Raw genomic sequence first — 112,567 nt, 5'->3', positions numbered from 1 at the left:
AAGGACTGGCGTGGTCCGTCCGGCTCGCCGGAGGTCAGTTCACGCAACCGCGTGCGGGCACGCGACAGGCGCGACATCACCGTGCCGATGGGCACGCCCAGGGCCTTGGCCGCGTCGGCGTAGCTCAGCCCTTCCACGCTCACCAGCAGCAGGACTTCGCGCAGCGACACCGGCAGGCGCTGCAGCGCGCCGAGCATCTCCAGCGCCTCCAGCCGCAGTTCCTGGTTGGGAGGAAGGATGGGCTCCGGCACGTCGTCCAGCGACTCGGTGGCCTGTGCGCCGCGCAGCGCGCATTGATCGACGAAAAGGTTGTGCATGATGGAAAACAGCCAGGGCCGCACGCTGCCGACCCCGCGCCACAGGCCCCATTTGCCGAACGCGCGTTCCAGGGTGTCCTGAACCAGGTCGTCGGCATCGGCCATGCGTCCGCCGTGCAGGACCCGCGCATAGCGCCGCAGATGCGGAATCTGCTCGGTCAGCAGAAGATGGCGGTCAAGCATGGCCGGGGCGTGGGTGGGCTCGCATTCCGGAGCGGTCCAGGGGCTTGTGCGGTGCCGTCAGTAGGAGGCCGGCTTGGCCGCGAGCTTGGGGTCGATCTGCCAGATTTCATCGACCAGCTTGCCGTCGCGATAGGTCAGCACGTAGCGCACGGGGACCGTGCTCTTGCCTTTGAACACCACATCGGCGGTGACGGTGGCCCCCTTCGGGTTGGCGGCTTCCTGCATGTGCTCGATGTCGGCTTTCAGCGGCCCATTGGCCTTGGCGAACTTGGTCCAGGCGGCCTTGATGGCGTCCATCGTGGCGTAGCGCCCGTCCAGCGGGCCGCCCACCCACTCCAGCACGGCATCGGCCCCGTAAGCGGCGGTGATGGCGTCCACCTGACCGGCGGCGACCGCCTCGATATGCGCCTTGGCCGCATCGGCTGGCGCTTCGGCATACGCCGTGCTCCAGGCCAACCCAGCCGACAAGGCCAGAACGGACACGGCAAGGCGCGGAACAGACAGGGATTGCAGGACCTTCATCGCATGACTCCAAAGTGGCGTTGGTAACACCTGCATGGACGGCCGGCGCGGCGGTTTATTCCTTGGCCGCGAAAAAAATCCCCTGCCGCCGCATGCCAGCCTCAGTCCGGCGGCAGGTTCGGCACGTCCAGGGCGTCGAGAAAGCCGAAACGGGTGAAATCGCGCATGCGCATCGGGTAGAGCTTGCCGATGAGGTGGTCGCACTCGTGCTGCACGACGCGGGCGTGGAATCCGCTCACGCTGCGGTCGATCGGCGCGCCGTAGGGGTCGAAACCCCGGTAGCGGATATGCGCGAAACGCGGCACCACGCCACGCAGCCCGGGCACCGACAGGCAGCCCTCCCAGCCCTCCTCCATGGCGGAGGACAGAGGCTCGATCTGCGGATTCACCAACACCGTGAACGGCACCTCGGGCGCGTCGGGGTAGCGCGCGTTGTGCGCGAAGCCGAAGATCACCACGGCCAGATCGACGCCGATCTGCGGCGCCGCCAGCCCGGCGCCGTCGGCGGCCTTCATGGTGTCCATCAAGTCCGCGATCAGGGCATGGAGTTCGGGGGTGTCGAACGCGGATACGGGTTTGGCCATGCGCAGCAGACGCGCATCGCCCATCTTCAGAATGTCTCGAACTGCCATGTTTCCTCGCTAGTCGCCGCGGTTTGAAGTCCACGCGGATTAAGTCCACGCGGATTCGGGCCTGCTTGCACCAGGACCCGGCCCGACGCGCATGCGGGCGTCGTCGCGATCGGCCCGGGCGCCCTGGTGGTGACAAGCCGGCCAAATGCCGTCAGAATAGTTCGCATGGAAATCTTTGGAAACCGACGACCATGAGCGGATGGCCTCCTGTCACTGGCTCCGCCGGCAGCGGCATCGTGAGCGTCGCCAACCGCCTGTCGCAGGAACTCAAGGCGCTGAACGATCGCAACGCCGATTTGCGCGCGGAATTGCTGCAGGCCAGCGGCGAACTCGAAACCCTGCTGTGCAGCATGGTCGACATTTTCAATCCCCATCTGGGCGGGCATGGCCGCCGGGTGGGCAAGCTCGTCGACGATCTGGCCGCCCACCTGCATGTTCCCGAACTCGCCCACCAGAACCTGCGTCACGCCGCACTGTTTCACGACATCGGCATGCTGGGCATGCCGCGGGACAAGCTTTACACGCCCTGGGCCGAACTGACCGAGACCGAGCGCAACCTCATCCTGCTCCATCCCGAGATGGGTTCGGCGCAGCTCAAGACCGTGCACTGGTACAAGCAGGCGGCGCCCGCCATCATGGCGCATCACGAGCGCTGGGACGGCTCCGGTTTTCCCAACCATCTCCGCCACGACGACATCCCGATCGGAGCCCGCATCCTGGCCGTTTGCGACACCTACGACGAGATGATGAACAAGCCCCAGGACGCCCCTGTGCGGTTCGAAGAGGAACAGGTCCTGGCGCACCTCATGAAGCAGCGCGGCGGCCAGTTCGACCCCAAGGTGGTCGATCATTTTCTGGAGATGATCGAAGCCCGGGCCCGCGCGGCCGCAGGAATCCAGGAGCCCACGGAAGTCTCTAGGACCATCGGGCAACTGCTTCCCGGCATGCGGCTCACGCGTGACTTGCTCAACACCTCGGGCCTCACCCTGTTGACGAGGGGAACCGTCTTGCGAGACGTCAATGTCCTGCGCCTGCAGGGCTTGCGCGGCGCCAATGCAGTGGTCGAGCCGATCTTCGTCAGTTCGGAAACCGTTCAGCTCGAAATCCATCAGGACGTGCTGTAAAGCGCATCGAATGCGCGCTGGCGCGTGCCGCCGGCACGGATCGGGCAAAGTGCCCCAATCCAGTCGGATTTCGGCGTCATGGCGCGTGGCGGCCTACCATTGTTCCCATGAACGCCCGGCAGAACACGCCCGAGGCCTTGCGGCCACAAACCCTCGGCGAGGAAATCGCCAACAGCATCAGCCATGGCCTGGGTCTGGCGCTGGCCATCGCGGGGCTGCCTGTCCTCATCGTGGAATCGGCCCGCTCGGGCGGAGCTTCGGCCATCGTGGGCGCAGCCATCTTCGGCGGCAGCGCCATCCTGCTCTACCTGGTCTCCACGCTGTACCACGCCCTGCCGCATAAGCGGGTCAAGGACATGCTGCAGGTTTTCGACCATGTGGCCATCTACCTGTTTATCGCCGGAACCTACACGCCGTTCACCCTGGGCGTTCTACGCGGCAGCTGGGGCTGGACCCTGCTGGGCCTGGTCTGGGCGCTCGCCCTGGCCGGGCTGATCTTCAAGCTGATGGGCGGGACACGGTTCCCGCGCCTGTCCACCGTGCTTTACCTGGCGATGGGCTGGGTCGTGCTGATCGCGATTCGCCCGCTATGGATGCACATGCCCGTTGCCGGCCTGATCCTGCTGCTGGCGGGCGGTCTGGCCTACACGCTGGGGGTGGTGTTCTTCGTGCTGGACGAGAAGGTCCGCTACGGCCACTTCATCTGGCATCTGTTCGTGCTGGCTGGCACCGTCTGCCATTTCTTCGCCGTCCTGCTCTACGCGTCTTGACCCGCAGCCGTCGGCGGCACGGCTCGTGATTGTGGTTGCGCCCCGGGCGATACGATGAAATGCTTCGTGATCGTCGAATCACTGCGCCCCAAGGAAAGACCCATGCAACTCATCGGCATGCTCGACTCGCCCTATGTACGCCGCGTTGCGGTTTCGTTCCAGTTGCTCGGCCTGCCGTTCGCGCATCGGTCGCTGTCCGTGTTCCGCACCTTTGATGAATTCCGCCGGATCAATCCGGTCGTCAAGGCGCCCACCCTGATTTGCGACGACGGCGAGGTGCTGATGGATTCGACCCTGATCCTGGACTACGCCGAAGCCCTGGCCAGCCCGCGCAAGACCCTGATGCCCGGCGCCATCCCACAGCGCCAGCAGGCCCTGCGCATCATCGGCCTGGCTCTGGCGGCGTGCGAGAAAAGCGTGCAGATCGTGTACGAGCGCAACCTGCGCCCGGCCGAGAAACAGCATGCGCCCTGGATCGAGCGCGTGACCAGCCAGCTCCTGGCGGCCTACGACGGGCTCGAGGCCGCTTGCTCCCGCCACCCCCTCGCGGCCAGCGGCGACGCCATCAACCAGGCTGGGGTGAGCGCCGCCGTGGCGTGGCAATTCACGCAGAGGACGATTCCCGATGTCGTCGACGCCGCGAACTATCCGCTGCTGCGCGCGTTTTCCGCGCAAGCCGAACGATTGCCCGCGTTCGCGGCGGCCCCCCACGGCCCCGGCACGTATCCGCACCCAGGCTGAACCCGGCCTCAGCCGCGGCCGATGCCGTAATACGCCAGGCCTGCCGAGCGCACGGCCTGGGGATCCCAGAGGTTGCGGCCGTCGAACACCGCCTTGGCCTTGAGTTGAGCTGCCAACTGGTCGAAGTCGGGCGAACGGAAGGTGTGCCACTCGGTCACCACGGCGAGGGCGTCGGCGCCCTGCAAGGCCGATGCCGCATCCTTGCACAGCGTCAGGCCGGGGCGCTCGCCCCACAGCTTGCGGGCGGAGTCCATCGCCACCGGATCGAACGCCTGGACGCGGGCGCCGGCGCCCAGCAAGGCTTCGATGAGATCGATGCTCGGCGCGTCGCGCATGTCGTCGGTGTTCGGCTTGAAGGCCAGGCCCCACACCGCGAAGGTGCGGTCCTTGAGGTCGCCGGCGGCGAAGTGGGCGGCGATTTTCTCGAACAGGCGCTGCTTCTGGCGCTGGTTGACGGCGTCGACCGCCTCGGCCAGCTCGGCATGCATGCCGGCTTCTCGCGCCATGAAAGCCAGCGCCTTGACGTCCTTCGGGAAGCACGAACCGCCATAACCCGCGCCGGCATAGAGGAAGTGGCTGCCGATGCGATGGTCCTCGCCCATGCCCAGGCGTACCTGCTCGATGTCGGCGCCCACGGCTTCGGCCAGACGTGCGAGTTCGTTCATGAAGGAGATGCGCGTGGCCAGCATGGTGTTGGCCGCGTACTTGGTGAGCTCGGAACTCGCCGGTTTCATCACCATGATTTTTTCGTGGTTGCGGTTGAACGGCCGGTACAACTCGCGCATGACGGCGATGGCTTTGTCGTCGTTGCTGCCCAGCACGATGCGGTCGCCACGGGTGAAGTCTTCGATGGCCGAGCCTTCCTTCAGGAATTCCGGATTGCTCACCACACTGACCCAATGCTGCACGCCGCGCCTGGCCATCTCGGCGTCGATGATGCCCTGCACCATCTCCACCGTCCCCACCGGCGCGGTCGATTTCTGCACCACCACGAGGGGGCCGCTGACATGCTGGCCGATCTCGGCCGCCGCGCCGCGTACCTGGCTCATATCGGCCTGACCGCTTGGCAGGGGCGGCGTGCCGACGGCGATGAAGCACACCTGGGCCGTGCCCAAACCCTGGGCGATGCTGGGCACGAAATGCATGCGCCCGACCTCGATGTTGCGCGCGACGAGATCGCTCAGCCCAGGCTCGTAGAAGGGAACCTGGGCCTTGTCCAGCGCCTGCAGGCGCCCTGCGTCGCGCTCGACGCAGGTGACGGTGTTGCCCACTTCGGCAAAGCAGGCCGCGGTGACCAGGCCCACATAACCGGCGCCGATGACGGTGACTCGCATGAATCCATCCTTGGTTGTGTCGCAATAACACGCTATTGTGCAATGCTCATGCGTCGCCCGATTCCCGCGGCGGGAATCGCGTGCGCTGGCGCGTTTGATATGCGTCAAACCGTTTGTGGCGCCGCAGCATTACAAGATTGACCTGGCTCCTGGAGAATGGAATGAAAACCAGCACCGAGCGCAGTCCAGCGGCAGCGCAACTTGCCGTGGTGTCGTCAGGCGAGGCCGCACCGCCGCCCGCCGCCCACCGGCAGGCCATGCCAACGCCAACCCTGACGCCGCCGCCCCGCCCGGACGCGGGTCTCGCCGAGTTGCTCGATCGCACGGCCCACGCCATGCAGGCGCGGCGCACCCTCGGCCTGTCGCCGACCTCGCTGGGCTTGGCCGCGGCCGACTGGTGGGCCCATCTGGCGACGTCTCCCGGCAAGCGCCTGGACCTTCTCAATCACAGCATGCGGGCGGCGGCGGCCTACGCCGGCTACCTCGCGCACGCGATGACGCACCGCCCCGGCCAGGCCGACTACCCCTGTTGCATCGAGGCCAGGCCGAACGACAGGCGCTTCGCCGACCCAGGCTGGCAACGCTTCCCCTTCAATGTCCTGCAACAGGCATTCCTGCTGCAGGAAGACTGGTGGCGCGAAGCCACCACCGGAGTGCGCGGCGTGTCGCGGCATCACGAACAGGTGGTGTCGTTCGCGGCGCGCCAGTGGCTGGACATGTTCTCGCCCAGCAATTCGCCGCTCACCAATCCGGAGGTGCTCGACGCGACGCTGGCCACCGGCGGCATGAATCTGGTGCAAGGCGCCATGGTCTGGATGGGGGACCAGCAGCGCGCGGCGACCGGCCAGCCGCCGGCCGGAACCGAGGCTTTCACGCCCGGGCAGACCGTGGCCGTGACGCCCGGCAAGGTCGTGCTGCGCAACCGCCTGATCGAACTGATCCAGTACAGCCCCACCACCGCCCAGGTGCATGCCGAACCCGTGCTGATCGTTCCGGCGTGGATCATGAAGTACTACATCCTGGACCTGTCGCCCCACAACTCCCTGGTCAAGTATCTGGTCGACCAGGGCCATACCGTGTTCATACTGTCGTGGAAAAACCCGGGCACGGAAGACCGCGACATGGGCATGGACGACTACCTCAGGCTCGGCGTGCTCGCCGCGCTCGACGCGGTGCGGGCCATCGCGCCCCATCGGAGGGTGCATGCCGCGGGCTACTGCCTGGGCGGCACCCTGCTGGCGATCGCCGCGGCGCACCTGGCCTCGCGCGGCGATCCCATTCTGGCCACCGTTTCGCTGTTCGCGGCGCAGACCGACTTCACCGAGCCCGGAGAGCTCAGCCTGTTCATCGACGAAAGCCAGGTGAGTTTCCTGGAGGACCTGATGTGGGCGCAAGGCTATCTGGATACCACGCAGATGGCGGGCGCCTTCCAGATGCTGCGTTCCTACGATCTGATCTGGTCGCGCATCACCCGCGACTATCTCCTCGGCCAGCGCCGGCCGCTGAACGACCTCATGGCCTGGAATGCCGACGCCACGCGCATGCCCTACCGCATGCACAGCGAATATCTGCGCAAGCTGTTCCTCAACAACGATCTGGCCGAAGGCCGCTGGAGAGTCGACGGCCACGCCGTGACCGTCGAGAACGTGAACCTTCCCTGGTTCGTCGTCGGCACTGAAAACGACCACGTCGCCCCCTGGCGCTCGGTGTACAAGATCCATCTCCTGGCCGACAGCGAGGTGACCTTCGTGCTCACCAGCGGCGGCCACAACGCCGGCATCGTCAGCGAACCGGGCCATCCGCACCGGCAATACCGTTGGGCCCGACACGCACACGACGCCCCGTTCCAGGCACCCGAGCAGTGGCTGGCCCGGGCCGAGCTTGAGCAGGGTTCGTGGTGGCCGCGCTGGCATGCCTGGCTCGTGGCGCACGGCAGCGGGGTGACCACGCCGCCGACGCTGGGCGCCGCGCAACAGGGCTACCCGGCCATCGCCGACGCGCCTGGGCAGTACGTCCTGCAACGTTGACGCCCGGACCCGTCCGCACCATCCACACAACCCGCGATGAACGATCCCACCCCGGCCAGCATCGAAAGCGTCCCTTTCGGCGCACTCAAGATCGGCCAGAGCGCCTGCCTGCAGCGCCGCTTCACGCACGACGATGCGATGGCCTTCGCGGCCATCTCCGGGGATCTCAACCCGGCCGTGGCGGACGAGGATTACGCGCGCGACGCCCTGTTCCACGGCCTGGTGGCCAACGGCATGTGGCTGGCCGCGCTGGTCGGCGCCGTGGTCGGCACGCGCCTGCCGGGGCCGGGCACGATCTACCTCGATCAGTCGCTGCGCTTCCTGCATCCCGTGTCGATCGGCGACGAAGTCAGCGCCTGCGTGCGCGTGGCTGCGCTGCGCGCCGAGCAGCATGACGCCGAATTGGCCGTGGACATCCACAACCAGGGCGGACAACGCGTCGCCGAGGGGCGCTGGCTGGTGCGCGTGCCCGAAGCCGCCGTGCGCAGGCCCGTCACCAGGCTGCCTGCGGTGGAGTTGCGCGACCCCGGCGCCAAGCTGCGCGCGCTGATCGAACAGGCCCGCGCGGCGCTCGACGACGGCCCGCTGGTGACGGCGGTGGTCCACGCGGTGGACGAGGTCTCGCTGGGCGGCGCGGTGCTGGCGGCGCAGGCCGGGTTGATCACGCCGGTGTTCGTCGGCCCCGAGCACAAGATCCGCGCCGCGGCCGAAGCGGCCCGCATCGACCTGTCGCCCTATCGGATCGTGGCCACCGAGCACAGCCACGCCGCCGCCGCGCAGGCCGTGGCGATGGCGCGCGAAGGCACGGTCCGCGCGATGATGAAAGGCTCGCTGCACACGGATGAATTGATGCACGCCGTGGTCGACGCGCAAACCGGGCTGCGCACGGCGCGGCGCGTCAGCCATGCCTTCGTCATCGACGTCGTCGGGCGCGAACGCCTGCTGTTGCTGTCGGACGCGGCGGTGAACGTGCTGCCCGACCTGGAGGCCAAGCGCGACATCGTGCAAAACGCCATCGACCTCGCGCACGCAATGGGCAATGCCGAGCCGAAAGTGGCGATCCTTTCCGCGGTGGAAACGGTCAACCCCAAGATCCCGTCCACGCTGGACGCCGCCGCGCTGTGCAAGATGGCGGATCGCGGCCAGATCACCGGCGGCCTGCTGGACGGACCGCTGGCATTCGACAACGCCGTGTCGCTGCGCGCGGCGCAGACCAAGGGCATCGTCTCCCCGGTGGCCGGGCTGGCGGACATCCTCATCGCCCCCGATCTCGAATCCGGCAACATGCTGGCCAAGCAGCTCGAATACCTGGCCGACGCGAAGGTCGCCGGTGTCGTGCTGGGCACGCGCGTGCCCGTGGTCCTGACCAGCCGCGCCGATCTGCCGGACGCGCGCATCGCCTCGTGCGCGCTCGCCGTGCTGCTGAGTGCCCCAGGGGCGGCACACCGCCCCGCCCCCCATGGGGGTCAAGAAAACTTGGGAGCGGCCCGGCGTTTTCTTGAGAGTCACCAGAATCGGAAGAAACTGGGATGAGCGCCATCGTCCTGTGCCTCAACGCGGGCTCGTCGAGCCTCAAGTTCGCGCTCTTCGACGCCGACGCCGCGCAGCATGCCTCGGGCCTACCCGCCGCCATGCTGCGCGGCGAGATCGATGCGCCGGGCGGCGGCTCCCCGGTGCTGACCTCTGTTCGCGCGGGCCAAGCCAGGCAGACCCTGAAACCGGAAGCGGTGCGCGGCGACATCGGCGCCGAGGTCGCATGGCTGATCGGCTGGCTGGACCGGGAATGCGGTGCGCCGCGGCCCGGGGTCGTCGCGCACCGCATCGTGCACGGCGGACAGCACTACACGCGGGCCACGCGCATCTCACCGGCCGTGTTCGCCGATCTGCAGGCGCTCACCAGCCTCGCGCCGCTGCACCAGGGACCAGGCCTGGCGGGCGTGCAGGCCGCGCAAGCCGCGCTGCCCGAGGCCGCGCAAGTCGCCTGCTTCGACACCGCGTTTCATGCCAACCATGACGACACCGAACGGCGCTATGCCATTCCGCGCTCCTGGCACGAACGCGGCTACCAGCGCTACGGCTTCCACGGCCTGTCCTTCGACGCCATCAGCCGGCGTCTGCGCCCGGCGCTCGGCGAGCGCGCCCTCGGCCCCGTCGTGGTTGCCCACCTGGGCAGCGGCGCCAGCCTGTGCGGCCTGCGCAAGCTGCGCAGCGTGACGACCACCATGGGCTTCACCGCACTGGACGGACTGGTCATGGGCACGCGCTGCGGCGCGCTCGACCCCGGCCTCGTGCTGCAATGGCTCCAGCGCGACGGTCTGAGCGCGGCCGAGGTCGGCGACATGCTCTACAAGCGCAGCGGCCTGCTCGGAGTTTCCGAGATCAGCCACGACACGCGCGAACTGCTCGCCAGCACCGACCCGCGCGCGCGCCAGGCCATCGACCTGTTCGTCGCCAGCATCGTGCGCCAGATCGGCGCGGTCGCGGCCACCATCGGCGGGCTCGACGCGCTGGTGTTCACGGGCGGGATCGGCACCCACCAGCCGGCCATCCGCGCCGCGGTGGTCGAGCGCCTGGCCTGGCTCGGCCTGGCGCTCGACCCCGCGGCCAACGCCGCCGGGCGCCTCGACATCGCCTCGAGCGCCAGCCGCGTGCCCATCCTCGCGATGGACACCGATGAAGAAGCCGTCATGGCGGCGCAAGCCGCGACGCTGCTCCTGCCGATCGCAGCCTGAACAACATGCATAACGCACTTCCCGCACCCCTGCTGCAGTTCGTCGCCACCGTCGTGCTCAGTTTCGTGCTGGGGCTGGAACTGCACAGCTACCGCCGCGCGCAGGGCGAGGGCATCGGCTTCGGCACCACGCGCACCCTGACCCTGATCGGCGCGGCAGGCTTCGTGCTCTGGCTGCTGGACGGTTCGGCGCCGCGCGGACTGTACCTGGCCGGACTGTTGGCGCTGGCCGCCTGGCTCGCCGTGGGGCTTGCGCGCGGTGCGCATGCGGGAGCCGAAGCGGGAACCGACACCAGCGGCGCCCTGTTGCCTGCGCTGATCGCACTGCTGGCGTATGCGCTGGGGCCTCTCGTGCTCACCCAGCCGGACTGGCTGGTTGCCGCAGTGCTGATCGTGGCCATCTTGATGCTGGCCGAAAAACCGCTGATCCGCCGCCTGTCCGACGCGCTGCCGATGTCCGAGGGTGTCACCCTGGCGAAATTCCTCATCCTCGCCGGGCTGGTGCTGCCGCTGCTGCCCGACACCCCCATACCCGGCCTGCTCGACATCACCTATGCCAAGGTTTGGATGGCCGTGGTGGTGATCTCCGGCATCTCCTACCTCGGCTATCTGGCGCACACTTATCTGTTTCCCAAGGCCGGCACCCTGCTCACCGGAATTCTGGGCGGCGTGTATTCCAGCACCGCCGCCACCGTGGTGCTGGCGCGGCAGGCACGCATGGACCCAGGCATCGCCGCGCAGGCGCCGACGGCCACCGTGCTGGCCACCGCCATGATGTATGTCAGGCTTTGGGTTGTCATCATCGTGCTCGGCCACTGGCCCGAGGCGGTGCGGCTCGCGCTGCCCTTCGGCCTGCTGCTGTCGGGCTCGCTGGCCATGGCCTGGTGGCTGTGGCGCCGCGTGCGCGCCGATGCGCCGCAAGCCGTCAACACCAAACTCGGTCCGCACAACCCGCTCGATCTGCCGGTGGCTTTCCTGTTCGCCGGCCTGTTCGTGGCCTTCGCCGCGATCACGATGTTCGTCACCCAGCACTTCGGCGTCACCGGCCTGCGTGTCTTGAGCTTCCTGGTGGGTTTCAGTGATATCGATCCCTTCGTGCTGGCGTTGCTCGCGGGCCACTTCCAGGTGGGCGAATCCGCCGTCATCAGCGCCGTGCTCATCGCCAGCGGCAGCAACAACCTGCTCAAGGCCGGCTACGCACTGGCCCTCTCGCGCCAGCGTTCGATGTGGCCCGCAGCGGCCTGGCTGGCTCTGACCCTCGTGTTCTCGCTGCTCTGGGCGCTGCGCCTTGGCTGAGTCCCTCGCCATGCAAGACACCGCCGCCCCTGATTTGCCGCCCACCGACCGCAAGCTGGGGTTGAGCGCGGCCGAGGCGCAGCGCCGCCTGGCGCGGTTCGGCGCCAACGCCATCGCGGACAAGCCGACCCCGGCTTGGAAACTGCTCGCGGCCAAGTTCTGGGCCCCGGTGCCGTGGATGCTGGAAGCGGTGATCGTGCTGCAGCTCCTGCTCGGCCGCCGGCTGGAGGCGCTGGTGATCGCCGCGCTGCTGGTGTTCAACGCGGTGGTGGCCTTCGTGCAGGAGCAGCGCGCCAAGGATGCGCTGGCCCTGCTGCGCAAGCAGCTGCACGTGACCGCGCGGGTGCTGCGCGACGGCCGGTGGCAGCCGATTCCAGCCGAGCAGGTGGTGCCGGGCGACATCGTGCACGTGCGCGCCGGTGACCTGGTGCCGGCCGACCTGCTGCTGTTCGACGGCGCGGTGGCGCTGGACCAGGCCGCGCTCACCGGCGAATCGCTGCCGGTCGATGCCGGCCCGGGCAAGCCGGCCTATACCGGCGCCATCGTGCGCCAGGGCGAGGCCGGCGGCGAGGTGACCGCCACCGGCGCGCGCACTTTCTTCGGCCGCACCGCCGAACTCGTGCGCACGTCCAACGCGCCCAGCCACATGCAGCGCACCATCTTCGCCATCGTCGAGCGGCTGGTGATCTTCGATGCGGCGCTGGTCGTGCTGGTGCTGGCCTATGCCCTGCTGCACCACCTGGCGCTGCCGGATACCGCCGTGTTCGCGCTGATGCTGCTGGTGGCCTCGGTGCCGGTGGCGCTGCCGGCCACCTACACGCTGGCCACCGCCGTCAGCAGCCTCCAACTCGCTCACCGGGGCGTGCTGGTCACGCGCCTGCCGGCGGTGGAAGAAGCCGCGTCGATGGACACGCTGGTCTCGGACAAGACCGGCACGCTGACGCAGAACGCGCTGACGCTGGCCGGGGCGATCGCCCTCGCTGCGGGCAGCGACGAAAACGCCGTGCTGCGCGCAGCAAGCCTGGCCAGCGACGACGCCACACAGGATCCGCTCGACCTCGCCATTCTCGGCCCGGCGCGCGAGCGCGGGCTGCTGGCCGACGCGCCGCAACGGCAGGCCTTCCATCCCTTCGATCCGTCCACCCGCCGCAGCGAGGGCGTCTACACTGTGAACGAGCAGGCGTGGCACGCGGTCAAGGGGGCGTCCACCGTGATCGGCCCGCTGTGCCGGCTCGATGCCGCGCAGCAGGCCGCGCTGGACGCGGCCGAACGCCGGCTCGCCGCCGACGGCGCGCGCGTGCTGGCAGTGGCCGCCGGCCCTGCGGACGCCCTGCAACTGCTGGGCGTGGTGGGCCTGTCCGACCCGCCGCGTCCCGACGCCGCCGCCCTGATCGCCCAGCTCACGCAACTCGGCGTGCGGGTGTGCATGGCCACCGGCGACGCGCAGGAGACCGCGCGCGCGATCGGCGCCAGGCTGGGCCTGGGCACGCGCGTCTGCGTGGCGCAGGGCGCCGCGGCGCAAAACCCCGAGGATTGCGACCTCTATGCGCGCGTGCTGCCCGAGGACAAGCACGCCATCGTGCGTGCGCTGCAGCAGGCCGGCCACGTCACCGGCATGACCGGCGACGGCGTCAACGACGCGCCGGCGCTGCGTCAGGCCGAACTGGGCATCGCCGTGGCCAGCGCCACCGACGTCGCCAAGGCCGCCGCCGGCGTGGTGCTGACCGACCCGGGCCTGGGCGGCGTGCTGACGGTGGTGCGGGCCGGGCGCGAGGTGCATCGGCGCATGCTCACTTACACCCTCAACAAGACCCTCAAGACCTTCGAGATCACCGTGTTCCTGACGCTGGGCCTGTGGCTCACCGGCGGATTCGTGATCTCGCCGATGCTGATCGTGCTGCTGCTGTTCGCCAATGATTTCGTCACCATGAGCATCGCCACCGACCGCGTGCGCCCCGCGCCCAAACCCCAGCGCTGGGCGGTGCGGCGCCTAGTCGGCGCCGCGGCGGTGCTCGGCGCCCTGTCGCTGCTGTTCTCCTTCTCGGCCTACTGGTGGATACGCGGCACGCAGGACCTGGGCGCGCAGCAGATGCAGACCGTGGTGTTCCTGCTCCTGGTCTTCACCAACCAGGCCAGCATCTACGTGCTGCGCACCGACGGGAGGCTGTGGTCGTTCGCGCCGGGCCGATGGATGGCCCTGGCCAGCGCGGGAGACGTCACGCTGGTAAGCCTTCTCGCCACGCTGGGCTGGCTCATGGCGCCGGTGCCGCCGGCGCTCGTCGCCGGCCTGCTCGCCTCGTGCGCCGTGTTTGCCCTGGCGCTCGACGCAACCAAGCACCTTGCATTCCGGCGCTTCGCCATCGTCTAGTCATGTCCACCACGCAAAGTCACGAGACCTCCAAAGTCAATATCAATTCGGCCTTTTTCTGGCCGGTGCAGCTCGCCGCCGACCTCGCCGAACAGGGCCTCGAGCTCGCCGCGCGCAATGTCAAGTTCCTCGACGAAGAAGCGCGCCTGCATGGCGGCCTCAAACCCCGGCTTGCAACGGCGCACAGCGTGCGCCTGGCTCTTCGCACCCTGAACCTGTGCGATTACTCGGCTCCGGGCGCTCCGGGCCTTCCGACCCTGGTCGATGCCCCCTATGCGGGGCACACATCCATGATCGCCGACTACCACGAAGGCCAGAGCCTGATGCAGACCCTGCGTGCGGGCGGAGTGGCGAACCTGCACCTGACCGACTGGCATTCGGCCACGCCGGACATGAAGGATCTCGAGGTCGATCAATACCTCGCCGAGTTGCTCGCCTGCATCGACGACCTCGGCGGGCGCGTGCATCTCGTCGGCCTATGCCAGGGCGGCTGGATGGCGGCCATGCTGGCGGCGCGCTTTCCCCACAAGGTCGCCAGCCTGGTGCTGGCGGGATCGCCCATCGACACCCATGCCGGGCGCGGTCCGCTGGTGAAGATGGTGAAGGAAAGCCCGATGCTCTTCTACGAGGATCTGGTCGCCGCCGGCAACGGTCTCATGCTGGGCAAGTTCATGCTCGCCGGCTGGAAGAACATGCACCCGGAGCAGCACTACGTGCAGGAACACATCGATTTGTACGAGCACATCGACGATCCGGCCTGGCTGTCCAAGACCGAGGCCTTCGAGCGCTGGTACGAGAACCCGCTCGACCTTCCTGGGCGCTGGTATCTGCAGGTCATCGACCGGCTGTTCAAGCGCAACCTGCTGTCCAGAGGCGAGTACGTGGCGCTCGGCCGCAGGCTCGACTTGAAAGCCATCACCTGCCCGCTCTTTCTCCTGGCCGGCGAGCGCGACGACATCACCAGCAGCGAACAGGTGTTCGCCGCCGAGCATCTCTTCGGCACCCCCAAGTCGCGGATCGAAAAGCGCATGGTTCCGGGCGGGCATGTCGGCCTGTTCATGGGCGCGCGCACGCTGAAGCAAGTCTGGCCGGTCATCGCCGCCTGGATCATTGCCCAGCAGGCCTGAGGACAACGCCTGGGCGGGTTTACTGCATGCGGTGCCGGAACAGCCACGCCGCGGCCGTCATGCTGGCCAGGCCGATGAGCGCCAGCGGCCAGAACTGCGGCAGCAGATCGTGCACGCCGCTGCCTTCCAGAAACACCCCGCGCACGATGACGAGCAGATAGCGCATCGGATTGATGAGGGTGAGAAACTGCACCGCCGCGGGCATGTTGGCAATGGGCGTGGCGAAGCCGGACAGGATGATGGCCGGCACCATGAACAGGAACACGCCGAGCAGGCCCTGCTGCTGGGTCACGGCCAGCGAGGAAATCATGAGCCCGACGCCGATGGCCGCCAGCAGGAAAAAGAACATGCCCAGGGCCAGCGCCAGCACGCTGCCGACGAAGGGAATATGGAACCACGCCACCGCCACCAGCGCGATGAACGCGCCCTCCGCGCCGCCCACGATGAAGCCCGGAATGGCTTTGCCGAGCAGGATTTCGGCCGGGCGCATGGGCGTGACCAACAGTTGGTCGAAGGTGCCCATTTCGCGCTCCCGCGCCACCGAAAGCCCCGTGACCAGCAGGGTCACCACCAGGGTGATCAGGGCCACGATGCCCGGCACGATGAACCAGCGCGACAGCAGGTTGGGATTGAACCAGGCGCGGATGTCGAGCCGCGCCGGCTGCCGCGACCACCCGTGCGCCGCGGCCCACTCCTGGTTGAAATCCAGCAGGATGCCGTTGACGTCGTTGAGCACGAGCGAGGCCGTGTTCGAATCGCGGCCGTCGAGGATGACCTGCGGGCCGGCGGAGCGGTGGGTCAGCAGGTCGCGCGTGAAATGGGGCCCGATATGCAGCACCATGAGCGCCGACTTGTCGTCGATCAGCGTGGCGATCTGCGCCTCGTCGCGTACCGTGGCCACCTGCGTGAAGGTTCCCGCCCCGCTGAAGCGCGCCAGCAATTCGCGCGAGGCGTAGCCGGCGTCCTCGTTGTACACCGCGTAGGGAACATGGTTGAGGTCGAAGCTGGCGGCATAGCTGAACACCAGGAGCTGGATCACCGGCGGGCCGATCAGCACGAAACGGCTGGCCTTGTCGCGCAGCAGCGCGAGAAACTCCTTGATCACGAGCGCGACGATACGGGCCCACATGGTCAATCCAGCCTCTTGCGCGACCTGCGCCAGGCCAGGCCAAGAAACAGCACCGCCATTCCCGTCAGGGCCAGGCTGTTGCCGAGCACGACCGGCCACACATCCCCGGCCAGAAACACCGTCTGCAGGATGGCCACGTAGTAGCGCGCGGCGACGACATGGGTGAGCCCCTGGATCACGGCGGGCATGGAGTTGATGTCGAAAATGAAGCCGGACAGCAGGAAGGCGGGCAGGAAGGTGACGATCACCGCGACCTGCGCGACGACGAACTGGTTTTTCGCCAGCGTGGAGATCAGCAGGCCCATGCCGAGCGCCACCAGCAGAAACAGGGCCGGACACAGCACCAGCAGCCACAGGCTACCGTGCAGCGGCACGCCGAACAGCCACACCGCCATGGCCACCGACAGCAGCATGCCGCCCATGCCCATGATGAAGTAGGGCACGAGCTTGCCGAGCAGGATCTCGCTCATGGTCACCGGACTGGCCATCAGGGCCTCCATGGTGCCGCGCTCCCATTCGCGCGCCACCACCAGCGCGGTGAGCAGCGCGCCGATCAGGGTCATGATCACCGCCACCAGCCCCGGCACCAGGAAGTCCCGGCTGCGCAGCGCCGGGTTGAACCAGATGCGCGCCTCGACCTGCACCGGCAGGGTGAGCTTGCGGCCGATGCGATCGGCCTGCAACTGCAGCCAGGTCTGCCACATGCCCTGCAGATAGCCCTGCACGATGCGCGCGTTGTTGGCATCCACGCCGTCCACCCAGACCGCGATGGGCGCCGTGTCGCCGGACAACAGCTTGCGTGCGAAATTCCCGCGCAGCCAGACGATGCCCGAGACCTGGCGTTCGACCAGGGCGCGGCGCGCGGCCCCGATGTCGGGGTAGCGCCGCGGCGCGAAATACGGCGACTGTTCCAGCCCGCCGACGAAGTCGCCGGTCTGTGCCGAAGGCTGGTCGACCACCACGGCAAGCGGCACGTGGTGTGCATCCAGAGAAACCCCGTAGCCGAACAGCAGCAACAGCACCACCGGCATGATGAAGGCGATGGCGATGGCAGACGGGTCGCGCACGATCTGCAGGAACTCCTTGCGCACCAGGCCGCGCAGGCGCATGGCCTTCATGCCGCGTGCCTCATGCCGCCCTCCGGATCTGCGCCTCGTGCGACTGCACCAGGGCCACGAAGGCATCGTCCATGCTCGGTGCCGGTTGCGCGTCGGAGCGCGCCCGGGCGCGGATGTCCTGCGGCGAGCCGAAGGCCAGGATATCGCCGAGCGACATCAGCACCAGATGGTCGCAGTACTCCGCCTCCTCCATGAAGTGGGTGGTGATCATCACCGTCACGCCGGACTCGGCCAGCAGATTGATGCGCTGCCAGAACTCGCGCCGCGCCAGCGGATCGACGCCCGAGGTCGGCTCGTCCAGGAAGAGGATGGAAGGCTCGTGCAGCAGCGCGCAGGCCAGCGCCAGGCGCTGCTTGTAGCCCAGCGGCAGGTCGGCAGCGTTGGCGTCGGCGTACGCATCCAGTTCGAACTCGCGCTGTGCCCAGTCCAGGCGCAGCGCGCGCCGGCGTCCGCGCAGGCCGTAGGCCGATGCGAAAAAACGCAGGTTCTGCGCCACGCTGAGATTGCCGTAGAGCGCGAATTTCTGCGATACATAACCGATGCGCGCGCGTGCCGCGGCCGGGGCATCGCGCAGATCCACACCGGCCACGCGCAGGGTTCCCGAGCTCGCCGGCAGCAGGCCGCACAACATGCGGAACACGGTGCTCTTGCCGGCGCCATTCGCGCCGAGCAGGCCGAACACCTCGCCGCGTTTCACGCTGAAGCTGATCGATTTGACCGCCTCGAAGCTGCCGAACAGCCGGCGCAGTTCATGCACCTCGATCACCGTCTGCGCCCCCGGAGCCGGACCTTGCGCGGCAAGATGCGTTGGGTCGCGCGAAACCCATCCACCCTGCCCGGAAGCACCGCGCGCACCGTCCGATGCGATCCGGGTCCGGGCCACCGGCTCCATGTCATCCTTGGTCGCAGCGCCCGCATGCGTCTGGCGCAGCAGACTGACGAAGGCGTCCTCGAACCGCGGGCGCGCGGGCTGCCAGTCCTCATCGTCCCGCGGCAAGGCCGCAGGGCCCTGCACGACAACCCGCACGCCTTCGGCTTGCACCCTCGCATCGAGCACGCCTGGGCGCGCCTGCAGAATCGCCTGAAGCGGACGCCTGCGCAACGCGCCGTGGCGAACGGTATAGCAGTGCCCTGCCAGAGGCGCCTCGAAGGCCTGCGGGTGCTGCTGCGCCAGCAGGGTTCCCTCGTTCAGCAACAGGATGTCGTCGCACAGTTCGGCCTCGTCCAGGTAAGCCGTGCTGACCAGCACGGTCACCTCCCGGGCACGCAGATCTTTAATGATGCTCCACAGCTCCCGCCGCGAGATGGGGTCGACACCGACCGTCGGCTCGTCGAGCAGCAGCAGGCGCGGGGCGCGCAGCAAGGCACAGGCCAGCCCCAACTTCTGCTTCATCCCGCCCGAAAGCGCACCGGCGCGGCGCTTGCCGAACGGCCCCAGGGCGGTCAGGCGCAACAATTCGTCGAACCGTGCGACGCGTCGTTGCGCATCCAGTCCCTGAAGGTCGGCGTACAGGTTCAGGTTCTCCTGCACCGTGAGGTCTTCGTACAGACCGAAGCGCTGCGGCATATAGCCGATGTCTTGCTGAATGGCCGCGGCGTCATGGCGCGTGTCCCGGCCCAGCACCCTCACCTGCCCCGCATCCGGCAACAGCAGGCCGGCAGCCAGGCGCATCAAGGTGGTCTTGCCGGCGCCATCCGGGCCCAGCAGTCCAGTCACCCGCCCGGCGGCAATTCTCGCGCTCAGGCCCTTCAGCGCCTCGACCTGCCGCTTTCCCTGCAGGAAATGCTTGTGCGCGGCTTCGAACACCAGGGCTGAGCCCTCCACCGCATCATCCGGCGCAGACATCTTGCGGGACGCGTTGCGGAGCGTTGTCGTGCAGCGGCACCTCCACCGTCACCGGCATGCCAAGGCGCAGCATGCCCTGCGGGTTGCAGGCGTACACCCGCACGCGGTAGACCAACTCGGCACGCAACTCGGTGGTCTGTACGGACTTGGGCGTGAACTCGGCGGTGGGCGAAACGAAGCCGATCCAGCCCGCGAATGCCTTGCCTGGAAAACTATCGCTCAGGATGCGCGCGCGCATGCCGGACGCCACCCGCCCCAGCTCGCGTTCCGGAACATAGGCGCGCACCCACACCGGGTTGGTCAGCGCGATGGTCATGACCGGAGTCTGCGGCGCGGCCATATCGCCCACTTCCAGGATGCGGCTTTGCACCACGCCGGCGTCGGGCGTGCGCAGTTCGGTGTCGGCAAGCTGGCGCTGCGCCAGGGCCAGCGCGGCCTGGTCGGCCCGCACCTGGGCGCGGGCGGCGGCAATGTCCTCCTTGCGTGGACCTTGCAACACCAGGCTCAAGGCCTGCCTGGCCTGCTGCAGATGGGCTTGGGCCGTCTTGCGCGCCTGGGCAGCGTTGTCCAGGCTCTGCCTGGGGAGAAAATCCGCATCGACCAGGGACTGCTGGCGCTGGAAAGTGACCTCGGCATTCTGCAGCGCGGCCTGCGCGGCATCCACGCCGGCGCGCGCCTCCGCGATCTCCTGCGGCCGATTACCGGCGACCAGCTTGGCCAGGATGCTCTGCTGCACCGACAACGCAGCCTGGGCACGATTCACGGCGTCCTGGAAACGCGCAGGGTCGAGCCGCGCCACCGGCTGGTCCTTGTTCACCGGGTCGCCCTCCTGCACCAGCAGTTGCGCGACACGGCCTGCATCGTTGAACGCCAGCTGGACCTGCCTGAAGTCGATGTTGCCGTAGAGCGTGAGGCGCTGCGCCGGTGGCCTGGAGCGGTGCAGCACGCCATAGACCGCCACGCCCGCGGCAATCAAGACGAGCATGAGAACCACAGCGGCGAGGCGCTTGCTTTTCATGGTTGGCGGACGAGATGGTCCGAAGACTGGCCTGCGGGCTATTGTCGCGCCCGGGCCAGGCGGTCCCTTGATGCAGCGCAAACAAGCCAGGCGACCGCCGGCTAGCATGAAAGCCGCTCAGACCGTGACTGAACCCGCGCCTTCCGCCCTTTTATGCGCCACCCTCATTTCAAGCCTCTGCGGCGCTCGGGCGCGTACCTCCCGGATGTTTGCGTCCAGCTTCGCCGACGAGCACGGATTCTGGCGGCACTGGCGCTCGTTCTCGGGCTGGCTTGCGCGGCGCGCGCGGAAACTTTGATCCAGGTCTTCGCACAGGCCCAGCAGTACAGCCCGGCGCTCCGCAGCGCACAAGCCAACTACCAGGCCGCGCTGTCACGCGTGCCGCTGGCCAGGTCCCGCCAGCTGCCTCAGCTCACGGCGGGCGCGAGCCTGAGCGAGAACGCGCAGGACAACAGCGAGAACCCGCTGCTGCAGCGATTCGGATTCCCCACCAACTGGGACTACATCGCCCGCGACATCAACCTCACCGCAACCCAATCCCTGTATCGGCCAGCTGATGGCATCAACGTGAGCCAAGCGGAAATTGGCGCGCGCATCGCCTATACGCAACTGGCGTACCAGAATCAAAATCTGATGGTGCAAGTGGCCGCAGCCTATTTCAGCGTGCTGTCCGCACAGGACAGCCTGCGCTCCTTGCGAGAGCAGCACAAGGCCATTCGCCAGCAGCTCGCGTCCGCCAGGCGCAATTTCGCGGCGGGCAATGGCACCATCGTGGACGTGCGCGACGCGCAGGCGCGCGACGACCTGACCGGTGCCAAGGTCATCGCCGCGCGCAATCAAGTCGCACTGGCCGATTCGGCGCTGCAGCAGCTGACCGGACGCGTGCCCGGCCGACTTGCGGGCCTCACCGCAGACATCCGCCTGCCAGACCCCGGAGGAGATCTGCAACACTGGGCGCAAGCGGCACAAGGCCGCAATCTCGTCGTCGAGCAGGCCAGGCTGGCGGTGGAGGTCGCCCGGCTGGAGGCGAAGAAGGCGGCAACCGGCCATCTGCCCACGGTGGATGCCTACGCCCGGCTGGACCATGCCAGCACCAGCGGGGGCAGCAATCTGTTTCCCTTCGGCAACCGCGCTGACATCGCCTCGATCGGGGTGCAGGTGCAAGTGCCCATCTTCACGGGCTACGGCGTGCAAAGCCATGTGCAGGAAACCGCGCATCTGCTCGACAAGGCCCAGGCCGATCTCGATACGGCGCGCCTGGCCGCCGCGCAGGATGCACGGGCGGCCTATCTTGGCCTGGAGTCCGGCCGCGCCCAGGTCAAGGCTCTGCAGACGGCCGTCCGCTCCAGCCAGAGTTCGCTACAGGCCAACGAAACCGGCTACAAGGTCGGGGTCCGCGTGAATATCGACGTGCTCAATGCCTTGTCGCAGCTGTTCGACATGCAGCGCCAGGCCGATCAGGCGCGCTACGACGTCCTGGTGAGCGCGCTCAGGCTCAAATTGGCCGCCGGTGAACTGGACCAGCAGGACCTGGACACCATCAACGCCCTGCTCCAGCCCGCTTCGCCTTGACCCTGCGTTCAGGCGACGACGGGTGATTTCCAGGACAAGGGCTTGGTGTCGCCATCCATCCCCCCTTCAGAACGCCATGGTCCGCCTCAGTTGGAGACGCGCCAGAAATGAGGATGCGGTTCATGCACACGCATGGTCGTTCATACGCTTGGCAACATGAGCGATTCGAAAGAGCGATTCGACCCGCTGGCCAGGCCCGGCATGCAGCCGGGCCTGGCCAGCGCAATCTTCGGATCAGGGCGCGGCCTGGTGTTGCGGATGGACGATGAGCACGGGTATCGTGCTGGCTCTGGCCACGCCTTCGGCCACGCTGCCGAGCAACAGATGGCGAACGCCGCTGCGGCCATGGCTGCCGATGACGATGAGGTCTGCGCCCCACTCCCTTGCGTCCGCGACGATGGCGTCGGCGACACGCGGGTTGCGCGGGTCGGTTTCGACGACGGCGGTGCAGGTGTCGAGCCCCCACAGCGTGCCCTGCTTCATCCAGCCGTCCAGCATGAGCCGCGCGTCGTTGTGCATCACCGTCAGCAAGCTCGGCACGGCGCCGACGAAGCCGTCATAGTCGATCACGGTGAGAAAGCGCAGCGCGGCCTTGTGCGCGCGTGCCAACGCGATGCCGTGTTCCGCGGCGACGCGCGCCGTGTTGCTGGCATCGACAGCAACCAGAATCTTCGTGTAAGGCGACATGGTCGTGACCCGTTTGCGCGCGGCGTTCAGGATGGGCGGTGGGTCGGCGCGCGCTTGGACCCTGTGGCATGACTCTCGCTGGTTTTCTTCGGCTTGCCGGGATCGTTCACTTCCGCCACGGCCGCGGCAGGGAAATCGCCCAGCATGCGGTCCTTCACCCTGAAGTAATCCCGCGCGTGCCTGGCGAGTTGGCCGTCCGTCGGGTGGTCCGCGGTTTCCAGCCCCAGCACGCGCTGGGCGACGGCCGGGTCATGATGCTGCAAATGCCTGAACAAGGCCAGCTTGGCCTGGCCGGGACCGGTGATCAAGATTTCCCGCGCGTCGACCAGCGCCTGCGCGATGCCGTGGTAGTAGGACTGGTCCGCCTCGGCCTTGCCCGGTCCCATGGCACCGCGCCTGTGGTGCACGTGCGGATTTCCGGTGGCCTCGACGACGGCCTTCTCGACATCCTCGGCATCGATGAACAAGACATGGGCCTGGGCGTGATCAACCCAGACGACGGCGTGACGGTGTGTCATGTCAACTCTCCTTTGAAAACAAAAGGTCGGAGCAACGCTTCCCGGAAGCAAGAAACGTGGCCGGATTCCTCGTCAGATTGCGCAGCCTTGCTGTCGATCGAGATACATGAACTGGACATCGGCGGATCTCCTGGGTATTGCACGATCCGATCGGGGCGCGACCATTCTCTCCTGGAACGCCGCAACCCCCTATGAAAAGGCGGCCCTGGGATCTGGACGCCCCAACGCACGCCCTTTCCATGCTTGTAATGCATCTGCAACGACGAATCTATGATCAGGCTCAAACGCGCTCGTTTCTTTCCGCCGGCACACGCCACGAACGACGGCGCGGCGGCGACGTGGGTGCGGGAGAACATGGCATTGCGGGCGGTGCTGGCGTCAGTCGGTATGTTCATGTGGGACAGGGTCCTTCTGCTCGGTTGTTCGATCCGCCGCATGAGTTGGACTCGCGTCATGCAAGGCCGAGTCGTCTTGCATTGGTTGGGGACGACGGCTTCCCAGCTCCCTGGCGGCTGGCCGCCTCGCCCGTGGCGAGTTCGATGATTTCCGCCGTGATCTCCTCCTGCCGCACCACGCGCTGGGTTGCTTGCAAGGTTGTCAGCTGGCGTTCGATCTGCTTGCCTGCGGAGGCCATCGCTTCCATGCGCGCTTCGTTCTCCGCGGCGAACGCGTGGAGCGCGGCCTTGCAGAGCTGGGCGTGCACGTAGGCCGCCGTAAGGTCCTGCAGGAGTTGGGCGGGCGCCAGATTCATCAGGGGCACGTCGTTGTGCGTGGAACGGGAGAAATCAGCCATGTTCATCGGAAACAGGCGCCGGCGCTCGACACGAACCCCATCGGCACGCCCCGAGAGGCTGAAGACGGCGTCCAGCCTGTCAACCTTGCCGGCCGCGAGCTTGGCATACAAGGCCTCCACGATGCGGTCGGCAAGCCTGGGAACGCCGAGCGCATGCGCCGGCATGGGGTGCTTCCAGCCTGGAGTCACGCCTCTTTCGGCCGCGATGGCGCCGCCGCGGGTTCCCACCAGAAATAGATCCGCAGAGGCAAGGTCGTTCGACGCGGCATCGAGCACCCGCTCGCTGAAGGCTCCGGCGAAGCCTTGTTCGGCGCAAAACAGCACCAGGGCCTGACGCGCCGGCTTATTTGAGCCGTCGACCGCCGGGGCCGGGGCCAATGCGAGGGCGTGGCCGATCCCGACCGCGATGCTCGCTGCATAGCTGTCCACGGCGGCGAGCTGCCCGCGGCTGTGCTGCGCGCGCGCCGCGGCGATTCCGCGCATGGCATTCACCACGGCGCCCAGTTGGCGGATGGCGTCGATGTGCGCGCCGATCTCGGCAAGGCGCTCGGTCATGACTACCCTTCTCCCCGTGTCGGCGCGAGGGCACGAAGATGCCCACCGAGCGTGGCGATGAGCGCGCTCCTCTGCGCCTCATCAAGCATGCCTGTGTCCTGAATTTGGCGCACGGCGTCCGGTGCGCCGCGGTCGAGTATGTCCCGCAGGCCTTGCCTGAACTCGGCGATGCCTTGCGGCTCCACCGAGTCGAGCAGGCCGGACTGCAGCGCCAGAACCAAAGCCACCTCGTCCGCGAGCCGCAGCGGGGCATGCTGCGGCTGAGCGAATATGGCGCGTATCCGCGCCCCGCGTGCGAGCTGCTGGCGCACGCGCATGTCGGGCATGCCGCCGAAGCGGGTGAACATTTCAAGCTCAAGGAACTGCGCGTAGTCCAAGCGCAAGGTTTCGGCGGCCTGGCGCAGCGCCGGCGCCTGCGTCTTGCCGCCGACCCGGCTGACACTGGTGCCGACGTCGACCGCCGGCTTCTGCCCCTGGTAGAACAGCTTGGCGTCGAGAACGATCTGCCCGTCCGTGATGGAAATCAGATTGGTCGGGATATAGGCGCTGAGGTTGCCGGCATCGGTCTCCGCGATGGGCAGTGCCGTGAGCGAGCCGCCGCCCTTGGCCTTGGAGAGCTTGGCGGCGCGCTCCAGCAGCCGCGCATGCACGTAGAACACATCGCCCGGATAGGCTTCACGGCCCGGCGACTGGCGCGTGAGCAGCGCGATCTCGCGATGGCTGGCGGCGTGCTTGCTCAAGTCGTCGATCACGACCAGTGCATGCTGGCCACGATCACGAAAATGCTCGGCCATGGTGAAACCGGCGTATGGGGCGATCCACTGCAGCCCGGGCGAACTCGCCGCGCCGGCGACCACCACGATGCAACGCTGCGGAGCGCCGCGCGTCTGAATCGCATCGATGGCGCGGCGCACGCTGGCGCTCTTCTGGCCGACGGCGATATAGACGCACACGATGTCGCTGGATTTCTGGTTGATGATGGTGTCGATGGCGATGGTGGTCTTGCCGATGGCGCGATCGCCGATGATGAGTTCGCGCTGCCCGCGCCCCAGGGCGAACAGCGTATCCACCACCACGAGTCCCGTCTGCACCGGTTCGGTCACGAGGTCCCGATCGATGATGGCTGGCGCAGGCCGTTCGATCGGTTCGAGCGCCTCGGTGGCGATCGGGCCCTTGCCGTCGAGCGGACGGCCGAGCGGGTCGACGATGCGGCCCAGCAGCGCGGCGCCCACCGGAACACGCACCACATCGCCGGTGCCGCGCACCGTATCGCCAGCCTCGATGGCGGATACGTCGTCGAACAGCACGCAACCGATGTGGTCGCGTTCGAGCATCTGGGCAAAGCCGAATTGCCCTTTGTCGAAGCGCAGCAACTCGTCGAGCCTCACATCAGGCAGGCCCGAGACCAGTGCAATGCCGTCGCCAACCTCCTCGACACGGCCGATCTGCTCGACTTGCGGACCCAGCGCTGCCGCGCCGATCCTCGTCCGCGCCTGGTCCAGCCATGCCTCGGCGCGTGCGTCAGGGGCGGTGGCCATGGGAGATGTCCGCGAACATGCGATTCAGGTCGGCGCGCCAGCTGTTGGTCACGGTGAGATGCGGACCGTGGAATTCGAGGCCCGCGATCAGTGCCGCATCGACCTTGAAGGTCAGCTGCATGGGCGTGCCGAATGCCTCGTGGATGAGCGCCCGATAACGCTCCTGCTCCGCCGGATCGAGCACGGTGCCGCTCACCACGTCCGCTGCCCCGGCCTGCACTGCGGATCGCCGCACGGCCTCGGGCAAGGCACGAATCTCACTCAGCAGCCAGTCCAGGAATGCAGCCCGGATTGCCGCACCGTCCAACCGCTGTGCCAGGCGCAGGGCCATGTCCAGCGCGAGGCGGCCGGCACGGTCGGACCAGGTCTGAACGGCCGCCGCCTCTTCTTCGGCCAGGGCCGCGCGGGCGGCAACCGCGATCTCCTGCGCCTGCACCTGCGCGTCGTGCAGGCGCGCGGCGCGCTGCCGTTCGGCCTCGGCCTGCGCGGCGCTCAACAGGGCTTCGCGCTCCTGCGCCAGCCCGGCGCGAGTCCGCGCGATCTCGGCGAGCGCGTCCTGCGCCTCGCGGCGCCTGCTCTGCGCGTCGTCGAGCATCTGCCGAGCCGCAAGCTGGCGCTTGGCGATCACGTCCGCCACCGGACGCCAGAAAAAGCGTCCGAGCAGCCAGACCAGGATCAGGACATTGACGGTCTGCAGGCCGACCGTCCACCAATCGATGGTCATGTCGTCATTTCAGCAGCGGATTGGCGAACAGCAGCAGCAGCGCGATCACCAGACAGTAAATCGCCATGGTCTCAATCATGGCCAGGCCGACAAACAGCGTGCGCGAAATCGTGTTGGCGGCCTCCGGCTGACGCGCGATGGCATCCATGGCCGCCGCCACGGCACGGCCCTCGCCCAAGGCCGGTCCAATGGCTCCGAACGACACCGCGATGGCGGCTGAAACGATGCTGACGACGGCTAACCAGTTCATGTTGACATCCTCGGGTTGATCAAACTAGGAGGGGGTTGAGTGGCCTTCGCGGATCGCGCCAGCAATGAAGACCATGGCCAGGATCGTGAAGATGTAGGCCTGCACGGCGCCCGTGAGCAAGTCGAGGGCCATCAAGGGAATCGGCACGAGCAGGCCTGCGAGCGACAGCACGATGCCGATCACGAACACGCCACTCATCACATTGCCGAACAAGCGCACCATCAGCGAAAAGGTGCGCGTGAGGCTCTCGATGAAATTCAGCGGAATCATGATCGGATTCGGCGAAGCGAACGTGGCCAGATAGCCCCGCACCCCGCCGGCGCGAATGCCAAAGACAACCACCGCGGCGAAGACCAGAAGCGCAAGCGCGAGATCGGTTTCGAGTTGCGCCGTCGGCGGTTTGATGCCAGGCACCAGCGACGACCAGTTGGCGACGAAGATATAGACGAACAGCGTGCCACAGAAAGCCCGGTAGGCTGGTGGTTCGAGATGCATGGTTTCGCGAATTTGGGCGTCCAGCGCATCCACCATCAGTTCGAGCATGGCCTGGCCGCGCGAGGGCTCCAGGGCCAGACGCCGTCTTGCGAACAGCGCGCCGAGCACCAGCGCGGCCATGATCACCCAGGTGACGAGAACGGCCTGCGTGATCGGCGCCGGCCCGATATGGAAGATCACCTCGCTTGCCAGGGGTGATTTCATGCCAAGCCCCGGTTGAGCCATGCCAAGGCCGTGCCGCGTGCGAGGAGAACACCCGCCAAGGCAACCAGAATTCCCAGCGCTCCAGCCCTGCTGGACAGAGCCAGCACGACCGAGAGCAGGATGAAGCGCCCGGCCGCCAGGGCCACGATGGTGACGGCATGCCGGCGGCTTGCGAGCAAGCCGCGGGCTTGCCAATAGATAGCGTAATAAAAGGCCAAACCGGTGCAGAATCCCGCCGCTAGAGCCAGCGCAAGGGCCGGCGCAAACACGCCCGCCGACATGCCGTCGATGTATGCATGCCAGCCGTTCATGCGCTTTTCATCCATGTCCAGGCCGACCAGCAGCCCAGCGCCAATCCAAGCATCAACAGGGGTGCCGTGAAGAACAAACCCGTGTCGAAGATGCGGTCGAGCCAACGGCCGGCATAGATCCCAAGCAACATGGGCAGAACGATGATCCAGCCGAGCACGCCGATCTGCGCCAGCCAGTGCGCCACGGAGAGCTGGCCCTCGCGCAGCCATCGTTCGTGCCGCTCGCCGCGACGCCGGGCCTCGTGCACCAGCGGGTCGTTGGCGTCGTCGGGTGGGTTCGGTGGCACGGCCATGGCTCCTGTCCTCCAGCCTGCCTACAGCCCTTGTCTGCCAGGGCGTAGGTGCCGCATGATCTGGCGAATGGCGCTTAGCTGCAGGCGCGTGCTCTCCACGCGCTCCACGCGCTCCAGATCGGCATCGGTGCGAAAGCGCGCCAGCACCGTAGCGTCGAGTTGCACGAGATCGTCGCCAGCAACTGCCTCGCGGGTTGCAATCGTCACGTCATGCCCTCCCGTGATGGACAGGACACCGCGACGCACAGCGCAATACCGCCGCGTCGCGTCTCCGCGCTGCCAGCTCACGACGGAGATCATCAGGCAGGTCAGAAAATCCGCGTGGCGCGGCAGGATGCCGAAACTCCCGCTGGCATCTTCGGCACGCAGGGCAAGCACGTCGTCGTCCTGGACCACGACGGACAGCGGCGTGACGATGCGCAACCTCATGTCCCGGCCCCATGATCCGCGCCGACGCTCGCGGCCGCGAACTCCTTTTGCCGCGCCTCGTCCAGGGTGCCGACCATGTAAAGCGAGTTCTCCGCCCAGTCGTCGGCCTCGCCGTCGAGGATGGCGCGGCACCCAGCCAAGGTGTCGGCGCGGCGCACGCTGCGGCCCGGCGTGCCGGTGAATGCCTCGGTGACGGTGAAAGGCTGGCTCAGGAAGCGTTGCAACCGGCGCGCCCGCGTGACGATCAACCGATCGCTGGCACCGAGTTCTTCCACACCGAGCAGCGCGATGATGTCCTGGAGGTCCCTGAAGCGCGCCAAGGTCTCTCGCACGCGCTCGGCAATGCCGTAGTGCGCCTCGCCGACAACCAGCGGATCGAGCAGCACCGACGATGTCGTCAGCGGATCGATCGCCGGGTAGAAGCCTTCGGCCGCCAGTGCGCGCGAGAGCATGATGTTGCTGTCCATATGGCTCGAAATGGCCGTCACGGCCGGGTCGGTGAAATCGTCCGCCGGAACGTAAACGGCTTGAATGGCGGTGACCGCGGTGCCCGCCACCGAGGCAATGCGCTCCTGCAGCGCGGCCACTTCGCTGGCCAGCGTCGGCTGATAACCGACGCGCGACGGCAGCCTCCCCAACAGGCCCGACACCTCGCTGCCGGCCTGCACGAAACGAAACACGTTGTCCATCAGCAGCAGCACATTCTGGTGCTTCTGGTCACGGAAATACTCGGCAATGGTCAGCGCCGTCAGCGGAACTCGCCAGCGCGCCCCCGGGGGTTCGTTCATCTGCCCGAAGACAAGCACGGTCTGCCCCAGAACGCCGGAGCCGCGCATGTCATGGAGAAGCTCATGTCCCTCGCGGGACCTCTCCCCGACCCCCGCGAACACGGAGATGCCCTGGTATTTCTCGACCATGGCGTGGATCAGTTCCATGATCAGCACGGTCTTGCCCACGCCGGCGCCGCCGAACATCGCGCCCTTGCCGCCCTGCGCAAGCGGAGCCAGCAAATCGATCACCTTGATGCCCGTCTCGAACATTTCAGTGGCCGAGGTTTCATCCACCAGCGCAGGCGGCGGCTGATGGATACCACGCCGCGGCGTTTCGGCGGACAATGGAGGATCCATGTCGCGCACAGCTCCGGTGACGTCGAGCAGGCGTCCGAGAATGGCATCGCCGACGGGCACCGAGATAGGCGCACCTGTCGCGTGCACGGGAACACCACGGGCGAGACCCGCGGTGCCTTGCAGTGCAAGGCTGCGGACCGTCGTGGCGTCGACATGGGCCTGTACTTCGAGATCCAGGGGTTCGGTGCGATCCCAGGCGACGACCAGGGCGGTATGAATCGGCGGCAACAGGTTCGCCGCGAACGCCACGTCGACGACGGCGCCGTGAACCGACACGACATGACCGAGTTGTGCAGCAGAACCCATGGAAGCTCCGGTGGCGGCGACGATGCTCAGGACGATCCCGCCTGAAATCCATCGATCGCCTTGAGCAGAGGAGCGTGGACATCATGGCCGACTCTCCATGCACCCAAGAAACAGCCGGGAATCCCGCCTCGTTCAGCCTGTCGCGCCGGGAACCGCCATGTCTTCCTGAAAACACAGGGCGAACTATCAATCCCGTGCAGTCGTTGTCTCATATCCACGGCCATGGCGTTCTTCCTCGAGGTTTCGATCTGGCCAAACCGCCACGGTTGCAGGAACATCAGACCAGATACTGGCCGCCGTTGACGCTCAGCGTAGAGCCCGTGATGAAACCCGACTGCGCATCAACGAGGAACGCTACGGCATGGGCGATTTCTGCCGGCTGCGCCAGCCTGCCGACGGGAATTTGCGCAATCACGCCTTCCAGGACCTTGGAGTCCACGGCAGACACCATATCGGTGGCCGTGTAGCCTGGCGCCACCGCGTTGACCGTGATGCCTTTGCGCGCCGACTCCAGCGCAAGGGCCTTGGTGAAACCGATCATGCCGGCCTTGGCTGCCGCGTAGTTGGTCTGGCCGAACTGGCCTTTCTGGCCGTTGATCGAGGCGATGTTGACGATGCGCCCCCAGTTGCGGGACCGCATGCCCTCGATCACGACGCGGCTCATGTTGAAGCAGGCGCTGAGATCCGTCGCGATCACGGCGTGCCATTGCTCGAGGGTCATCTTGTGCAGCGAGGCGTCGCGGGTGATCCCGGCGTTGTTGACCAGGATCTCCACCACCTGGCCGAGATCGGCCTGCAGCTTCTGCACACCAGCCTGACAGGCCTCGGCGTCGGCCACGTCCCACTTGTAGGCGGCTATGCCGGTCCGGTCCTGAAAAGCGCGCGCCGCTGCGTCGTTGCCGTGAAAGGTCACGGCAACGCGATGGCCTTCGCGTTGCAGGCGTTCGGCAATGGCCGCGCCAATGCCGCGTGTACCGCCAGTGACGAGGGCGAGTTTTGTCATGTCGGGCTCCAGGAATGTGAACGGGCGCGAACGGTGGCCCAGGGCCTGGATGCCCGCACGACGGCGGACCGACCCACCCTAACAGCCTGTGTTCCAGGACCGCACGGCTCATCAGACAGCCTCAAGGCCGTGGAGATTCCTCTCGAGGCCCGCACCCGGGCCTTCTGAGCCCTATCAAGGACGTCGGTGCCGCCCATCGCCCGGCTCCCGCAAAGTAGGAAGGAACGCAAAGTCTGCTCGGTTTCGCGCCAAATTTCCTTGACGTGCATCAGGAGTGACGGCACCAGGCGCAACGCACGGCTTCATCGGCTCGGTGCCTGCCCATGAAACCCATGATCCCTGCAATGTTCGCCCCGTGTTCATGAATCGAGTGAAGAGCGAAAGCGCAGCACGCTGATCGTCAGCATCACCGAGGCCAGCAAGGCCAACGCGGCAAGATCGGGCCAAAGAACCTCGAATCCGACCCCCTTGAGAAAAACCGAACGGATGACAACGAGAAAGTACCGCAGGGGATTGATGATGGTGACCCACTGCAGCAGCTTGGGCATGGCTGCGATCGGAAAGGCAAATCCGGAAAGAATGAAAAAGGGATTGACGAAGAAGAAATTGAGCGCAAAGGCCTGTTGCTGCGTTTTCGAGAAGGTGGACAACAGCAGGCCCATGCCCACGACGGCCAGGAGAAACAGGCAGGCTCCAACCAGCATGACCAAGGGGTTGCCGATGAACGGCACATGAAACCAGAAGATGCCAAAGGTGCTCACGAGGGCGATGTCGCCGAGCCCGATGAGAAAGAATGGCAAGGTTTTTCCAAGAATGAACTCGGCGGGCCGGATCGGGCTGACCATGATCTGCTCGAGCGTGCCGACCTCGCGCTCCCGCACGATGGCGAATGCCGTGAGACTGACGATCTGCAGCAGCGTCAGACTGCCGATCACGCCGGGAATGAAAAACCAGCGGTCGTCGAGACTCTCGTTGAACCAGGGGCGCGCTTGAAGCGTGATGCCGAGCTCGGGCCTGGCGAGACTCTGGCGGGGGAACGCCAGCCGGCTGGCTTCATCCGCGGAGAATTGGGCGACGATCTGGCTGATATAGCCGAGCGCGATCAAGGCCGTGTTGGAGTTGGTTCCATCCACGATGACTTGCAACGGCGCGCCTTTCCCGTTCTCGAGATCCCGCTCGAAGCCGGCGTGGATGACGATGGCGATGACGGCCACGTCCTGATCAATGGCGCGGGTGATCCCGCTGCTGTTCTGGGCCGTATCGACCACGTCGAAACGGGACGATGCCACGAAATGCGAGATCAGGCTGCGGCTGGCCTGGCTTTGGTCGAGGTCGAGAACGGCCGTTGCGACGTGATGCACGGTGAATGTCGCGGCATAGCCGAACACCAGCATCTGGACGAGCATGGGAACGATGAGGCGAAACATCGCCCAGCGATCCCGCCGGATTTCCAGAAACTCCTTCATCAGCATGACGAACAGGCGGTCGAACATAGCGTGAACAGGCCCTAGTCCAGCCGTTTGTGAAAGGCCCGCGCGGCCAGCCAGACGATGAGCACGGCGAAGGCCACCAGAGCGAGAAGCGGCTGCCACAGATCGGCCAGACTGCTGCCCTTGAGGAAAATGGCGCGCAGGATGGTGACGTAGTACCTGGGATAGACGATGAGCGTCAGGGCCTGGATCGGGGCCGGCATCTGATCGATCGGGAAGGTGTAGCCGGACAGCAGCGTGGTTGGCAGCATGGTTACGAGCAAGGCGATCTGGCTCGCCCCGAGCTGGCTTCGGATGTGCACCGAAATCAGATAGCCGATACCCAGGATGACCAGGCTGAAGAGCGCGGTGGCCACGAACAGGGTGCCCAGATTCCCTCGGAAAGGAACGCCGAACCAGAACACGGCGCCGGCAAGGCAGATCGTGGCGTCGACCAGGCCGATGATGAAATACGGAATGAGCTTGCCGAGCATGACCTCCAGGGCCGTGACCGGGGTGGAGATCAACTGCTCCATGGTTCCCCGCTCCCACTCCCTCGAAACGGTCAGCGAGGTGAGCTGCGCGCCGACCAGGGCGAGGATGACCGCGACCACGCCGGGAATGATGAAGTTGCGACTGTCCAGGGTTTCGTTGAACCAGGTGCTGGGCTCGAGATCGACTTGGCCGAGGAGCGAGGGCCGAACTCCATGTGCGGCCGCCCATTGCGTCTGGATCTGGGCGTTGGCCTGCGCGACCACGCCCTGGATGTAGCCCAGCGCGATATTGGTCGTGTTGACGTCGGTCGCGTCGAAAACGGCTTGCAAGGATGCCGTGCCCGTGGCGGCCAGGACGCGCGAGAAGTCGACGGGAATCACAATGGCGGCGATGCATTGCCCGCCGTTCATGGCATTGCGGATTCCAGCCTGGTTGTGGAGCACCTTGCTCACGGAAAACCAACCGGCGGCATCGAAGCGGCCCACGATGGCGCGACTGAGCTGACTGTTCTCCTGGTCATACACGCACATGGGAACGTGCTTGATGTCCAGGCTCACGCCGTAGCCGAGCAGGGCCATTTGCATCAGCGGCATGAACAGCGCGATGGCCAGGCTGCGCGGGTCCCGCAGGATCTGCAGCGCCTCCTTGTACGCCATGGCGAAAAGGCGCCGCAGATTCATGGCGGGCTCCCGTTCTCGTGCTTGCCCGAGACGAGTTTCACGAATACATCCTCCAGGCTCGCCAAGACCTTGCGCGCCGGACCGGCTTCGATCCCGTGCTGGCCGAGAAAGACAGGAAGATCCTCAGCGCGCAGGCCGCCGGGCCCGAGGACGACATGCAGCTTGTCGCCGAAGATGGCCGCTTCGACCATGCCGGGCGCGCCAGCCAGGGCCTTGAGCGCGGCTCCGAGCGGGTTGCATGCGATCTCGAACAGATCGCCTCCGAGCCCATGCGTGCGCAACTCGCTCGGGCTGCCGATCGCGACGAGCTTGCCGCGGTCGATCAGCGTGATGCGGTTGCAGTACTCCGCTTCGTCCATATAGTGGGTTGACACCAGAACGGTGACGCCATCCGCGGCCAGGTCATGAATCAGGTCCCAGAAGCGGCGCCGGGCTTCGGGCTCCACGCCCGAAGTCGGCTCGTCGAGAAAGAGGACGGGCGGGCGATGCAGGATGGCGCAACCGAGCGCAAGCCGTTGCTTCCAGCCGCCCGCCAGGGTGCCGACCAGCGCGTCTTCCCGGCCCGCCAGCCCGGCCATGGCGACCGCGAACGCCATTCTTTCGCCGATATCGCGGCGAGGAACGCGGTAGATGCCGCCGAAGAAGCGCAGATTCTCACGCACCGTGAGATCGCCATAGAGCGAGAACTTCTGGGACATGTAACCAATATGCTCGCGTACATCCTGGGGCCGGGTAGCGACGTCGAATCCGGCGACCGAAGCACTGCCGTCGCTCGGCCGCAGCAAGCCGCAGAGCATCCGGATGGCGGTCGATTTTCCGGCCCCGTTCGGACCGATGAAACCCATCACCTCCCCCTTGCCGATGGTCAGGTCGAGGTGGTCCACGGCCGTGAAATCCTGGAACCGCTTGGTAAGTCCGCGCGCGACAACGGAGGACACGCTGTCGTGGGTCACGCTGCTTTTTCCGACCCGAGCAGGGCGACGAAGACATCCTCGATCCCAGGCTCGGCGGGCTCGATCTCGGCATCCACGATGCCGCTCTCGCGGAGGACGTCGCGCAACGCGGCGGTTCGCTTCGCGGCATCGTCGACGCGGATGTGGACACGGTCGCCCATGAGCAGGATGCCGAGCACGCCGGGTTTGCCGGCGAGTGCCTCGCGAAGGGCGCGCGGATTTGCCGCCGTGATGGCGAGCAGGACACCCGGCATCGCCTTCTTCAGGCGAGCCGGGGTGTCGCAATGCGGGATGGCTCCCGCATGAAACAGCGCCAGGCGCGAGCAGCGCTCGGCCTCGTCCATGTAGGCGGTCGACAAGACGATGGCAACGCCGCTCTCCCGCAGGTTGTAGAGAATGGCCCAGAAGTCGCGGCGCGATACGGGATCGACCCCCGTCGTCGGCTCGTCGAGCAGAAGCACGCGGGGCGTGTGGATCAGCGCACAAACCAGGCCGAGCTTTTGTTTCATGCCACCCGAGAGCTGGCCCGCCAGTCTGTTTTGAAAAGCCGACAGGCCGGCCGCATCCAGAAGTTCCCGCTTGCGCGCGATGCGCTGCGGCCTGGGAACGGCGAAAAGCTCGGCGTAGAAGAAGATGTTCTCCGCAACGGTGAGATCTTCGTAGAGCCCGAAGCGCTGCGGCATATAGCTCAGGCGCAATTTGGCAGCCTCCGGGTCGGCGACCACATCCACGCCGTCGACCACGATACCTCCCGCGTCCGGGCGCAGCACCCCGGCCAGCATCCGCATGACGGTGGTTTTCCCCGAGCCGTCGGGCCCGACAAGACCGAAGATCTCCCCCTTCGAGACGGCGAAATCCACGCCCCGAACCGCCCGCACGGACCCGAAACTCTTGCGCAGTTCGCGCACCTGCACGGCGATGTCGTCAGAATCTGCGGTCATTTCCCAGCGCGCAAAAGTGCGATTTCCGCCTGAGCAGGCATGCCTGGGAGCAGCTCGTGCGTCGGATTGTCGATGTCGATGCGGATTCGGTAGACCAGCGTCACGCGTTCGGCATGGGTCTCCACCGTCTTGGGCGTGAACTCGGCCTGAGAGGCGATGAAACCGATGCGCCCGTGATAGACATGGCCAGGGTAGGTGTCGGTAGTCACCGAAGCCGGCTCCCCCAGACGTACACGGCCCATATCCTGTTCGTTCAGATAGGCCCGCAGCCAGACATGGTCGAGATCGTCGAGCGTGAAAATGGCCACCCCTGGACCGGCCAATTCGCCCAGCTCGGCCTGCCGCACCGCCAGGACGCCGCTGAACGGAGCCTTCAGAGTCGTGTAGGACAGTGTCACGCGATCGAGCCCAACCTTCGCCTCGGCGTCCTTGAGGCTGGCCTCGGCAAGGCCGACGTTGTTGACGGCCACCTTGACCAGTGCCTGATCGCGCGACAGCGCAGCCGCCGACTGCCCGGCGGCGGTGAGGGCCTGGTCGTAGGTCTGGCGGGAGACGGCACCCACCTTCAACTGCTGTGCATCGCGCTCGAGATCGCGTTTTTTCTCTGCCAGATCGAGCCGATCGCTCAAGACGGTGTTTTGCGCCGCCGCCAGATTGCTCTGGCTGACGGCAATCTGTTGGCGGGCGACATCGAGCGCCGCCAGGTCGATCTGCAATTGCTGCCGATAGAAGCCGTCATCGACGCGGGCCAGCACGGTACCGGCCGCGACGGATTTGCCTTCATCGAAGGGCAGATCAATGATCGGCGCCTGCACATTGGTGAAGCTCAGCACGCTTTGATGCGCCTCGATATTGCCGGACACGACAACGGTCCGCGGCGCCTGCGCTGTGCCGAACAGAAGCTGCCGGGTCGGCGTCCAGAGCAGGAGCGCGCCTGCGGCCAGAACAACCGCCAGTGCGCCGAAGCCAAGACGACGGCGGGACATCATGAGGAACGGCCCGCGGCCCCAAGAGCCGCCCTGAAAGGACGCGATTCCGCAATCACGGGCGTCCGCCCGGCAGGAAGCCGCAGATCTGCAGCAGGGACAGAAGGATGCTCAGCACATCCAGGTCAAGCGAAACCATGATGAAGATCGGACGGACCGCCTTGCCATCCACCATGCTGCTGGTGAATACAGAACCCAAGGAAACAGCGAGCCGGCTTCGGTTTGTTCCCGTGAACAGATGGCAAACGGGGTGCCGGGCGCCAGGATCATCGGCGTGGAGGAATGTGAGGAAGAGAAGGCCAAACCCATGCCGAATGCTGCGGCAAGCGCCGCGGCGACGAGCGTCGCGGCCCGCATGCCTGTGGCCGGACCCGCGCCGCATCAAACCGTCAAGCCGCACCCTTGCGCGCCGAAGCCGGTTTCGCCGCGCCGGACTTGGCCGCCGCCTGGCTCAGGCTCTGCACGTCGTCGGCCACCATCTTCGTCGCCTGGGTCTGCGCTTTCTGCGCCGCGTCGAAGGCTTGCGTGGTGAAATTCATCGCGCTTTGCATCAAGGTCGACATGGCGTCGGAACCCGCCGGCAGCCCGCCCGCGCCATTCTTGGTCGCCTCGCGCATGACCTGCTGCATGCGCGCCATGCTCTGGTTGAAGGCGTCGGCGAGTTCCGCCTGGGTGCTGCCGGCAATCTCGGCCACGTGCTGCGCATAGCTCAGCGTCTTCTGGCCGGCGGTCTGCATCGGGCTGGCCGCCTGGGAACCCATGAATTCCTGCATATCGCGCGCGGACAAGGCCGTACGCATCGCCGCGGCCGCATCCATCGTGGCGTCGCGCAGGGTCTGCATATTGAGCATGGCCATTTTCTCGAATCCGTTCAGTGCTTTCTCGGCCATGCTGACCATGGACTCCAGTTCCGCCTTCTGTACCGCTTGAATCTGCTCGGTGGTGCGCATCGCCTACTCCTCGTCAAATCGCATGTCAATGTGACAAACAACACAAATCGTGGTCCATTTTGTGCATTAATGTGTTGACGTACATCAGGCGAACCCCATTGCCCGCAGGGCAGGACCTGTTTTGCCGTGCGCGGAGCTGGTTTCAGCGCAGCAAGATGGGCTCGCCCGCGCCCGGTATCTGCCAGGGTTGCTGCCGGCTTTGCAGTTGTTCGCCGAAGACTCTCATGCCGCGCTCGAAATCCCCATGCACCAGGAAGACCCGGTCCGGTTTGCCGCAACGTCCCAGCCAGGCCAGCAGCTCGCCTTGCCCGGCGTGGGCGGAAAAGCCGTTGATGGTGTGGATGCGTGCGCGCACCTGGATTTGCTCGTCGAACAGGCGCACGGACCGCGCGCCGTCGATGATCAGCCGCGCCAACGTGCCTTGTGCGGCGTAGCCGACGAAGACCACGCTGTTGGCCGCGCCCCAGAGGTTGTGGCGCAGATGGTGGCGCACCCGTCCGCCGGTCGCCATGCCCGAGCCGGCCATGATGACCGCGCCACCGCGAATGGTGTTGATGGCGACGGACTCCGAGGCATCGCGGGTCATGCGCAGGCCGGGCAGGTCGAACGGGCTGACGTCGTGCAGGCGTGCCGGGAAACCGGCGCGCATGGCTTCGGGGTAACGGGTGAACACCTCGGTCGCCGAAATGGCCATCGGCGAATCCAGAAACACCACCATGTGCGCGGGCAGGCGGCGGCGCGCAATGCCTTCGGACAGGCCGTACAGCACCTCCTGCGCCCGCTCCAGCGCGAAGGTCGGAATCACCACGTTGCCGCCGCGGGCGTGGGTTTCGGACACGGCATCGATGAGTTCGTCGATCGACTCGTCCCAGGGCCGGTGGTCGCGATCGCCGTAGGTGGTTTCCATCACCACGTAGTCGGGCGGCGCGGGCGGCGCCTGCGGATCGTCGAGCAGCGGGCGGCCGGGATTGCCGATGTCGCCCGAGAAATACACCGAACGCGTCACGCCATGGTCTTCCAGTTCGAGGAAAATCGAGGCCGAGCCGAGGATGTGTCCGGCGTTCATGAACGTGGCACGCACGCCGTCGGCCACCTGCATGGCTTGGCCATAGCCGGCCACGCCGTCGAAGAAGTCCATGGCGTGGAAGGCGTCGGCGAGGGTGTAGAGCGGCTGCGGCTCCTGCGCGTCGCCGTGGCGCTTGGCGTGGCGCGCATCGCGGCGCGCCTCCTCTTCCTGCAGTCCGGCGGCATCCGCCAGCACCAGGCGGGCGAGTTCCCGCGTGGGCGCGGTGGCGATGATGCGGCCGCGAAAGCCGCGTTTGACCAACAGCGGAATGCGCCCGCAGTGGTCGAGGTGGGCGTGGGTGAGCAGCAGCACGTCGATCTGGCGGGGATCGAAGCCGAAGTCCTCGGCGTTCTCCTCGGCCAGTTCGCGCCCGCCCTGGAACAGGCCGCAGTCCACCAGCACGCGGGCGCGGTCGGTTTCGATCAGATGGCACGAGCCGGTGACCTGCTTGGCGGCGCCGTGGCTGGACAATCGGATCATGGTTCCGCCCCTTGGCCGATGGATGGAAAAGGCGGGGCGCCGTGGCCCGCCACAGGAAGGATCATGTCCAACACGCCCTGGGCCAGGTCGGAGGTCAAGTCGATGGCTTCGACCGGGTGGTCGACCGTGTCGGTGCACGCCACGCGCGCGGCGCCAGCCTCGCGGATGGCGGCCAGCGCATCCCCGGCGAACAGGCCGTGCACGGCCACGCAGACCGGCGGCGGCGTGGCCGCCTCGCGCAGGCGCTCCAGCGCCGCGACCAGGGTGCGGCCCGAGCTGATGATGTCGTCGATCAGCACCGGGGTGCGGCCGGCGTGGCGGCGCAGATCGGGCACGGTCACGCGCACGTCCTTGTCGCCGAGACGGGTCTTCTCCAGCACCACCATGGGCGCGCCGGCGCGCCCGGCGACGTCGGCGGCCCACTGCGCGCTCTCGCCGTCCGGACCCACGATCAGCGGGTTGGCCACGTTGGCGGCGATCCATGCCGCCATGCGCGGCGCGGCGCGCAGCACGCGGCTGCGCAGGGTGTAGATCTGCGGCAGCGCGCGAATGCGATGCAAGTGAGGGTCGACCGTGAGCAGCCAGTCGAAGTGCGCCGAAAGCCAGCGCGCATAGACCCGCGCTGAAATGGCCTGCCCGGGAAGGAAACGCTTGTCCTGGCGCATGTACGCCAGGTAGGGCGCCACCAGCCCCACGCTCGCCGCGCCCAGATCGCGCAGGGTTGCGGCGGCCATCAGCAAGGGCACGGTCTTGGCGTCGGGCTGGTTCAAGGTGCACACCAGCACGGCCTGCGCGCCCGGTTCGGGAGGCTGGATTTGCGCGAGACTTTCCCCGTCCGGGAAATGGTGCACCGCACAGGCTCCCAGACCCACGTCCGCTCGCGTCGACAGAGCCTGCGCAATGCCCTTGGCACGGGCTTCGTTGCCGGGCATCGGATAGAAGGCGATGCGACTCACGTCATGATTCCAGGTGGATGATGCCTGGATGGCGATGCACGAAATCCAGCGCATAGTCGAGTTCGCCCCGCGATTCGGCATGCAGCACGAAAAGGGGCTGGCCGTGCCCGATGCGGTCGCCCACGTGGACGCCCAGCCACAACCCCGCGGTCTTGGCATGGGGCGCGCCCGCCAGCTTCGCGGCCCGTGCCAGCAGGCGGTTGTCGATGCTGGCCACGCGCCCGTCCCGGGAGGCCTCCACGGGATGCCGGTATGCCGCCACGCCCGGCTCGCACAGGCCGCCTTGCGCCTGGCAGATAGCCTGGAACTTGCGCCATGCGCGGCCATCCGCCAATGCGGCATGGGCCATGTCGTGCGCCGCCTGGCCTTCGGCCAGGCCGCCGATTTCCACCACCGCGGCGGCGATCAGCAGCGCGCGCTGCCGCAGGTCGGCGGGAGCCTCGGCGCGGTTCTGCAGCACCGCCAGCACGTCGTGGGCCTCCAGTGCGGGCCCGACGCCACGCCCCACGGGCTGCCCGCCATCGGTGACCAATCCGTGCAGCTGCAAGCCGATCGCATGGCCGGTGAGCTGCAGCGCGCGCAACAACGACTGCGCCTCGGCATGGCTGCGCACCTTGGCGGTGGGGCCGGTGGGAATGTCGATCACCACATGGGTCGAGCCGGCCGCGGCCTTCTTCGACAGCACCGAGGCGACGAGCTGGCCCTCGCTGTCGAGATCCAGCGTGCGCTCGACGCGAATGAGCAGATCGTCGGCCGGGCTCATGTTCATCGCCCCGCCCCAGACCATGCATCCGCCCTCGGCCTCGACCACGCGGCGCATGTCGTCCAGGCCGAGATCGACCCGTGTCATGGTCTCGACGGTGTCGGCCGTTCCCGCCGGCGAGGTGATGGCGCGCGAACTGGTCTTGGGCATCACCAGGCCCAGTGCCGTGGCAATGGACACGACGATCGGCGTGGTGCGATTGCCCGGCAACCCGCCGATGCAGTGCTTGTCCACCACCACCGCGTGCGGCCAGCTCATGCGGCTGCCGGTGTGCACCATCGCGCGCGTTAGGCTGGTGACTTCGGCCGTGCTCATGCGGCCGCCGGCACAGGCCGCGAGAAACGCCGCGATCTCGACATTGGACAGGCGGCCGGCCACGATGTCGCCGATGATGGCGTCGAACTGGTTCTCGCTCAGGTGCTCCCCGTAGATCTTGCCGCGCACATGGCTCATGCTGTCGCTGGGCTGAGCGTGGCGGAACCGCAGACGTTCCCCGGCGGCCGGATCGAGCCGCCGCCAGGCCGACTCGGACAGGCCCACTTCGTCGGGGCCGATCAGGTCGCCGGCGGTGAGGATGTTGAGCGTGGCGACGATGCTGCGCGAAACCCCCAGCACCTCGATGCGGGCGTGGGCCTCGAACCCCTCGGCGCGGCACACCGGCGAATCGGCCCGCAGCACCACGACGGGCTCGTGATGGGTGTCGATGCCCAGGCGCCGCGGCCGCAGGGTGAACGGCTCGGCCGGCGCGGAAGCCGCAACAGCTGGAACCGGCGCCAGAGTTTTCATCTCGGCTTCTCGTCAGCAAGCCCGCCCCAGCTGGGCTGGCTCCCGGGCCACCGCCAATCGCGAATCTCGGCCATGTCATCGAACCGTGTCCGAATGCAGAGCGCATGCTCGGCAAGCTTCGCGTCGCAATGCTCGCGCAATGCGTTCGCCCGGTCATCCCCCCGCCCCGCCAGCTCCAGGGCCTGCGCGGCGAGTTGGTAGCGGCTCAGGCGATTGCGCACGACCATGTCGAAGGGCGTGGTGGTCGCACCCTCCTCGCGGTAGCCCTCGGCGTGAAAGCGGCCGGGCTGCCTGCGCGCATGCACCAGTCCGTCGATGACATGGGGATAGCCATGGAAGGCGAACAGCACCGGCCGGTCCGGGGTGAACAGGGCGTCGAAATCCGCCTCGGGCATGCCGTCGGGGTGGTCCAATGGATGCGCCAGAGCCAGCAGGTTCACGACGTTGACCACGCGGAACGCCAGGTCGGGCACGAAGCGGCGCAGCAGATCGGCAGCGGCCAGCATCTCGAGCGTGGGTACGTCGCCGGCGGCAGCCAACACCATGGCGGGCTGGTCGGCACCGGCACCTTCGGCCCAGGCCCAGCGCCCCGCGCCCGCGGCACAGTGGCGCACCGCGCTATCCAGGTTCAGCCATTGCGGCATATGCTGCTTGCCGGCGATGATGAGATTGACCCTGCCCGTGCTTTGCAGGGCATGCTGCGCCACGGCAAGCAGGGTGTTGGCATCGGCGGCCAGGTAAACGCGCACATGGCTGTGCTTGCGGTTGAGCACGTTGTCGATGAAGCCCGGACCCTGGTGGCTGTAGCCGTTGTGATCCTGCCGCCAGGTGTGCGAAGTGAGCAGGATGTTCAGCGCCGGAAGCGGCCGGCGCCAGGGCACTTCGGACGCGGCCTTGAGCCACTTCACGTGTTGGTTGACCATGCTGTCGACGATCGGGGCGAATGCCTCGTAGCAGGCGAACAGGCCATGGCGGCCGCTGAGCACATAGCCTTCGAGCCAGCCCTCGCAGCAATGCTCCGACAGCACCTCGAGCACCCGGCCATCCGGGCTCAGATGCTCGTCATCCGCATCAACCGGCTGCAGCGTGCAACGGGCGGTGACCTCGAACACCGCGTCGAGCCGGTTGGAGACGAGTTCGTCAGGACAGAACATGCGGAAATTGCCGGTCTTGGTGTTGGCGCGGAACACCTCGCGCAACCATGCCCCGAGGACGCGGGTGGATTCGGCCTGCACCGCGCCCGGCGCCGCAAGCGCAAGCGCGATGCCTTCGACGGCGGGCAGTTGCAGATCCAGGCGCACGCGCCCGCCATCGGCATGGCGGCAGTTGCCAGGGAGCAGGTTCTCGGGCGGCAGTCCGGCCAGCAGATCGGGCAGAGGACGGCCTGCCGCGTCGAACAAGGTATCGGGCAGGTAGCTGCGCAGCCAGGCCTCGAGCTGGGCGCGCTGTACGGCGTCCTCCCGCGCGCGTGGAAGAGGCACCTGATGGGCGCGGAAGCTGCCTTCCATCGGCAGGCCGTCCACCTCGCGCGGACCGGTCCAGCCCTTGGGCGTGCGCAGCACGATCAGCGGCCAATCCGGTGTGCTGCGGCCCTGCGCGCGGCCCGCACGCCAGTCCGCCTGAATGGCGTGGATATGGCTGATGGCGGCGTCCATCGCCTCGGCTAGCTGCTCATGCACGGCGGATGGATCCCCGCCAGCCACGGTCAGCACCCTGAATCCCATGCCCTGGAAAGAACGCGCGATCTGCACGTCGTCCATGCGCCCGAGCACCGTCGGCGCGGCGATGCGGTAGCCGTTGAGGTGCAGCACCGGCAGCACGGCGCCGTCGCGCCCGGGGTTGACGAAGTGGATGGACTTCCATGCTCCGCTGGCGGGCCCGGTTTCGGCCTCGCCGTCACCCACCACGGCCAGCGCCAGAAGATCGGGGTTATCGAACACCGCGCCATAGGCATGCAGCAGGCCGTAGCCCAACTCGCCGCCTTCATGCAACGAACCCGGAATGTGCGGCCCGACGTGGCTGGACACCCCGCCGGGCCTGGAAAACATGCGGCACAGGCGCAGCATGCCGGCGGCGTCGCGCGTCATCTCGGGCCGCACCGCGCCATAGCTGGCCTCGAGCCAGACATTGGCCAGCACCGCCGGCGCGCCATGCCCGGGGCCGGCGACGAAAAGCGGCGCTGCATGCAGTCCATGGGCTGCGCGCAGCAGATGCGCATACAGCAGATTCAGCCCCGGGCTCGTGCCCCAATGCCCGAGCAGGCGCGGTTTGACATGCTCGGGCCGCAGCGGCTCGCGCAACAGCACGTTGTCCTGCAGAAAGATTTGGGCGCAAGCCAGATAGTTGGCCGCGCGCCACCAGCGATCCGCCCATGCCAACTGCGGCGCGGCCAACCGCGCTGGGATCTCGCCTGCCATGCACCATCTCCTCGTGTGCGACGCCGCATGGGCGCACGGTTGTCAATGCCATTGTGGAGAGCCCGCCATCGCGGTGAACTGATGCAGATCAAACCCTCACCAGCTCCGGCTAGGAAGCGCTCGGCAACGCCGATCATTACAAAATGCTCGCCACGTCCCAGGACATGGCCACGCCCAGGCGCCTCGTTGGGTCGGGAAAACCGCCGCCGATCCGGGACACCTTTGATCCAAGTTCAGTTTTGTGCGAAGAGCAGTTTGCTCACGGTCTCGTTGTCGATCGGTTCATCGAGCAGGGTCCGCGCCAGCAGGTCGCTGCCCAGCAGCTGCGGCGCAAACAGCATGTCGGGCTGCACGCGGCGGATCTTGGCCAGATGGCGCGCATCGTTCACCCCGGCGATGGTTTTCACGCCGGGCGCCAATTCCTTCACCGCGAGCACGGCGAATGCGTTCTCGGCATCGTCGTCGCGCAGGGTCAGCACGGCCTTGGCCAGCGGCACGCCGGCTTGCTCCAGAATCTCGTTGCGGCTCGCGTCGCCGACGATCACGTCGGCATCCTCCGGATACGGCGAGGGGCGTCCCGGCGACGCGATGACCGTCACCGGCACGTTGCGGCCGTGCAGTTCCTGCCACAGCGTGTAAGCCAAGCCCGAGACCCCGATGATGACGTAATGGTTGCGGCGGTTTTCGCGTTGCATCCTGCCCTCCAAAGCACGTTTCAAGCTGCCGCCCACCAGCGGCCCCATGACCACCGACAGCGTGGTGGCGAACACCGTGATGCCCAGCACGATGAGCGAGACGGTGAACATGCGCGCCTCGACCGTCCTGGGCACGATGTCGCCATAGCCCACCGTGGACATGGTCTCCACGGCGTAATAGAAGGCGGTGGGTAGATCCCGGATCGGCGGCGCATAGCCCGGCCCGAACCACAGGCTGCCGAGCACACCATAGATGAGCAGGCTGCCGATGCCCAGCAGCGCGAACAGCGAGCTTGCCGCCAGGCTGCTGCGGTTGAAATGCCGCGCATAGACGGCCAGCACGACGACGAGCGCCGCCGCGACGGCGAACACCGCGTCGGGCCGATGCGCGAACCCCAGCGCCAGGCCCGCCGACAGCACGGCCAGCAACAGGCTGATGACCCAGGCCACCCGGGCCCGCAGCACCAGGCCGATGGCCATCAGCAGCAGCCCCGCGCCGATGATCCCGCGCGGAACTGCCGCCAGGTCGGCCAGATGCGTCATGGCGCCGGTGCCATGCTGCACGACGGCTTGAAACCCGAGCCGCAGCGATCCAAGCTGAGGTCGGATCTGCAAGACTCCGCAAGCCACGGCCAGCAAGGCCGCCAGCACCTGCGGCCCCTGCTCGTGCCAGACATGCAAGATCCATCGCACAACCCCGGCCAAGCGCGCGCGCAGCGATTTCAAGCGCTTGGCGCGATGCGAAACCGCGGGGCTTGTAGGCGCCGGGGGGCCGCCGGGCGGACCGGCCGGCGAATCTGGCTCCGGCCCAGACGCAGTCATGGCCGGAGCACCTTGCCCGGGTTCATCAAGCCCTGCGGATCCAGCGCGGCCTTGATCGCCCGCATCATCGCTACCGCCACCGGGCTCTTGTAGCGCAACAGGTCGTCCAGCTTGAGCTGGCCCACGCCGTGCTCGGCCGAGAAGCTGCCGCCACAGGCCGCCGCCGCGTCGTGCACGATGCGGTTGCAGGCGTCCTGGTGCCGCGCCAGGAAATCCGCCGCATCCCCGCCGAGCGGGGCCTGCACGTTGTAGTGCAGGTTGCCGTCGCCCAGATGGCCGAACACCACCAGGCGCGCGCCCGGCAGCGCCTGCGTCACCAGCTCGGCGGTGCTTTCGACGAAGGCCGCCATGCGCGAGATGGGCACGGCGATGTCGTGCTTGATGTTGAGTCCTTCCTGGGCCTGCGCCAGCGGAATGTGCTCGCGCAGCGCCCACATGGCCTGCGCCTGCGCCAGGGTCTGGGCGACGGCGGCGTCGACCACCCTGCCCTGTTCCATCGCCAGGCCCAGCACGGCTTCGAGCCGGGCCTGGGCATGGGCTTCGCCCTCGTTGTCCGACAATTCCAGCAGCACGCACCACGGGCTCGACAGCTCCAGCGGCAGGCGCAGCCGGGGGAAATGGCGCTGCACCAGCTGCAGGCTGTGCGCGCTCATCAGCTCGAAGCCGGTCAACCCGGCACCCAGCGCACCCCGCGCCTGCTGCAGCAGGTCCACGGCATCCTGCGCGTGGGCGACCAGGGCCATGGCGGTGCGCCGCGCCGCAGGGCGCGCGAACAACTGCAGGCTGGCCGCGGTAATCAGCCCCAGGGTTCCCTCGGCGCCGATGAACAGGTCGCGCAGGTCATAGCCGGTGTTGTCCTTGCGCAGCGCGCTCAAGCCGTTCCAGATCTGGCCCTGCGGGGTCACCACTTCCAGCCCCAGGCACAGCGACCGCGCATTGCCGTAGCGCAGCACGGCCGTGCCGCCGGCGTTGGTGGACAGCACGCCGCCGACAGTGGCGCTGCCCTCGGCCGCCAGGCTCAGGGGGAACAGCATGCCGGCGCCGTCCGCGGCCTGCTGCACGGCGGCCAGCACACAACCGGCTTCGGCCACCAGCACGCCATCGGCCGTGGACAGGTCGCGAATGCGGTTCATGCGCCTGAGCGACAACAGCAGTTCGGTGCCGCTGGCATCCGTCGTGGCGCCGCCCACCAGGCCGGTATTGCCGCCCTGCGGCACGATGGGCACGCGGTGCGTGGCGCACAACTGCACCACCTCGGCGACCTGCGCCGTGTCACCCGGCATGGCCACGGCCATGGGCTTGCCGTGATAGCGCTTGCGCCAATCCGTGGCATAGGGAGCAAGGTCGTGCGCCTCGCTCAGCACATGGCTGGCCCCGAGCAGCGCGCGCAAGGCGTCGAGAAAACGGATGCGTTCGGCCTTGTTCATGGCTTGGCGCCGTTGCGTCCTGCGGGTGCCGCGCCCGGCAAGGCCGGCCCGGCCTGCAAAGACGCGGGCCTGCGCGCATGGGTGCGCAGCGTGGCCGCCATCACCCCGAAGGACACCAGCGCCAGCGCGCACTCGCTCCAGGCCAGCGCGCGCGACAGCGGGGAAGGGTCGGTCAATCCCCGCACCACGCCTTCGGTCATGTAGAACCACACCAGCATGCTCATCCACTGGTAGGTGTAAAGGCGCCCGCGCCACATTCCCGGCGCCGCCGCCAGCAGGGGCAGCACCTTCAGCATCAGCCACGAGCCGCCCGGGCGCAGCGGCGCCCACCACAGCTCCCATCCCAGACACAGCGCGACGAGGGCCAGCCACAGCAACAGATTGGCACGGCGCCAGGCCGGAGCGGCAAACCGCGGCGGCGGGGGCGCGGTACGCAGCGGAAGTTCGGTCGCTTGCTCCATGTCGCCCTCAAGCCAGCTTGCGCGCCGCTTCGGCCAGGCGACGCCCCAGCGCCGTGGCCAGGCGCAGCTCCTCGGCCGTGGTGTCAAGTCCGGCGTCGTGCCCGGCATGGTGGCTCGCGCCGTAAGGCGTGCCGCCGCTGCGCGTGCTCATCACGTCCGGCTGGCCGGCGAAAGGCAGGCCGACGATGAACATGCCGTGATGCAGCAGCGGCAACATCATCGACAGCAGCGTGCTTTCCTGCCCGCCGTGCAGGCTGCCGGTGGAGGTGAACACGCAGGCCGGCTTGCCCGCCAGCGCCCCGGACAGCCAGGCGCCGGAGGTCTGGTCCCAGAAATATTTCATCGGCGCCGCCATATTGCCGAAACGTGTGGGCGACCCCAGCGCCAGGCCGGCGCATTCCTCGAGGTCGCTCAGCTCCACATAGGGCGGCCCATCGCTGGGCACTGGCGGCTCGGGACGTTCGACCACCGTGGCCACCCTCGGCACGGTGCGCACGCGCGGCAACATGCCGGGCACCTCGGCCACGCCCCGCGCGATGGCCTCGGCCAAGGCGCGGGTGCCGCCATGTACGCTGTAATACAACACCAGAATGTCTCGCATGCAGCAATCCTATGCGCCCCCGCTACCGCCCGCCCGATATCCCGCAAAGCCTGCGCCTGCTGCTGAAGCGGTTTGGCGAGGAACGCCTGGCGCAGACCGCGGGCAGCCTGACCTTCACCACCCTGATTTCCATGGTGCCGCTGCTGGCGGTGGGCCTGTCCATCTTCACCGCCTTCCCGGCCTTTCACCGCATGCAGGAACACCTGCAGCAGCAGTTCGCCCATGCCCTGCTGCCCCAGAGCATCGCCGAGACGGTGTTCCGCTACCTCAACCAGTTCGCGGCCAAGGCCAAGGGCCTGGGCGCGGTGGGCGTGGCCGGCCTGATCTTCCTCGCCACCTCCATGATGCTCACGGTGGACAAGGCCCTCAACGCCATCTGGCGCACCGCCCGCCCCAGGCCGCTGGCCCAACGCGTGCTGCTGTACTGGGCCGGCATGACGCTCGGCCCCCTGGTGCTGGGCGCCGGGCTGGCCGCATCCACCGCATTGATGGCCGCGCATCGCGGCTGGGTGCGCCAGATCCCCGGCGGGGCCGACGTGCTGCTCACCCTGCTGTCCTGGGGATTCATGGGCACGGCCCTTGGCGCGCTGTACCGCTTCGTGCCCAATACCGAGGTGAAATGGCGCGACGCCCTGGCCGGCGGGTTTTTCGCCTCGGTGGGCTTCGACCTCGCTGGTCGCGCCTTCGCCTGGTACGTGGCCAGCATGCCCACCTTCACCGCGGTGTACGGCACCTTCGCCACCCTGCCGATCTTTCTCATGTGGATTTACTGGAGCTGGATGGTGCTTCTGCTGGGCGCCATGCTGGCCGCCTTCCTGCCGTTGCTGCGCGTGCGCGCGCTGCCGGTGCGGCCGCAAGCCGGCGCCGATTTCCTGCTCGCCCTGCGGCTGCTGCGCCAGCTCGCCTTGGCGCGCAACGCCCCCGAATGCGGACGCGACACCCTCGCGCTCGCGCGCAGCCTGCGGCTTGATCCCTTGTACCTGCAGCCCCTGCTCAACGCCCTGGAGGGCATCGGCTGGATCGGCCGCGTGGCGCCCGGGGGACACGGCAAAGGCGTGCGCTGGGCGCTGCTGGTCGACCCCGCGCAAACGCCCGTTGCCGCCCTGGTGGACGTCCTGCTGCTCGACCACGCCGCGGCGTCCCAGGTTTCGCCGCTGCTGGCGCAGATCGTCAGCGACGAGGAGCGCGCGCTGACCCTGGAGCGCCTGCTGGCGGCCGAGGCATGACGCGTTGCCAATCCGAACTGCGCAGCGACCTACGCGCTTGTGCACGCAGCGGCGCGCAGTTCCGGACACGATTTGTTGAACCTGCGCGTATCGACGACCTTGCATGCAGGCCAGGGCGGGCGGCTCGAACTTCAGCCTTGCGTAGGCAGCAGGGTGGCCGGTGACACCCCCTGGACTTTGCCTGATGCACATCAATGATTTTTTGCATATTTGCATCGACAATGTTTGCAGTTTTTCACGTTTATAGCGGCTTGATGTGAGATTTCAATTGGATCCCCTGGTGCGATAGCTTTCACCAAGACATGTATCCACGCCAGATCCCGCACCAACGCGAAGCGTGCGCACGCCAGTCCGCCGCAAAGCGGCGGTTCAGCCCCCGGACGATCGAGGAGACCACCATGCGCAGGTTGTACTTCCTGGTTCCAGATGTTCCCACGGCCAAGGCGATCGTCGATGATCTGCTGCTGGCTCGCATGCTTGAAAAACATATCCACATCATCGCGCGCGACGGCACGCCACTCGAGAATCTTCCCGAAGCGGGTCTGGCGCAGAAGACCGACCTCATCCCTTCCATTGAGCGCGGGCTTGGCTATGGCGGCGTCACCGGCACGCTCGCCGGTCTCGTCGCGCTTTCAATTCCTGGCGTGGCGGTGATTTCCGCCGGCGCGCTGGTGGTGGGCCTGGCCCTCGTGGGTTCGGCCATGGGCGCATGGCTCAGCAGCATGATCGGTGTGAGCGTCGACAGCCCACGCCTGAAGCAATACGAACAGGCCATCCAGCAGGGGCAACTGCTCATGATGGTCGATACGCAGCCCGAACGCGTCGATGAAGTCAACGCCCTCATCAGAAAACATCACCCCGAGGCCAAGGCAGAAGGTCTGGAGCCCGACATTCCCGCCTTCCCCTGAAAAACAGCCGTAGCGCTGGGGACTTGCGGCGTCTCCAACGGGCATCGATGCCGCGTTCGACCGTCTTTAATCCTCCAATTGAGCGCCGGATGAGAAGGATGCAACATGGCTGAAGAACACAACATCGCTTCGACATCGACGCACGCCCGTCAGTTTGATCCCCCTGATGCGTTCGGGGTCGGGTTGCCTGCTGGCTCGGCCGATGCGCTTGCGGTCGGCCTGGCCTACAAGGCCGCCAAGGACTACGCCCAGGCAGCTTCCTGGCTGCGCCTAGCCGCCGAAAGCGGCAGCAGCAATGGCCAGTACCAGCTGGGTTCCCTGTACAAACACGGCCAGGGTGTAAACCGCGACTATGCCCTTGCTGCCATGTGGTACGGCCATGCCGCGGCCCAGGGGCATGCGCGCGCGCAATGTGCCCTGGGCATTCTGTACAAGCGTGGCCAGGGCGTCGAGCAGGACTTCACGCTGGCCGCGCGATGGCTGCGCGAAGCCGCCGCACAGCGGCACGGCACCGCCCAATATCACCTCGGCGACCTGTACCAGGAAGGCCTGGGCGTGCCCTGCGACTTCGCTCAGGCCGCGCACTGGTTTCGCCAGGCTGCCGAGCAAGGTTGCGGAGCCGCGCAGTATTGCCTCGCCACGCTGTATCGCGATGGCCGCGGCGTACCGCAAGACTTCGCACGGGCCGCGCATTGGTTCCGCCTGGCAGCCGATCAGGGGAGCAACCTGGCCCAGTATTGCCTGGGAATCCTCTACAAAAGTGGACATGGCGTGCCACGGGACGACGAGCAGGCCGCCTCCTGGCTGCGCAAGGCCGTGGACCACGGCTATGTGAACCTGTCGACGCCGAGGCTTGCCCGAGAACGAGGCCGGCCCGGAACGGCGCCCTATCCAAGGGAGGCATGACATCCGATCCCGATTCGTGGGGCCGGCGCGCGAATTCACGACCTGAACGACCAACCGTCACCACCTCATGCGGGCAAGGTGTAAGCGGCGCTTGTCAATCTGCCCGCCATCACGGAGAAGCATCATGGCTATCGTCAAATTTGATCCCTGGCGCGAAATCGAAGACATGTTCGACCGCTACACCAGGGCGATCAGCTTTCCGCGCAAATCCACCACCGGCGAAATCGCCACCATCGCGGATTGGTCGCCCCAGGTCGATATCGCCGAAACGCCCAAGGAGTTCACCATCATGGCCGAAATTCCGGAAGTGAAGAAGGAAGACGTGAAGGTCTCGATCGACAGCGGCGTTGTCACCATCCAGGGCGAGCGCAAACAGGAAAAAGAAGAGAAGGACAAGAAATTCCACCGCATCGAGCGTTTCTACGGCAGCTTCAGCCGCAGCTTCTCGCTGCCCGACAACATCGACGCGAACGCCGCCCAGGCCACGTTCAAGGACGGCGTGCTCAGCCTGCAGATTCCCAAGACGGCGGCAGCCCAACCCAAGGCCATCGAGGTGAAGGTAGCGTGAAGCATCGTGGGCCTTCGACAGGCTTCCAAAGCCTGACGAGGGCACATCTCGAACCTGTGCCGCCGGCATGCCTGGCGAAAGCGCGGCGAGACCTCGGCCTGGACAGACCAACATCAAAGGACGTCATCCATGTACACCAACATCCTCGTCGCGGTCGATGGCAGCGCGGTCTCCGATGCGGCGCTGCACCATGCCATCCGGCTGGCGCAGGATCAGCGCGCCAAGCTGCACGCGATCCACGTGGTCGACATCGTGGGCATGCCGTGGGAAGAGGTCGACATCCAGGACATGCTGACGTTCTATCGCCAGCAAGGCGAAACCATCCTTGCCCGTGCCGTGGCCTCGGCGAAACAGGCGGGATTGAGCGTCACCTCAACCCTGCTGGAAACGCGCGCCGACGGTCCGCGCGTGGCGGAAATGCTGGCGGACAAGGCGCATGGGATCGCCGCGGACCTGGTGGTCCTGGGCAGCCATGGCCGTCGCGGCCTGACCCGGCTCTTTTCGGGCAGCGTGGCCGAAGGCACGGCGCGGCTTTGCGGCGCGCCGGTGCTGATCGTCCACGGGCCGACGCAAAAGTCTGGCTAGGCGGCAAACCGGCCCCGCTGCTTTCGTCAAGGCGCAAGACATGATCTTCTTTCGACAGACCTTCGGCGTCGCCCGGCGCATCCTGACGGAATACCGCAGACAGCGCCGGACGCTGATCTTCTGGGTCGTGTTTCCGGCGCTCATGCTGCTGCTGTTCGACCTCATCTACGCCAACAAGACGGCCATGGCCGCCAGCCGGGATACGACCCCTGCCGGCATCCTGATCGGCGCGGCGCTGTTCTTCAGTTGCCTTGGGGGAACGGTGTCCATCATCGTCGCCGAACGTGAGCGCCGCACCTTGCGGCGCCTGCTGGTCTCCCCGCTGTCTCCTGCCGCCTACTTTCTCGGCATCGTGCTCGCGCTATCCGTCGTCGCCGGCCTGCAAACCCTGATCGTGTATGGCCTAGCTCACAGCATCGGCGCGCGCTTTCACGGCAGCGTGCTGCTGGGGGCAGTCATCGTCGCACTCTCGGTGTTTGCCTTCGTGGGCCTGGGGTTCTTTTTCGGGGCCCTGTTCGCCAAACGGGCCGAGGATGTCAACGGGCCCGTGGCGGCGTTCGGCGTCCCACTTCTGGTGCTCGCAGGAACCTGGTTCCCGGTCAGCCTGCTGCCGCCGTTCTTGTTGCGGGTCGCATGGTTCGATCCCATCTTCCACATGAACCAAGCCTTGAAGGGCGTGGCGGGCCAAGGCCTCGGCTGGGCCGATGTCTCGGCCAGCCTCGCATTCCTGAGCGCCTTCGCGGCAGCCTCGCTCGGGCTCGGCGTCGCCGCCTACAGGCGCATGCTCGCCGCAGAAAAACGCGCATGAGTGCCGTTCGCCTGGCCGACATCGACAAGACCCTGGGAGCGCGGCGCGTCCTGGATGGACTGAATCTGACGATCGAACAAGGCGAGATCTACGGCCTGCTCGGGCCGAACGGTTCGGGAAAATCCACCGCCATCAACATCCTCTGCAATCTGCTCGACCCCGATCGCGGCACGGTGGAAATCGACGGCAGGCCGGCCTCGGCGGCGGCGCGAACTGCGCTAGGCATCTGCCCGCAGGACATCGCGCTCTACCGGGATCTCTATCCGGCCGAGAACCTGCGGTTTTTCGCCGAGATCTACGGTTTGGCGCCGGGACATGCCTCGCGCCGCATCGCTGAACTGGTCGGGCTCTTCGGCCTCGAAACTTTCGCGCGCACACCGGTTGCAGCGTTGTCGGGCGGATGGCAGCGACGTGTCAACATCGCCGTGGCGCTGGTGCATGCCCCGACTTTGCTCGTCCTCGACGAACCGACCGCCGCGGTCGACGTCAAGGCGCGGCAGGAACTCTGGCTGATCATCGAAGCCCTCAAGAAGCAGGGCATGACCATTCTGCTGACCACGCATCACCTCGAAGAAGCGGAGCGCCTCTGTTCGCGCGTGGGCATCCTGAAAGACGGGCGCCTCGCCAGGGAGGGCACGATTGCCGAAATCCTGGCGCTGGTTCCGGCGCAAGCCATCGCGCTGGTCGATGGGCCGGACCCGGAAAAGGTGCGGGCGCGTGCGCGCGAACTGGGCTGGGCGCTGCGCGACTATGCCGGCCGGATGGCATGTTTGCTGCCGCAGCAGGCATCCCTGGAGGAAACCGCGCTCGCCCTGCGTGGGGTCGGCGCGACCTCGATCAACCTGCAACGCGTTTCACTCGAACACGCCTACCTGGAAGTCATGCAGGGTGCATGAGGGCGCCCTGCACGGTGACAGACACGGGCTCGCCGCGTGGCGCTGGCGACATACCGCGCCGGCATCGCGCAGAAACCCATCGCGTGGCTCTCATGCGTATGCCCAGCGCCGGTAGAACCAGCGCTTGCCGGCCTCCACCAAGAGCAGGTAGACCACCAGCAGCACCGTCAGGAGTGCGAAGAACTCCAAGGGCAGCGGCGCGAAACCCAGATCGCCGGCGATGGGCGAGAAGGGCAGCAGCATGGCCAGCGCCACCACCCCCAGGGAAACCAGCATCAACCAGGGATGCGGGTGGCTGCGCAGCGGGTTGCGCCGCGTGCGGATGACGAAGATCACCAGGACCTGGGTGGCGATGGACTCGACGAACCAGCCGGTGTGAAAAAGCGCCTCGTCGGCCTTGAACAGAACGATCAGCAGGTAGAAGGTGAGCAGATCGAACACCGAGCTGATCGGCCCGATCACCAGCATGAAGTTGCGGATGAAGCGCATGTCCCAGCGTCGCGGGCGCGCCATGTCCTCATGGTCCACGCGATCGAGCGGCAGCGGCAACTCGGAGACGTCGTAGAGCAGGTTGTTGAGCAGGATCTGCAACGGCAGCATGGGCAGGAAGGGCAAGACCACGGCTGCCGCGGCCATGCTGAACATATTGCCGAAGTTGGAGCTGGTCGCCATCATGATGTACTTCATCACGTTGCCGAAGGTGCGCCGGCCTTCGAGGATGCCGGCGTGCAGCACGTGGAGGTCGTTCTCGAGCAGGATCATGGCCGCGGCCTGCTTGGCCACGTCCACCGCGCTGTCGACGGAGATGCCCACGTCGGCGGTGTGCAAGGAAGGGGCGTCGTTGATGCCGTCGCCCAGATAGCCGACGACGTGCCCGCGCGCCTTGAGCGCCAGCAGGACACGGGTCTTCTGCGCCGGGTTGGCGCGGCAAATGAGATTCACCCCGCCCACGCGCGCGCGCAGCGCATCGTCGTTCATGCGCGCGATCTCCTGGCCGGTCAGCACGCCGGTGATCGGCAAGCCCAGCTGCGCGCAGACGTGCCGCGTGACGCGCTCGCTGTCGCCGGTCACGATTTTCACCGCCAGGCCGCTGGCGACCATGGCGGCCAGCGCCGGGCCCGCGCTCGCCTTGGGGGGATCGAGAAATGCGGCGAGCCCGGCGAAGATCAGCGCGGTTTCATCGGTGACGACGGCGTGCGGATGATCCGCTGCCACCTCGCGCCAGCCGATCCCCAGCACGCGAAAACCGTCATCTCCCAGGCGGTCGAAAAGTCCCTCGATGCGCCCGCGCGCCTGCGCGTCGAGCGGCAGGATCTCGCCGCCCTCGCCCTCGTACCGGGCGCACAGGCGGAGGATGTCTTCCGGCGCGCCCTTGCAGATCAGCAGGCGCTGCGACCCGCGCGCGACCAGGACCGAAACCCGTCGGCGCTCGAAGTCGAACGGCACCTCGTCGAGCTTTTTCCACCCGGAAACGTCCACTTCGCCATGCTGCAGGATGGCGTCGTCGAGCGGGCTCTTCAGCCCGGTTTCGAAAGAACTGTTCAAGTAGGCCAGTTCCAGCACCCGCGCGTATTCCTGGTTTTGCGCGTCGACATGGCGCTCCAGGCGTATGCGCGCCTGCGTCAGCGTTCCGGTCTTGTCGGTGCACAGGACGTCCATCGATCCCATGTCCTGGATGGCTGACAAGCGCTTGACGATGACCTTCTGGTCCGCCATGCGCAAGGCGCCTCGCGCCAGCGTCACCGAGACGATCATCGGCAGCAGCTCGGGCGTGAGCCCGACCGCCAGCGCCACCGCGAACAGAAACGATTCCAGCAACGGACGGTGATGGACGATGTTGACCAGCAGCACGAACAGCACCATGGCCAGGGTCAGACGCATGATCAACAGGCCGAACTGGCGCGTCCCGCGCTCGAACGCCGTTGCCGGGGCCGGCTTGGCCAGGGATGCCGCGATCTGCCCCAGCGCGGTGGCAGACCCCGTGCGCATGACGAGGATGCGCGCCGAACCGCTGATCACCGAGCTGCCCATGAACACGGCATTCCCGGCCTCGGGCAGCCAGGCGTCGAACCCAGCGCTCGGATCGACGTGTTTCTCGACCGGATACGGCTCTCCGGTGAGCTGGGCCTGATTGACGAAAAAATCCTCGACTTCCAGCGCCAAACCGTCGGCCGGGACCAGGTTGCCCGCGGACAAAAGAACGACATCGCCCTGCACCAGTTGCGGCAAAGCCAACGCGCACGGCAGACCGTCGCGCAGCGTCGTGACGGTCACGGCGACTTGCTCGGCCAGACGCTCGGCCGCTCGGCCGGCACGATGCTCCTGGAAAAAGTCCAGCAGCACACTGGCCAGGATGATGACGCCGATGACGGCGGCGCCCATGACATCGCCCGTCATCGCCGAAACGCCGCTGGCCGCCAGCAGGATCAGCACCAGCGGGTTCTGGAACCGCGCCAGTAGTTGCAGGGCCAGCCGCCGTTGCGGCTGCGGCCGGATCTGGTTGGGGCCGTCGCGCTTGAATCGCGCCTGCGCTTCGGCGCTGCTCAGGCCATTCCACTGCATGGGCCGAGCGGTCGCATGCGTATCCATGGATCATGATCCGGGTCACGGTGGCTGCGTCCGCATTCGCGCATCGATGGGAAGCACGGCTTTGGACTTCGAGCCCCGATCGTAGGCGCAGACCATGACAGCCACGCCGTCCGGCCCGGCATGACAAGCACCGGGGCGGTCTGTGCCGGCCTACTCGTCGTCGTCCAGTTCCGCGTCCCAGCCATGTTCCCTGGCGCGGACGATGGCCTCCGCATAGAAGCGGGCGTGACGCGCGCGGAGTTCGGGAGGCAAACTGCTCGGCAGGTTGCCGTGCTTGTCCCACTCGCGGTCCACGCGTTCGACCAGGGCCTGCATGCGGCCCAGGTCCCAGCCGGCGCAATCCTCGGTCTCGGCGATGAAGCCGAACACGCGGGCGTCGAGCACGACACGGCCGAGCTGGGTGATGCCGTGCTTGTCCTGACTGAATCCGGGATAGGTCATCTTTTGCATGGTTGCACCGGTGAAGCGGCTGTGGGGTTCGAACGATCAGCTAAGCCAGTTGCGCACGAAAGCGTCGATGACTTCGCGCACCGATTCGGACTTGATGATCAAACCCAGGTCGATCATTTCGGAAGCGACCGACGGGCCTGCATTGTGCGCCGGCACCGGGCCGGGGACGATCTGGTTGGCTTCTTCGCGGAAAAACACCGCCGCGACGACACCCGCAAACCAGATCGAGCGCGCGCCGTCGCCGCGCGGGCGCAGCGGATCGTCGCGCATGACGAACACCGGGCTTCCGCTCGACCCCGGGTACACCGCGGCGTCGATCAGGAACTGCTTCTGGCCCTCGAAATCGAGTTCCAGCGGCGTGGCAGTGGTGCCCCGGCGCAGGATAGGCATGAGGTTGACCTCATCCCACATACCGCTGGGGTAGCCGACGAACAACACGTCCTCAAGCGCGTCGAAGCCGCGCGTGGCGGCGGCATCGGGAATGCTGGCGCTGTCGATCGCGTGGTAATAGAGATCGATGCCAAGTTCGCGCGCGGCGCGCTCCAGCGGGCGCAGCGGCACGATGGCCAAGTCGACCTCGGGATCGGGATGGAAAAACCAAGCCGCCGGGAAGTCGTCGATGTTGAGTTGGAAACGCTGGCCGAAGGCGGGCTTGCCATCACGCGCCTGCGTGAACACCAACCCGCCGCGGCGCACCCCTTCGACCAGATGCCGATTGGTGACGATGAACGGCGTCGTGCCCTTGGCGTGGCTGTGGGTGATGATGAACGCGGTTCCCGAGCCGGCACTGCCGTCTTCGAGTTCGGTGTCCACGCGCACCGTGCAAAACAGCAGGCGCTTGGCGATCGAGTCGATTTCCATGATGCGATGTGCGGGGGCGGCTCGGCAGCGTCGCTCTGCCTCAGGGGTGGGCGGCAGCGCGCTGGTTCAGGCGCTCGATCGCCGCCACTGCGGCACGTTGCGCCTCCTCGGCCTCGGCCTCCGATCCCATCATAGTCAGGCGGCCGAAGCTGCCGAAGGGTTTGACGTCCACCAGCGTGACGTGAGCGGCCTTTTCCGCCTCATTGGCCGCATAGACAATGTAGCCGGCAGGCTCGACTTCGAGGATGAACATGCTCTTGCCCGGCAACAGCATCGAGCCTTTGCGCAGTTGACGGTTGATCAGCGTGGCATGGTCGGGGGTGATGGCGCGGATGATCTCGTTCCAAGCGATTTTGCAGCGCAGGCGCGATTCCATCGTGGTGTCGAGCTGCCGCAGGATCACATCGCCGGCAGCGAGCACTTCGCTTTGGTTGCGGAAATGGATTTCCATCGATCCGAACGCACGCTCCACCACCTGCTCACCCATGCGCACATTGGTTTTTTTCAGCGCGATGTCCGAGAGGTTGTGGACCGCCATGCCGGGGGCGACTTCGATCCACATGCAGGCATCGCCCGGCACCGGCAGAAAGCCCTGCGACGAGGTGGCGAGATAGGACGCGAGCTGCGGTTGCAGCGCGTCGAGAAAGACGAAGGTGCGCAAGCTGATTTTCATCGCGTGGCACCCTTCAGCGCGTGAGGTTCATGTACAGCATCGGCAGTTTTTCCGGCAGACGCTCGACCTGGTCGATGACGGTGAAGTTCTTCGCCCCGAAAATGCGCGATACGTATTGGTCGGCATGCGGGTCGAGCGACAGCGCATACACCGTGATGCCCTGGCGCGCGAGTTGCTCGATCGCATGCTTGGTGTCGTGGCGCAGGTATTGCGGATCACGCACGTCGTTGTCGGCCGGCTCGCCGTCGGTGATGACGAAAATCACGCGCTTGGACTTGGGCTGCTGCGCCAGATAGTGCCCGGCGTGACGCAGCGCCGCGCCCATGCGCGTGGACAGATGCCCCTTCATGCCGGCCAGGCGTGCCTTGACGAGGTCGCCATAAGGCTGGTCGAAGTCCTTGAAGCGGTGGTAGTGCACGTCGTGCCGGCCATCGGAGCAGAAGCCGTGGATCGCGAACGGATCGCCGATGCGGTCGAGCGCGTCGGCGAACAGCACGGTGGCCGTGCGGGTGAGGTCCATCACCGTGTAGTCGTGTCCGCGCACCTTGTCGTTGGACGACTCGGACATGTCCAGCAACACCATCACGGCGAGCTCGCGCAGCTTGCGCTTGTTCCGCATCATGATGCGCGGGTCGGGTTGCTGGCCCATGCGGATGTCGATCATCGCGCGCACCGCGGCGTTGATATCGATCTCGTCGCCATCTTCGACGTGACGGATGCGCTGCATGCCTTGCGGCACCATCGATTCGATCAGGAACTTCAGCCGCGAGATCAACGGCTTGTTATCGGCGATGATGTTCTCGATGATTTCGAGCTCACGCACCGGCGGATGGCGCTCGAGGACGGTGACCCAGTTCGGGCGGTCGAGCTGAATCTGGTAGTCCCACTCGGGATAATGGAAAGGCTCGGAAATCGGTGGGCGGCCTTCGAGTTCGTTGATGCTGACGCCGTCGTCGAACAGGTATTCGGTCGGCAGCTCCCAGACTTCCTGCGCGTCATCGCCGGCGAACTCGTTGTCGACTTCGTTGACCATTTCCATCAGGCTGACTTTCTTGCGCACCTGCTGCCGCGTCTGCCAGGTGGCTTCCAGCGCCTGCGCCTCGTCGTACTCCTCGAGCTGCCACACCGCCCGGTTGTCGTCGCGGTAGATCGCGCTCAAGCGGTGATCGGTGCGGCTGTTGAACTCGGGCAGCGGCAGCTCGAACAGCTTATGCGACAAATCGATGCCGAGGTTCCAGCTCGTCTGGTTGCTCGACAGATCGTCCTGCGCGCGAAACGCCGCCACGGCTTCGCGCACCCAGGGATGCGGGTCGCGGCTCTGCGCTTCCAGCAACGCGCGAGCCAGGCGGTCGAGCAGTTCGCCGACGCTCTGCGGCTCGCGCGCATCGTCGAACACCGGGTGCAACGCCAGCCAGGCCTCGCGCATGTTCGGAAACTGCCGGATTGCCAGTTCCTCGACCCGTGCATCTTCGAACACCTCGATCACGGCCATTTGCGCCGGGTGCAGCATCTGCATGGACAGCGGCTGTTGGGTGAACACCAGATGCGCGGCGCAATGGTTGGCCGCGGCGCGGTAGATCTCCAGCGCCGGCACGCATTGCTCGGGCGGGGTGTCGGGGCCCAGCGGCTTGTAGTCGTCGTAGGCGTCGGCGATGTGGATGACGTAATGCTCGATGTAGGGCTTGAGTGCTTCGCGGTTTTCGTAATCACCCGCGGTCGGCCGCAGGAAAAAATCGCGCCCCCACATCGCGCGTTGATAGATGTTCAGGCGGCGCTGGATGTCGACGAACAGCGTGCCCTTGCGCTCTTGCTGCAGCACAGCCAGCGCGTCCGGACTCTGCAGCGAAAAGTACGCGACCTGACCGTCGAAATCGCTGCGATACGCCTGCGCGCCCCACTGCACCCAGCGCCGCAGGCCACCCAAGGTGAGCTGGGTGAGCAGACGGTCGAGGTTTTCCAACATCGGGCGCAGGCCGCGGGGCACCTGCGCGAGCACGATCTCGAGCACCTTGAGGTAACTGCCGAACAGGTCGGCATCGCCCAGGCGCTGCGCCGCCAGCGGCGCGGTGCCGACGATCAGCGCCAGCACATGGCCCGAGGTCTTGGACGCCATGCTGAGGAGAAAATTGACCAGATCGGGCAGCACTTCCTCGCCCACCCCGCGCGCCAGCTCGGGCATGGACTGGATGAAGCCGACGACCAGGTCTTCGCCGCGGCCGAGGTGATGCAACGCGACCGCGCCCTTGATGTAGTTGTCCAGGCCGCGCGGCGTGAATGCACGCGCCGCCTCGTTCCAAGACGCACGCAGCAGCTCCTGCGCGCCTCCGGGCAGTTCGTCGAGCAGTTCTTGGAATTCTTCGAGGTGAATGGCCATGATGCGAACCCCGCCCCGGCCGCAAGACAGCGCTGCCGGGAGCGTACGGGCGATGCGGTCCGATCAGAAGTAGGTGGTGACCGCCGAATCGAGCGCATCGCGCATGTCGGGGTCGTCGGTGATCGGCCGCACCAAGGCGACGCGGCACGCCGCCAGCGGCGCCACGCCCTTGGCGATCAGGCTGCCGGCGTAGATCAGCATGCGGGTGGAAATGCCTTCATCGAGGCCATGCCCTTTGAGGTTGCGCGCCCGCTCGGCGATGTGCACCAGGTTCTTCGCCACGTCCACGCCCACGCCGCTTTCGTGCGCGACGATCTCGGCCTCGGTCTCGTGTTCGGGGTAGTTGAAATCCAATGCGCCGAAACGTTGCTTGGTCGACTGCTTGAGGTCTTTCATCAGCGACTGGTAGCCCGGGTTGTACGAGATGACCACCTGGAAATCGGGGTGCGCCTCGATGATCTCGCCCTTTTTCTCCAGCGGCAGAATGCGCCGCGCGTCGGTCAGCGGGTGGATCACGACCGTGGTGTCCTGCCGGGCCTCGACCACTTCGTCGAGATAGCAAATCGCGCCATGGCGCGCTGCCAGCGCCAGCGGTCCATCCTGCCAGCGCGTGCCGCTGGCGTCGAGCAAGAAGCGGCCGACCAGGTCGGAGGCGGTCATGTCCTCGTTGCACGCCACGGTGATCAGCGGCTTGCCGAGCTTCCACGCCATGTATTCGACAAAACGGGTCTTGCCGCAGCCGGTGGGCCCCTTGAGCATGATGGGCATGCGCACCGAGTATGCCGCCTCGTACAGCGCGACTTCGTCGCCGACGGCGCGATAGTAGGGCTCGCGGGCCACGCGGTAGCTGTCGAGCAAACCCGATGTCGGCGCACCGGTTTCGGCCGCTGATCGCGACATCGGTTGCGTCTCCGAGGTCGAAGTCGTAGAACGGGAAGCTGCATCCCGCCGCGGCATATAGGTTCGCATCAGATTTTCGTCACGCATGGTGGTATCCAGAAGTCATCGGTTCGACCGGTTTCAGTCCGGCCACACGCGATCGGGGAAAAGTGCCTGGGCGCTCGAAGCGGGCTCAAGGTTCGCTCCAGTGCCCTGGATGCGCGCAGGGGCAGCGGCTTGACGCGCCGGCGCGGGCTGCGTGCTCGTTTGCTTGGCGCCCTTGGCTGCCGGGCGCGGTGCGGCGGGCTTGGCAGCGGCGGTCTTGGACGGCGTGGCGGATTTGGCCTGACGCACACTGCTGGCAAGCTTGTCTTTGATGCTGGTCATGATGCTACAACCTCCTCGATGATGGCCTCGATTTCTGCGGCGGCGGCCTGCCCGCGCGCACCCATTTGAAACACCGACACGCCTTCGAGCGCCGCCGTCTTGTAGATGCTGCGCCGGCGTACCGGGGTTTGCAGCACCGGCAGGCCGAATTCGGCCAGCGCTTCCTGCATGGCCGCCGACAGCGCGCTTCGCGCTTCGATCTGATTGAGCAGCAGGAAGGCTCGCAGCTTCGGATTGCGTTTGCGCGCCTCGTCGATTTCCTGAGGTAGCCGCAGGCTAGCCCACAGGTCCACGGGCGAAGGCAGAACCGGGATCAGCGCGACATCGCAGGTCTGCAGCGCGAGTGCCGCGGCGCGGGTGTCGACCGATGGCGGGCAGTCGAGCACGATGTGATCGAAGGCGCGGAATTCCCGGCGCAAATCAGGCAGGCTGGCGCCGACGCGAAGCTGCTTGACCGTGGCGGGAAATGTCGCGGTGCCGGCCGCGGCCCATTGCGTGGCCGAGGACTGCGGGTCGAGATCGACGACCACGGCTGGCGCACGTCGCGCCAGCCCGGCGGCGAGATTCATCGCCACCGTGGTCTTGCCGGCACCACCCTTTTGGTTGATGACCGCGATGACCCGCATGCCTGCCAACGTCACTCCCCCTGCTCGGCCAGCGCTGAGATGCGTGCGGCGAAGACTTCATCCTGTGGCGCGAAGGCCTGGCCGTCGGCCGCCTCGAGCGTGACATTGACGTAGGTGGTGCCGAAATTGATATTCTGCGGATGCCGCCCGAACTCATCGCATAGAGCCGACAAGGCATCGAGAAACGCGCGCGTCTGGGCGTAACGCTCGAAGGCGAAGCGTCTGAACAATGTTGGCGGCTTGTCGCGCCTTTCCCAGCCTTGCAATGCGTCGCTCATGTCGAGGCCCCTGCGGATTTGGTGTGCGCAATGTGCTCGAGATGCTCGCGCTCCTGCGCCAACAGCGATTGGAGCAAAGCCGTCGAATCTTGGTCGCGCAAGCGCCGTGCATGCATCAGCGCATCGGCATAGAGTTGGACGGCCTGCACTTCCAACTGGTGATCGTGGGCGAGCAATTCCTGTGCATTGCGGCCCAGGCGAACGACGGGCAACTGTCCGCCCGAAGGGGCCACGCCGAGAAGGATCTGACGCTCCATCAAGCGTTCGGCGTGTTCCAGTTCTTCGATGGCCTCGGCACGCAGGCGGGCCGCGAGTTCCACATCGCCCCAAAGGCGCGCAAGCACGCTTTGTGCGAGATATTGCTGGACCGCGCTCATCTCGTGGTTGAGCGCGCGTGCCAGCCACCCCAGGGTTCTCGGATCGACAGCCATGGCAGGAAACGACCCGTCGGTCAGCTGCGCGTGGAGGTGATTTCGGCGTCGCGGCCGCCGCCGTTGACGTCGGGCTTGGTCGGCAGAATACCCTCGACCTCGCTGTGCACGCGGGCAATGATGTGCGCGGCGACCAGGCCGTCACCCACGCGCTCGCAGGCGTCGGCACCCGCGCGCACCGCGGCGTTGACGGCACCGGTCTCGCCGCGCACCAGCACGGTGACATAGCCACCGCCGACGAACTGGCGGCCGATCAGGCGCACCTCAGATGCCTTGGTCATCGCGTCGGCCGCTTCGATCGCGGGAACCAGACCGCGGGTTTCGATCATCCCCAGGGCAATGCCGTTGACGTTTGCCATGTTGCTGTCCTCGTAGTCGTTTCAGGAAAGATAGGGAGGGTCTCAGGCACTCGGAGCCTTGGGCAGGATGCCCTCGACCTCGCTGTGCACGCGGGCAATGATGTGCGCGGCGACCAGGCCGTCACCCACACGCTCGCAGGCATCGGCGCCTGCACGGACTGCGGCGTTAACCGCACCGGTTTCGCCGCGCACCATCACGGTGACATAGCCGCCACCGACGAACTGGCGTGCGATCAAGCGCACTTCGGCGGCTTTGGTCATCGCGTCGGCCGCTTCGATCGCGGGAACCAGACCGCGGGTTTCGATCATCCCCAGGGCAATGCCCATCGTCTCTGCCATTTGCTTACTCCTTTGTCAAAAAAAGATTGGTTGAACTGCCACTCGCTGCACCCAAGCGCCCGTCACGCGTGCGCCCTTTTGCTCTGTACGTCCGTGTTTGCACACGTCTGTTTTCACGCTTCGTCCCACCCGTCGATGATGCCGCAGATCGTGAGATCCGTCGTCGTCGCCGGATCCGGCATCGCCAGCCTGGCGGCGCTGCCCAGCGTGGTGAACACCCATTTGCCTGGCGGCGCACCGACCGCGTCGGACGCCACCATGACTTCACCCTTCTGCCCCTTCAGCACGCGCAATGACACCGAACCGAGCCCTGGCACACGCCGGGTGCACACCAGTTCGTCGACGACGCGCCAGATCTCCATCAGACTGCCTCCGGATTCCAGTGGTCGATGATGCCGACGATCGTGAGATCGGACGGAAAATCCCTGGCCCCGGCCGCATCCCGCGCCGCCGAGGAACCGACGCAGATCACCCAGTCACCGGGGATACAGCCCACCGCATCGACCGCCACGCTGCGCGTTCCGCCGGGTTTGTCCTGCACGACGAGCAGCGGACGATGGCCGAAAGCGTCGATACGGTTGGTCGACACCAGGGTTTTTTCAACACGCATGATTCGCATGGCGTTTTGGTCCTCGATGCTCAATGGTCCGCGACGGCTTCATCGGCCACGAAGTCGCAGCATTCGTCGCCGTTGCGGTCGCTGACCGCCATGGCGCATGTCAGCAACCCCTTCTTTGCCAGATCGGCGTAGCGCCCGACGATGGCGTCGCGCACGCGGCACGCGCGATCGACTGCGCGCTGGCGCGAGCCGGGAATGCGGGAGTCGTATTCGAAATGCACCAACACCGGCACCGGCAAGCCATGGGCAACATTGAGATTGCGAAAAATCTTGATCCCCACGTCCATGTCGGGCGCCCCCTCCTCCACGGTGTCGAGATGTGCGAAATAAAACAGGTTGCGCAACTGCAGCGTGCGCACGGCCTCGCCGGCGACGATGCACTCCTCGTCGTGGCCGATGACGGCATAGCGCCCGGTGTGGTGCTTGATGACGTATTCGATCTGCGACAGATTGGCCTCGGCCAGCGCCGACACCAGGCGGCGCATGCCGTCGCGCATCTGGCCCTGGCCCTGGCCCCAGCCGCCGGTGCTCTCGACGTCGGCGATCATCTCGGCGATCCGCACGCGTGCCGCCTCGGCCGACAGCCCAAGGGTCTCGCGGTAGATCTTCCCGGTTTCGATGTAGCGGTGCGGATTGACATCGCCGAACGCGTCGGGAAGATGGATGCGCAGCGCGTCCAGATCGGTGTCGACCCCGATCAGCAGCACGTCGGGCGCCGCGCCGACACCGAAACTGCGATCGATCGCCTCGCGGAGTTCATCGAGGCGGCTGAGCGCCGACTCGGTGGCTTGACGATCGTTGCTGCCATGCGCGGCGCAGCCCTGCGCGCCGGGATTGGAACTGCTCAGGTGATAGACCGCGATCTTCAGGTAATTGAGACGATCACCGTCTTCCATCGCTCCCGAGAGGCGCTCGACTTCGCGCTGTGCCCAGTCAGCCACGTCGCCGTCGACGTCGAACAGGGCACCGGCATAGGCCTTCACGCGTACGTTCGGCGCGGGCAGCAAGCGCAGCACATAGGGGGCAATGCCTTGCAGGCGGCCGTCGGCGCACGGGCTGATGTCCACCGTGTGGTAACCGCAGCTATGCAGGAGATTCGAGTCGATCGGCAGTCGCTGACTCCATCCCGCCTGCTCCGCGCTGGCGCGCTCGACACACAGCTTGAGGCTGTTGAAAATGCAGTGCGAGTGCAGTGCACGCAGGTCCAGCCCCGAAACCCAGGCGTCGTCGAGCACCTCGCGCGGCAGTTCGAAACCGAGCTGCTCGAGCGCGAGTTGCTGCGCGCGCTCGGCAAATGTGGCGTCATGCTGATGCGCAGAAATTTGCTTGAGCACGCCGACGATGCGGGCGAAGCGTCCGCGCACGGTCTGCTCGTAAGTGAACAGCTCCCGGTTGAGTTCGCGGTCGACGAGCGAGTGCTCGCAACTCTGCCCGCTGCCGATGACGCAAGCAGGATGCTCGGGCACCGCCGCGATGCCACCCGCGTCGGCCATGCCCACCGGCCCGACGCCGCTGCGCCGCAAGGCCTGCATACGTTGTCGCGTGTTCATCGCCACAATCCTCAGCCGCGCGCTCCGCCCGAAACGGTGACGGTGGCACCTCTGCGGGTGTTACCGGACGACCCGGTGATGACCGAATCAGGCACTTCCGGACGCTCGAGTTCGCGGAACTTCACCGCGTTGACACCGGCGCCACGCGGCTGGCCGCGCTTCGAAGGGTTGCGCACCAGGCTGGACGAGCCTTCAGTGCCCGTGACGCGGGTGTTGGCGTTCCAGGCATCGCCCGAAATGCGGGTCCCTTGCTGGCTTCCCTCGCCGCTCAGGCGCAGCGCGGCAGCGACGACTTCATCCTGTTGCGTCTGGCGGCGGGACATATCGCCATGCCGGAACTCCGGCGTTCCGGTGATCAGGCCGTCAGCCTTGTTGATCGGCCCGGTGATGCGCGAGCTGCTCAGCGCACTACCGGTCACATCGTCGACTTGGCGCTCACGCGCCTGACGCGCCGGACTCTGGATGCTGAAATCCTTCGGCGCGGGCGGCCGCGGCGCGACATCGAACGTGCGTCCGCGCGAAACGAAACGACCGCTCACCGCGCAATGGTCGGGCCTGTTGTCCGGCCCGAGGTAAGGCGTGCCTGAAACCGGCTCGCACGCGCCACGCTCATCGCCGGTCATCTGCGATCCTCCTGCGCCGGGACGGTCGCCGGTCACGACGGTGGCCGGAATCACGGCGCTGTCGCGCACGCGCGCCGCCTGGGCCTCGAGGCTAGGGGCCGGGCAGAAATTCTGCATTTGCGACGTGCCGGAGTACTGCGCGCCGCTGATGGGAGCGCAGGCGCCGGCTTCGTTGCCGGTGACGTTGGCAGCACGCCCCGGATAGCTGCCGGAGACCGGCTGACCTCGCAGCGTGGTGTCGAAGACGACCTTGCTCACGGATTGCGCGGCCGGCGCCTGCCCTGGCGGGCACACGGCTGCAAGCTGCTGGGTGCCGATGTAGTCGGTACCGGTGACGGGTTTGCACCCATAGGATTCGTCACCCGACAATTTTGGGCTTGGAGCGACCTCCGAACCCGTGACAACACGTCCGGCGAGGGTGTGCATCGTGCTGACCTTGTTCGGCCCGGGCGCTTCGCACAGGGCTGCGAAATCGGCCGTGGTGTAGTACTGGCTTCCGGTGATCGCGCGGCAAGAGCCGACCTCGTTGCCGGTGACCTTCGTCGAACGATCAACGGTGCTACCCGAAACGGCTTGCGCGTCGCGCGTCGACATCACACTGACCTTGCGCGGCGCAGCCGGTGCGCTGGTGCGGCACAGGTCGCGGAACTGTTCGGCGGAAAGATATTCGGTTCCGGTGATGACGCGGCAGCTACCGGCCTCGTCGCCGGTGAGGCGCTCGCTGCGGCCCACCAGCGTGCCCGTGACCGTTTTGCCCGAGCCGGTGTGCGTGACCGCGACCTTGTCCGGCGCGTTGTCGCTTTCCGGCGGGCGGCCGTAGCGCGTACCGGTGATCGATCGATCGGCGCCGGATTCGACGCCGGTGACTTTGCGCGGGCGGTCGACCAGGGAACCCGTCACAGTTTTGCCCTTGTCGGTGGATGCCACCGCGACTTTTTCTGGAGATGGGGTCGGGCGCGTACCGCAGAACTGTTGGAAACGCTCGGCCGACAGATATTCCGTCCCGGTCACGGCATAGCAGGTGCCCGGTTCATCGCCGGTGGCCTTGGTCGAGCGACCCAGCGCGGTGCCCGTGATGCGCTGCTCGCGCAGCGTGCTGCCTATCGCAACCTTGGGCACGCCGGGTTCGGCACGCACGCCGCAGATGGTCTGGAACTGTTCGGTACCGATGTATTCAGTACCGGTGATGTTGCGGCACGATCCGGGCTCGTTGCCGGTGACCTTGGCGCTGCGCTCGACCATCGTGCCGGTGACGGGTTGGCCGGACAGGGTGTGGCCTTCCTCGACCTTGACCGGCGCCGCCTTGACGTCACGCGCCTTGACCCGCCCGCTCGGTCTCGATGCGGCGCTGGTCGACAGGCCCGCGCGACCGGCGAGCGACAGCACCAGGCGATGCTGCATCGCGACCTGTCTTCCGGTGGCGCCCCGGATCATTGCAGCCTGCCAATCCTGCCCTGGCATCGCCGCGGCGATCTTGGTCGCCTGGGCAACCCGCTTGAGCCCAGCCTTGCCATCTTGCGTCAGCGCTGCGCGACGCATCTTGGCCAACGCGCGTCCAGTCGCCTGTTCGACGCCCGTGGCAGCGGGCGCGCGCTGCGCGTGTTCCTGCGCCGTCACCACGGCTACCGACACCTCGCCAGCCGCCGCTCGCTGCACCTGCTCCCCACTCGGAGCGTCGGCGCGCTGAGCCTGGCAATCGCACTGCGCGCCGCAGCCGCAATCACCCGCGCCAGACGGATGCGCGGCTTGACGCAAATGCGCGCTCGGACGAGCCGTCGAAGCGGTTTGCAGGGCGGCCTTGCCAACAGTGGCGAGCGCTTGACGTCGCGCCCGTGCTGGCGACACGGCTGCCGCCGGCAAGGCCTCGGCGCGTGCCGAGACCGGCATGGTCGATACCGCCGCAGGCGCTGGGGCCTGCGCGCTGCGCCAGGCGGTTGCGACCTTGGCTGCATCCATCATGCCGCCTGCGCTGCCGTGCGGCGCAGGCGCTTTGGCGATGGCGGTTTTGCCTTGGCGGGCCATCGCCTGGCGACGCTGGAGCGCCAATTCCCGCCCGGATAGGTTTGCATTGGCATGACCTGGTGCAGCGATTGTCATACGGACCTCAGCACTTGGAGTTCATTTCAGGCGGCCGCAGGCCGCACCGGGTTGTTCGAATTCACGCAGCACAGACCCGCCCTCGGACGGGCCTGTTGTTGCGTTTCAGCGGTAAACGACAAAAGCGATGCCCTGGCTCTGCGCGTAGTTGTCGTAAGCGACGAAGCGCACCATTTGATCGGGAAATTCACGATGGCAGGCCTCGATCTCGGCCAGCACGACGTCGATCGACTGCTCGCCGAACATCGGCAGCTTCCACATATGCCAAAAGCTCACCTTGGCAGGCGTTCCCTTGGCGGTGTGCTCGACCGCAGGGTTCCAGCCCTGGGCGATGGCGTAGGCAATCTGGCGGCGCACCTGGTCGGGCGTCATCTGGGGAAGATACGAAAAGGTTTCGTACTTTTTCGTCGAGCGATAGGCTTGAACGGCCATGGCTGTGTCCTTTCGAAGTTGGGGGTCGAATCCGGCCGGCGTCGCCTCATTGCGGCGCGAATCGAGCGGATTCGGTTTGCAGCATTACTTGTTGGCGATGTCGAGCTTATCCACCGTGTCGAACTCGAACTTGATCTCTTTCCAGGTTTCCATGGCGATTTTCAGTTCAGGCGAGTGCTGCGCGGCGGCGGTCAGGATCTCACGGCCTTCTTTCTCGACCTGGCGGCCTTCATTGCGCGCCTGCACGCAGGCTTCGAGTGCGACGCGGTTGGCGTGCGCACCGGCGGCGTTGCCCCAGGGGTGGCCGAGCGTGCCACCGCCGAATTGCAGGACCGAATCGTCACCGAAGATGGTGACCAGCGCGGGCATGTGCCAGACGTGGATGCCGCCGGACGCGACGGCGAATGCGCCGGGCATCGAACCCCAGTCCTGGTCGAAGAAGATGCCGCGCGAACGGTCTTCCGGCACGAAGGATTCGCGCAGCAGGTCGATCCAGCCCAGCGTGGAGGCGCGGTCGCCTTCAAGCTTGCCCACCACGGTGCCGGTGTGCAGGTGATCGCCGCCGGACAGGCGCAGGATCTTGGTCAGCACGCGGAAGTGGATGCCGTGGTGCGGATTGCGGTCGAGCACGGCGTGCATGGCGCGGTGGATGTGCAGCAGCATGCCGTTGTCGCGGCACCAGTTGGCCAGGCCGGTGTTGGCGCAGAAGCCGCCGGTGATGTAATCGTGCATGATGATCGGCGCGCCGATCTCTTTGGCGAACTCGGCGCGCTTGTACATCTCTTCAGGCGTGGGCGCGGTGACGTTCAGATAGTGGCCCTTGCGCTCGCCGGTCTCGGCCTCGGCCTTCAGCGTGGCTTCCTGCACGAATTCGAAGCGGTCGCGCCAGCGCATGAACGGCTGCGAGTTGATGTTCTCGTCGTCCTTGGTGAAGTCCAGGCCGCCGCGCAGGCACTCGTACACCGCGCGACCGTAATTCTTGGCCGAAAGGCCCAGTTTGGGCTTGATGGTGCAGCCCAGCAACGGCCGGCCGTACTTGTTCATCTTGTCGCGCTCGACCTGAATGCCGCTGGGGGGGCCGCCGCAGGTCTTGACATAGGCGATGGGGAAGCGCACGTCCTCCAGGCGCAGGGCGCGAATCGCCTTGAAACCGAACACGTTGCCCACCAGCGAGGTGAACACGTTGACCACAGAGCCCTCTTCGAACAGGTCGATGGGATAGGCGATGAAAGCGTAGAAGCAGGTGTCATCGCCGGGGACGTCCTCGATGCGATAGGCGCGACCCCTGTAATAGTCCATGTCGGTCAGCAGGTCGGTCCACACCGTGGTCCAGGTGCCCGTGGACGACTCGGCGGCCACCGCCGCGGCAGCCTCTTCGCGATCGACGCCAGCCTGCGGGGTGATTTTGAAACACGCCAGGATGTCGGTGTCCAGCGGCACGTAATCGGGCTGCCAGTAGGTTTGCCGGTACTCCTTGACCCCGGCCTGATAGGTTTTGACTGCCATGTTTGACGACTCCTTAAAGCGCGCTGCGCGCGAGAACAAACGACGAGTGAAAGCTGGCGCAACACGACGAATGCCTCGGCCCGCTCGACCGAGGCATCGAAGCCTGGGCTCAGGGATGGATTCATCGATTCGCGTGCCGACACCATATCGGACGAAATCATAAAACGCAATTCGAGTTTCTGATAAAGTGTATTAGGAATACTTATGTCACAACGATGCATCTGACCCTGCGCCAACTCCAGATTTTCGACGCCGTCATGCGGTGCCAAAGTTTCACGCGTGCGGCTGACGCCCTGCATCTGACGCAACCTGCCGTATCGATGCAGATGCGGCAACTCGAAGAGCAGGTCGGCGTGCCTTTGTTCGACCAAGTCGGCAAACAGATCCAGCCCACCGACGCCGGTCGCGAGCTGCATCGCCACGCGATGATCATTGCCGCGAAAGTGCAGGACCTCAGTTCTGCCATGGAGGAATTCCGCGGCGTGCGCCGAGGCGAATTGGATCTGGTGGTGGCGAGCACAGCGAACTACTTCGCGCCCAAGCTGATCGCTGCATTCTGCAGCCGGCACGCCAAAGTGCAAGTGCGGCTGCAAGTGTCGAACCAGGAACAGATCCTGGACATGCTGACCACATCGAACAAGGATCTGGCGATCATGGGCCAGCCGCCAGAGGACGCTGAGCTGGTCGCCCAGGCCTTTCTCGACAACCCGCTCGTCGTGATTGCCGCGCCGACGCATCCGCTGGTGGGGAAGAGCCGAATCACGCTCAAGCACCTGGAACGCGAAACCTTCATCACCCGCGAGCCCGGCTCGGGAACGCGCAAAGCGTCCGAGCGGCATTTCTCGCGGCACGGCGTGGAGTTTCATTCGGTGATGGAAATGAGCAGCAACGAGGCGATCAAGCAGGCGGTGGAAGCGGGTTTGGGCCTGGGCATCCTGTCCTTGCATACGCTCGAACTCGAACTGGCGATGCGGCGCCTGGCCGTGCTCGAGGTCGAGCGCTTTCCGATCATGCGGCAGTGGTTCGTCGTGCATCGCAAGGGCAAGCGGCTGTCGACGGTAGCGCAGGCATTCCTCGACTTCCTGATTCGCGAGGCAAGACCCCTGGCTTCGCTGCAGGGTCCGCCCCCCTCCTGATTCAGGTCATGAACTTGACCGGGCGGCCGACCTGGATGTCGCTGACGAAGATCACCCCGGAATGGGCCTCGAAAAACGGCTGAAAGCCTTCGAGCAGCGCATCGACGAGATTGGGCGGCACCGCGACGATGATCATGATCAGCGCGTCGTCCTCGTTGAACATCAGGTGCCCTTCATAAAAACCGTGGCTGCCCTTGCCCGAAAGGTTTCCGACGATGGTGTAGCCCTTTACCCCGGCGCGGTCGAGCAAACCGGTGGCGAATTCGCGGTGTGCGCCTTCGAGGATGATTTCGAGTTTTTTCAGGGGGGAGAGTTTGAACGTGTTCATGCTGCGACGACCTCCTCGGTGTATGTCTGTTGCGATGCGGACCCGGAATGAGCTCGCCATTGGCCATGGTCGAAGACATAGGCCTGCATATCCTGCGTCGGATCGACGACGATGGCGCGGATCCACTGTCCCTGCACCAGGCTCTTGACCTTGGCCACGGCTTCGATGGCGCGACATGCGAAGTCCAGCGGCGCCTCGATCATCACGATCAGACGCAGGGGCTCGTGATAGGGCTGCCCGCGACGCATCACGGTCTGCGCCGGCAGCCCTGTGCGCAGATCGGACAGGTTGCCGGTCATCACGCCGAAACGCCCGGCAACGTTGTGGTAGACCTTGCTGCCGCTGCCGAAATGGGTGTTGTCGACGGCAGAGAAGTAGTGTTCCATATTGATCCACTGCCCCACCACCACCGGGCCGGCGAGGATGTTCTCCAGCAGGCGGCCCTTGGGGTCGAGCCGCCAGTCGTAGGACTGCAGGAAACAGCGCCCGTGCAAATCGGCTTTTTGCGTCAGACCGCGCCGTCCCACGACGAAATACAGATTGCCCGACAACCCCCACTCGGGCCGCACCTGCGACCAGTCGTGCGACATCGCACGCGCCAGGCGGTGGGCCTGGGCCGGCTTCAGCACCTTGGCTTGAGGCAGCAGCGTCGGAACGCGCTCGGCCGCGCAAAGCCGCGACGCCGCATGCAGGCCGTTGCGCAGCCGCTCCAGGTACACCAGCAACTGCGGCGGCAAAAGCTCCAGATCGTGCAATTCGACGCTGTCGGTGGTCGTGGTGTGCAGCCCGGGAACGAACCAGGTGTCGGCGGGGATCTCCACCCCGATGTCGCGCAGTTTCGCCCGCACTTCGGCCTTGTTGGCCATTTGCGCCAACACCCTGGCGCTGACCAAGCCCTGGCTGCCGCCGCAGGCGCCGCAATCGAGTGCCGACTCGTAGGGGTTGTTCTCCGATTGACTGCCGTGTCCGATGAGCAGGACGAAGCGCGAAAAATTGCGCGTCAGGCCAATGGAGGCCAGCGCGGTCCAGACGTAGTTGACCTGCTCGTCGAGCGAAAAACCGATGCGCCCCAGACGCAGCATCTGGTAATTGGCGTATGACGGATTGACGCGGTAGCCCTCGCGCACCTGCTCGATGAATCGCGCTTCGCGTTCGGGGGAAAGGCCGAACTCGCGTGCCAGCATCGTGGTGCCGCTGCGATGGCCCAGCGCCGTTTCGCGCAGTTCGCGAATCATGTCGTCGTTGACGCGCTCACGCTCGATGCCCAACTCGACGCGCAAAGCATTGACGATCATTCCTCGCTGCAGCGCGCGCACGATGGAATCGGCCTGCTCGCGGCTGAGCTTGTCCAGCAGCATGCGGGTGACGGGGCGCGGCGCGTCGAGCCGGCTGCGCCAGCGGTGATAGGCCGAGGGCATCACGGTCTTGCCGATCAGATCGAAGCCGAACAGCGCGCCAATGGCCTCCACCGTGACGAAGGGAGAGATCACCGAACTCTTGAGATCGTGCAGCACATGGCCGAGAGTCGAGACGAAAGCCTCGTCGTCGAAGTCGAGCGCGGCCGGAATTTCGAGCACCAGGTTTTTCGGCGTGACCACTGCCGGGCACAAGTGGGTTTCACTACCTTTGCCGTAGCCCAAAAAGCCGACGGGAACGCCGAAAAATCCGGCAATGCCGAAAGTCCGGAAATCTCCCACGTTCTCCAGATTGCGCCGCAGCCGCTCCGAGCGCACGTCGATGCAAAACAGCGCCTGGGCAAAGGCGCGCTTGGGCGCCGACGGCTCGTCCGGGGTCACGATCTGGCCCAGCAGACGGTCGATGGCCCGCGCTTCGAGTGCGCGCAGCCACATCGACCCTTCCTGTGCGACGAAGCGCTGCAGCACCTCAAGGACTTCGGCGGTGCGCTGCGGCCCGAGCGCGGCCAGCGTCTGCATCGAAGTTCCGGCCTGCTCGGCGATTTTCTGCAGCATCCGGGCTTGTTGCTGCGCGCGTGCATGCCGCCACTGTCCCGCGTAGTCCGCGGCCAATCGGGCCGCACGCGCGCCGTCGCGCCGCTCCAGGGTGTCGTCGATGCGTTGCGCCCAGCCGGGCAAGAGCTCTCCGGCGTGCAGGGCGTAGCGCAACATGGCGCAGTCGCGTTGCTCGCGCAGGAAGGTGTCGAACGCAGGTCGATTCGCCGGCGTTTTGCGATGCCGCGCGCTTTCCTCGATCAGCGCCAACGCGAACACCAAGCGCACGGCGAGGAAATCGACCAGATCGGCAGGGTGCTTGCGCCCCCAGTGGTAATGCTTGGCCTCGGAGCGCCAGCGGATGAAGCCGGCCCAGCCGTGCAGCCGCAGCAACTCGCGCGAAAAATACGCTTGCCAATGCTCCTCGGCGATGCCCAGCGACTGCATGACGTGAACAATCGCGGCGTCGGCGCGCGGCGCCTGATCGAGGATGCGCTTGATCGCCAGCCCGCGCAGAAACATGCGGCCGTTGCGCCGGGCAATGTCGGCCCAGGCGGCGTAAAAACCGTGCTCCCGCCCGGGCATGCGCCACGACGACTGGTTTTCGTCGAAAAAATCTAGGCAGCTCTTGACCACCAATTCGTCGAGTTCGGCAGCAAGGTTGGTTCCCCACAGGGCATCGATGCACTCAGTCAGCGGCCGCCAGGGCGGCAGGTCGTCGCGCATGGCGGTGTCCAGGCCAGCCGCGGCGGCACCGTCATCCGGAACGGCCTGCCCGGCCAGCAGTACCGCGACGTCTTCGGCCAGGGCATGCGGCACGCACGGCGAGGCGTCGGTCGGCGCCTCGCGAACTGCGCTCAGCCAGCGCTGCCAGTCGATGCCATCGACGCTGGGCGCGGTCTGCGCAAACTGCGCCGTGATCGCGTCGAGCACACGCGCATCGCCCTTGCCTTCCCGCAGATAGCGCTGGTAAGTGGTGCGCGGAAGGTACACGCGGGCATGGAACAGGCCGCGCGCGGCCTGCACCGCCTCGGTGAACGGCAGGTTTTCCAACCCGTGCAAGGGATTGTTGTGGATGAATGTGCGCATCGGCCAGAACAACGGCACGGGCTCGGCCGCCACATAAGCCGTGGCATGCACGCGCAGGATCTTGCCCAGGTTCAATGCATCAGCCATGTCATGCTCCAGAGAGAAGCGGCCACGATCGCAGCAACGGCCAACAGCGCGACCAGTACGGTCCAGGACACCGGAATGTCACGCAGCGACGGCTCGAAAGCATGCTCAACGTGTGGTGTTCCGAACAGAAAGCCCTGCCATATCTGCGCCCCGGCCCAACCCCACAGCAACCAGACGACGAGAACACCGACGACGGTCGCGGCGTTAGCCAGGCCCAGCAGATAGATCATCGCGAAAAACACCGGAAACACCGGCGCCCCGAGGGCGGCAAGGACCGAGAGCGTGGTCGCCAGGCCCAGGCGCGGCATCGCCCGCGCCAGCCCGGGGCGCAGGCCGACGTAGGCTTCGCCCCAACGCCTGCGCAAGCAATGGCTGGCCAGCGCCAGCGCCAGCGCGGTCACGGACATGCACGCCATTGCCACGCGCAGCCCCATCGCGTCGGCCCCGCCGACGACGCCGATCCAGGCCAGGGCCCACGCTGAGCTGGCGTAAAACCCGATCCAGATGTCGAAATCCCGCGTCGACAGCATGCGCCAGGCATAGAACAGCGACGAGCCGGTGGCCCACGCAAGCACGGCAGCCGCCCAGTCCGGTGGGAGGTGCATTCCGGCATCGACGATCAACCACACGCCGATTTGCGGCCAAACCAGCAGCAAGGCAGCGCGCAGCCACGCCACGCGCAGCGCGCGCAATGCGGCGTTAAAGACCGCGCTGAACGGGAATAGCGGCAGGAAAAAAAACGCCAGCAGCGCCATCGGTGGTATCGCCATCGGTGTCGTCTCCATGAATCAGACCCAGCGCAGCCATACGTTCACACGCTTGGAGCCGTTTTGCAGCATGCGTGCCAGCCGCGCGAACACGTCGGCCACGTAGAACTCACGCGAGAACAAGGCATAAAGATTGAGGTAAACGGTGTTCCAGGCTCCCGAACGCGTGCGCAAATCCAGCGAGTCGGCGTATAACGTGACCAGCCAGGCCGCCACCAGGACCAAGGTCAGCACCACCACGAGAGTATCGAAGGCGATCAGATCGACCCCTGCGGCGGTGTAGATCGCGTCCAACAACGCCGCGTCGGGATAGAGGAAGTGCTCGAACAGATGTCCGATCACGGTATAGCCGACGACGACGATGACAAACGACAGGAAGATCATGCCCATCGACCGCCACGGGTTCTCGCTGGGCAAACGGTGGATCGAGAAAAAGACCTGGGCGCCGGTGACCCAGCCGAAAAACAGCAGGATGACAGCGCCTTGCTTGTGCACGAAATCGGCGGCCACCAGCAGATGCGAGAAGCCGAGCACGAAGACGGGAACCAGCACCGTCACCGCCAATGCGACCAACCATGGCAGTCGCACCACGCGCAGCGGCCTGCGCTCGACCACGGAGGTGTAGATGTCGTCGGGAGGCACGCCATCGTTGCGGCGCGCATCGTTGATCACCCCGCCCGAGCCGAGGAACAGCGTGGCCTTGAACAGACCGTGGGCGATGAGGTGGTACACCGCGAGCGAAAACGCTCCGAGCCCGCACTCCATCACCATGAAACCCATCTGCCCCATCGTCGAATAGCCGAGCGATTTCTTGATGTCGTTTTGCGTAAGCATCAGCGCCGAGCCGATCAGTGCGGTCAGCAGCCCAACCGCGAACACCACGTGCAGCACGTCCGACGCATGCACGAACAACGGTGCGAAGCGGTTGAGCAAAAAACCTCCGGCATTGACGATGCCGGCGTGCATCAGTGCCGACACCGGAGTTGGCCCCTCCATCGTGTACGGCAACCATGAATGCAGCGGAAACTGCGCCGAGCGCGCAAACGCGGCCAGCGCCACCAGCATCGCCGCAGTGCTCGCCGCCGGCCAGCCGCCGACTTCCACGCCGGGATTGGCCGCAATGCGCGCGAACAACTCGGGCAGCTGCGTCGTGCCGTAAGCGTGCCCAAGCAGCAAAGCCGCACCGAGCAGGGGTAGGTCACCGGCGCGGTAGGTGATGAAGGTCCAGAACGCATAGCGGCCGCTGGCCACGCGTGTCGTGTCGTGTCCCAGCAGGAAGTACAGCAGCACCCCGACCAGGAACCAGGCCACAATCAGCGTGAGGAAGTCCGACGCACACACCAGCAGCAAAATGTCCGCGGTCATCAGGTCCAGCAGTGCGAAGAACCGCGCATACCCTGGCTCATCGGCCATGTAATGCACCGCGTATAGATGCACGATCAGACTGATTCCCGACACCAGCACCGCCATCACCACGGCGAGGTGGTCGAGCATCAGGGCCAACGGCCCGGCGCGCAGCACCTCGACTTGTTCGGCCGGCATGCGCAGCACCGCAACCAGCAGGGCCAGCGCGAGAAACAGAGTCAACCCCATGAAGCCCGCGCTGATCCGCGCTGCCCGATGTTCGGCTGCGCGGGACAGCAATGGCGCAACGACAGCAGAAAGCACCGGCAAGACCGGCAAAGCCATCAGGCAAAACGCGACCCAATCGTCCACGGCAGACTCGTCCTCGATAAAGGGAAAGGCAAGTGCGCCGAGATGTGGATCCGATCCTCCGGATCGCACTGGGCGCCCGCTTCAACCCGGCGCGAATCCCACACCTCCATCCGCGTCGGCCGCGTCATCCTAAGGGCTGTCGACAGATAATAAAACCCTGAATTTCTTATTCAATACATAATAAGAAATTATGGCGAGCGTGCTCGAGCTACCTGGCTGAGGCGACGACGAAAAGGTCAGCCAGAAGGTTGGCCCAAGGCGCCATCTTCCACGACAGCCTCTAGCGTCACATCATCCAGTCGTCGCGCAAAGCGTAGATCGGGCGTTTGAAGGCCGCGAGGTGGTTGTGCTCTGAAAAGAAGCACCGGACCCAGGCAAGGGCCTTGGGACAATCAGCGGCAACACAGTGCTGCATGCTACTGCAGACGAGAGGGCAGGCCGGCTCCCTTGCCGGGCCGACAACTGAGCTGCGGACTTCGGGTCTTTCGCGCAGAGCGAGGCAGGAGGGAAGAATGGCCAGGAACGGGCCAGAAGGCAGACTGGCGCAATCCGCAGGAACCCCCAACCACACGCGGGAGCCGGCACGAGCGGGCAAGAAAAAACCCCAACCGAGAACGGTTGGGGTTTCGTTATTGGTGGAGCCGGGGGGAATTGAACCCCCGTCCGCAAATTCTCCATCGCAAGCTCTACATGCTTAGTGCCATCATTGGGTTTTAACCGCCCAGACGCAGATGGACATGCTTCTGAACTGGCGATCCGCTGGATTTAATGATTTTGCGCGCGGCGCACAGAATCACGATCTGATGTGGATGACCTTGCAGGTGTTGCCACCCCGGCCCATCAGCGTGCCGTTGCAAGGCTCGCGGCAATTAAGCTGCGAGAGCGAAACTATCGTCGTTCGCGTTTAACTTGATTCCAGTGGATTTACGAGCGAACTGGTGCTCGGCATGCACTCCACGACTTCGTCATTCACGTCGAAACCTGGTCGGCCCCTTGAGCGGGATGGTAGCGAAGTTGTCCGTACCCCGCCTATCTGGGTGTGCAAGCATGGATTTCAAGGGTGGATCAATGCTTGACCACAGGGCGCACCTGAAACCGGGCGGATCGGATCGCCATGAGCGCGTGGGCCTTCGCCAGGGCTAGGCGGATGCGCGTCATGCGCGCCCACCCTGGCACCGGCACTCCCATGGCCCGGGGAAACTGGGACAATGGCGCCATTTCCCCGGCATCATCCGCCCATGCTCAAAGCCTGCCTCCATCGCTACGGTATTTGGCTGACAGTCTTCTTCGTGACGCTGCTGTCGATTGCCGTTTCGGCCGGCATCGCCTCCGGCATGACCTACTGGGTGTTGGACGGGAGCATGACACGATCGGCCTGGATCATCACCCTGCTCACCCCGGCGGTGATCTCCCCGGTGATGACGTACATCACGCTCAGACTGGTGAGCGAACTCGACCAGGCGCATACGCGGCTGCATGAACTCATTCACCGCGACCATCTGACCGAGCTGCACAACCGCCGCTACTTCATGCAGACGTTGCATGCGGAAATCGAGCAGGCGAAAGCGCATGGGACGTCGTTTGCGCTGGCCATCGTCGATATCGACAACTTCAAGACCATCAACGACCGCTTCGGCCATCTGGGCGGGGACGAGGTGCTCAAGCAGATCGCGCATGCCTGCCGCAGCTCGGTGCGCGACACCGACGTCGTCGCGCGCATCGGCGGCGAAGAATTTGCCTTTCTGTTCCGCGCGAGCAGCCTGGCGGTGGCGCAAGAGCTTGCGCAGCGCCTGCTGATACGCATCCGCCATCTCGACGTCCGGCTACAAGACGTTCCACTGCCGATCTCGGTCAGCATCGGCATGACCAGCGTGGCGGGGCCGACAGCCGATCTCGCCGACGCCATGCGCCTGGCCGACAACGCCCTCTATGCCGCGAAGAGCGCGGGCAAGGACAGACTGGAGATCCTCGCTTCGGCCGCAGCCACGGCTTGATGGCCGCCTTGGAACACAACGGGACGACAAGGCGGACTGGCGGCCATTCGCAGACAATGGCGGGTTTGGTTCTCATGAGGAAATCCGCCGATGTGTGGAATTTGCGGAGAGATGCGGTTTGATGGCGGACAAGCCGACATCCGCGCAGTTGCCCGCATGCGCGACGCGCTGGCACCGCGCGGGCCGGATCACGCCGGGAGTTGGGCGAAGGGCGTCATCGCTTTCGGCCATCGCCGCCTGGCCATCATCGATTTGAGCGCCAGCAGCGATCAGCCGATGACTGACGCCGAGACCGGTTGCACCCTGGTGTTCAACGGCGTGATCTACAACTACCGCGAACTGCGCGCCGAATTGGCCAGCCATGGCCAGCGCTTCGTGTCCCAGGGGGATACCGAGGTCATCCTCAAAGCCTATGCCGTCTGGGGCGCCGAGTTCGTGCACAGGCTCGAGGGCATGTTTGCCTTCGCCCTGTGGGATCCCCGCACCCAAACCTTGCTGTTGGCGCGCGACCGCTTCGGCATGAAACCGCTCTACCTCGCGCAGGACGGCAAGCGCCTGCGCTTCGCTTCCAGCCTGCCGGCCCTGCTTGCCGCGGGCGGCGTGGACAAATCGCTGGATCCGGTCGCGCTGCACCATCTGTTCACCTTGCATGCCGTGGTTCCGGCGCCGCACACCATCCTGCGGGGCGTGCGCAAGCTGCAGCCCGCACATGTGTTGCGTGTGCGAATCGACGGGCCCAGCGAGCTGTCGCGTTATTGGGCCCTGCAAGCCACGCGCCCGAACCCCGAACCGAGCGAGGACGCATGGGTCGACCGCACCCGCAGCTCGCTGTGCGCCGCGCTGGACAGTCATCGCCTTGCCGCCGACGTGCCGGTGGGGGTGCTACTGTCGGGCGGGCTCGACTCCAGCCTGCTCGTCGGTCTGCTGGCCGACCATGTACGCGACCTGCGCACGTATTCCATCGGGTTCGAAAGCCTGGGCGACGGCACGGAAAAGGCCGACGAATTCGAGTACTCGGATCTGGTGGCCCAACACTTCGGCACGCGCCACCACAAGCTGCTGATTCCCAACGACGCCGTGCTGGAGCGCCTGCCGCACACCATCGCGCGCATGACCGAACCCATGTTCAGCCACGACGTGGTGGCTTTCGACCTGCTGTCCGAATGGGTCGGGCACGACGTGAAAGCGGTGCTCGCCGGCCAGGGCGCGGACGAAGTGTTCGCCGGCTACTTCTGGTATCCGCGCATGCAGGCCGAGCACGGCACGCCGCTGGAGCGCTTCTCGCGGCATTATTTCGACCGCGAACACGCCGAGTGGCTGTCGATGATCGAGCCTGCCTACCATGTGCCGGACGTTACGGCCGAACTGGTGGAGCGCGCCCTGGCCCAGCCCGGCGCCGAGACCTTCCTCGACCAGGTGCTGCGCCTGGACGTCACGACCCTGATCGTCGACGACCCGGTCAAGCGCGTGGACAACCTGCCGATGGCGCATGCGCTGGAATTGCGCGTGCCGTTTCTAGACCGCCAATTGGTGGAACTGGCTGCCGCCATGCCGCCCGCATTCAGGCTGAGGGATGGCGGCAAGTATCCGCTCAAGGCCGTCGCGCGCGGCATCCTTCCCGATGCCGTGATCGACCGCCCCAAGGGCTATTTCCCGGTACCCGTGCTCAAGCATGTGCGCGGCGCCTTTCTCGATCGCATGCGTGCATTGTTGAATTCGCACGCCTGCCGCAATCGCGGCCTGTACCGGCGCGCATACGTGGACCGTCTGCTGGCCGCTCCCGAGGCTCCCCAGCATTTCACCCGCATCCAGGGCAGCAAGCTCTGGCACCTCGCCCTGCTGGAATGGTGGTTGCAAACCCATGTGGACGGGGCGCCGGCATGACCCCGTCGCCGAGCCTCGCGCACGCAGGCCTGGCAACTCGGCGGCAGCGCCGTACGCCGCAAACGCAAGGTCTCGCCGTCATCCATCACCCGACCCATCACGCCGTTCGATGATCGAACATCTCAACCGCGACTGTTTTTGCATCAGCCTGGACCGCGAGGCCCTGGCCCGCGCGCTCGAGTCCGAATTGGGCCAGCCCGGCCTGTACGCCCTGGTGCGCGCGCGCAACCCGCACATGTTCTCGGCCCAGCCGGTGTTTGTCGCCCGCCGGCATGCACGGCGCATGCGCGAGATCGTGCAGGCGGTGGAGTCGGTGGCCGCGCTGCCCGGCTACCAACGCGCGGTGCTGGCCGCAGCGCCCGCCGCCGCGCAGCACGACCCTAGCAACCCGGGCGTGTTCCTCGGCTTCGACTTCCACCTCGAAGCCGACACCCTGCACCTCATCGAGATCAACACCAACCCGGGCGGCGCGTTGCTCTCGGCCGCGCTGGCGCGGGCGCAGCGCGCCTGCTGCGACGACATGCAGGGCATGGTCCCCACGGCTGCGGTGGTGGATGCGTTCGAATCGGATATCGTCGCCATGTTCCTGCGCGAATGGAAGCAGGCCGGACATGAAGGCCGGCCGCGGCGCATCGCCATCGTCGACACCGCGCCGCAGGACCAGTATCTCTACGCCGAGTTCTTGCTGTTCGCGCGCCTGTTCGAGCGCGCCGGCATGCACGCCGTCTTGGCCGACCCTGGGGCGTTGCACCGCGATGCGGGCCGCTTGTGGCACGGCACCGAGCCCGTCGATCTGGTTTACAACCGGCTCACCGATTTCGCGCTCGACGAAGCGGCCCACGCAGCGCTGCGCCAGGCTTATGAGCGAAACGAAGTGGTGCTCACGCCCCACCCGCGTGCCCACGCTCTGTACGCCGACAAGCGCAACCTCGCGCTGCTGGGCGATGCGGACCGGCTGCGCGAACTCGGCGCCGACCCAGCCGCCGCCGCCCTGCTTGCGGCGCACATACCGCAGACCGAAATCGTCACGCCGCACAACGCCGAGCGCCTCTGGTCCCAGCGGCGCGGTCTCTTTTTCAAGCCCTGGGCCGGCTTCGGCAGTCGCGCCGCCTACCGTGGCGCCAAGCTCACCAAAAGCGTCTGGGACGACATCGTCGCGAACCCTTATGTCGCCCAGGCGTTGTCGCCTCCCGGCGAACGCCACATCGGCGATGCCGCCGCGCCGCTATCCCTCAAGTTCGATCTGCGCGTCTATGCCGACGTCGGCCATGTGATGTGGTTTTCCGCCCGCCTCTACCAGGGCCAGACCACCAACTTCAGGACGCCCGGCGGAGGATTCGCGCCGGTGTACACCGAGCCCGAAGGCGAAGCCGCGACACGGCTCTGAACCGATACCGTATCGGCCGGCTTGCGCGATGGATGCAAAACTGGGCGCGACTGTAGGTGAACAATGTTTGATCTGTCCAGACTGCCGTCCTGTTGTTTTTTGTGGATCGGCGCGGAACTTCGGCGGGCTGCACGCGGCGCGCCAAAGACCTACGAACCGCACGGGTTTGCGATATTCCCGTCAGTATCGCCGTTGTGCCATGATGGAACGCCGCGACCTTGCGGCTCCACGACGCAAAGAGGAGAACTTCCATGACCATCAACGAAGGCACCCTGGACCGCGCCCTGCGGGTGATTGCCGGCCTGATCCTCATCGGTCTCACGCTCACCCATGTCATTGGCGTATGGGGCTGGATCGGCGTGATACCGCTCATCGCCGGTGCGGTGGGCTTTTGCCCGCTGTACGCGATCCTGGGCATACGCACCTGCCCGATGCGCAAGAACTAGGGCCGGCTCACACCATGTCTGCGCCCACGACGGGGATTCAGCGCCGAGAAACGCTCGGGGTGCGCAGGCATGCCATGGCCTTGCCAGCCCTTGCCGTTCACAGCAGGATGGCGCGGTGCGCTTGCAAGGCGTCGAGCACGATGGTGTCAAGGCCAATGCCGTCCTTGGCGTCGACATGCTCCAGCAACTTGGCGCGGGCGCGCCGTTCCCAGAAATACTGGATGTGCTCGGCGATGCACTCCAGGGCCTCGGCCCGGTCGGGCATCGAAGCAAAGAGCAGGCCGATCCGGTTGGCCAGGTGAATCAGACTATCGAATTCCATCGTTCAGTTTTCGCGATCGAAAAGAAGGCGCTGTGGATGCGCGTAGGCCACAAGATCGCCCTGCCGCGCCAGCCCCACCAAGGTCATTCCGGCTCGTTGCGCCGCCTCGAGCGCGAGAAAAGTCGGCGCCGACACGGCGGCCAGCAGGGGCGCGCCAGCCGTGGCGGCCTTCTGCACCATTTCCACGCTGGCGCGGCTGGTCACGACGATGAAACCCGTGCGCGCGTCGACCCCCACACGCACCATGGCGCCGATGAGCTTGTCGAGCGCGTTGTGGCGCCCCACGTCCTCGCGCAGCAGAATCACGTCGCCGTTTGCCGCGCACCAGGCCGCGCCGTGGGTGGCTCCCGTGGCCCGACCCAGCAGTTGACGCGCGCGCATGCTTTCCATCGCATGGTCGATGGCCGCGGCATGGAGGCGAAGCGCGGCGCCCTGCACCGCGGGAACGTCCCGCAGCACTTGCGCCAGGCTTTCGGTGCCGCAGATGCCGCAGCCCGTGCGGCCGGCCAAGGTCCTGCGGTGGTCCTTCAGCCGGGCGAAGCTGCGCGAGGACACTTCGAGCCGCACGGTCAGGCCCTCCGCACAGACGTCGGTCTCACAGTCGAACAGATCGTCGGGACGGTCGAGGATGCCCTCGCTGAGGGCGAAGCCGAGGGCGAAATCCTCCAGGTCCGTTGGCGTGGCCAGCATCACGGCATGCGAAATGCCGTTGAACTCCAAGGCCACCGGAACCTCGTCGGCCAGCCAGTCCAAGACCTCGCTGCGCTGCGCATCGCGCCAGCGCAGCACCTGGGCCTGCCGCGTGCCGGCGAGCAATGGGGTGTCGTTGGCGTTCATGCTGCGGCTTTCGTCTCGGTGCGCTCCAGCAAAACCGGGATGGACTTGTAGGCCGGCGTGCCGCAGTGGTCGGCCGCGCTGTCCAGCGGCACCAGCGGGTTGGTCTCGGGGTAGTAGGCGCCGAGGCAGCCGGGCGGAATGTCGTATTCGACCAGCATGAAGCCGCGGATGCGGCGTTCGATGCCGTCGCCCCACGCCGTGGAAACATCCACCCGCTCACCGGCCCTCAAGCCCAGTTTCTGCAGATCCGCCGGGTTGATCAGCAGGATGTCGCGCTGGCCATAGACACCGCGGTAGCGGTCATTCATGGCGTAGATGGTGGTGTTGTACTGGTCGTGCGAGCGTATCGTCGTGAGCACCATCAGACGCTCGCCGTGGCGCTGGCGCGCCCGCGTGATGGGCGTGTCGCGCTCGATGGCGCTGACGATGAACTGCGCCTTGCCGCTGGCGGTCTGCCAGACGCGCTCGCGCGACGCCACGCCCAGGTGAAATCCACCCGGCTTGGCCACCCGCTTGTTGTAGTCCTGAAAGCCGTCGATGACCTGCGCGATCGCGTCGCGGATGCGCGCGTAGTCACGCACGTACCAGGCCCAGTCCACCGGCCTCTTGCCCAGCGTGGCCTCGGCCATGCCCGCCACGATGGCGACCTCGGACAGCAGATTCGTCGACGCCGGCCGGTTCATGCCGTGCGACAAGTGGACCATGCTCATCGAGTCTTCCACCGTGCCCCCCTGAGGCACGCCATCCTGCAAGTCGATTTCCGTGCGCCCCAGCGTGGGAAGGATCAGCGCCTCCTCGCCGTGGACGAGGTGGCTGCGGTTCAGCTTGGTGCTGATCTGCACCGTCAGCCGACACGCGCGCAGCGCCTCCCAGGTTCGCGGCGTGTCCGGCGTGGCCATGGCGAAATTGCCGCCCAGCCCGACGAATACCCGCACCTCGCCGCGCAGCATGGCGTTGATCGTGTCGACCACGTCCAGGCCGTGATGGCGCGGCGGCTCGAAGCCGAACACCTTCTGCAGCCGGTCGAGGAACGCCTGCGTCGGTTTCTCCTCGATCCCCACGGTGCGGTCGCCCTGCACGTTGGAGTGTCCGCGCACCGGGCACAGCCCCGCGCCGCGCTTGCCGATCTGGCCGCGCATCATCATCAGGTTCGACAGGATCTGGACGTTGGCGACCGCGTTCTTGTGCTGGGTCAGGCCCATGCCCCAGGTCGCGATCACGCGCTCGCCTTTGGCATAGATGCGCGCCAAGGCCTCGATCTCCGCGCGCGGCACACCGGATTCGGCGACGATCTCATCCCAATCCTCGGCCTGCAGATCAGCGGCGAAGGCGTCGAAACCCGTCGTGTGCCGCGCGATGAAATCCACGTCGAGCACCCGCGCCTCGCCGCCGCGCTGCGCGGCCAAGTCGAGTTCGAGCACATGCTTGGCCACGCCCTTGATCAGCGCGTAGTCCCCGCCCAGGCGCGGGCGGATGAACACCGAACTGATCCGGTCGTTCGCCAGGCCCAGCATGTCCAGCGGATGCTGCGGGCTCGCGAAACGCTCGAGCCCGCGCTCGCGCAGCGGGTTGATCGCCACGATGGTCGCGCCGCGCTTGGCGCAATCGCGCAGCTCGCCCATCATGCGGGGGTGATTCGTGGCCGGGTTCTGCCCGAACAGCAGCAGCGTGTCGGCATGCTCGAAATCGTCGAGTGTGACGGTGCCCTTGCCGACGCCCACCGTCCCCGGAAGCCCGCGGCTCGTCGCCTCGTGGCACATGTTGGAGCAGTCCGGGAAATTGTTGGTCCCGTAGGCCCGCACGAAGAGCTGGAACAGGAAGGCCGCCTCGTTGCTGGTGCGCCCGGAGGTGTAGAAGGAGGCCTGATCCGGATGCTCAAGCGCGTGGAGGTGGCGGGCGATGATCTCAAACGCCTCGCTCCATGCGATCTTGCGGTAGCGGTCGGTCGCCTTGTCGTACACCAGGGGATCGGTCAGGCGCCCATGCTGTTCCAGCGCGTAGTCGCTCTGTTCCATGAGTTCGGCAACCGTGTGCGCGGCGAACAAATCGGGGGTCGCGCGCTTACTGGTGGACTCGGCGGCCACGGCCTTGACGCCGTTCTCGCAGAACTCGAAGCTCGACGTGTGGTCGCGGTCGGGCCAAGCGCAGCCTGGGCAGTCGAAGCCGTCAGGCTGGTTTTGCTGCAGCAGCATCCTGTAGTGGGCGCCCGGCACCTTCTCCTTGATCAGATGCACCGCCACCTGCTTCAAGGCACCCCATCCGGCTGCTGCATGGGTATAGGGTTCGATCTTGCGCGTTGTTTCGGAAGCCGCCATGAGGTGTTCCAAGATGTTCGACAAATGCGAAATGCGCCTCGGCGAATGCCTGGTGCTTGAGAAACACATCCTAGGGATACATCTCGCGAATTGAATGAACACATAGGGGCTTCCTGAAGCAGTACAGTTTGAATTGCCCATGCCCGCAGAATGCGCATTTTTTATCGATTTTTTATAGTCTGAAAACCAGTTCCGCATTAACCCTAGGAATACAGCATGCGGCTCGTCCGATACTTCGACCTGGATTTTGAGAAACTGTACCGGCACAACTGAAATGCCCCGGATCAAGAAGGGAGCGCGCTTGAATCTCTACGAAAAACTGGCAAAAACCATCGGGGACCAGATCCGGCAAGGCGTACTGCTGCCGGGCGAGAAAATTCCCTCCATACGCCGGGCCAGCCAGCACCACAAGATGAGCATGACCACCGTGGTGCATGCCTACTCCCAGCTCGAAAGCCAGGGATTGATCGAGAGCCGGCCCCAGTCGGGCTATTTCGTGCGTGCCCGCGCCGAACGCACGGCAATGCCTGCCTTGCGCGCAAACAAGCCGAGCCCGGTTCCCTCGCAGGTGGACGTCAGCCGCCTGGTGCTGTCCACGCTGCGTTCGATCCGCAGCCACAACGCGATTCCGTTCGGCTCACCCTACCCGGATCCGTCGCTTTTCCCGCAGCGCAAGATCAACCAACACATCCAGGCCGCCGGACGGCAGGAGGCCCTTTGGGGATTGATGAACGACCTGCCCCCGGGCAACCCCGAACTGATCCGGCAGATCGCCCGCCGTTATCTGCAAAACGGCCTGGCTGTCGACCCCAACGAAATCGTCATCACCGTCGGCGCGACCGAAGCCATCAACCTCTGCCTGCAGGCCGTGGCCAATCCCGGGGACACGATCGCGGTGGAATCGCCCACCTACTACGCGATGCTGCACGCCATCGAGCGCATGGGCATGCGCGCCGTCGAGATCGCGACGCACCCGCGCGAGGGCATGGACCTGGACGCCCTGGCCGACGTCATCCGCACGCAAAGGATCGCGGCCTGCATGGTCATGCCGAACTTCCAGAATCCGCTCGGATTTCAAATGCCGGACGCGAAGAAGCGCGATCTCGTCGCCTTGCTCGCCCGACACGACATCCCCGCCATCGAGAACGACGTCTATCACGAGCTGTACTACGGCGACGCCCACCCCAGTGCGCTGAAGACCTACGACACCAATGGCCTGGTGCTGCACTGCGCGTCATTCTCGAAATCGCTCACCGCCGCCTACCGCATCGGCTGGGCCATGGCCGGCCGCTACGTCTCCAGGGTCGAGAAGCTCAAGTTCCTCAACACCCTGACCACCCCCTCCATTCCGCAACTGGCCATCGCCGCCTATCTGCAGAACGACGGCTACGAACTCCATCTGCGCCGCATGCGCAGGCGCTATGCCCAGCAAGCGCGCATCATGCGTGCGGCGGTGCTGCGCTTTTTCCCGCGTGGCACCCAGGTCTCCCAGCCCGCGGGGGGCTACGTGCTGTGGGTGGAACTGCCCGAGGCCATCGATTCGATGCGCCTGTATCAAAGCGCCGTCGCCAGCGGCATCACCATAGGCCCCGGCTACATGTTCGCCACCGGCAAGCGCTATCAGAACTGCATCCGGCTCAATTACAGCTACCTCTGGAACCGTGACATCGAAGCCGCCCTGATGCTGCTCGGAAAAATCGCCGCCGCGCAGCTGGCGTGAAACTGCCGGACCGACACCCGGCCGCCATCCATTCCATCTATGCCCCGATGGGCATCGGCGACATCGATTGCGGCGCGGGATCCCCCGCGCCGACGGACCGACGCGAAGTTCAGGCGCGCAGACTGGCGTCCACGCGCTGCAGCGCGGTGCGCACCTGGTGGCCCAAGGTGGTGACCTCGGGCTTGTTGACCATGCCGAGCACGGCTTCGGGATCCATGAAGCCGACGATCACCTCGCCGCCTTCGGTCTGACGCACCACCACATTGCACGGCAGCAGCAGGCCGATGTCGGGCTCGGCGCGCAAGGCCTGGCTGGCGAAGCTGGGGTTGCACGCGCCAAGAATGAGATAAGGCGGCATGTCCTGACCGAGCTTGGCCTTGAGCGTGGCGGCCACGTCGATGGTCGTGAGCACGCCGAAACCTTCCTGCTTGAGGGCTTGCGTCACGCGCTCGACCACCGCACCGAACTCGCCCTTCACCGGGGAACCAAAACCATATTGCGCCATGTTGAAGACTCCAGTTGAAATATCCAAAAAACATTGCGTGGCAACCGGCCCGGGCACTCAAACCGCCGCGCCCGAGGCGAGGGCAAGGCTTGCGCATCACCCCGGCCAGCGCCACATCCGAACCCATCGCCAGCCGCGTGGGCATTGTCTCCGCCACGGTCACCAAGCTGCGTGCCATCAGGTGATCAGATGTCAGGCCCAGCGGCGAGGCCGGGTCTCCCGATGCACGGTGCGGTTCTAGAATGCCCGCTTTTCACGACGGGGCCGCGCACATGCCGCGCCCCGCAACTGCCATGATTATTGTGCGCCTGGGCCTGATCACGTTGTGCGCGCTGTGGATGCACGCCGCCGCGGCAAGGGAACTCGGCGCGCAGGCCGGCGGCGCGTCCTGGGTCGGCGCCTGGGCGATGGCGCCGCAGGCCGTGGCCCAGCACCCGGCGGCACCGGGCTATGACCGCGCTCCCGCGGTGTTCAACGCCACCGTGCGGCAAATCATCGTGCCCACGCTGCCGGGACCGGCGCTGCGCCTGCGTTTGAGCAACCGCTTCGGCACGCAGGACGTGCGCATCGACAAAGTCACTGTCGCCATGGTCCGACGCGGCGCGGCCATCGACTCTGCCACCCTGCGCACCGTGCTGTTCGACGGCCAGGCGTCGTTGCGCATCCCCGCTGGTGGGAGCCGCGTCAGCGACGCCGTCGACCTGCCCGTGCAGGCCGGCAAGGCCCTGGCCGTCAGCCTGGCCGTGCACGGCAACGTCACGCCCCAGACCTGGCACAAGCTTGCCAGCCAGGTGAATTTCATCTCCGCCGCCGGCGACCATGCCGACGATACCGGCGGCGCGGCCTTCACCCGCCGCGTCACCTCCTATCTCTGGCTCGACGGCATGCAGGTTCGCACGCCCGCCGCGGAACACGCGGCCGCCGTGGTCGCCATCGGCGACTCGATCACCGACGGCATGCGCTCCACCCTGAATGCGGACCGGCGCTGGCCGGATGTCCTGGCGCGACGGCTGCGCGAAGCCGGCATCCGCAATCTGGCCGTACTCAACGCCGGCATCAGCGGCAACCGCTTGCTGCACGACTCACCCTGTTACGGCATCAGCCTGGAACAGCGCTTCGCGCGCGACGCGCTCGACCAGCCCGGGGTGCGCGCCGTCATCGTGCTGGCGGGCATCAACGACATCAACTTCGGCTTCGTCGCCCCCCATCCCGGCCTGGACTGCGACGTCCCGCACGTGAAAGTGAGCGCCGCCGACCTCATCGCCGGCTATCGCGCGCTCATTGCCCAGGCCCACGCCCGGGGTGTCGTCATCGTCGGTGGCACCATCACCCCGGCAAACCTGCCGCCCGGGCGCGAAACCGTGCGGCGTGCGGTCAACGCATGGATACGCCAGAGCCATGCCTTCGACGGCGTCATCGACTTCGACGCCGCGCTGCGCGACCCGGCCCAGCCATCGCGCTTGTTGCCACGCTTCGACAGCGGCGACCACGTCCACCCCAGTGACGCCGGCTACGCCGCGATGGCTGCGGCGGTCCCCCTCGGCCTGCTGCAGGCACGGCCTACGCCTCGCACTGTATCCGCCCAAACCCCCGGCGCGGATGCAGACAAAACGTGAACAGGCCCTAGCCCCGACAAAGGCGGCCGGAGACCTCAAGCCGCCTGGCGCCGCGCCGCCTCGTGCTCGGTCCGCCCCCGCACCGCCTGGTTCTGCGCATGCCAGCGGCGCGCCAGCGCGTCCAGCGCGTCGAGCACGGGCCCCAGTTCCTGGCCGCGGCGCGTCAGGCTGTAGGTCACCTGCGGTGGAATGGTCGGCAGATGGTCGCGATGGATCACGCCCGCCTCCTCCAGCAGGCGCAGGCGCTCGGTCAGCACACGGGAAGAAATGCCGGGAATGGCGCGCTTGAGCACACCGAAGCGCTGAGGCCCCTGCTGGCGCAGCACCCACAGCAGGTACGTGGTCCACGGCCCCATCAGCAGACGCAACAGCGCATCCATCGGGCATTGCGCGCTGGATTGCGGACTTGTTTTGCGGGGCATCTCCCATTCTCCTTGCGCGGCAAGACCAACCTTGCATCCGTGCGCCGGGACGGCGCGGGCCACTTGAGCCAAGTAGTTACTTAAAGGTACCTACTTTTCATTCACAACCATCGGTCGCATCATACGAACTTCATCCACCCTACCGCAAGGAGTTCTCATGGCCAAAGTTCTCGTTCTCTACTACAGCACCTGGGGGCATGTCGAGCGCATGGCGCAGGAAGTCGCCGAAGGCGTGCGCGCCGTCGCCGGCGTGGACGTGACCCTCAAGCGCGTGCCCGAAACCATGCCGCCGGAAACCGTGGCCGCAATCCACGCCAAGACCGATCAGGCCGCCCCCGTGGCCAAGCCCGAGGAACTGGGCGATTACGACGCCATCATCTTCGGCACGCCCACCCGCTTCGGCAATATGTGCGGACAGATGCGCAACTTCCTCGACCAGACCGGTGCCCTGTGGCAGCAAGGCAAGCTGGTGGGCAAGATCGGCAGCGTGTTCGCCAGCACCGCGACCCAGCACGGCGGCCAGGAAACGACCATCACCTCCTTCCATACCACGCTGTTCCACCACGGCATGATCGTCGTCGGCGTGCCCTACGCCTGCGCCGGGCTCACGAACATGGACGACATCAGCGGCGGCTCGCCCTACGGCGCCTCCACGCTGAGCAAGGGTGACGGTAGCCGCATGCCCAGCGCCAACGAACTGGCCATCGCCAAGTACCAGGGTCAACACGTGGCCGAGATCGCGAAAAAGATGTTCGGCTGAATCGCACTGAACTGCGCCGCCCGGCTGCGGGGGCGCAGGACGTCTCCCTCCATCGCCGAAAAGCGGCGGCTGCGGCGACCAGCGAATCATTCCGCATCCGGGTAGGATCAGCCGCCTGCCCTTCATTGAAGTCCTCATGCGCCCTCGCCACGCCCTCCTCGCCCTGCTCGTGGTCACGATCTGGGGTTTCAACTTCGTGGTCATCGAAATCGGGCTGCAGGGCCTGCCGCCGCTGCTGTTCACCAGCCTGCGTTTTTTCTTTGCCGCGGTTCCCTTGGTGTTCTTCGTCTCCAGACCCGCCACGGACTGGCGCCTGCTGGTGGGCTGGGGCCTGGCACAGTTCGCGGTGCAGTTCGCGTTGCTGTTCGTCGGCATGAAACTGGGGATGCCGGCGGGACTGTCGTCGCTGGTCATTCAGTTGCAGGCCTTCTTCACCATCGGGCTGGCGTGGTGGCTGATGGGCGAGCATGCGCGTCCGATGCAGCTGCTCGGCGCGGGCATCGCGCTGGCGGGCATGGGCATCGTGGCCTGGCATCTGGACACGCCTGGCACGCTCGTCGGCCTGCTGTTGGTGATCGGCGCCGCAATGTCCTGGGCCACGGCCAACATCCTGACCAAGCGCATCGGCGCGGTGGAGCCGCTGGCCTTGGTGGCCTGGGGCAGCCTGGTCGCGGTGCCGCCGTTGCTGCTGGTCTCCGCCGTGGTCGAGGGCCCGCACGCCATGCTCGCGGCGGTGCAGGCCATGAACCTGAAATCCTGGCTGACGGTGCTGTTCCAGTCCTACCCGAACACCCTGCTGGGCTTCGGGGTGTGGTCCATGCTGATGCGGCGCTACCCGGCTGCGCAGGTCGCGCCGTTCAGCCTGCTGGTGCCGGTGGCGGGCATGGTATCGGCCGCGCTGGTGCTGCACGAAGCGTTGGAACCATGGAAGATCATGGCGGGCTTGCTGGTGCTCGGGGGACTGGCGCTGAACCAGTTCGCCGCGCGGCTTCAGCTCTGGCTGCGGCAGCGCGCCGCAACTTGACGAAGCGCCCGGCCCGTCGATCGGCGGCTCGCGCTCCGGCCGCCGAGACCGTCAACGTCCGGTGCGGTGGATGTAGCGGTTGAGCTGGGTCATGTCCGTGGAGGTGCGGCGGTAAAGGTGATCGAGGCTGATGATGGCCGCCTCCAGCAGCAGCACGGCCAGCAGCGGCCGCTCCAGGCGCAGGCGCTGGTACATGGCGCGACTGATGCGGAGCAGGCGGGTATCGGCCCCGGCACGCAGCCGCACTTCGCGGGGCTTGCGGTCGAAAAAGCTCATTTCACCGAGCATTTCGCCGGGCTCGATCTTGCCGATTTCCATTTCGCTTTCGGGCATTTGCGCCATCAGGCAGCCATGGCCCTCGAGCACGAAGAACAGGGCTTCGCCGACCTGGCCGATGTCGGCGATGATCTCGCCCTTCTTGGGGGCCATCAGGTCGCAGTAGTCCAGGAAATCGTGGACCTCGCGGCGCAGCAGGATGCTGGTGTCGACCAGGTTGCCCAGGAATTGGGCCAGGTTTTCGCGGTCTTTGGGGGTAATGGGCAGACTTTCCATGATGCGGGTCTCTCTGAATTGTGGTTTTCGGCAGCCAGTCTCGGCCACCCCGCATGCATCGATGCCGCGGTGGCGCCTGCAATCGTAGCCATTTCCTGGTTTCGTGCCGCCGGTCTCGCGCCCCCAGGGACGCTTCGTTCAGTGCATGAAATAGCTGCGCAGACCGCCCAGCAACATGTTGACGGCGATGGCGGAAAGGATCAGACCCATGAGCTTCTCCGCCGCGCGCATGACCGAGTCGCCCACCCACTTGAGCAGGGTCTCGGCCATCAGCAGCAGGCCGCCGGTGACGACGATGGCGGCCGACAGCGCGGCCATCCAGGTCCACATCTGGCCCGGCTGGCGCGAGGTCAACAGCAGCACGGTGGCGAGCGCCGACGGCCCGGCAAGCAAGGGCACGGCAAGCGGAAAGATCATGGGTTCACGCCCGTCGCCGCCGCCGAAGATTTCGGACGTGGTGGAGAAGATCATCTTGATCGCCACCAGCAGCAGGATCACGCCACCGGCCACCTCAAGCGCCGGTTGGCTCAGGCCCATCAGGCGCAGGAAACCCTGCCCGCCCCACATGAAGCCCAGCAGCACGACATAGGCGATGCCGATCTCGCGCAGCGCCACCGGCAAGCGGCGCTGCACCGGCAGCTGCCGCATGATGGCGATGAAGAACGGCAAATTGCCGAATGGGTCCAGAATCAGCAACAGCAGGACGAAGGCCGACCCGAAGTCGTTTTGCGCCATGGTGGTTCAACCCCGCGGGTGATGGTGGGCATGCAGTTGCTTGAGGCGCTCGCGCGCGACATGGGTGTAGATCTGCGTGGTGGAGATGTCGGCGTGTCCAAGCAGGAGCTGGACCACGCGCAGGTCGGCGCCATGGTTGAGCAGATGGGTGGCGAAGGCGTGGCGCAGGGTGTGCGGCGACAGCGGCGCGTCGATGCCCGCGTGCAAGGCGTGGCGCTTGAGCAGGGTCCAGAACATCTGCCGCGTCATGCCGGCCGCCACGCGCTTGTTCGCCTGGCCGCTGCGCTGGGTGACGAACAGGAAATCGCTGTCGCCGCCGCCCAGAATCAACGGCCTGGCCTCCTCCGCATAGCGCCGCAACCAGAAGGCCGCCTGCTCGCCGAACGGCACCAGCCTGTCCTTGCCGCCCTTGCCGCCGACGACGCGCACCACCGCATCCGCAAGGCTGAGATGCACGGCCTTGAGCGCCACCAGTTCGCTCACGCGCAGGCCGCTGGCGTAGATGAGTTCGAGCATGGCGCGGTCCCGCAGCCCGAGCGGGGTTTCCAGGTCGGGCGCCAGCAGCAGGGCCTCGACCTGGGCCTCGCTCAGGGTCTTGGGCCGGCGCGCCTGCTGGCGCGCGCGCTCGAGCTTGAGCGTGGGGTCGTCGCTGCGCCTGTGCTCACGCAGCGCCCAGCGGAAATAGCGCCGCAGCGCGGCGAGCCGGCGGTTGGACGCAGTGGCCTTGCTGCCCGCGAAACGGGCGGCGAGATAGGCCATGACGTCGGCCTCCGTGGCCTGCAGCAGGCCCGGCCTTCCGGCATGCGCCAGCCAGCGCGCGAACAGGCCGAGATCGCTGCGGTAGGCCGCCAGGGTGTTGGCGGACAGGCCGTGTTCCAGCCACAGCGCGTCGCAGAACCGGTCGATCGCCTCGGAACATGCGGCCGGCGGCGCGGGCCATTCGGGGTGCGCCACGGCGCGGCCACGCCGGCGGCCGGGCCTTGCTGCCGACGCGCTTTCGGCCCGCGCCATCGGCGCTTCATCGCGTGTCGTGGCGCTCATCGCGCACGCGTCCACACAAGCGCATGGCCGCGCATGGGTCCGCGCGTCACGCCATCGCCCCCTCGTGTTGCAGCAGCCAGCGCTTGATGCGCAGCAGTTCGCCCTGGGCGTCGGTGGAATGGGCGAAGCCGCCGAGCCCGGCGCGGGCGACGATGCGGTGGCAGGGCACCACGGGCGCGAAGGGGTTGGCCGCGCAGGCCTGGCCCACGGCACGCGCGGCGCTACCCAGTTGCGCGGCCGCTTCGCCGTAGCGCAGCGTGCGACCACGCGGGATTGCGCGTAGCAGGGCCCATACGCGCCGCTGAAAGATGGTTCCGACATCGTCCAGAGGCAGGTCGAAGCGGTGATCGGGGTCGTGGCAATAGGCCTGCAGCTGGGCCTGGACTTCACGGCCCAGCGCGCTTGCGGGCGCTTGCGCGGGCGTGGATGCCGGCAGGTATTCGAGGGCCAGCACCCGCTCGGTCGTGCAACGCAGACCGAGGCGGCCGAATGGCAGATCCAGCACGGCGTCCCAGCGCGTCGGAATCGGCGTGAAGACGGAGTCGTCGGTCATGGGCAGTGGCGGCAACGCGGAGGACATGGATGAATATGCTAGGGCCTGTTCCCCGCAGCCGCCCCGCGCCCCGGCGCGTCAGCCTGATACGCTGGCCGCACTGACGCCGCGTTCCACCCGGAAGCCATGCCCGTGTGGCACAACGCCCTGCTGCTGTTTCCCGATTTCGCCCTCATCGCCCTGGGCCTCGCCCTGTCGCAGTGGACCTCGCTCAAGCGCGACGTGTGGAGCGCGGTGGAACGGCTGGTGTACTACGTGCTGTTCCCCGTGCTGCTGTTTTCCACCAGCAGTCGCGGCCACTACACCCTGGGCGGCGCGGTTGCGGTACTGCTGGCCGGCATCGGCGCCCTGGTCTGCGGCATCGCCCTGGCCTACGCCGCGTTCTGGCTCAAGGCCGACCGGCGCTGCGCCGCGAGCGGCGTGCAGTGCGCCTTTCGCTTCAACTCCTACATTGCCCTGGCGGTCGCCGACCGTCTGGGCGGCGCACAGGCGGTCTCGCTGGTGGCGGTGCTGATCGCGTTCGGGGTGCCGCTGTGCAACGCCGCTGCCGTGTGGGCGCTGGCCAGGCATGCGCAGCGGGGGCTGCTACGCGAACTGCTGCGCAACCCTCTGATCCTCGCCACGGCGGCGGGGCTTCTTGCCCACAGCCTGGGCCTGCGGCCGCCGGAGTTGCTGTTGCCGGTGCTCGACCGCATCGGCAACGCGTCGATCGCGATGGGCCTGATGACCGTGGGGGCCGGCCTGCAGCTGCGCGGGCTCCATCGCGAGTGGCGCCTGTCGGCCTGGCTCATGACGGTGCGGCACCTGCTCATTCCGCTCATTGCCTGGGGTCTTGCCGTGGCGCTGCACCTCACGCCGCTGCAGACCATGGTGGTGGTGATGTTCGCGGCCATGCCGACGGCGTCGAGCGCCTATGTGCTGGCGGTGCGCATGAGCGGCGACGGGCCTTATGTCGCGGGGTTGGTCAGCCTGTCCACGCTGCTCGGGGCGGTCTCGCTCCCCCTCTTCCTGGGCCTGGTGCAGACATAGCCTGAACAGGCCCTCATCCACCACCTCAAGGCTTGTGACCACTGACGGCGGCGCCATCGGCGCGGTGCAAGCGCGCGAAACCCGGCAGCGCGAGCAGCGGCAGGCCGGCGAGAATCAAGAACACGCCATGGAACGAGGACAAAGCGGGACCTGACCGGTTCGGTGCGAGCAGTCCAAGCAGTGCAGCGCCAAGCGAAACACCGAAGCTCACGGTCAATTGCTGCAGTAGGCCTCCCAGGCTGGTGGCCCGACTGAAGCGCCGGGACTCAACGTCGGCGTAGGCGAGTGTGTTCGAGGTCATGAACTGTGTGGAACGCACCAGCCCGAACAGGACGATGAGGGCCGCAATCCAGGCGTGTGACGTCACTGGTCCAATCAAGGCGAAGCTAGCGAGCATGCCGGAACAGGCCAGCGCGCTGCCGATCAACAGGCTCTTGAATCCAAGATGGCGCAACGCGGGGCCGATGGCGAGCCGGATCAGCGGCGCGCCGAACGCGGATAGAAAGGTGAGCGAGCCGGACTCCACGGAACTCATGCCCAGGCCCAGTTGCAGCAGAAGCGGCAGGAGATAGACGGGCGCGTTCATCGCAACCCGGCACAACCCGCCGGCTATCGTCGCAATGCCAAACGCCCGCTCACGCAGCAGCCCCAGGTCGACGGCGGGGTGCGCTTGCGCGCGGCTTCGCCATGCAAAACCCAGGACTAGCCCCATGGCGATCACGACAAGAGCCGCCAATGCGCCCCAGGAGAAATGCCCGATGCCTTCCATCGTGAACTGCAGCAGGCCGACGCCCACGCCGAACAGAGCGAAACCCGTCAGATCGAAAGGCGACACCTCCTCGGCCGGCAGGGGCGTGACATAGCGATAGGCCAACGCCATCCCGATCAGACCGAAGGGTAGGTTGATGTAAAAAATCCAACGCCAGGAGAGATAGGTGGTGAGATAACCGCCGAGCAGAGGACCGATGACCGGCCCGATGATGGCTGGCAAGGTCGTATACGTCATCGCTTTGACGAGCTGATTGCGCGGAAAGCTGCGCAGCAGGATGAGGCGGCCGACTGGGGTCATCATGGCCCCGCCCAGGCCTTGCAACACGCGAGTCGCCACGAGCATCGCAAAGCTGTCGGCCATGCCGCACAAGGCGGACCCCAAGGTGAACACGGCGAGAGCCGCCGTGAACACCCGGCGCGTGCCGAAGCGGTCGGCACACCAACCGCTGATCGGAATGAACACCGCGAGGGTGAAAATGTAGGCGCTCACCGCAAGGCTCATGTGCACGGCGGTGGTGTGTAAAGCGCGCGCCATGTCCGGAATGGCGGTGGTCACGATGGTGACGTCGAGCTGCTCCATCAGGAATGCGATCGCCACGATCAGCGGAATCAGCATCCTCAGGCGACGGGGCGGTTCGACGGGCGGCGGCTCTCCCGCGGTTGCAATGGTTGCCGATGCCGGCCAGGCCTGTCGCGGATCGTCGGGCATGTCGTTGCGCGCGGTTCAGCTGTGCGTCAAATCGGGGAGCACGATGACCTCTTCCGTCCGGCCGACCGCTCCGAGCCGAGGAAAGATTGCTTCGACGCTCTCGACACGAGGACACGGGTTCACGTCGGTCATCACATCCCCGACCATGGCGAAACGCAAGCCGAGTCCCCGCGCCTGACAGGCTGTCGACCCGACGCCGATGCTGGCGGCTCAAGATCAGTGCGCACGAAGTCACCCCACATCCGCTCGGACATTTCGAGATCTTCCGGGTGGCGGTTCAATGCGGGCAAGAGGTTCGTCCAGTCCGCCGGGATCCTACCAAGGCGATGACCCTGCTCGATCCGCCCGCGAGCGCCTCCGGCGACATGGATCAGGCCGCCTGCCCCGCGCCGGCGCCCGGACTTTGCGCCAAGGCCCAGGCGATGTGCTCGGCCACCAGGGGCGAAGCCGTGGGCAGCGCAGCCCGTAGCGCGGTCTCGATGCCCGCCTGGGCGGCATCCGACGCCGGCAGGCCGCGCCGGGCGTTGCCCAGCGCCACGGCGAGATTGCGGCGCAGGCGCGCGAAGCCGATGCGCCGGATGGCGCTGCCCTCGGTGCGGGCGAGGAATTGCTCCTCGGTCCACGACCAAAGGTCCAGCAGCGTGGCCTGGTCCAGTCCGTGCCTGGCGGCGAAATCCGGCAGCGGCGCAAGCTGGGCGTATTTGTTCCACGGGCAGGCCAGCTGGCAGTCGTCGCAGCCGTACACGCGGTTGCCCATCAGCGGACGCAGCGGCTCGGGTATCGGGCCGGCGAGCTCGATGGTCAGGTAGGAGATGCAGCGCCTTGCGTCCAGCACATAGGGAGCGACGATGGCCCGGGTCGGACAGACGTCGATGCAACGCGTGCACGATCCGCAATGCCCGCCCTGCGGCGCGTCCACCGGCAGGGGAATGCCGATGAAGATCTCGCCCAGGAAAAACATGGAGCCGGCTTCGCGGTTCAGCAGCAGGGTGTGCTTGCCGCGCCACCCCAGGCCGGCGCGGCTGGCCAGCGCCACCTCCAGCACCGGGGCCGAATCGGTGAACACGCGCACCACGCCGGGGTCCACGCGCGCGGCGATGAAATCCGCGAGTTTTTGCAGGCGCGAACGCAGCACCTTGTGATAGTCGCGTCCCCTGGCGTAGAGCGAAACCGTCGCGGCCTTGGGATCATGCAGCCTTGCCCACTCAATCTCCTGCCAGCCTGCCCCCGCCGACGCGTCGCCGGGCAGATAGTCCATGCGCGCGGTGATCACCCGCAGCGTGCCCGGAACCAGCTCCGCCGGGCGGGCGCGCTTGGTTCCGTGATGCGCCATATAGCCCATCTCGCCGTGATAGCCCGCGTCCAGCCAACGCTGCAAAGCCGCTTCGGCCTCGGCCAGATGCACGTCGCTGATGGCGATTTGCGAGAATCCGAGCTGCCTGGCCTCGGCCCGGATCTCGCCCACCAAGACGCGCAGCGCTTCGGCATGCGGCGCTGGTCTTGAGTTCGATGGTTCACTGCGTTCTTGCATGCCCGGATGCTATAGGCTCGGGCGCCCCTCCTCCCCTGCACCATCCATGCCCGAAACGCGCTTGACCCTGCACCGGCATTGCACCGACGAAGCCTCCACCATCGAGCTGGGTGCCGCGCTGGCACAGGCCATGGTGCGGTGCGAATTGCCCGGCTTGCTCATCACCCTGCGCGGAGACCTCGGCGCGGGCAAGACCACCCTCGTGCGCGCCATCCTGCGTGGCCTGGGCGTCACAGGCCGCATCAAAAGCCCCAGCTACGCGCTGGTTGAACCCTATGCAATCGAGCGAAAATCTCTAAAATTAAAGGGAACTCTGCAAACAAACGCCTATCATATTGATCTCTATCGATTTTCAGATCCGAATGAATGGGACGATGCCGGCCTGCGCGAATTGCTTGATGGGCGCAGCCTGTGCTTGGTGGAATGGCCCGAACGGGCTCCCGCCCTGCTGCCCCAGGCGGACCTGGACATCACCCTGAACCCCAGCCCGCAAGGCCGGGAGATCGATCTGCAAAGTGGCAGCCCCGTTGGAGCCGCCATGCTTCACCAACTGGCGTCCGCTGCGACGGACGTCTGACCGCGCCGGGGCACTCCCTGGCGCGACTCGCCAGGGAGTGCCCGACATGAGTGCCGATCGCCGCCGATTCCTGATCCAGTCCTCCAGCCTCGCCCTGCTGCTGACCACGCCCATGCTGGCACGGGGAGCCACCATCATGTCGGTGCGCGTGTGGCCGGCCCCCGACTACACCCGCGTTACGCTCGAATCGGACCAGCCGCTGACCGCCACCCATTTCATCGTGCCCGATCCTCCCAGACTGGTGGTGGACGTGAAAGGCCTGACGCTGAACCCGCAGCTCAAGGACCTGGTGGGCAAGATCAAGCCCGACGACCCCTTCATCCGCGATGTGCGCGTCGCCCAGTACGCCCCCGACGTAGTGCGCCTGGTGTTCGACCTGAAACAGGCCGTCAAACCCCAGGTGTTCAGCCTGCTGCCCGTGGCCGCGTACGAAAACCGCATGGTGTTCGATCTCTATCCCGCACGTGGCGACCGCCTGCTGGCCTTCATGGACCGCGAGGAACTGCTGGCGCGTGCGCCAGCGCCGTCCGACGGCGCTGGCGCCGCGATTTCAGCCCCGAAGAGCGGCAGCGCCGGGACGCCCGAGGCACAGGGCGATGCCTCCGCCCAGGTGGCCGAAACACAGCCCGACAGCCTGGGGGACTGGATCACCCGGCACCGCAGCGAACTCGACGGCCCCGCGCGCGATCCAGGCCCTGGCACCGGGAGCCGGCTGGCCGATGCCAGGAGCAACAACGGGGCCATGAAGACCAACGCCCCGGACACCCCGATGCGGCGCGACCGGCGGTACCAGCGCAGTGTGCTGCTCGCGCTCGACCCCGGCCACGGCGGCGAGGATCCCGGCGCCACCGGACCGAGCGGCGTGCACGAGAAGGACGTCGTGCTGCTGATCGGCCGCCATTTGCGCGAACTGGCGATGAACACCCCGAACATGCGCGTGATGATGACGCGCGACAGCGACTTCTTCGTGCCGCTGTGGATGCGCGTGGAGAAGGCCCAGCGCGCCAACGCCGACCTGTTCACCTCCATCCACGCCGACGGCTGGTACACGCCGCAGGCACGCGGGGCCTCGGTGTACTGCCTGTCCGAAGGCGGCGCCTCCAGCGTCGAGGCGCGCATGATGGCGCAGCGCGAAAACGCCTCGGACGCGATCGGCGGCATCGACATCAACTCGCGCGACTACCAGGTGGCCAAGGTCCTGCTGGACATGTCGACCACGGCCCAGATCAATGCCAGCTTGAGAATGGCCGGACCGACGTTGAAAAAAATGGGCAGCATCGTCCACCTGCATTCGCATCAGGTCCAGCAGGCCGGTTTCGTCGTGCTCAAGTCACCCACGGTACCGTCCATGCTGGTCGAGACGGCCTTCATCAGCAATCCCGAGGAAGAAGCTCGGTTGCAAACGCCCGCGTATCGCAAGCAAGTCGCGCGCGCCATTTTCGAGGGCATCCGCGAATACCTCGCGACCAACCCGCCGCTGGCACGCCGCCGCACCTTCGTCTGACGCGGGCGCGTCCCCGCGTGTTTTTCCCGATGCGCCGCGCGGGCGTTGGCGTAGCATCGTTTCCGTTTGTAAACAACGTAAAGAACGGAGACGCATCATGTCGAAAACCTCGAATGCCGTCGTGCGCGGCCTGTGCGCATTTGCGACCGCATCGCTCCTCAGCCTGGGCGCGGCGATCCAGGTGCAAGCCGCCGAATTCATCACCATCGCCACCGGCGGCACCAGCGGCGTGTACTACCCGCTGGGGGTCGCGTTGTCCCAGGTCTATACCAAGGCCATCCCCAGCGCCAAGACATCGGTGCAGGCGACCAAAGGCTCGGTGGAGAACTTGAATCTTCTCCAAGCCGGGCGCGCCGAACTCGGCTTCTCGCTGGGCGATTCGCTGTCCGATGCGTGGAAAGGCGAGGCCGACGCCGGCTTCAAGGCGCCGCTGAAAAAGCTGCGCACCATGGCCGCCGTCTACCCCAACTACGTGCAGATCGTCGCCCTGGCCGACTCGGGCATCAAGACCCTGGCCGACCTGAAGGGCAAGCGCATCGCGGTGGGCGCGCCCAAGAGCGGCACCGAACTCAATGCACGCGCGATCTTCAAGGCCGCGGGCCTGGGCTATGGCGATTTCTCCAAGGTCGAATACCTGCCCTTCGGCGAATCGGTCGAACTGATGAAAAACCGCCAACTCGACGCCACATTGCAGTCGGCCGGCCTCGGTGTAGCTTCGCTGCGCGACCTTGCCAGCTCGCAAAAAATCGTCGTCGTGCCGATCCCGGCCGACGTCGTGGCCAAGGTGGGTGACGCGGCCTACCAGCCCGGCGTCATTCCCCCCAACACCTACGAAGGCCAGACCGCCGAGGTGCACACCGCCAGGATCCAGAACTATCTGGTCACGCGCGAGGACCTGAGCGCCGACGTGGTCTACCAGATGACCAAGGCCATGTTCACCCATCTGCCCGATCTGGTCGCCGCGCACGCTGCGGCCAAGGCCATCACCCTGGAAAACGCGGCCAAGAATCCGCCGGCGCCGCTGCACGCCGGCGCCGCGCGCTACTACCGCGAAGCGGGCGTCCTGAAGTAGGGCCGAAGCCCATCGGCCTTTGGCGGGATCGCGCCGCCAAAGGCGACAGCCCCGCTCGCCACCGCAGGTTTTCCAGGATTTCAAGGAAACGTTGGGCCGACCCCAAGTTTCCTTGGTCTGCGTGGGAGCGAAGCGGCGCCACCCGACCGGGGCGATCAAGAGACCAAGCCATGACCCATGCAAGCATCGCGGACCCCGCTGAAGCCGGACACCACGACGACTCCCACCACGCCGATGCCGGACACCAGCGCCGCCTGAGCGGCAAGGCCCGGATCGCGGTGATGGTCGCGGCCCTGGCGTTCTCGGTTTACCAACTCGTCATCGCGGCATTCGCGCCGCTGTCCAGCCTCGTGATGCGCTCGCTGCATGTGGGTTTCCTGCTGCTGCTGGTCTACTGGGTGGTCCCCGCCGCCCGACCCAAGCGCTGGCAACAGCACACGCCCTGGTTCGACTGGGCATTGGGCGGCGCGGCCTTCGCGCTGGGCTTGTATCACTGGGTTTTCGAGGCCGAACTGATCCAGCGCTCGGGCGATCCGACCACGCTCGACCTCGTGGTGGGCACCGCCACCATCGTCCTGCTGTTCGAGGCCGCGCGGCGCAGCCTGGGCCTGGCTTTGCCGCTCGTGTGCGCAATCTTCCTGCTCTATGGCCTGTTCGGACAATACCTGCCGGGCGGCCTCGGCCACCGCGGCTACGGCATCGACCAGATCGTCGGCCAGCTCTACCTCGGCACGGAAGGGATCTACGGCATTCCGACCCTGGTGTCGGCCACTTACATTTTTTTGTTCATCCTGTTCGGCGTGTTCCTGGAGCACGCGGGCATGATCCGGCTGTTCAACGCCCTCGCCCTGGGTCTGGTGGGGCGCGCGCGTGGAGGACCGGCCAAGGTGGCGGTGCTGTCGTCCGGGCTGATGGGCACCATCTCCGGCTCGGGCGTGGCCAATGTGCTGACCGTGGGCCAGTTCACCATTCCGCTGATGACGCGGTTCGGCTACACCCCGGTGTTCGCCGGCGCCGTCGAGGCCACCGCCAGCATGGGCGGGCAGATCATGCCCCCGGTCATGGGCGCGGTGGCCTTCATCATGGCCGAGACCCTCAACGTGCCGTATGCCGACATCGTGAAAGCGGCCGTCATCCCCGCCATGCTCTATTACTTCACGGCGTTCTGGATGGTGCATCTCGAAGCCGGGCGCAAGAAGCTGCTGGGCCTGCCGCCCGAACAATGCCCGAATCCGTGGAAGGCGCTGAAGGAAAGCTGGCACCTGGCGCTGCCGCTGGCCGTGCTGGTGTGGATGCTGTTCCACGGCTTCACACCCATGTTCGCCGGCATGATGGGGCTGTCGCTCACGGCCATCCTGCTGCTCGGCGCCGCCATCGCGGCGCGCATCTCGCACACCGCGCTGCGCACCGTGTTCTGGTTCGGCTGCGGCCTGGGCGCGGCGGCCTTCCTGCAGTTCGGCATCGTGCCCGTGCTCGGCGTCATCGCCCTGCTCGTCGCCCTGACCCTGTTCGTGCACGGCGGGCGCGACACCCTGCGCACGCTGCGCAACAGCCTGATCGACGGGGCGCGGCACGCATTGCCGGTCGGCATTGCCTGCGCCATCGTCGGCGTCATCGTCGGTGTGCTCACCCTCACGGGCGCGGCAACCAGCCTCGCCGGATTCGTCGTCGACATCGGCGCCCATAGTCTGTTCGCCTCGCTGCTGCTGACCATGCTGGTGTGCCTGGTCCTCGGCATGGGCATCCCCACCATCCCGAACTACATCATCACCAGTTCGATCGCCGCGCCGGCGCTGCTCAAGCTCGGCGTGCCGCTGATCGTCAGCCATATGTTCGTGTTCTATTTCGGCATCATGGCCGATCTCACACCGCCGGTCGCGCTGGCGGCGTTCGCCGCGGCATCCATCGCCCGCGCCTCGCCCATGCGCATCGGCTTCAAGGCGACGCAGATCGCGCTGGCCGGTTTCGTCGTGCCCTATATGGCGGTGTACGACCCGCAACTCATGCTGCAAGGCGCGTGGACCTGGACGGGGGCGATCTACGTCACGGGCAAGGCTGTCCTGGCCATCGTGCTGTGGGGCGCCGTGGCCGTGGGCCATCTGCGCGCACCCCTCGGACTCCTGGAGCGCCTGGCTGCCTTTGCCGCCGCGGCGCTACTGGTGGCCGCCCTGCCGCTGACCGACGAACTCGGTTTCGCTGCCGCCGCGCTGTTGTTGCTGGCGCATGGCTGGCGCACGCGCCGGCAAGCCGGCGCCATCGCCTGAGCCATCGCCTGAATCAGACCGCTGCGGCGCGCCTGGCCTTCCACCAGCCCCAGCCGACCGGCAGCAGGGAAAACACCACGATGCCCAGGGTGAGAGCGCCCAGGTTGTGTTTGATCCACGGGATGTTGCCGAAGGCGTAGCCAGCCAGCATCAGCGAACCCACCCACAACCCGCCGCCGACGATGTTGTAGACGAGGAACCTGGCGTAGGACATTTCGGCCACCCCCGCGACGAACGGCGCGAAAGTGCGGATGAAGGGAATGAAACGCGCCGCGATGATGGTGATGCCGCCATATTGCTCGTAGAAGGCGTGGGCACGGTCGAAGGCGCGGCGGTTGAACCAGCGGCTGTCCTGCCAGGAAAAGACCTTGTGGCCGATGGCCTTGCCGATTTGATAGTTGAGCGAATCGCCCAGCGCCGCGGCCGCCCACAGCAATGACAAAGCCGCCGGCAGGCTCAGCGCGCCGGAGGCGCAGAAGGCGCCGACGATGAACAGCATCGAGTCGCCCGGCAGAAAGGGCATGACCACCAGCCCGGTCTCGACGAACACGATGGCGAACAGCATGGCGTAGACCCAGTGGCCATAGGCCTGGATGAACTGCGCGAGCTGGGCATCGAAATGCAGCAGCAGGTTGACGAGGGTCGAGAGGTCCATGGTTGACTGCGGAGCGTCGGGTCTGTGGATAGGGCTGGCGCTGGCGCCTCGGTTCAGGCCGCGCCGCAGCATGATGCCCGGGCTTCCTGAGCCCAGGCTGAGCATTTGCGGAGACTTCGCCCGCCGAGGCAACTGGCCTCGGCGTGGCGGAAAAGCCGGCTGAGTATACTGAGCCGATGATGCTTTCACCTGCTGAATCCCAGCCTGAATTCATGGATTCGGCGCCACGCAGCGCGCAGTCTCCAGCCCCCATCCGGGCCCTGCCCGACACCCTGATTTCGCAAATCGCCGCCGGCGAAGTGGTCGAACGGCCGGCCTCGGCGCTGCGCGAACTGCTGGACAACGCCCTGGACGCCGGCAGCACCCGCATCACCGTGCGCATCGCCCAGGGCGGGCTCGACATGCTGAGCGTGGAGGACGACGGCTGCGGCATCCCGCCGGATGAGCTGCCGCTGGCGCTGGCCCGGCACGCCACCAGCAAGATCGCCTCGCTGGCCGACCTCGAACAGGCCCAATCGCTGGGTTTCCGGGGCGAGGCGCTGGCGTCGATGGCGGCCGTGGCCGAGGTCGAGATCGTCAGCCGCCGCCGCGGCCAGCCCGGCGCGCGCATCAGCGCGGCGAACGGCCGCCTGGGGGAGGTGGCTCCGGCCGCCGCGGCGCCCGGCACGCTCATCACGCTGCGGCGCCTGTTCCACGAAATCCCGGCCCGTCGCAGCTTTCTCAAGTCCGCCGCGACCGAAGCCGGCTGGTGCATCGAGGTGTTCAAACGCGCCGCCATCGCCCACCCCCAGGTGGCCTGGAGCCTGTGGCAGGACGGCCGCGCCGGCATGCAACTGGGGCCGGATTCGAGCCCGCTCGGCCTGCAGCGCCTGGCCGACGTGCTGGGCAAGAGCTTTGCCGAGCACGCCCTGCCCGTGGACGCGCGCATCGGCCCGCTCGCCGTGCGCGGCCTGGTCTGCCGCCCCACCGCCGCACGGGCGCGGGCCGAGGTCCAGCAATGCTTCGTCAACCGCCGCTGGGTGCGCGACCGCGTGCTGGCCCACGCCGTGCGCGCGGCCTACGCCGACGTGCTGCACGGCGCCTTGCAGCCGCAATACGCGCTGCTGGTGGAGTTGCCGCCCGAACGCGTGGACGTGAACGTCCACCCGGCCAAGAGCGAGGTGCGCTTCCGCGAATCGCAGGCGGTGCACCAGGCCGTGTTCCACGCCGTGCAGCGCGCGCTCGCCCCCGCCCTGGCCGGCCGCGTCGCCGAGGCCTCGGCCACCGCTGCGCCGGGCCTGGCGACGCCAGCCTCCCGGGAGGGGCGCGCGCCTCAAGCTCCGGGCCTGTTCGAGCGTCAGTCCGGCATGCGCCAGGGCGCCCTATCCCTGGGTACGGTCCTGCAAGCCTATGCTCCTCTCGAGCCCGGTCCATCCGCCTGGGTGGCGGAAGCGCCGAGCCGCGACGGGTGGGCCGCCGCCGGGACAGGGATCGATGCGGCAGCCCGCGGGGCTCCGCCAGCCGACGCGGCCGACGCCCTGCCCCTCGGACACGCCATCGCGCAACTGCATGGCATCTACATCCTGGCGCAGAACAGCCAGGGCCTGGTGATCGTGGACATGCATGCCGCCCACGAACGCGTGGTCTACGAACGGCTCAAGACCGCGTGGGCCGAGCGCGGCCTGCCCACGCAGCCGCTGCTCGTGCCGGCCGGCTTCGCCGCCACGCCCCAGGAAATGGGCGCTGCCGAAGACAACGCCGAAACCCTGACCGCCATGGGTCTGGACATCGCCCCCGCCGGCCCTGCCAGTCTCGCCGTGCGCGCCGTGCCGGCCCTGCTGGCCCGCGCCGACCCGGTGCGCCTGGCCCGCGCCGCGCTGGCCGAACTCGCCGAGTTCGGCAGCAGCCGGACGCTGGAGCAGCGCCGCAACGCCCTGCTCTCGACCATGGCCTGCCACGGCGCCGTACGCGCCAACCGCGCGCTCAACCTCGCCGAAATGAACGCCCTGCTGCGCGACATGGAAGCCACCGAGCGCTCCGACCAGTGCAACCACGGCCGCCCGACCTGGCGCCAAGTCAGCCTGGCCGAGCTCGACGCGCTGTTCCTGCGCGGACGTTGATGCCCTTGACTGCGCGATCAACGTCGCCAACCGGGGGCGGAACTTGTCCATGACCCGTCCCGTGCCGCCGCCCGCCTGGGTCATCACCGGCCCCACCGCCGCGGGCAAGACCGCGGTGGCCCTGGCGCTGGCCGCGCAGCGCGACATCGAGATCATCAGCATGGACTCGGCGCTGGTGTACCGCGGCATGGATATCGGCACCGCCAAGCCTGCGGCCGGCGAACGCGCCCGCGTGCCCCACCACCTGCTCGACATCCGCGATCCGTCGCAAAGCTACAGCGCCGCCGCCTTCGCGGCCGACGCGCGAGGCTTGATCGACGCCATCCGCGCACGCGGACGCGAACCCGTGCTGGTCGGCGGCACCCTGCTCTACCTGCGCGCCCTGCAGCAAGGGCTGAATACCCTGCCCCAGGCCGATGCCGCCCTGCGCGCCGAACTCGAGGAGGAGGCGCGCGTTCGCGGCTGGGCCGCGCTGCATGCGGACCTGGCGCGGGTGGATCCCGCCACCGCCGCGCGCCTCGAACCCGGCGATGCCCAGCGCGTGCAGCGCGCGCTGGAGGTGTGGCGCCTCACCGGCAAGCCGCTGTCCTTGCATTTCCAGGACCAGCCGGCCGGAGGCGGCACGCCCTTGCGCGTGCTGGCGCTGGAACCGTCGAACCGGGCCGAACTGCATGCCGGCATTGCCGTGCGCTTCCACGCCATGCTGGCGGCCGGTTTTCTCGACGAAGTCCGGGCCTTGCGTGCCCGGGCCGACCTCCATCCCGGCCTGCCCGCCTTGCGCGCGGTCGGCTACCGCCAGGCCTGGGCTCATCTCGGCGGCCTCACCGATGCCGCCACGTTCGAGGCCCAGGCCATCGCGGCCACCCGCCAGCTCGCCAAGCGCCAGCTGACCTGGCTGCGCGGCATGACGCAGCGGCTGGTGGTCGATTGCTGCGCCCGTGACGCCCTACCGCGCGCACTGGCGCAACTCCTGCGCCCCTGAAGCACGCGGGTCCGCGTGCTTCAGCTCGCCGCGCTTGCCTGCGCCTGCGGCGACGACCAGGTCGGTGCCGATGCGCCCGGGCGCTCGCCGCTGATCTCTTCAAGCGTCTTGCCGCTGGGCTCGGGCAGCGTTGTCAGTGTCAACAAGGCGCCCAGCACCGACACCCCCGCCGAGAACAGCATGGCGCCCTTGACCCCGCCTGCGGCACTGATCAAGGGAAACACGAACGTGCCGACAAAGGCGCCGAACTTGCCGATGCCGGCGGCGAATCCGTGCCCCGTGGTGCGCACGCTGGTGGGAAACACCTCGGCCGGCATCACGAAGGTGGTGCAATTCGGGCCGAACTGGATGAAGAAAAAACTCACGCCGTAAAGCACGAGAAACGGCGCAACCTCGTGGGTGATGCCTGGCAGCAGCCCCATCGCCCCGAAGCAAATGGCCATGGCCGAGAAGCCGAGAACCTGCAGGCGGCGATGACCGATGGCATCCATGAAGAAGATCGACGCCAGATAGCCGGGAATCGCGAACACCGCGAACGTGATCAGCGCCCAGGCGCTGCCGGTGAGCGTGGACGACGACGGCGCCAGAAGCTTGAGGATTTCCGGCGTGGAAATGGCGTTGCCGTAGAAGGCGTAGTCGTTGAGAAACCAGGCGCCGCCCGTGCCCAGAATCAGCAGCAGCATGCGCCGGTCGCGCAGCATCTCCATCAGGCCGATGCGCCGGGGTTGCGTCTTGTCTCCGGCCGACTGGACCTGGCCGAAGGAATAGGCCCGCATGTCGCGCGCAGCCTCGTCCGCATGGCCGAGCACCAGGGCTTTGTAACGCGGCGACTCGGGCATGGTGCGGCGCAGGTAGAGCACCGCCAACGGCGGTAGGGCGCCCAGGCCGAGCATGATGCGCCAGATCGAATCGGGCGGCATTCCCGAGGCTTCCAGCGTCAGCGCCACGACCGGGCCGAAAGCCAGCCCCAACCCCTGCATGCCGAACACCAGCGAGGTCAGCGCCCCGCGTTTCTTGGCATTGGCATATTCGGACATCAGCACCGCGCTCATCGGATAGTCGCCGCCGATGCCGAAGCCCAGCACCACGCGGAACGCCAGCAACCAGATGAAGCTGGGGGCGAACGCGCAAGCCAGTGCGCCGATCACCATCAGCAGCGCCTCCAGGCCATAGATGCGCTTGCGGCCGATGAGGTCCGCCAGGCGGCCAAACACGAAGGCGCCGAGAAAGGCCGCCACCAGCGAGATGCTGCCGAGCAGGGCGATGTCGTGGCTGTGCAGATGCCATGCCGGCTTGATGTAGACAAGCGCCGATCCGATGATGAACAGATCGTAGGCATCGGTGAAAAAACCCATGCCCGCGGTGAACGCGGCGCGCAGGTGGAAAAAGCTGATCGGGGCGTTGTTCAGGGAATCGACGACGTCGGGCGTGGCCGAGATGGTGCTGGGTGCTGTCTGCATGGAGACCTCCGGTGAAATGCCTCCTTGATTCGGGCCTTGCGCAGGCGGGCGCGCAGCGTCGCGAGCCCTTCGTCTTGTTTGCGTCGATGGTGCAAATTCCTCGTGACAAATCCGTGACAAGGCACCGTCTCGAAATGCAAGATTCGCTGCACGATGTACGGAAAACAGCGGCGTTCAACGGGCTTCGGGCCGAACCTCGAACGCCACGCCGCACCGGCCCGGGAATACCGGTCCACGGACCTTGACCAAACCTCCTTCGATGCAATGGGATCGAAGTTTCGTGCGATTCTTCACGCTTTCCCCGCTTATTTGAATCTCCCAGGCCGCACGCCGCATGCTGGCTCGCCCAGAATACAAATTGGAGTATCAGGGGCGGAGATCCCTGACCGATATAGGGAGGGTGGGGGATGTCCGAAGCGACAACGACACAGGACGATGCCGTGCCGGCCGATCAAGCCGGCGGCGAACGCATGGGCGCCGTGGCCAGGCAATCCTCCACCCCGATGGCCTGTTTCAACATCGCCACCCAGCGCTGCACCGAAGCCAACACCGCCTTCGCCGCCCTGTTCGGGACCAGCCCTGGGGCCATGATCGGCCTCGCCTTGCCGCACATCTTCGAGCCCGCCACCTTCGCGCAAATCGAACCTCATCTGCAGCGTGACGCGCCGGATGGCGCCGGCGGACGCATCGTCGACCTGGGCCTGCGCACACGGGATGGCCAGATGCGCGATTTCGACGTGAACCTGGTGCGGTACGCGAATCGCGGCGCAGCGCGGGAACTGTGCCTGCTGATGCACGAGATCACGCGCTTTCGCGCCACCGCGCGCATGGCGCACGAGGCGATGGCGAGGCTCCACCGTTTCATGGATGCGAGCACCGAGGGCATCGTGTTTCAGCGCGCCGGCATCATCGTGGACATCAACCCGGCCCTCACGCGCTTGCTGGGACATGCCGCCGAAGACGTCATCGGGCGCCCCTCGATCGGCTTCGTCAGCCCGGACGACCGCGATATCGTGATCGGCCACATCAGCAAGGGAGTCGAGGGCAGGCCTTACGAGATCGCGCTGCGGCACAGCGAGGGCTACGACATCCCCGTGGAAGTGCTCGGGCGCAATGTGCAATTCGACGGCGAAACCCTGCGCATGACCCTGGTGCGCGACATTCGCGCCCGCCGCGCCGCCGAACAGCGCATGCGCGAACTCGCCGAACGCGACGGCCTCACCGGCTTGTACAACCGACGCGCCTTCCTGGACCAGTTGCCCACCCGCATCGCCGGTCTGGCCGAGCGCAGGCAGACGGCGGCGCTGCTGTTCATCGACCTCGACCGCTTCAAGCAGGTCAACGACCGCCACGGCCATGCCCAGGGCGACCGCCTGCTGCAGGCCGCGGGGCAGGAACTCCTGGCCTTCCTCACCCCGGGCGACATCGCCGGGCGCATGGGCGGGGACGAATTCGCCGTGCTGCTCACCGGCATCCAGCCCGAAGCGGCCGGCCAGCGGGCCCAGGCCTTGCTGGAACGCGTGCAGACGGCGTTCGACGCCACCGGCTTGTCGGACCTGGCCTATGCCTCCGTCGGCGTGGCCCTGTTCCCCGGCCACGCCCAGGACGCCAACACCCTGCGGCGTCAGGCCGATGAGGCCATGTACCTGGCCAAGGCCGGCGGCGGCAGCGGCATCCGGCTCTACGCGCCGGTCGGCTGATTCGCGCGCGAGCGCTCACGCAG

General features: G+C 66.6%; 106 protein-coding genes and 1 other RNA gene (2 of these 107 running past the window's edge). 34 read left to right on the top strand and 73 right to left on the bottom strand.

Features of this window, described 5'->3' with window-relative positions; translation table 11 throughout:
* The 3 genes from THIARS_RS14315 to def all read right to left on the bottom strand — a co-directional run.
* A protein-coding gene (locus tag THIARS_RS14315) for a sigma-70 family RNA polymerase sigma factor (protein WP_094161476.1) crosses the window boundary here: on the bottom strand, positions 1–500 show its 5' portion. 34 nt of this gene lie to the left of the window's left edge; only the first 500 of its 534 coding nucleotides appear in the window; the start codon lies at positions 498–500; its stop codon lies beyond the left edge, outside the window.
* 57 nt (positions 501–557) lie between these two features.
* Positions 558–1,022 carry a nuclear transport factor 2 family protein gene (locus THIARS_RS14310; RefSeq protein WP_186436689.1) on the bottom strand — a complete coding sequence of 155 codons (465 nt, stop codon included), beginning with the start codon at positions 1,020–1,022 and terminating at the stop codon, positions 558–560.
* Between the two features lie 101 nt (positions 1,023–1,123).
* Positions 1,124–1,654 (bottom strand): peptide deformylase, encoded by a 531-nt coding sequence (def, locus tag THIARS_RS14305; protein WP_094161475.1) that lies wholly within the window; start codon positions 1,652–1,654, stop codon positions 1,124–1,126.
* A 191-nt stretch (positions 1,655–1,845) separates the two neighbouring features.
* On the opposite strand from def, the gene THIARS_RS14300 reads away from it, so the two are divergent.
* The 3 genes from THIARS_RS14300 to THIARS_RS14290 all read left to right on the top strand — a co-directional run bounded on the left by THIARS_RS14300 (position 1,846) and on the right by THIARS_RS14290 (position 4,289).
* Positions 1,846–2,778, top strand: coding sequence for an HD-GYP domain-containing protein (locus THIARS_RS14300; protein WP_094161474.1), 933 nt, complete (start codon positions 1,846–1,848; stop codon positions 2,776–2,778).
* Positions 2,779–2,885: 107 nt separating this feature from the next.
* A complete protein-coding gene (trhA, locus tag THIARS_RS14295; protein WP_094161473.1) occupies positions 2,886–3,548 on the top strand; it encodes a PAQR family membrane homeostasis protein TrhA in 663 nt (220 codons plus the stop codon).
* A 102-nt stretch (positions 3,549–3,650) separates the two neighbouring features.
* Entirely contained in the window at positions 3,651–4,289 is a 639-nt protein-coding gene (locus THIARS_RS14290) for a glutathione S-transferase (protein ID WP_094162152.1), read from the top strand.
* A gap of 8 nt (positions 4,290–4,297) precedes the next feature.
* Here the strand turns inward: THIARS_RS14290 and THIARS_RS14285 are convergent, their stop codons facing one another.
* Positions 4,298–5,623 carry a UDP-glucose dehydrogenase family protein gene (locus tag THIARS_RS14285; RefSeq protein WP_094161472.1) on the bottom strand — a complete coding sequence of 442 codons (1,326 nt, stop codon included), beginning with the start codon at positions 5,621–5,623 and terminating at the stop codon, positions 4,298–4,300.
* A gap of 161 nt (positions 5,624–5,784) precedes the next feature.
* Here THIARS_RS14285 and THIARS_RS14280 point away from each other — a divergent pair, with 161 nt between their 5' ends.
* The 6 genes from THIARS_RS14280 to THIARS_RS14255 are packed head-to-tail and all read left to right on the top strand — an operon-like array spanning position 5,785 to position 15,172.
* A complete protein-coding gene (locus THIARS_RS14280) occupies positions 5,785–7,650 on the top strand; it encodes a PHA/PHB synthase family protein (protein ID WP_425444250.1) in 1,866 nt (621 codons plus the stop codon).
* Between the two features lie 36 nt (positions 7,651–7,686).
* A complete protein-coding gene (locus THIARS_RS14275) occupies positions 7,687–9,183 on the top strand; it encodes a bifunctional enoyl-CoA hydratase/phosphate acetyltransferase (RefSeq protein WP_094161471.1) in 1,497 nt (498 codons plus the stop codon).
* A complete protein-coding gene (locus THIARS_RS14270) occupies positions 9,180–10,382 on the top strand; it encodes an acetate/propionate family kinase (RefSeq protein WP_094161470.1) in 1,203 nt (400 codons plus the stop codon). Before THIARS_RS14275 ends, THIARS_RS14270 begins: the two co-directional genes overlap by 4 nt.
* Positions 10,383–10,387: 5 nt before the next feature.
* On the top strand, positions 10,388–11,677 hold the full coding sequence (locus THIARS_RS14265) for an MgtC/SapB family protein (protein ID WP_094161469.1): 1,290 nt from the start codon (positions 10,388–10,390) through the stop codon (positions 11,675–11,677).
* 10 nt (positions 11,678–11,687) lie between these two features.
* A complete protein-coding gene (locus tag THIARS_RS14260; RefSeq protein ID WP_094161468.1) occupies positions 11,688–14,045 on the top strand; it encodes a plasma-membrane proton-efflux P-type ATPase in 2,358 nt (785 codons plus the stop codon).
* A gap of 2 nt (positions 14,046–14,047) precedes the next feature.
* The gene (locus THIARS_RS14255) at positions 14,048–15,172 is read left to right on the top strand and encodes an alpha/beta fold hydrolase (protein WP_094161467.1); all 1,125 of its coding nucleotides are present in this window, start codon (positions 14,048–14,050) and stop codon (positions 15,170–15,172) included.
* A gap of 19 nt (positions 15,173–15,191) precedes the next feature.
* Here the strand turns inward: THIARS_RS14255 and THIARS_RS14250 are convergent, their stop codons facing one another.
* Genes THIARS_RS14250 through THIARS_RS14235 form a run of 4 tightly spaced genes read right to left on the bottom strand, consistent with a single transcriptional unit; the run spans position 15,192 to position 20,283 of the window.
* Positions 15,192–16,301: an ABC transporter permease gene (locus THIARS_RS14250; protein ID WP_094161466.1), complete on the bottom strand. Its 1,110-nt coding sequence runs from the start codon at positions 16,299–16,301 to the stop codon at positions 15,192–15,194.
* Between the two features lie 2 nt (positions 16,302–16,303).
* The gene (locus THIARS_RS14245; protein WP_094161465.1) at positions 16,304–17,419 is read right to left on the bottom strand and encodes an ABC transporter permease; all 1,116 of its coding nucleotides are present in this window, start codon (positions 17,417–17,419) and stop codon (positions 16,304–16,306) included.
* 10 nt (positions 17,420–17,429) lie between these two features.
* Positions 17,430–19,265 (bottom strand): ATP-binding cassette domain-containing protein, encoded by a 1,836-nt coding sequence (locus THIARS_RS14240; RefSeq protein ID WP_094161464.1) that lies wholly within the window; start codon positions 19,263–19,265, stop codon positions 17,430–17,432.
* A complete protein-coding gene (locus tag THIARS_RS14235) occupies positions 19,249–20,283 on the bottom strand; it encodes an HlyD family secretion protein (RefSeq protein ID WP_094161463.1) in 1,035 nt (344 codons plus the stop codon). Before THIARS_RS14235 ends, THIARS_RS14240 begins: the two co-directional genes overlap by 17 nt.
* A 294-nt stretch (positions 20,284–20,577) precedes the next feature.
* On the opposite strand from THIARS_RS14235, the gene THIARS_RS14230 reads away from it, so the two are divergent.
* Entirely contained in the window at positions 20,578–21,855 is a 1,278-nt protein-coding gene (locus tag THIARS_RS14230) for a TolC family outer membrane protein (RefSeq protein ID WP_245845929.1), read from the top strand.
* A 234-nt stretch (positions 21,856–22,089) separates the two neighbouring features.
* On the opposite strand, the gene THIARS_RS14225 is transcribed toward THIARS_RS14230, so the two are convergent.
* From THIARS_RS14225 to wrbA (THIARS_RS14100), 28 genes are all read right to left on the bottom strand, one after another.
* Complete coding sequence (locus tag THIARS_RS14225; protein ID WP_094161461.1) at positions 22,090–22,542, bottom strand: universal stress protein; 453 nt, start codon at positions 22,540–22,542, stop codon at positions 22,090–22,092.
* A gap of 26 nt (positions 22,543–22,568) precedes the next feature.
* Positions 22,569–23,060, bottom strand: a complete 492-nt coding sequence (locus THIARS_RS14220; RefSeq protein WP_245845928.1) for a translational machinery protein — start codon at positions 23,058–23,060, stop codon at positions 22,569–22,571.
* Positions 23,057–23,455 (bottom strand): polyphosphate kinase 2 family protein, encoded by a 399-nt coding sequence (locus tag THIARS_RS18370; protein WP_141202428.1) that lies wholly within the window; start codon positions 23,453–23,455, stop codon positions 23,057–23,059. Before THIARS_RS18370 ends, THIARS_RS14220 begins: the two co-directional genes overlap by 4 nt.
* A 56-nt stretch (positions 23,456–23,511) precedes the next feature.
* Positions 23,512–24,408: a F0F1 ATP synthase subunit gamma gene (locus THIARS_RS14215; protein ID WP_094161460.1), complete on the bottom strand. Its 897-nt coding sequence runs from the start codon at positions 24,406–24,408 to the stop codon at positions 23,512–23,514.
* Between the two features lie 2 nt (positions 24,409–24,410).
* Positions 24,411–25,946, bottom strand: coding sequence for a F0F1 ATP synthase subunit alpha (locus THIARS_RS14210; protein ID WP_094161459.1), 1,536 nt, complete (start codon positions 25,944–25,946; stop codon positions 24,411–24,413).
* A complete protein-coding gene (locus THIARS_RS14205; RefSeq protein WP_094161458.1) occupies positions 25,930–26,670 on the bottom strand; it encodes a F0F1 ATP synthase subunit B family protein in 741 nt (246 codons plus the stop codon). The genes THIARS_RS14210 and THIARS_RS14205 overlap by 17 nt, the downstream gene beginning before the upstream one ends.
* A gap of 4 nt (positions 26,671–26,674) precedes the next feature.
* The gene (locus tag THIARS_RS14200; RefSeq protein WP_094161457.1) at positions 26,675–26,920 is read right to left on the bottom strand and encodes a F0F1 ATP synthase subunit C; all 246 of its coding nucleotides are present in this window, start codon (positions 26,918–26,920) and stop codon (positions 26,675–26,677) included.
* 24 nt (positions 26,921–26,944) lie between these two features.
* Positions 26,945–27,619, bottom strand: coding sequence for a F0F1 ATP synthase subunit A (locus THIARS_RS14195; RefSeq protein ID WP_094161456.1), 675 nt, complete (start codon positions 27,617–27,619; stop codon positions 26,945–26,947).
* Positions 27,616–27,930, bottom strand: coding sequence for an N-ATPase subunit AtpR (locus THIARS_RS14190; protein WP_186436688.1), 315 nt, complete (start codon positions 27,928–27,930; stop codon positions 27,616–27,618). The genes THIARS_RS14195 and THIARS_RS14190 overlap by 4 nt, the downstream gene beginning before the upstream one ends.
* Positions 27,927–28,223: an AtpZ/AtpI family protein gene (locus THIARS_RS14185; protein WP_094161454.1), complete on the bottom strand. Its 297-nt coding sequence runs from the start codon at positions 28,221–28,223 to the stop codon at positions 27,927–27,929. The genes THIARS_RS14190 and THIARS_RS14185 overlap by 4 nt, the downstream gene beginning before the upstream one ends.
* A gap of 21 nt (positions 28,224–28,244) precedes the next feature.
* Positions 28,245–28,652 carry a F0F1 ATP synthase subunit epsilon gene (locus THIARS_RS14180; protein WP_094161453.1) on the bottom strand — a complete coding sequence of 136 codons (408 nt, stop codon included), beginning with the start codon at positions 28,650–28,652 and terminating at the stop codon, positions 28,245–28,247.
* On the bottom strand, positions 28,649–30,085 hold the full coding sequence (gene atpD, locus THIARS_RS14175) for a F0F1 ATP synthase subunit beta (RefSeq protein ID WP_094161452.1): 1,437 nt from the start codon (positions 30,083–30,085) through the stop codon (positions 28,649–28,651). The genes THIARS_RS14180 and atpD overlap by 4 nt, the downstream gene beginning before the upstream one ends.
* A 277-nt stretch (positions 30,086–30,362) precedes the next feature.
* The gene (gene phbB / locus THIARS_RS14170) at positions 30,363–31,088 is read right to left on the bottom strand and encodes an acetoacetyl-CoA reductase (RefSeq protein WP_094161451.1); all 726 of its coding nucleotides are present in this window, start codon (positions 31,086–31,088) and stop codon (positions 30,363–30,365) included.
* Between the two features lie 359 nt (positions 31,089–31,447).
* Positions 31,448–32,581 carry an ABC transporter permease gene (locus tag THIARS_RS14165; protein ID WP_094161450.1) on the bottom strand — a complete coding sequence of 378 codons (1,134 nt, stop codon included), beginning with the start codon at positions 32,579–32,581 and terminating at the stop codon, positions 31,448–31,450.
* Between the two features lie 14 nt (positions 32,582–32,595).
* On the bottom strand, positions 32,596–33,732 hold the full coding sequence (locus THIARS_RS14160) for an ABC transporter permease (RefSeq protein WP_094161449.1): 1,137 nt from the start codon (positions 33,730–33,732) through the stop codon (positions 32,596–32,598).
* Complete coding sequence (locus tag THIARS_RS14155) at positions 33,729–34,685, bottom strand: ABC transporter ATP-binding protein (protein WP_094161448.1); 957 nt, start codon at positions 34,683–34,685, stop codon at positions 33,729–33,731. The genes THIARS_RS14160 and THIARS_RS14155 overlap by 4 nt, the downstream gene beginning before the upstream one ends.
* Positions 34,682–35,626 (bottom strand): ABC transporter ATP-binding protein, encoded by a 945-nt coding sequence (locus THIARS_RS14150; RefSeq protein ID WP_094161447.1) that lies wholly within the window; start codon positions 35,624–35,626, stop codon positions 34,682–34,684. The genes THIARS_RS14155 and THIARS_RS14150 overlap by 4 nt, the downstream gene beginning before the upstream one ends.
* The gene (locus tag THIARS_RS14145; protein WP_186436687.1) at positions 35,623–36,615 is read right to left on the bottom strand and encodes an HlyD family secretion protein; all 993 of its coding nucleotides are present in this window, start codon (positions 36,613–36,615) and stop codon (positions 35,623–35,625) included. Before THIARS_RS14145 ends, THIARS_RS14150 begins: the two co-directional genes overlap by 4 nt.
* Positions 36,616–36,667: 52 nt before the next feature.
* Positions 36,668–36,811 (bottom strand): hypothetical protein, encoded by a 144-nt coding sequence (locus THIARS_RS18680; RefSeq protein ID WP_186436686.1) that lies wholly within the window; start codon positions 36,809–36,811, stop codon positions 36,668–36,670.
* Between the two features lie 190 nt (positions 36,812–37,001).
* Entirely contained in the window at positions 37,002–37,562 is a 561-nt protein-coding gene (phaP, locus tag THIARS_RS14140) for a TIGR01841 family phasin (RefSeq protein WP_094161446.1), read from the bottom strand.
* Between the two features lie 142 nt (positions 37,563–37,704).
* On the bottom strand, positions 37,705–39,108 hold the full coding sequence (locus THIARS_RS14135) for an MBL fold metallo-hydrolase (RefSeq protein ID WP_094161445.1): 1,404 nt from the start codon (positions 39,106–39,108) through the stop codon (positions 37,705–37,707).
* Positions 39,105–40,064 carry a ribose-phosphate diphosphokinase gene (locus THIARS_RS14130; protein WP_094161444.1) on the bottom strand — a complete coding sequence of 320 codons (960 nt, stop codon included), beginning with the start codon at positions 40,062–40,064 and terminating at the stop codon, positions 39,105–39,107. The genes THIARS_RS14135 and THIARS_RS14130 overlap by 4 nt, the downstream gene beginning before the upstream one ends.
* Position 40,065: 1 nt before the next feature.
* On the bottom strand, positions 40,066–41,613 hold the full coding sequence (locus THIARS_RS14125) for a thymidine phosphorylase family protein (protein ID WP_094161443.1): 1,548 nt from the start codon (positions 41,611–41,613) through the stop codon (positions 40,066–40,068).
* Complete coding sequence (locus THIARS_RS14120; RefSeq protein WP_094161442.1) at positions 41,610–44,030, bottom strand: phosphoketolase family protein; 2,421 nt, start codon at positions 44,028–44,030, stop codon at positions 41,610–41,612. The genes THIARS_RS14125 and THIARS_RS14120 overlap by 4 nt, the downstream gene beginning before the upstream one ends.
* 233 nt (positions 44,031–44,263) lie before the next feature.
* Positions 44,264–45,451 carry a voltage-gated potassium channel protein gene (gene kch / locus THIARS_RS14115; RefSeq protein WP_245845927.1) on the bottom strand — a complete coding sequence of 396 codons (1,188 nt, stop codon included), beginning with the start codon at positions 45,449–45,451 and terminating at the stop codon, positions 44,264–44,266.
* A 92-nt stretch (positions 45,452–45,543) separates the two neighbouring features.
* The gene (locus THIARS_RS14110; RefSeq protein ID WP_094161440.1) at positions 45,544–46,974 is read right to left on the bottom strand and encodes an FAD-binding oxidoreductase; all 1,431 of its coding nucleotides are present in this window, start codon (positions 46,972–46,974) and stop codon (positions 45,544–45,546) included.
* On the bottom strand, positions 46,971–47,435 hold the full coding sequence (locus THIARS_RS14105) for a DUF2069 domain-containing protein (protein WP_094161439.1): 465 nt from the start codon (positions 47,433–47,435) through the stop codon (positions 46,971–46,973). The genes THIARS_RS14110 and THIARS_RS14105 overlap by 4 nt, the downstream gene beginning before the upstream one ends.
* A gap of 7 nt (positions 47,436–47,442) precedes the next feature.
* A complete protein-coding gene (gene wrbA / locus THIARS_RS14100; RefSeq protein ID WP_094161438.1) occupies positions 47,443–48,036 on the bottom strand; it encodes an NAD(P)H:quinone oxidoreductase in 594 nt (197 codons plus the stop codon).
* An 11-nt stretch (positions 48,037–48,047) separates the two neighbouring features.
* Between wrbA (THIARS_RS14100) and THIARS_RS14095 the strand changes: the two genes are divergently transcribed.
* The 7 genes from THIARS_RS14095 to THIARS_RS14065 all read left to right on the top strand — a co-directional run bounded on the left by THIARS_RS14095 (position 48,048) and on the right by THIARS_RS14065 (position 53,933).
* Positions 48,048–49,262, top strand: coding sequence for a YihY family inner membrane protein (locus THIARS_RS14095; RefSeq protein WP_094161437.1), 1,215 nt, complete (start codon positions 48,048–48,050; stop codon positions 49,260–49,262).
* Between the two features lie 398 nt (positions 49,263–49,660).
* Complete coding sequence (locus tag THIARS_RS14090; protein ID WP_094162149.1) at positions 49,661–50,170, top strand: DUF1269 domain-containing protein; 510 nt, start codon at positions 49,661–49,663, stop codon at positions 50,168–50,170.
* Between the two features lie 105 nt (positions 50,171–50,275).
* Positions 50,276–51,076, top strand: coding sequence for a tetratricopeptide repeat protein (locus tag THIARS_RS14085; RefSeq protein WP_094161436.1), 801 nt, complete (start codon positions 50,276–50,278; stop codon positions 51,074–51,076).
* A 124-nt stretch (positions 51,077–51,200) separates the two neighbouring features.
* Entirely contained in the window at positions 51,201–51,644 is a 444-nt protein-coding gene (locus THIARS_RS14080; protein WP_094161435.1) for an Hsp20/alpha crystallin family protein, read from the top strand.
* A 129-nt stretch (positions 51,645–51,773) separates the two neighbouring features.
* Positions 51,774–52,229: a universal stress protein gene (locus THIARS_RS14075; protein WP_094161434.1), complete on the top strand. Its 456-nt coding sequence runs from the start codon at positions 51,774–51,776 to the stop codon at positions 52,227–52,229.
* A gap of 40 nt (positions 52,230–52,269) precedes the next feature.
* On the top strand, positions 52,270–53,037 hold the full coding sequence (locus THIARS_RS14070) for an ABC transporter permease (protein ID WP_094161433.1): 768 nt from the start codon (positions 52,270–52,272) through the stop codon (positions 53,035–53,037).
* Positions 53,034–53,933, top strand: coding sequence for an ABC transporter ATP-binding protein (locus THIARS_RS14065; protein ID WP_094161432.1), 900 nt, complete (start codon positions 53,034–53,036; stop codon positions 53,931–53,933). Before THIARS_RS14070 ends, THIARS_RS14065 begins: the two co-directional genes overlap by 4 nt.
* Positions 53,934–54,023: 90 nt before the next feature.
* On the opposite strand, the gene mgtA is transcribed toward THIARS_RS14065, so the two are convergent.
* The 18 genes from mgtA to THIARS_RS13975 all read right to left on the bottom strand — a co-directional run bounded on the left by mgtA (position 54,024) and on the right by THIARS_RS13975 (position 71,006).
* The gene (mgtA, locus tag THIARS_RS14060; RefSeq protein WP_094161431.1) at positions 54,024–56,522 is read right to left on the bottom strand and encodes a magnesium-translocating P-type ATPase; all 2,499 of its coding nucleotides are present in this window, start codon (positions 56,520–56,522) and stop codon (positions 54,024–54,026) included.
* Between the two features lie 150 nt (positions 56,523–56,672).
* The gene (locus THIARS_RS14055) at positions 56,673–56,972 is read right to left on the bottom strand and encodes a hypothetical protein (protein ID WP_186436684.1); all 300 of its coding nucleotides are present in this window, start codon (positions 56,970–56,972) and stop codon (positions 56,673–56,675) included.
* A gap of 36 nt (positions 56,973–57,008) precedes the next feature.
* Complete coding sequence (locus THIARS_RS14050; RefSeq protein WP_094161430.1) at positions 57,009–57,833, bottom strand: S1 family peptidase; 825 nt, start codon at positions 57,831–57,833, stop codon at positions 57,009–57,011.
* Between the two features lie 40 nt (positions 57,834–57,873).
* Positions 57,874–58,506: a hypothetical protein gene (locus THIARS_RS14045; protein WP_094161429.1), complete on the bottom strand. Its 633-nt coding sequence runs from the start codon at positions 58,504–58,506 to the stop codon at positions 57,874–57,876.
* Positions 58,507–58,519: 13 nt separating this feature from the next.
* Positions 58,520–60,880: a nitric oxide reductase activation protein NorD gene (locus THIARS_RS14040; RefSeq protein ID WP_094161428.1), complete on the bottom strand. Its 2,361-nt coding sequence runs from the start codon at positions 60,878–60,880 to the stop codon at positions 58,520–58,522.
* Between the two features lie 63 nt (positions 60,881–60,943).
* Positions 60,944–61,780: a CbbQ/NirQ/NorQ/GpvN family protein gene (locus tag THIARS_RS14035; RefSeq protein WP_094161427.1), complete on the bottom strand. Its 837-nt coding sequence runs from the start codon at positions 61,778–61,780 to the stop codon at positions 60,944–60,946.
* Positions 61,781–61,900: 120 nt separating this feature from the next.
* Positions 61,901–62,146, bottom strand: coding sequence for a hypothetical protein (locus THIARS_RS14030; RefSeq protein ID WP_094161426.1), 246 nt, complete (start codon positions 62,144–62,146; stop codon positions 61,901–61,903).
* Positions 62,143–62,772 carry a ParA family partition ATPase gene (parA, locus tag THIARS_RS14025; protein WP_186436749.1) on the bottom strand — a complete coding sequence of 210 codons (630 nt, stop codon included), beginning with the start codon at positions 62,770–62,772 and terminating at the stop codon, positions 62,143–62,145. Before parA ends, THIARS_RS14030 begins: the two co-directional genes overlap by 4 nt.
* An 11-nt stretch (positions 62,773–62,783) precedes the next feature.
* The gene (locus THIARS_RS14020) at positions 62,784–63,050 is read right to left on the bottom strand and encodes a 4a-hydroxytetrahydrobiopterin dehydratase (protein WP_094161424.1); all 267 of its coding nucleotides are present in this window, start codon (positions 63,048–63,050) and stop codon (positions 62,784–62,786) included.
* Entirely contained in the window at positions 63,047–63,481 is a 435-nt protein-coding gene (locus THIARS_RS14015) for a ferritin-like domain-containing protein (RefSeq protein WP_094161423.1), read from the bottom strand. Before THIARS_RS14015 ends, THIARS_RS14020 begins: the two co-directional genes overlap by 4 nt.
* Positions 63,482–63,501: 20 nt before the next feature.
* Positions 63,502–63,840: an alpha-carboxysome major shell protein CsoS1 gene (csoS1, locus tag THIARS_RS14010; RefSeq protein WP_094161422.1), complete on the bottom strand. Its 339-nt coding sequence runs from the start codon at positions 63,838–63,840 to the stop codon at positions 63,502–63,504.
* Positions 63,841–63,882: 42 nt separating this feature from the next.
* Positions 63,883–64,179, bottom strand: coding sequence for an alpha-carboxysome major shell protein CsoS1 (gene csoS1, locus THIARS_RS14005; RefSeq protein ID WP_094161421.1), 297 nt, complete (start codon positions 64,177–64,179; stop codon positions 63,883–63,885).
* Between the two features lie 113 nt (positions 64,180–64,292).
* On the bottom strand, positions 64,293–64,541 hold the full coding sequence (locus tag THIARS_RS14000) for a carboxysome peptide B (protein WP_094161420.1): 249 nt from the start codon (positions 64,539–64,541) through the stop codon (positions 64,293–64,295).
* A complete protein-coding gene (gene csoS4 / locus THIARS_RS13995; RefSeq protein WP_094162147.1) occupies positions 64,541–64,798 on the bottom strand; it encodes an alpha-carboxysome shell vertex protein CsoS4 in 258 nt (85 codons plus the stop codon). Before csoS4 ends, THIARS_RS14000 begins: the two co-directional genes overlap by 1 nt.
* 20 nt (positions 64,799–64,818) lie before the next feature.
* Entirely contained in the window at positions 64,819–66,348 is a 1,530-nt protein-coding gene (locus THIARS_RS13990; protein ID WP_094161419.1) for a carboxysome shell carbonic anhydrase, read from the bottom strand.
* A gap of 11 nt (positions 66,349–66,359) precedes the next feature.
* The gene (locus THIARS_RS13985) at positions 66,360–68,993 is read right to left on the bottom strand and encodes an alpha-carboxysome scaffolding protein CsoS2 (protein WP_245845926.1); all 2,634 of its coding nucleotides are present in this window, start codon (positions 68,991–68,993) and stop codon (positions 66,360–66,362) included.
* Between the two features lie 180 nt (positions 68,994–69,173).
* Positions 69,174–69,500 (bottom strand): ribulose bisphosphate carboxylase small subunit, encoded by a 327-nt coding sequence (locus tag THIARS_RS13980; RefSeq protein ID WP_094161417.1) that lies wholly within the window; start codon positions 69,498–69,500, stop codon positions 69,174–69,176.
* A gap of 84 nt (positions 69,501–69,584) precedes the next feature.
* Positions 69,585–71,006, bottom strand: coding sequence for a form I ribulose bisphosphate carboxylase large subunit (locus tag THIARS_RS13975; RefSeq protein ID WP_094161416.1), 1,422 nt, complete (start codon positions 71,004–71,006; stop codon positions 69,585–69,587).
* Positions 71,007–71,221: 215 nt separating this feature from the next.
* On the opposite strand from THIARS_RS13975, the gene THIARS_RS13970 reads away from it, so the two are divergent.
* The gene (locus tag THIARS_RS13970) at positions 71,222–72,142 is read left to right on the top strand and encodes a LysR family transcriptional regulator (protein WP_094161415.1); all 921 of its coding nucleotides are present in this window, start codon (positions 71,222–71,224) and stop codon (positions 72,140–72,142) included.
* A gap of 1 nt (position 72,143) precedes the next feature.
* Here the strand turns inward: THIARS_RS13970 and THIARS_RS13965 are convergent, their stop codons facing one another.
* The 5 genes from THIARS_RS13965 to ssrA all read right to left on the bottom strand — a co-directional run bounded on the left by THIARS_RS13965 (position 72,144) and on the right by ssrA (position 79,071).
* Positions 72,144–72,470 (bottom strand): P-II family nitrogen regulator, encoded by a 327-nt coding sequence (locus THIARS_RS13965; RefSeq protein ID WP_094161414.1) that lies wholly within the window; start codon positions 72,468–72,470, stop codon positions 72,144–72,146.
* On the bottom strand, positions 72,467–75,595 hold the full coding sequence (locus THIARS_RS13960) for a DUF2309 domain-containing protein (protein WP_094161413.1): 3,129 nt from the start codon (positions 75,593–75,595) through the stop codon (positions 72,467–72,469). The genes THIARS_RS13965 and THIARS_RS13960 overlap by 4 nt, the downstream gene beginning before the upstream one ends.
* Complete coding sequence (locus THIARS_RS13955) at positions 75,580–76,350, bottom strand: hypothetical protein (protein WP_094161412.1); 771 nt, start codon at positions 76,348–76,350, stop codon at positions 75,580–75,582. Before THIARS_RS13955 ends, THIARS_RS13960 begins: the two co-directional genes overlap by 16 nt.
* Before the next feature lie 33 nt (positions 76,351–76,383).
* Positions 76,384–78,078 carry an NADH-quinone oxidoreductase subunit 5 family protein gene (locus tag THIARS_RS13950; RefSeq protein ID WP_245845925.1) on the bottom strand — a complete coding sequence of 565 codons (1,695 nt, stop codon included), beginning with the start codon at positions 78,076–78,078 and terminating at the stop codon, positions 76,384–76,386.
* 633 nt (positions 78,079–78,711) lie between these two features.
* Positions 78,712–79,071, bottom strand: a transfer-messenger RNA (tmRNA) gene (gene ssrA / locus THIARS_RS13945).
* Between the two features lie 245 nt (positions 79,072–79,316).
* On the opposite strand from ssrA, the gene THIARS_RS13940 reads away from it, so the two are divergent.
* The 4 genes from THIARS_RS13940 to THIARS_RS13925 all read left to right on the top strand — a co-directional run bounded on the left by THIARS_RS13940 (position 79,317) and on the right by THIARS_RS13925 (position 83,789).
* Positions 79,317–80,072, top strand: a complete 756-nt coding sequence (locus THIARS_RS13940) for a GGDEF domain-containing protein (RefSeq protein ID WP_186436683.1) — start codon at positions 79,317–79,319, stop codon at positions 80,070–80,072.
* Positions 80,073–80,162: 90 nt separating this feature from the next.
* A complete protein-coding gene (locus THIARS_RS13935; protein WP_094161410.1) occupies positions 80,163–81,956 on the top strand; it encodes an N-acetylglutaminylglutamine amidotransferase in 1,794 nt (597 codons plus the stop codon).
* 109 nt (positions 81,957–82,065) lie between these two features.
* Complete coding sequence (locus tag THIARS_RS13930; protein WP_094161409.1) at positions 82,066–83,343, top strand: hypothetical protein; 1,278 nt, start codon at positions 82,066–82,068, stop codon at positions 83,341–83,343.
* Between the two features lie 251 nt (positions 83,344–83,594).
* The gene (locus THIARS_RS13925; protein WP_094161408.1) at positions 83,595–83,789 is read left to right on the top strand and encodes a YgaP family membrane protein; all 195 of its coding nucleotides are present in this window, start codon (positions 83,595–83,597) and stop codon (positions 83,787–83,789) included.
* A gap of 97 nt (positions 83,790–83,886) precedes the next feature.
* Here THIARS_RS13925 and THIARS_RS13920 read toward each other — a convergent pair whose 3' ends face one another.
* Genes THIARS_RS13920 through THIARS_RS13910 form a run of 3 tightly spaced genes read right to left on the bottom strand, consistent with a single transcriptional unit; the run spans position 83,887 to position 87,263 of the window.
* Positions 83,887–84,111 (bottom strand): formate dehydrogenase subunit delta, encoded by a 225-nt coding sequence (locus THIARS_RS13920; RefSeq protein ID WP_094161407.1) that lies wholly within the window; start codon positions 84,109–84,111, stop codon positions 83,887–83,889.
* 3 nt (positions 84,112–84,114) lie between these two features.
* Positions 84,115–84,948 carry a formate dehydrogenase accessory sulfurtransferase FdhD gene (fdhD, locus tag THIARS_RS13915; protein ID WP_094161406.1) on the bottom strand — a complete coding sequence of 278 codons (834 nt, stop codon included), beginning with the start codon at positions 84,946–84,948 and terminating at the stop codon, positions 84,115–84,117.
* A complete protein-coding gene (locus THIARS_RS13910; RefSeq protein ID WP_094162145.1) occupies positions 84,945–87,263 on the bottom strand; it encodes an FdhF/YdeP family oxidoreductase in 2,319 nt (772 codons plus the stop codon). Before THIARS_RS13910 ends, fdhD begins: the two co-directional genes overlap by 4 nt.
* Positions 87,264–87,564: 301 nt before the next feature.
* Between THIARS_RS13910 and THIARS_RS13905 the strand changes: the two genes are divergently transcribed.
* A complete protein-coding gene (locus tag THIARS_RS13905) occupies positions 87,565–88,983 on the top strand; it encodes an aminotransferase-like domain-containing protein (protein WP_094162144.1) in 1,419 nt (472 codons plus the stop codon).
* 109 nt (positions 88,984–89,092) lie between these two features.
* Here THIARS_RS13905 and THIARS_RS13900 read toward each other — a convergent pair whose 3' ends face one another.
* Entirely contained in the window at positions 89,093–89,488 is a 396-nt protein-coding gene (locus THIARS_RS13900; protein WP_094161405.1) for a DUF302 domain-containing protein, read from the bottom strand.
* A gap of 293 nt (positions 89,489–89,781) precedes the next feature.
* Here THIARS_RS13900 and THIARS_RS13895 point away from each other — a divergent pair, with 293 nt between their 5' ends.
* Positions 89,782–91,104 carry an SGNH/GDSL hydrolase family protein gene (locus tag THIARS_RS13895; RefSeq protein ID WP_094162143.1) on the top strand — a complete coding sequence of 441 codons (1,323 nt, stop codon included), beginning with the start codon at positions 89,782–89,784 and terminating at the stop codon, positions 91,102–91,104.
* A 35-nt stretch (positions 91,105–91,139) separates the two neighbouring features.
* Here the strand turns inward: THIARS_RS13895 and THIARS_RS13890 are convergent, their stop codons facing one another.
* On the bottom strand, positions 91,140–91,526 hold the full coding sequence (locus THIARS_RS13890; protein WP_222423076.1) for a winged helix-turn-helix transcriptional regulator: 387 nt from the start codon (positions 91,524–91,526) through the stop codon (positions 91,140–91,142).
* A 157-nt stretch (positions 91,527–91,683) separates the two neighbouring features.
* Between THIARS_RS13890 and wrbA (THIARS_RS13885) the strand changes: the two genes are divergently transcribed.
* Both wrbA (THIARS_RS13885) and THIARS_RS13880 read left to right on the top strand, forming a co-directional pair.
* The gene (gene wrbA / locus THIARS_RS13885; RefSeq protein ID WP_094161403.1) at positions 91,684–92,286 is read left to right on the top strand and encodes an NAD(P)H:quinone oxidoreductase; all 603 of its coding nucleotides are present in this window, start codon (positions 91,684–91,686) and stop codon (positions 92,284–92,286) included.
* A 136-nt stretch (positions 92,287–92,422) separates the two neighbouring features.
* On the top strand, positions 92,423–93,310 hold the full coding sequence (locus THIARS_RS13880; protein WP_094161402.1) for an EamA family transporter: 888 nt from the start codon (positions 92,423–92,425) through the stop codon (positions 93,308–93,310).
* A 51-nt stretch (positions 93,311–93,361) separates the two neighbouring features.
* Here THIARS_RS13880 and THIARS_RS13875 read toward each other — a convergent pair whose 3' ends face one another.
* From THIARS_RS13875 to THIARS_RS13860, 4 genes are all read right to left on the bottom strand, one after another.
* Positions 93,362–93,862 carry a Crp/Fnr family transcriptional regulator gene (locus THIARS_RS13875; RefSeq protein WP_094161401.1) on the bottom strand — a complete coding sequence of 167 codons (501 nt, stop codon included), beginning with the start codon at positions 93,860–93,862 and terminating at the stop codon, positions 93,362–93,364.
* Between the two features lie 138 nt (positions 93,863–94,000).
* Positions 94,001–94,597 carry a MarC family protein gene (locus tag THIARS_RS13870; protein ID WP_094161400.1) on the bottom strand — a complete coding sequence of 199 codons (597 nt, stop codon included), beginning with the start codon at positions 94,595–94,597 and terminating at the stop codon, positions 94,001–94,003.
* 6 nt (positions 94,598–94,603) lie between these two features.
* The gene (gene xerD / locus THIARS_RS13865) at positions 94,604–95,608 is read right to left on the bottom strand and encodes a site-specific tyrosine recombinase XerD (protein ID WP_094162142.1); all 1,005 of its coding nucleotides are present in this window, start codon (positions 95,606–95,608) and stop codon (positions 94,604–94,606) included.
* Positions 95,609–95,684: 76 nt separating this feature from the next.
* A complete protein-coding gene (locus tag THIARS_RS13860; RefSeq protein ID WP_094161399.1) occupies positions 95,685–96,191 on the bottom strand; it encodes a methylated-DNA--[protein]-cysteine S-methyltransferase in 507 nt (168 codons plus the stop codon).
* A 126-nt stretch (positions 96,192–96,317) separates the two neighbouring features.
* Here THIARS_RS13860 and THIARS_RS13855 point away from each other — a divergent pair, with 126 nt between their 5' ends.
* On the top strand, positions 96,318–97,220 hold the full coding sequence (locus tag THIARS_RS13855) for an AEC family transporter (protein ID WP_186436682.1): 903 nt from the start codon (positions 96,318–96,320) through the stop codon (positions 97,218–97,220).
* Positions 97,221–97,245: 25 nt separating this feature from the next.
* Here the strand turns inward: THIARS_RS13855 and THIARS_RS13850 are convergent, their stop codons facing one another.
* Together THIARS_RS13850 and queG are read right to left on the bottom strand one after the other, a co-directional pair.
* A complete protein-coding gene (locus tag THIARS_RS13850) occupies positions 97,246–98,607 on the bottom strand; it encodes an MFS transporter (RefSeq protein WP_245845923.1) in 1,362 nt (453 codons plus the stop codon).
* Between the two features lie 463 nt (positions 98,608–99,070).
* Positions 99,071–100,231, bottom strand: coding sequence for a tRNA epoxyqueuosine(34) reductase QueG (gene queG / locus THIARS_RS13845; protein WP_094161397.1), 1,161 nt, complete (start codon positions 100,229–100,231; stop codon positions 99,071–99,073).
* Positions 100,232–100,277: 46 nt separating this feature from the next.
* Between queG and tsaE the strand changes: the two genes are divergently transcribed.
* From tsaE to THIARS_RS13825, 4 genes are all read left to right on the top strand, one after another.
* Entirely contained in the window at positions 100,278–100,808 is a 531-nt protein-coding gene (gene tsaE / locus THIARS_RS13840; protein WP_094161396.1) for a tRNA (adenosine(37)-N6)-threonylcarbamoyltransferase complex ATPase subunit type 1 TsaE, read from the top strand.
* A 46-nt stretch (positions 100,809–100,854) separates the two neighbouring features.
* Positions 100,855–102,312: an N-acetylmuramoyl-L-alanine amidase gene (locus tag THIARS_RS13835; protein WP_094161395.1), complete on the top strand. Its 1,458-nt coding sequence runs from the start codon at positions 100,855–100,857 to the stop codon at positions 102,310–102,312.
* Between the two features lie 97 nt (positions 102,313–102,409).
* Positions 102,410–103,384 carry a TAXI family TRAP transporter solute-binding subunit gene (locus THIARS_RS13830; RefSeq protein ID WP_094161394.1) on the top strand — a complete coding sequence of 325 codons (975 nt, stop codon included), beginning with the start codon at positions 102,410–102,412 and terminating at the stop codon, positions 103,382–103,384.
* Between the two features lie 170 nt (positions 103,385–103,554).
* Positions 103,555–105,648, top strand: coding sequence for a TRAP transporter permease (locus tag THIARS_RS13825; protein ID WP_094161393.1), 2,094 nt, complete (start codon positions 103,555–103,557; stop codon positions 105,646–105,648).
* A 13-nt stretch (positions 105,649–105,661) separates the two neighbouring features.
* On the opposite strand, the gene THIARS_RS13820 is transcribed toward THIARS_RS13825, so the two are convergent.
* Positions 105,662–106,303 carry a VTT domain-containing protein gene (locus THIARS_RS13820; protein WP_094162140.1) on the bottom strand — a complete coding sequence of 214 codons (642 nt, stop codon included), beginning with the start codon at positions 106,301–106,303 and terminating at the stop codon, positions 105,662–105,664.
* A 212-nt stretch (positions 106,304–106,515) separates the two neighbouring features.
* On the opposite strand from THIARS_RS13820, the gene mutL reads away from it, so the two are divergent.
* Both mutL and miaA read left to right on the top strand, forming a co-directional pair.
* Positions 106,516–108,402 (top strand): DNA mismatch repair endonuclease MutL, encoded by a 1,887-nt coding sequence (gene mutL, locus THIARS_RS13815; RefSeq protein WP_094161392.1) that lies wholly within the window; start codon positions 106,516–106,518, stop codon positions 108,400–108,402.
* A 49-nt stretch (positions 108,403–108,451) separates the two neighbouring features.
* Entirely contained in the window at positions 108,452–109,384 is a 933-nt protein-coding gene (gene miaA / locus THIARS_RS13810; protein ID WP_094161391.1) for a tRNA (adenosine(37)-N6)-dimethylallyltransferase MiaA, read from the top strand.
* A gap of 20 nt (positions 109,385–109,404) precedes the next feature.
* On the opposite strand, the gene THIARS_RS13805 is transcribed toward miaA, so the two are convergent.
* The gene (locus THIARS_RS13805) at positions 109,405–110,844 is read right to left on the bottom strand and encodes an MFS transporter (protein WP_094161390.1); all 1,440 of its coding nucleotides are present in this window, start codon (positions 110,842–110,844) and stop codon (positions 109,405–109,407) included.
* A 407-nt stretch (positions 110,845–111,251) separates the two neighbouring features.
* Here THIARS_RS13805 and THIARS_RS13800 point away from each other — a divergent pair, with 407 nt between their 5' ends.
* Complete coding sequence (locus THIARS_RS13800) at positions 111,252–112,544, top strand: sensor domain-containing diguanylate cyclase (protein WP_094161389.1); 1,293 nt, start codon at positions 111,252–111,254, stop codon at positions 112,542–112,544.
* On the opposite strand, the gene uvrA is transcribed toward THIARS_RS13800, so the two are convergent.
* Positions 112,526–112,567 carry the final stretch of an excinuclease ABC subunit UvrA gene (gene uvrA, locus THIARS_RS13795; RefSeq protein WP_094161388.1) on the bottom strand. 5,667 nt of this gene lie beyond the right edge of the window, so the window shows 42 of its 5,709 coding nt (coding positions 5,668–5,709); its start codon lies off the right edge, out of view — the gene reads right to left on this strand; the stop codon is at positions 112,526–112,528. The genes THIARS_RS13800 and uvrA overlap by 19 nt on opposite strands.

It is taken from the genome of Thiomonas delicata, from assembly GCF_900088825.1.
Lineage (GTDB): Bacteria > Pseudomonadota > Gammaproteobacteria > Burkholderiales > Burkholderiaceae_C > Thiomonas_A > Thiomonas_A delicata.
This window is presented reverse-complemented; position numbering and strand designations above follow the sequence as displayed.

Excerpts from the sequence above, each read along its gene's own strand:
- THIARS_RS14310 (WP_186436689.1), bottom strand. The coding sequence starts at position 1,022 with ATGAAGGTCCTGCAATCCCTGTCTGTTCCGCGCCTTGCCGTGTCCGTT.
- def (WP_094161475.1), bottom strand. The coding sequence starts at position 1,654 with ATGGCAGTTCGAGACATTCTGAAGATGGGCGATGCGCGTCTGCTGCGC.
- THIARS_RS14300 (WP_094161474.1), top strand. The coding sequence starts at position 1,846 with ATGAGCGGATGGCCTCCTGTCACTGGCTCCGCCGGCAGCGGCATCGTG.
- trhA (WP_094161473.1), top strand. The coding sequence starts at position 2,886 with ATGAACGCCCGGCAGAACACGCCCGAGGCCTTGCGGCCACAAACCCTC.
- THIARS_RS14290 (WP_094162152.1), top strand. The coding sequence starts at position 3,651 with ATGCAACTCATCGGCATGCTCGACTCGCCCTATGTACGCCGCGTTGCG.
- THIARS_RS14285 (WP_094161472.1), bottom strand. The coding sequence starts at position 5,623 with ATGCGAGTCACCGTCATCGGCGCCGGTTATGTGGGCCTGGTCACCGCG.
- THIARS_RS14280 (WP_425444250.1), top strand. The coding sequence starts at position 5,785 with ATGAAAACCAGCACCGAGCGCAGTCCAGCGGCAGCGCAACTTGCCGTG.
- THIARS_RS14275 (WP_094161471.1), top strand. The coding sequence starts at position 7,687 with ATGAACGATCCCACCCCGGCCAGCATCGAAAGCGTCCCTTTCGGCGCA.
- THIARS_RS14270 (WP_094161470.1), top strand. The coding sequence starts at position 9,180 with ATGAGCGCCATCGTCCTGTGCCTCAACGCGGGCTCGTCGAGCCTCAAG.
- THIARS_RS14265 (WP_094161469.1), top strand. The coding sequence starts at position 10,388 with ATGCATAACGCACTTCCCGCACCCCTGCTGCAGTTCGTCGCCACCGTC.
- THIARS_RS14260 (WP_094161468.1), top strand. The coding sequence starts at position 11,688 with ATGCAAGACACCGCCGCCCCTGATTTGCCGCCCACCGACCGCAAGCTG.
- THIARS_RS14255 (WP_094161467.1), top strand. The coding sequence starts at position 14,048 with ATGTCCACCACGCAAAGTCACGAGACCTCCAAAGTCAATATCAATTCG.
- THIARS_RS14250 (WP_094161466.1), bottom strand. The coding sequence starts at position 16,301 with ATGTGGGCCCGTATCGTCGCGCTCGTGATCAAGGAGTTTCTCGCGCTG.
- THIARS_RS14245 (WP_094161465.1), bottom strand. The coding sequence starts at position 17,419 with ATGAAGGCCATGCGCCTGCGCGGCCTGGTGCGCAAGGAGTTCCTGCAG.
- THIARS_RS14240 (WP_094161464.1), bottom strand. The coding sequence starts at position 19,265 with ATGTCTGCGCCGGATGATGCGGTGGAGGGCTCAGCCCTGGTGTTCGAA.
- THIARS_RS14235 (WP_094161463.1), bottom strand. The coding sequence starts at position 20,283 with ATGAAAAGCAAGCGCCTCGCCGCTGTGGTTCTCATGCTCGTCTTGATT.
- THIARS_RS14225 (WP_094161461.1), bottom strand. The coding sequence starts at position 22,542 with ATGTCGCCTTACACGAAGATTCTGGTTGCTGTCGATGCCAGCAACACG.
- THIARS_RS14220 (WP_245845928.1), bottom strand. The coding sequence starts at position 23,060 with ATGACACACCGTCACGCCGTCGTCTGGGTTGATCACGCCCAGGCCCAT.
- THIARS_RS18370 (WP_141202428.1), bottom strand. The coding sequence starts at position 23,455 with ATGAACATACCGACTGACGCCAGCACCGCCCGCAATGCCATGTTCTCC.
- THIARS_RS14215 (WP_094161460.1), bottom strand. The coding sequence starts at position 24,408 with ATGACCGAGCGCCTTGCCGAGATCGGCGCGCACATCGACGCCATCCGC.
- THIARS_RS14210 (WP_094161459.1), bottom strand. The coding sequence starts at position 25,946 with ATGGCCACCGCCCCTGACGCACGCGCCGAGGCATGGCTGGACCAGGCG.
- THIARS_RS14205 (WP_094161458.1), bottom strand. The coding sequence starts at position 26,670 with ATGACCATCGATTGGTGGACGGTCGGCCTGCAGACCGTCAATGTCCTG.
- THIARS_RS14200 (WP_094161457.1), bottom strand. The coding sequence starts at position 26,920 with ATGAACTGGTTAGCCGTCGTCAGCATCGTTTCAGCCGCCATCGCGGTG.
- THIARS_RS14195 (WP_094161456.1), bottom strand. The coding sequence starts at position 27,619 with ATGAAATCACCCCTGGCAAGCGAGGTGATCTTCCATATCGGGCCGGCG.
- THIARS_RS14190 (WP_186436688.1), bottom strand. The coding sequence starts at position 27,930 with ATGAACGGCTGGCATGCATACATCGACGGCATGTCGGCGGGCGTGTTT.
- THIARS_RS14185 (WP_094161454.1), bottom strand. The coding sequence starts at position 28,223 with ATGGCCGTGCCACCGAACCCACCCGACGACGCCAACGACCCGCTGGTG.
- THIARS_RS14180 (WP_094161453.1), bottom strand. The coding sequence starts at position 28,652 with ATGAGGTTGCGCATCGTCACGCCGCTGTCCGTCGTGGTCCAGGACGAC.
- atpD (WP_094161452.1), bottom strand. The coding sequence starts at position 30,085 with ATGGGTTCTGCTGCACAACTCGGTCATGTCGTGTCGGTTCACGGCGCC.
- phbB (WP_094161451.1), bottom strand. The coding sequence starts at position 31,088 with ATGACAAAACTCGCCCTCGTCACTGGCGGTACACGCGGCATTGGCGCG.
- THIARS_RS14165 (WP_094161450.1), bottom strand. The coding sequence starts at position 32,581 with ATGTTCGACCGCCTGTTCGTCATGCTGATGAAGGAGTTTCTGGAAATC.
- THIARS_RS14160 (WP_094161449.1), bottom strand. The coding sequence starts at position 33,732 with ATGAATCTGCGGCGCCTTTTCGCCATGGCGTACAAGGAGGCGCTGCAG.
- THIARS_RS14150 (WP_094161447.1), bottom strand. The coding sequence starts at position 35,626 with ATGACCGCAGATTCTGACGACATCGCCGTGCAGGTGCGCGAACTGCGC.
- THIARS_RS14145 (WP_186436687.1), bottom strand. The coding sequence starts at position 36,615 with ATGATGTCCCGCCGTCGTCTTGGCTTCGGCGCACTGGCGGTTGTTCTG.
- phaP (WP_094161446.1), bottom strand. The coding sequence starts at position 37,562 with ATGCGCACCACCGAGCAGATTCAAGCGGTACAGAAGGCGGAACTGGAG.
- THIARS_RS14135 (WP_094161445.1), bottom strand. The coding sequence starts at position 39,108 with ATGATCCGATTGTCCAGCCACGGCGCCGCCAAGCAGGTCACCGGCTCG.
- THIARS_RS14125 (WP_094161443.1), bottom strand. The coding sequence starts at position 41,613 with ATGAAAACTCTGGCGCCGGTTCCAGCTGTTGCGGCTTCCGCGCCGGCC.
- THIARS_RS14120 (WP_094161442.1), bottom strand. The coding sequence starts at position 44,030 with ATGGCAGGCGAGATCCCAGCGCGGTTGGCCGCGCCGCAGTTGGCATGG.
- THIARS_RS14110 (WP_094161440.1), bottom strand. The coding sequence starts at position 46,974 with ATGAACAAGGCCGAACGCATCCGTTTTCTCGACGCCTTGCGCGCGCTG.
- THIARS_RS14105 (WP_094161439.1), bottom strand. The coding sequence starts at position 47,435 with ATGGAGCAAGCGACCGAACTTCCGCTGCGTACCGCGCCCCCGCCGCCG.
- wrbA (WP_094161438.1), bottom strand. The coding sequence starts at position 48,036 with ATGCGAGACATTCTGGTGTTGTATTACAGCGTACATGGCGGCACCCGC.
- THIARS_RS14095 (WP_094161437.1), top strand. The coding sequence starts at position 48,048 with ATGCGCCCCCGCTACCGCCCGCCCGATATCCCGCAAAGCCTGCGCCTG.
- THIARS_RS14090 (WP_094162149.1), top strand. The coding sequence starts at position 49,661 with ATGCGCAGGTTGTACTTCCTGGTTCCAGATGTTCCCACGGCCAAGGCG.
- THIARS_RS14085 (WP_094161436.1), top strand. The coding sequence starts at position 50,276 with ATGGCTGAAGAACACAACATCGCTTCGACATCGACGCACGCCCGTCAG.
- THIARS_RS14080 (WP_094161435.1), top strand. The coding sequence starts at position 51,201 with ATGGCTATCGTCAAATTTGATCCCTGGCGCGAAATCGAAGACATGTTC.
- THIARS_RS14075 (WP_094161434.1), top strand. The coding sequence starts at position 51,774 with ATGTACACCAACATCCTCGTCGCGGTCGATGGCAGCGCGGTCTCCGAT.
- THIARS_RS14070 (WP_094161433.1), top strand. The coding sequence starts at position 52,270 with ATGATCTTCTTTCGACAGACCTTCGGCGTCGCCCGGCGCATCCTGACG.
- THIARS_RS14065 (WP_094161432.1), top strand. The coding sequence starts at position 53,034 with ATGAGTGCCGTTCGCCTGGCCGACATCGACAAGACCCTGGGAGCGCGG.
- mgtA (WP_094161431.1), bottom strand. The coding sequence starts at position 56,522 with ATGGATACGCATGCGACCGCTCGGCCCATGCAGTGGAATGGCCTGAGC.
- THIARS_RS14055 (WP_186436684.1), bottom strand. The coding sequence starts at position 56,972 with ATGCAAAAGATGACCTATCCCGGATTCAGTCAGGACAAGCACGGCATC.
- THIARS_RS14050 (WP_094161430.1), bottom strand. The coding sequence starts at position 57,833 with ATGGAAATCGACTCGATCGCCAAGCGCCTGCTGTTTTGCACGGTGCGC.
- THIARS_RS14045 (WP_094161429.1), bottom strand. The coding sequence starts at position 58,506 with ATGAAAATCAGCTTGCGCACCTTCGTCTTTCTCGACGCGCTGCAACCG.
- THIARS_RS14040 (WP_094161428.1), bottom strand. The coding sequence starts at position 60,880 with ATGGCCATTCACCTCGAAGAATTCCAAGAACTGCTCGACGAACTGCCC.
- THIARS_RS14035 (WP_094161427.1), bottom strand. The coding sequence starts at position 61,780 with ATGTCGCGATCAGCGGCCGAAACCGGTGCGCCGACATCGGGTTTGCTC.
- THIARS_RS14030 (WP_094161426.1), bottom strand. The coding sequence starts at position 62,146 with ATGACCAGCATCAAAGACAAGCTTGCCAGCAGTGTGCGTCAGGCCAAA.
- parA (WP_186436749.1), bottom strand. The coding sequence starts at position 62,772 with ATGCGGGTCATCGCGGTCATCAACCAAAAGGGTGGTGCCGGCAAGACC.
- THIARS_RS14020 (WP_094161424.1), bottom strand. The coding sequence starts at position 63,050 with ATGAGCGACGCATTGCAAGGCTGGGAAAGGCGCGACAAGCCGCCAACA.
- THIARS_RS14015 (WP_094161423.1), bottom strand. The coding sequence starts at position 63,481 with ATGGCTGTCGATCCGAGAACCCTGGGGTGGCTGGCACGCGCGCTCAAC.
- csoS1 (WP_094161422.1), bottom strand. The coding sequence starts at position 63,840 with ATGGCAAACGTCAACGGCATTGCCCTGGGGATGATCGAAACCCGCGGT.
- csoS1 (WP_094161421.1), bottom strand. The coding sequence starts at position 64,179 with ATGGCAGAGACGATGGGCATTGCCCTGGGGATGATCGAAACCCGCGGT.
- THIARS_RS14000 (WP_094161420.1), bottom strand. The coding sequence starts at position 64,541 with ATGGAGATCTGGCGCGTCGTCGACGAACTGGTGTGCACCCGGCGTGTG.
- csoS4 (WP_094162147.1), bottom strand. The coding sequence starts at position 64,798 with ATGCGAATCATGCGTGTTGAAAAAACCCTGGTGTCGACCAACCGTATC.
- THIARS_RS13990 (WP_094161419.1), bottom strand. The coding sequence starts at position 66,348 with ATGAACACGCGACAACGTATGCAGGCCTTGCGGCGCAGCGGCGTCGGG.
- THIARS_RS13985 (WP_245845926.1), bottom strand. The coding sequence starts at position 68,993 with ATGGCCCGCCAAGGCAAAACCGCCATCGCCAAAGCGCCTGCGCCGCAC.
- THIARS_RS13980 (WP_094161417.1), bottom strand. The coding sequence starts at position 69,500 with ATGGCCGTTCAAGCCTATCGCTCGACGAAAAAGTACGAAACCTTTTCG.
- THIARS_RS13975 (WP_094161416.1), bottom strand. The coding sequence starts at position 71,006 with ATGGCAGTCAAAACCTATCAGGCCGGGGTCAAGGAGTACCGGCAAACC.
- THIARS_RS13970 (WP_094161415.1), top strand. The coding sequence starts at position 71,222 with ATGCATCTGACCCTGCGCCAACTCCAGATTTTCGACGCCGTCATGCGG.
- THIARS_RS13965 (WP_094161414.1), bottom strand. The coding sequence starts at position 72,470 with ATGAACACGTTCAAACTCTCCCCCCTGAAAAAACTCGAAATCATCCTC.
- THIARS_RS13960 (WP_094161413.1), bottom strand. The coding sequence starts at position 75,595 with ATGGCTGATGCATTGAACCTGGGCAAGATCCTGCGCGTGCATGCCACG.
- THIARS_RS13955 (WP_094161412.1), bottom strand. The coding sequence starts at position 76,350 with ATGGCGCTGCTGGCGTTTTTTTTCCTGCCGCTATTCCCGTTCAGCGCG.
- THIARS_RS13940 (WP_186436683.1), top strand. The coding sequence starts at position 79,317 with ATGCTCAAAGCCTGCCTCCATCGCTACGGTATTTGGCTGACAGTCTTC.
- THIARS_RS13935 (WP_094161410.1), top strand. The coding sequence starts at position 80,163 with ATGTGTGGAATTTGCGGAGAGATGCGGTTTGATGGCGGACAAGCCGAC.
- THIARS_RS13930 (WP_094161409.1), top strand. The coding sequence starts at position 82,066 with ATGATCGAACATCTCAACCGCGACTGTTTTTGCATCAGCCTGGACCGC.
- THIARS_RS13925 (WP_094161408.1), top strand. The coding sequence starts at position 83,595 with ATGACCATCAACGAAGGCACCCTGGACCGCGCCCTGCGGGTGATTGCC.
- THIARS_RS13920 (WP_094161407.1), bottom strand. The coding sequence starts at position 84,111 with ATGGAATTCGATAGTCTGATTCACCTGGCCAACCGGATCGGCCTGCTC.
- fdhD (WP_094161406.1), bottom strand. The coding sequence starts at position 84,948 with ATGAACGCCAACGACACCCCATTGCTCGCCGGCACGCGGCAGGCCCAG.
- THIARS_RS13910 (WP_094162145.1), bottom strand. The coding sequence starts at position 87,263 with ATGGCGGCTTCCGAAACAACGCGCAAGATCGAACCCTATACCCATGCA.
- THIARS_RS13900 (WP_094161405.1), bottom strand. The coding sequence starts at position 89,488 with ATGGCGCAATATGGTTTTGGTTCCCCGGTGAAGGGCGAGTTCGGTGCG.
- THIARS_RS13895 (WP_094162143.1), top strand. The coding sequence starts at position 89,782 with ATGATTATTGTGCGCCTGGGCCTGATCACGTTGTGCGCGCTGTGGATG.
- THIARS_RS13890 (WP_222423076.1), bottom strand. The coding sequence starts at position 91,526 with ATGCCCCGCAAAACAAGTCCGCAATCCAGCGCGCAATGCCCGATGGAT.
- wrbA (WP_094161403.1), top strand. The coding sequence starts at position 91,684 with ATGGCCAAAGTTCTCGTTCTCTACTACAGCACCTGGGGGCATGTCGAG.
- THIARS_RS13880 (WP_094161402.1), top strand. The coding sequence starts at position 92,423 with ATGCGCCCTCGCCACGCCCTCCTCGCCCTGCTCGTGGTCACGATCTGG.
- THIARS_RS13875 (WP_094161401.1), bottom strand. The coding sequence starts at position 93,862 with ATGGAAAGTCTGCCCATTACCCCCAAAGACCGCGAAAACCTGGCCCAA.
- THIARS_RS13870 (WP_094161400.1), bottom strand. The coding sequence starts at position 94,597 with ATGGCGCAAAACGACTTCGGGTCGGCCTTCGTCCTGCTGTTGCTGATT.
- xerD (WP_094162142.1), bottom strand. The coding sequence starts at position 95,608 with ATGGCGCGGGCCGAAAGCGCGTCGGCAGCAAGGCCCGGCCGCCGGCGT.
- THIARS_RS13860 (WP_094161399.1), bottom strand. The coding sequence starts at position 96,191 with ATGACCGACGACTCCGTCTTCACGCCGATTCCGACGCGCTGGGACGCC.
- THIARS_RS13855 (WP_186436682.1), top strand. The coding sequence starts at position 96,318 with ATGCCCGTGTGGCACAACGCCCTGCTGCTGTTTCCCGATTTCGCCCTC.
- THIARS_RS13850 (WP_245845923.1), bottom strand. The coding sequence starts at position 98,607 with ATGCTGATTCCGCTGATCGTGGCGATCGCATTCCTGATGGAGCAGCTC.
- queG (WP_094161397.1), bottom strand. The coding sequence starts at position 100,231 with ATGCAAGAACGCAGTGAACCATCGAACTCAAGACCAGCGCCGCATGCC.
- tsaE (WP_094161396.1), top strand. The coding sequence starts at position 100,278 with ATGCCCGAAACGCGCTTGACCCTGCACCGGCATTGCACCGACGAAGCC.
- THIARS_RS13835 (WP_094161395.1), top strand. The coding sequence starts at position 100,855 with ATGAGTGCCGATCGCCGCCGATTCCTGATCCAGTCCTCCAGCCTCGCC.
- THIARS_RS13830 (WP_094161394.1), top strand. The coding sequence starts at position 102,410 with ATGTCGAAAACCTCGAATGCCGTCGTGCGCGGCCTGTGCGCATTTGCG.
- THIARS_RS13825 (WP_094161393.1), top strand. The coding sequence starts at position 103,555 with ATGACCCATGCAAGCATCGCGGACCCCGCTGAAGCCGGACACCACGAC.
- THIARS_RS13820 (WP_094162140.1), bottom strand. The coding sequence starts at position 106,303 with ATGGACCTCTCGACCCTCGTCAACCTGCTGCTGCATTTCGATGCCCAG.
- mutL (WP_094161392.1), top strand. The coding sequence starts at position 106,516 with ATGGATTCGGCGCCACGCAGCGCGCAGTCTCCAGCCCCCATCCGGGCC.
- miaA (WP_094161391.1), top strand. The coding sequence starts at position 108,452 with ATGACCCGTCCCGTGCCGCCGCCCGCCTGGGTCATCACCGGCCCCACC.
- THIARS_RS13805 (WP_094161390.1), bottom strand. The coding sequence starts at position 110,844 with ATGCAGACAGCACCCAGCACCATCTCGGCCACGCCCGACGTCGTCGAT.
- THIARS_RS13800 (WP_094161389.1), top strand. The coding sequence starts at position 111,252 with ATGTCCGAAGCGACAACGACACAGGACGATGCCGTGCCGGCCGATCAA.